The 82,163-nt window shown below is 66.3% G+C and carries 68 protein-coding genes and 1 tRNA gene (1 of these 69 running past the window's edge); 34 read left to right on the top strand and 35 right to left on the bottom strand.

All coding sequences use genetic code 11. The features are described 5' to 3' along the window. Positions 1-701, bottom strand: a 701-nt coding sequence (locus LPN03_RS01265; protein WP_262452674.1) for a MerR family transcriptional regulator, incomplete at its 3' end; no start/stop codon positions are given. Between the two features lie 173 nt (positions 702-874). Here LPN03_RS01265 and clpB point away from each other — a divergent pair. Continuing rightward, positions 875-3,493, top strand: a complete 2,619-nt coding sequence (clpB, locus tag LPN03_RS01260; protein WP_165181639.1) for an ATP-dependent chaperone ClpB — start codon at positions 875-877, stop codon at positions 3,491-3,493. 17 nt (positions 3,494-3,510) lie between these two features. Here the strand turns inward: clpB and LPN03_RS01255 are convergent, their stop codons facing one another. Beyond that, positions 3,511-5,247 carry a septum formation family protein gene (locus tag LPN03_RS01255; protein WP_262452661.1) on the bottom strand — a complete coding sequence of 579 codons (1,737 nt, stop codon included), beginning with the start codon at positions 5,245-5,247 and terminating at the stop codon, positions 3,511-3,513. Positions 5,248-5,585: 338 nt separating this feature from the next. On the opposite strand from LPN03_RS01255, the gene LPN03_RS01250 reads away from it, so the two are divergent. Then, positions 5,586-5,816 (top strand): DUF3073 domain-containing protein, encoded by a 231-nt coding sequence (locus tag LPN03_RS01250; RefSeq protein ID WP_165181637.1) that lies wholly within the window; start codon positions 5,586-5,588, stop codon positions 5,814-5,816. A 166-nt stretch (positions 5,817-5,982) separates the two neighbouring features. On the opposite strand, the gene purM is transcribed toward LPN03_RS01250, so the two are convergent. The 7 genes from purM to LPN03_RS01215 form a co-directional block, all read right to left on the bottom strand. Beyond that, complete coding sequence (gene purM, locus LPN03_RS01245) at positions 5,983-7,128, bottom strand: phosphoribosylformylglycinamidine cyclo-ligase (RefSeq protein ID WP_165181636.1); 1,146 nt, start codon at positions 7,126-7,128, stop codon at positions 5,983-5,985. A 12-nt stretch (positions 7,129-7,140) separates the two neighbouring features. After that, a complete protein-coding gene (gene purF, locus LPN03_RS01240; RefSeq protein ID WP_165181705.1) occupies positions 7,141-8,709 on the bottom strand; it encodes an amidophosphoribosyltransferase in 1,569 nt (522 codons plus the stop codon). 86 nt (positions 8,710-8,795) lie between these two features. Beyond that, on the bottom strand, positions 8,796-9,137 hold the full coding sequence (locus LPN03_RS01235) for a hypothetical protein (protein WP_262452660.1): 342 nt from the start codon (positions 9,135-9,137) through the stop codon (positions 8,796-8,798). A 19-nt stretch (positions 9,138-9,156) separates the two neighbouring features. Beyond that, positions 9,157-9,513, bottom strand: a complete 357-nt coding sequence (locus LPN03_RS01230) for a sterol carrier family protein (protein WP_165181703.1) — start codon at positions 9,511-9,513, stop codon at positions 9,157-9,159. Positions 9,514-9,572: 59 nt separating this feature from the next. Next, a complete protein-coding gene (locus tag LPN03_RS01225; protein ID WP_165181634.1) occupies positions 9,573-10,577 on the bottom strand; it encodes an asparaginase in 1,005 nt (334 codons plus the stop codon). Between the two features lie 4 nt (positions 10,578-10,581). After that, positions 10,582-11,211: a hypothetical protein gene (locus LPN03_RS01220; protein ID WP_262452658.1), complete on the bottom strand. Its 630-nt coding sequence runs from the start codon at positions 11,209-11,211 to the stop codon at positions 10,582-10,584. A 123-nt stretch (positions 11,212-11,334) separates the two neighbouring features. After that, a complete protein-coding gene (locus LPN03_RS01215) occupies positions 11,335-13,899 on the bottom strand; it encodes an LPXTG cell wall anchor domain-containing protein (RefSeq protein ID WP_262452657.1) in 2,565 nt (854 codons plus the stop codon). A gap of 270 nt (positions 13,900-14,169) precedes the next feature. On the opposite strand from LPN03_RS01215, the gene purD reads away from it, so the two are divergent. Both purD and LPN03_RS01205 read left to right on the top strand, forming a co-directional pair. Continuing rightward, on the top strand, positions 14,170-15,462 hold the full coding sequence (purD, locus tag LPN03_RS01210; RefSeq protein WP_262452656.1) for a phosphoribosylamine--glycine ligase: 1,293 nt from the start codon (positions 14,170-14,172) through the stop codon (positions 15,460-15,462). A gap of 15 nt (positions 15,463-15,477) precedes the next feature. Further along, on the top strand, positions 15,478-16,401 hold the full coding sequence (locus LPN03_RS01205) for a phosphoribosylaminoimidazolesuccinocarboxamide synthase (protein ID WP_262452655.1): 924 nt from the start codon (positions 15,478-15,480) through the stop codon (positions 16,399-16,401). Here the strand turns inward: LPN03_RS01205 and LPN03_RS01200 are convergent. The 10 genes from LPN03_RS01200 to LPN03_RS01155 form a co-directional block, all read right to left on the bottom strand. Next, positions 16,398-17,657 carry a helix-turn-helix domain-containing protein gene (locus LPN03_RS01200; RefSeq protein WP_262452654.1) on the bottom strand — a complete coding sequence of 420 codons (1,260 nt, stop codon included), beginning with the start codon at positions 17,655-17,657 and terminating at the stop codon, positions 16,398-16,400. The genes LPN03_RS01205 and LPN03_RS01200 overlap by 4 nt on opposite strands. A gap of 119 nt (positions 17,658-17,776) precedes the next feature. Beyond that, positions 17,777-19,798 (bottom strand): DUF6541 family protein, encoded by a 2,022-nt coding sequence (locus tag LPN03_RS01195; protein ID WP_262452653.1) that lies wholly within the window; start codon positions 19,796-19,798, stop codon positions 17,777-17,779. A gap of 44 nt (positions 19,799-19,842) precedes the next feature. Then, positions 19,843-20,187, bottom strand: a complete 345-nt coding sequence (locus LPN03_RS01190; RefSeq protein WP_165181627.1) for a zinc ribbon domain-containing protein YjdM — start codon at positions 20,185-20,187, stop codon at positions 19,843-19,845. 590 nt (positions 20,188-20,777) lie between these two features. After that, positions 20,778-21,410 (bottom strand): hypothetical protein, encoded by a 633-nt coding sequence (locus LPN03_RS01185; RefSeq protein ID WP_262452652.1) that lies wholly within the window; start codon positions 21,408-21,410, stop codon positions 20,778-20,780. A gap of 280 nt (positions 21,411-21,690) precedes the next feature. After that, the gene (locus LPN03_RS01180; protein WP_165181625.1) at positions 21,691-23,376 is read right to left on the bottom strand and encodes an APC family permease; all 1,686 of its coding nucleotides are present in this window, start codon (positions 23,374-23,376) and stop codon (positions 21,691-21,693) included. A 268-nt stretch (positions 23,377-23,644) separates the two neighbouring features. After that, positions 23,645-23,721, bottom strand: a tRNA-Pro gene (locus tag LPN03_RS01175). 110 nt (positions 23,722-23,831) lie between these two features. Further along, positions 23,832-25,670: an ABC transporter ATP-binding protein gene (locus LPN03_RS01170; protein WP_165181624.1), complete on the bottom strand. Its 1,839-nt coding sequence runs from the start codon at positions 25,668-25,670 to the stop codon at positions 23,832-23,834. Further along, entirely contained in the window at positions 25,667-27,535 is a 1,869-nt protein-coding gene (locus LPN03_RS01165; protein ID WP_262452651.1) for an ABC transporter ATP-binding protein, read from the bottom strand. The genes LPN03_RS01170 and LPN03_RS01165 overlap by 4 nt, the downstream gene beginning before the upstream one ends. 156 nt (positions 27,536-27,691) lie before the next feature. Then, positions 27,692-28,330 (bottom strand): NUDIX hydrolase, encoded by a 639-nt coding sequence (locus tag LPN03_RS01160; protein ID WP_165181622.1) that lies wholly within the window; start codon positions 28,328-28,330, stop codon positions 27,692-27,694. An 8-nt stretch (positions 28,331-28,338) separates the two neighbouring features. Beyond that, the gene (locus LPN03_RS01155; protein ID WP_165181621.1) at positions 28,339-28,989 is read right to left on the bottom strand and encodes a TetR/AcrR family transcriptional regulator; all 651 of its coding nucleotides are present in this window, start codon (positions 28,987-28,989) and stop codon (positions 28,339-28,341) included. 247 nt (positions 28,990-29,236) lie between these two features. Between LPN03_RS01155 and LPN03_RS01150 the strand changes: the two genes are divergently transcribed. From LPN03_RS01150 to LPN03_RS01055, 20 genes are all read left to right on the top strand, one after another. Further along, entirely contained in the window at positions 29,237-30,802 is a 1,566-nt protein-coding gene (locus LPN03_RS01150; protein WP_165181620.1) for an ABC transporter substrate-binding protein, read from the top strand. Next, a complete protein-coding gene (locus LPN03_RS01145; protein WP_262452650.1) occupies positions 30,799-31,773 on the top strand; it encodes an ABC transporter permease in 975 nt (324 codons plus the stop codon). Before LPN03_RS01150 ends, LPN03_RS01145 begins: the two co-directional genes overlap by 4 nt. Then, complete coding sequence (locus LPN03_RS01140; protein WP_165181618.1) at positions 31,770-32,669, top strand: ABC transporter permease; 900 nt, start codon at positions 31,770-31,772, stop codon at positions 32,667-32,669. The genes LPN03_RS01145 and LPN03_RS01140 overlap by 4 nt, the downstream gene beginning before the upstream one ends. After that, the gene (locus LPN03_RS01135; protein ID WP_262452649.1) at positions 32,666-34,471 is read left to right on the top strand and encodes an ABC transporter ATP-binding protein; all 1,806 of its coding nucleotides are present in this window, start codon (positions 32,666-32,668) and stop codon (positions 34,469-34,471) included. Before LPN03_RS01140 ends, LPN03_RS01135 begins: the two co-directional genes overlap by 4 nt. Then, the gene (locus LPN03_RS01130) at positions 34,468-35,292 is read left to right on the top strand and encodes an SDR family NAD(P)-dependent oxidoreductase (RefSeq protein WP_165181616.1); all 825 of its coding nucleotides are present in this window, start codon (positions 34,468-34,470) and stop codon (positions 35,290-35,292) included. The genes LPN03_RS01135 and LPN03_RS01130 overlap by 4 nt, the downstream gene beginning before the upstream one ends. Further along, positions 35,292-37,391 (top strand): acetate--CoA ligase family protein, encoded by a 2,100-nt coding sequence (locus LPN03_RS01125; RefSeq protein ID WP_262452648.1) that lies wholly within the window; start codon positions 35,292-35,294, stop codon positions 37,389-37,391. Before LPN03_RS01130 ends, LPN03_RS01125 begins: the two co-directional genes overlap by 1 nt. A gap of 49 nt (positions 37,392-37,440) precedes the next feature. Further along, entirely contained in the window at positions 37,441-38,613 is a 1,173-nt protein-coding gene (locus LPN03_RS01120; RefSeq protein ID WP_165181614.1) for an acyl-CoA dehydrogenase family protein, read from the top strand. Next, on the top strand, positions 38,610-39,350 hold the full coding sequence (locus LPN03_RS01115; RefSeq protein WP_262452647.1) for an enoyl-CoA hydratase/isomerase family protein: 741 nt from the start codon (positions 38,610-38,612) through the stop codon (positions 39,348-39,350). Before LPN03_RS01120 ends, LPN03_RS01115 begins: the two co-directional genes overlap by 4 nt. Continuing rightward, entirely contained in the window at positions 39,347-40,207 is an 861-nt protein-coding gene (locus tag LPN03_RS01110) for a 3-hydroxybutyryl-CoA dehydrogenase (RefSeq protein WP_165181613.1), read from the top strand. Before LPN03_RS01115 ends, LPN03_RS01110 begins: the two co-directional genes overlap by 4 nt. Before the next feature lie 23 nt (positions 40,208-40,230). Then, complete coding sequence (locus LPN03_RS01105) at positions 40,231-41,187, top strand: alpha/beta fold hydrolase (protein WP_262452646.1); 957 nt, start codon at positions 40,231-40,233, stop codon at positions 41,185-41,187. A 225-nt stretch (positions 41,188-41,412) separates the two neighbouring features. Continuing rightward, positions 41,413-41,826, top strand: coding sequence for a tautomerase family protein (locus LPN03_RS01100; protein WP_165181611.1), 414 nt, complete (start codon positions 41,413-41,415; stop codon positions 41,824-41,826). Between the two features lie 197 nt (positions 41,827-42,023). Beyond that, entirely contained in the window at positions 42,024-43,046 is a 1,023-nt protein-coding gene (gene iolC / locus LPN03_RS01095; protein ID WP_262452645.1) for a 5-dehydro-2-deoxygluconokinase, read from the top strand. Then, entirely contained in the window at positions 43,043-43,996 is a 954-nt protein-coding gene (locus LPN03_RS01090; RefSeq protein ID WP_262452644.1) for a deoxyribose-phosphate aldolase, read from the top strand. The genes iolC and LPN03_RS01090 overlap by 4 nt, the downstream gene beginning before the upstream one ends. A gap of 18 nt (positions 43,997-44,014) precedes the next feature. Then, positions 44,015-45,943 carry a 3D-(3,5/4)-trihydroxycyclohexane-1,2-dione acylhydrolase (decyclizing) gene (gene iolD, locus LPN03_RS01085; protein WP_262452671.1) on the top strand — a complete coding sequence of 643 codons (1,929 nt, stop codon included), beginning with the start codon at positions 44,015-44,017 and terminating at the stop codon, positions 45,941-45,943. A 33-nt stretch (positions 45,944-45,976) separates the two neighbouring features. Beyond that, entirely contained in the window at positions 45,977-47,488 is a 1,512-nt protein-coding gene (locus LPN03_RS01080) for a CoA-acylating methylmalonate-semialdehyde dehydrogenase (protein WP_262452643.1), read from the top strand. A gap of 67 nt (positions 47,489-47,555) precedes the next feature. Beyond that, on the top strand, positions 47,556-48,464 hold the full coding sequence (locus tag LPN03_RS01075) for a sugar phosphate isomerase/epimerase family protein (RefSeq protein WP_262452642.1): 909 nt from the start codon (positions 47,556-47,558) through the stop codon (positions 48,462-48,464). A 13-nt stretch (positions 48,465-48,477) separates the two neighbouring features. Next, entirely contained in the window at positions 48,478-49,491 is a 1,014-nt protein-coding gene (locus LPN03_RS01070) for a Gfo/Idh/MocA family protein (protein ID WP_165183004.1), read from the top strand. An 8-nt stretch (positions 49,492-49,499) separates the two neighbouring features. Continuing rightward, entirely contained in the window at positions 49,500-50,387 is an 888-nt protein-coding gene (locus LPN03_RS01065; RefSeq protein WP_262452641.1) for a sugar phosphate isomerase/epimerase family protein, read from the top strand. A gap of 68 nt (positions 50,388-50,455) precedes the next feature. Further along, positions 50,456-51,805 (top strand): sugar porter family MFS transporter, encoded by a 1,350-nt coding sequence (locus LPN03_RS01060; RefSeq protein ID WP_262452669.1) that lies wholly within the window; start codon positions 50,456-50,458, stop codon positions 51,803-51,805. Next, positions 51,802-52,821, top strand: coding sequence for a Gfo/Idh/MocA family oxidoreductase (locus tag LPN03_RS01055; RefSeq protein WP_262452640.1), 1,020 nt, complete (start codon positions 51,802-51,804; stop codon positions 52,819-52,821). Before LPN03_RS01060 ends, LPN03_RS01055 begins: the two co-directional genes overlap by 4 nt. A gap of 130 nt (positions 52,822-52,951) precedes the next feature. Here LPN03_RS01055 and iolB read toward each other — a convergent pair whose 3' ends face one another. The 4 genes from iolB to LPN03_RS01035 all read right to left on the bottom strand — a co-directional run bounded on the left by iolB (position 52,952) and on the right by LPN03_RS01035 (position 57,915). Further along, positions 52,952-53,845 (bottom strand): 5-deoxy-glucuronate isomerase, encoded by an 894-nt coding sequence (gene iolB, locus LPN03_RS01050; RefSeq protein ID WP_262452638.1) that lies wholly within the window; start codon positions 53,843-53,845, stop codon positions 52,952-52,954. Between the two features lie 29 nt (positions 53,846-53,874). Next, entirely contained in the window at positions 53,875-54,615 is a 741-nt protein-coding gene (locus LPN03_RS01045; protein WP_165183000.1) for a GntR family transcriptional regulator, read from the bottom strand. A 109-nt stretch (positions 54,616-54,724) separates the two neighbouring features. Beyond that, positions 54,725-55,675 (bottom strand): metallophosphoesterase, encoded by a 951-nt coding sequence (locus LPN03_RS01040; protein WP_165182999.1) that lies wholly within the window; start codon positions 55,673-55,675, stop codon positions 54,725-54,727. Between the two features lie 5 nt (positions 55,676-55,680). Next, positions 55,681-57,915: a transglycosylase domain-containing protein gene (locus LPN03_RS01035; RefSeq protein ID WP_165182998.1), complete on the bottom strand. Its 2,235-nt coding sequence runs from the start codon at positions 57,913-57,915 to the stop codon at positions 55,681-55,683. A 36-nt stretch (positions 57,916-57,951) separates the two neighbouring features. Between LPN03_RS01035 and LPN03_RS01030 the strand changes: the two genes are divergently transcribed. Genes LPN03_RS01030 through LPN03_RS01020 form a run of 3 tightly spaced genes read left to right on the top strand, consistent with a single transcriptional unit; the run spans position 57,952 to position 59,523 of the window. Continuing rightward, a complete protein-coding gene (locus LPN03_RS01030; protein ID WP_165182997.1) occupies positions 57,952-58,107 on the top strand; it encodes a DUF4177 domain-containing protein in 156 nt (51 codons plus the stop codon). 2 nt (positions 58,108-58,109) lie between these two features. Continuing rightward, the gene (locus LPN03_RS01025) at positions 58,110-58,595 is read left to right on the top strand and encodes a RidA family protein (RefSeq protein WP_262452635.1); all 486 of its coding nucleotides are present in this window, start codon (positions 58,110-58,112) and stop codon (positions 58,593-58,595) included. Continuing rightward, the gene (locus LPN03_RS01020; protein ID WP_370875218.1) at positions 58,579-59,523 is read left to right on the top strand and encodes an NUDIX hydrolase; all 945 of its coding nucleotides are present in this window, start codon (positions 58,579-58,581) and stop codon (positions 59,521-59,523) included. The genes LPN03_RS01025 and LPN03_RS01020 overlap by 17 nt, the downstream gene beginning before the upstream one ends. Before the next feature lie 152 nt (positions 59,524-59,675). On the opposite strand, the gene LPN03_RS01015 is transcribed toward LPN03_RS01020, so the two are convergent. Further along, entirely contained in the window at positions 59,676-60,353 is a 678-nt protein-coding gene (locus LPN03_RS01015) for a Crp/Fnr family transcriptional regulator (RefSeq protein ID WP_165182995.1), read from the bottom strand. A gap of 211 nt (positions 60,354-60,564) precedes the next feature. Between LPN03_RS01015 and LPN03_RS01010 the strand changes: the two genes are divergently transcribed. After that, positions 60,565-61,749, top strand: a complete 1,185-nt coding sequence (locus LPN03_RS01010) for a MarP family serine protease (protein WP_262452633.1) — start codon at positions 60,565-60,567, stop codon at positions 61,747-61,749. Between the two features lie 23 nt (positions 61,750-61,772). Here the strand turns inward: LPN03_RS01010 and aroQ are convergent, their stop codons facing one another. Next, positions 61,773-62,252, bottom strand: a complete 480-nt coding sequence (gene aroQ, locus LPN03_RS01005) for a type II 3-dehydroquinate dehydratase (RefSeq protein WP_262452632.1) — start codon at positions 62,250-62,252, stop codon at positions 61,773-61,775. A gap of 101 nt (positions 62,253-62,353) precedes the next feature. Here aroQ and LPN03_RS01000 point away from each other — a divergent pair, with 101 nt between their 5' ends. Beyond that, positions 62,354-62,827, top strand: a complete 474-nt coding sequence (locus LPN03_RS01000; RefSeq protein ID WP_262452631.1) for a hypothetical protein — start codon at positions 62,354-62,356, stop codon at positions 62,825-62,827. Here the strand turns inward: LPN03_RS01000 and LPN03_RS00995 are convergent. From LPN03_RS00995 to LPN03_RS00960, 8 genes are all read right to left on the bottom strand, one after another. Continuing rightward, positions 62,814-64,967 carry an alpha-galactosidase gene (locus tag LPN03_RS00995; RefSeq protein ID WP_262452630.1) on the bottom strand — a complete coding sequence of 718 codons (2,154 nt, stop codon included), beginning with the start codon at positions 64,965-64,967 and terminating at the stop codon, positions 62,814-62,816. The genes LPN03_RS01000 and LPN03_RS00995 overlap by 14 nt on opposite strands. 22 nt (positions 64,968-64,989) lie before the next feature. Beyond that, positions 64,990-65,796 carry a DeoR/GlpR family DNA-binding transcription regulator gene (locus LPN03_RS00990; RefSeq protein WP_165182990.1) on the bottom strand — a complete coding sequence of 269 codons (807 nt, stop codon included), beginning with the start codon at positions 65,794-65,796 and terminating at the stop codon, positions 64,990-64,992. Between the two features lie 75 nt (positions 65,797-65,871). Further along, a complete protein-coding gene (locus tag LPN03_RS00985) occupies positions 65,872-66,783 on the bottom strand; it encodes a carbohydrate ABC transporter permease (RefSeq protein WP_262452629.1) in 912 nt (303 codons plus the stop codon). Continuing rightward, positions 66,783-67,757, bottom strand: coding sequence for a carbohydrate ABC transporter permease (locus LPN03_RS00980; protein ID WP_262452628.1), 975 nt, complete (start codon positions 67,755-67,757; stop codon positions 66,783-66,785). The genes LPN03_RS00985 and LPN03_RS00980 overlap by 1 nt, the downstream gene beginning before the upstream one ends. A gap of 96 nt (positions 67,758-67,853) precedes the next feature. Next, on the bottom strand, positions 67,854-69,176 hold the full coding sequence (locus tag LPN03_RS00975; RefSeq protein WP_165182987.1) for an ABC transporter substrate-binding protein: 1,323 nt from the start codon (positions 69,174-69,176) through the stop codon (positions 67,854-67,856). Positions 69,177-69,447: 271 nt separating this feature from the next. After that, the gene (locus LPN03_RS00970; protein WP_262452626.1) at positions 69,448-70,785 is read right to left on the bottom strand and encodes an ABC transporter substrate-binding protein; all 1,338 of its coding nucleotides are present in this window, start codon (positions 70,783-70,785) and stop codon (positions 69,448-69,450) included. 55 nt (positions 70,786-70,840) lie between these two features. Beyond that, complete coding sequence (locus LPN03_RS00965) at positions 70,841-71,806, bottom strand: carbohydrate ABC transporter permease (protein WP_262452625.1); 966 nt, start codon at positions 71,804-71,806, stop codon at positions 70,841-70,843. Between the two features lie 9 nt (positions 71,807-71,815). After that, complete coding sequence (locus tag LPN03_RS00960; RefSeq protein WP_165182984.1) at positions 71,816-72,748, bottom strand: carbohydrate ABC transporter permease; 933 nt, start codon at positions 72,746-72,748, stop codon at positions 71,816-71,818. A 193-nt stretch (positions 72,749-72,941) separates the two neighbouring features. Here LPN03_RS00960 and LPN03_RS00955 point away from each other — a divergent pair, with 193 nt between their 5' ends. Together LPN03_RS00955 and LPN03_RS00950 are read left to right on the top strand one after the other, a co-directional pair. Further along, positions 72,942-74,144, top strand: a complete 1,203-nt coding sequence (locus LPN03_RS00955) for a Gfo/Idh/MocA family protein (RefSeq protein ID WP_262452623.1) — start codon at positions 72,942-72,944, stop codon at positions 74,142-74,144. A gap of 14 nt (positions 74,145-74,158) precedes the next feature. Further along, on the top strand, positions 74,159-75,178 hold the full coding sequence (locus tag LPN03_RS00950; protein ID WP_165182982.1) for a LacI family DNA-binding transcriptional regulator: 1,020 nt from the start codon (positions 74,159-74,161) through the stop codon (positions 75,176-75,178). 71 nt (positions 75,179-75,249) lie between these two features. On the opposite strand, the gene acs is transcribed toward LPN03_RS00950, so the two are convergent. Then, entirely contained in the window at positions 75,250-77,226 is a 1,977-nt protein-coding gene (gene acs, locus LPN03_RS00945; protein ID WP_165182981.1) for an acetate--CoA ligase, read from the bottom strand. 327 nt (positions 77,227-77,553) lie between these two features. On the opposite strand from acs, the gene LPN03_RS00940 reads away from it, so the two are divergent. Genes LPN03_RS00940 through LPN03_RS00930 form a run of 3 tightly spaced genes read left to right on the top strand, consistent with a single transcriptional unit; the run spans position 77,554 to position 80,504 of the window. Then, complete coding sequence (locus tag LPN03_RS00940; protein ID WP_262452619.1) at positions 77,554-78,972, top strand: hypothetical protein; 1,419 nt, start codon at positions 77,554-77,556, stop codon at positions 78,970-78,972. Positions 78,973-78,975: 3 nt separating this feature from the next. Next, positions 78,976-79,827 carry an endonuclease III gene (gene nth / locus LPN03_RS00935; RefSeq protein ID WP_262452617.1) on the top strand — a complete coding sequence of 284 codons (852 nt, stop codon included), beginning with the start codon at positions 78,976-78,978 and terminating at the stop codon, positions 79,825-79,827. Beyond that, a complete protein-coding gene (locus LPN03_RS00930) occupies positions 79,824-80,504 on the top strand; it encodes an NUDIX hydrolase (protein ID WP_262452615.1) in 681 nt (226 codons plus the stop codon). The genes nth and LPN03_RS00930 overlap by 4 nt, the downstream gene beginning before the upstream one ends. Before the next feature lie 70 nt (positions 80,505-80,574). Here the strand turns inward: LPN03_RS00930 and LPN03_RS00925 are convergent, their stop codons facing one another. Then, positions 80,575-82,163, bottom strand: the 3' portion of a protein-coding gene (locus LPN03_RS00925) for a bifunctional 3'-5' exonuclease/DNA polymerase (protein WP_262452614.1). Its footprint extends 76 nt past the window's final position; only the last 1,589 of its 1,665 coding nucleotides appear in the window; its start codon lies off the right edge, out of view; the stop codon is at positions 80,575-80,577.

The following is an 82,163-nucleotide window of genomic DNA, read 5'->3' as shown; positions in this document are numbered from 1 at the left end:
CTGCCGCCGTAATTCGCCGCAAAGCGCGGATCCGCAACATACATTTCGCCCAGGCCCGCCACATAGCCGCGCACATCGCCGCCGGGGGCGGATGCCGGCGTGCCGGGAACGGACGTCAGCCACTCCACGTGGCGCCGGGCCAGCTCCTGCGCCTCCGCGGAAGATGCCTCGGTACCGGCGGCGAACGCGGCAATCCAGTCACGGTTCAACGCGCCCACCCGTTCCTTCCATGCGGCCTGTCCGGCGGTGCCCAGCCCCCGCCACCAGGTGTCGCCGCGGGCGTAGGCGTCCTTTCCCCAGCGCTCCTCCACCTCGTCCTTGTATTGTGTGTGGTCAAAGCCGTCAAACATTTTCTCGGCCATGATGGTTTCTCCTTTATCCAGTGTGGCTATGGTGTTTTCCACGGACGCGATCTGCCGGGCCAGCCGCTCCCGTTCCGAGTGCAGCCAGGCCACGTGGGCCGCCAGGGCGTCGGCGGCCGATTCCTGGTGGTCCAGCACCTCGGCAATGGCCGGCAGCCCCAGCCCCAGTTCGCGCAACAGCAGGATGCGTTGCAGGCGCACCAGGGCGGCGTCGTCGTAGTGCCGGTAGCCGTTGCCCGCAATGCGGCTGGGCGCCAGCAGCCCCACCGCGTCATAGTGCCGCAGGGTACGGCTGGTGGTGCCGGCAAGGGCTGCAATCTGCTGGATGGACCAATCCATCCGCGGCTTGTCGTTGTCCATAAAATGAGCCTAAAGCTTGACGTTGCGTCAAGGTCAAGGCCCGTTTCGCCGTGGGAAGAATTATCCCGCGAAACACGCCGGGCGAAAGTTGAGCGTAGTAGACTCAACTTGAACACACGACGCGCCACACCAACCCGATGAAAGGACCCCTCTTGGACGCGAAATTCACCACTAAGAGCCAGGAGGCTCTTTCTGCCGCCGCCATGAATGCCTCCACCGCCGGCAACCCCACCGTGGAACCGGCCCACCTGCTCAAGGCGCTCATGGACCAGCGCCAGGGCGTGGCCGTGGCGCTGCTGAAGGCCGCCGGCATCGACCCCGACGTGGTCAGTGTCGCCGCCAGCACCGCCATCCGGCACCTGCCGTCGTCGTCCGGCACCTCCGTGGCACAGGCCCAGCTCAGCCGCAACACCCTGCTCGCCGTCCAGGCGGCCCAGCAGGCCGCCGAGGGCATGGGGGACAGTTACGTCTCCACCGAACACCTGCTGCTGGGCCTGGCGAACGACGCCGGCGCAACGGGAAGTGCCCTGCACCAGGCAGGTGCAACCCGGGCCGCGCTGGATGCTGCCCTGCCCATGGTGCGCGGGGACGGCAAGGTCACCACGCCCGATCCCGAAAACACCTTCCAGGCGCTGGAAAAGTTTGGCGTTGACATGACGGCCGTGGCCCGCTCCGGCAAGCTGGACCCCGTGATCGGCCGGGACGCCGAAATCCGCCGCGTCATCCAGGTTCTCAGCCGCCGCACCAAAAACAACCCCGTGCTCATCGGGGATCCCGGCGTGGGCAAGACCGCCGTGGTCGAAGGCCTGGCCCAGCGCATGGTGGCCGGGGACGTGCCCGAATCCCTGCGCGGAAAGTCGCTCATCAGCCTGGACCTGGCGTCCATGGTGGCGGGGGCCAAGTACCGCGGCGAATTTGAGGAGCGGCTCAAGGCCGTCCTGGAGGAAATCAAGGCCTCCGACGGGCAGATTGTCACGTTCATCGACGAACTTCACACAGTGGTGGGCGCCGGTGCCTCCGAGGGATCGATGGACGCCGGCAACATGCTCAAGCCCATGCTGGCCCGGGGTGAGCTGCGCCTGATCGGCGCCACCACGCTGGATGAATACCGCGAAAACATTGAAAAGGACCCTGCCCTGGAGCGCCGCTTCCAACAGGTGTACGTGGGCGAGCCCAGCGTCGATGACACCATCGGCATCCTGCGCGGCCTCAAGGAACGTTACGAGGCCCACCACAAGGTCCAGATCGCCGACTCCGCACTGGTGGCCGCCGCGACGCTGTCCGACCGCTACATCAGCGGCCGCCGGCTGCCTGACAAGGCGATTGACCTGGTGGATGAGGCCGCGTCCCGCCTGCGCATGGAGATTGACTCGGCGCCGGAGGAGATCGACCAGCTGCGCCGCGCAGTGGACCGGCTGACCATGGAAGAACTGGCACTGTCCGGTGAAAGCGACGAGGCCTCGGCCGAACGGCTGGAGGCCCTGCGTGCCGACATGGCGGACAAGAAGGAGGAGCTGGCCGGCCTGAATGCCCGCTGGGAAGCCGAAAAGGCCGGCCTGAACCGCGTGGGCGAGCTCAAGGCAAAGCTGGATGAGCGCCGGTCCGTGGCCGACAAGGCCCAGCGCGACGGCGACCTGGAACTGGCCTCACGCATCCTCTATGGCGAACTGCCCGCGCTCCAGCACGAACTGGACGCTGCCGCTGCCGAGGAGCAAACGGAAAAGAAGGACCTCATGGTGGCCGAGGAAGTCACCGCGGACGACATCGCCGAGGTCATCTCCGCCTGGACCGGCATCCCGGCCGGGCGCATGCTGCAGGGCGAAAGCCAGAAGCTGCTGCACATGGAGCAGGTGATCGGTGCCCGCCTGATTGGCCAGACCAAGGCCGTGGCGGCCGTGTCCGACGCCGTCCGCCGCGCCCGCGCCGGCATCAGCGACCCCGACCGGCCCACAGGCTCCTTCCTGTTCCTGGGCCCCACCGGCGTGGGCAAGACGGAGCTCGCCAAGGCGCTCGCCGACTTCCTGTTCGACGACGAACGCGCCATGATCCGCATCGACATGAGCGAGTACTCCGAGAAGCACTCCGTGTCGCGCCTGGTCGGTGCCCCTCCCGGATATGTGGGCTATGACGAGGGCGGGCAGCTGACCGAGGCCGTGCGCCGCCGGCCCTACTCCGTGGTGCTGCTGGACGAGGTGGAGAAGGCCCATCCGGAGGTCTTTGACATCCTGCTCCAGGTGTTCGACGACGGCCGCCTCACCGACGGTCAGGGCCGCACCGTGGACTTCCGCAACGTCATTGTGGTCCTCACCTCCAACCTGGGCTCCCAGTTCCTGGTGGACCCGTCACTGACGGACGATGAGAAGCACAAGGCTGTCATGTCCATCGTGGAGGCGTCGTTCAAGCCCGAATTCCTGAACCGGCTCGACGAGATTGTCATGTTCGACGCGTTGAGCGTGGAGGAGCTGTCCCGGATCGTTGAGCTGGCGGTGCAGTCGCTCGCCGCCCGCCTGGCCGGGCGCCGGCTGACCCTGGAGGTCACCGATTCCGCCAAGGCCTGGCTCGCGCTGAGCGGCTACGACCCCGCCTACGGCGCCAGGCCCCTGCGCCGGCTGGTCCAGCGGCAAATTGGTGACAGCCTGGCCCGGGAACTGCTTTCGGGCACCATCACGGACGGCGACACTGTCCTGGTGGACACGGCCACGGACTTTGACGAGCTCACCATGGACGAGGTCCCCCAAGGCGAATCGGGCCTGACCGTCCGCCGCAAGTAGGGCCGGGGCCGGCCGGACTAATTGACCAGAGTGGTCTTGATGTTGTCGCCTGTCGGGTCCACCGCGATGCACTGGACGCGGCGGTCCCCGCCATCCCACGAGCCCGAGGTTGGGTAGGCGCTGTATGACTTCAGTCCCTTGTAGTTCTTGGCGGCGGTGGTCACCGGGGCGTTTTTGCAAACCTCGGTGGCCTTGGCCTTGACGGTGTCGTCACCGGGGAAACTGTCCGCCATCGGGTACTCGTAGGACGCAACCACCTGGGCGGAATGCGGGCTGCTGCACAGCACCACGTCAGCGGACTTTTCAATCCCGTTGAAGCCGCGAAGGCAATCACCGTCGAGCCAGTCCAGCGACGATGCCTGCGCCACGATAACGTCCCCATCGCTGCTTGCGGCCGACGGCGACGCGTCGGCGTTGGAGTTGTCCGCAGCGGCCGACGTCTGGACCGGCTGTGGTGTGATGTCGCCGGCCTTTGTGCTGCCCAGCAACAGGCTGAACACCATCCACACCAGCAGGACCACCAGCACGACGGCGACAAGCACCGCACCGAGGATGATGAACAGCTTCTTCCTGCCATCCGGCGAACCCGTCCCGCCGGGGCCTCCCGGGAAACCCTGAGTGCCGCCGGGCTGCTGGCCGGGAACGCCCTGCCACGGGGCACCGGGCTGTCCGGGCTGGCCGGGAACGGGGGGAACAGGGGGAAATCCTGCCTGCTGGCCGGATGCCTGCTGGCCGGATGCGCCATAATTCGGTGCCGCATAGTTTGGTCCACCGGCATTCGGGGTTCCGTGCTGCATGGGGGCGCCGTATGGGGCGTGGCTGCCGGATGGGGCGGACGGCTGTTGTTGCCCCTGGGGTTGCTGCCCATATGGTTGCTGGGCGGGCGGCTGTTGTCCATGGGGTGGCCAGGGCTGCTGCCCATAGGGTGGCTGGCTTGGAGCGCCGGCGGGCGGCTGTCCCGGAGCCTGGCTTTCTCCATTGGCTGACGCTGAAGCCGCCGCGGCAGCTGCTGCATCCGCGGCACCCTGCGCAACCTGTCCGGGTGACTGCCAGGAGTTGGCCTTGGGCTGCCACGGCGTGGCGGACTGCTGCCAGGGCGTTTCCGGGCGGCGCCAGCCCGAGCCGTCGTCGATTCCGCGGCCAATGTGAGGGGCGGCTGCGGGGGCAGCAGGCGCACCGGGAGCCACTGCGGGCGGGACGGGGCGGATCAGCGTTTCCTTGTCGGCCTCATCCTGGGCGGGCACCTCGGCAACCGGCGCCTGGGCAATCGGCTTGTCAGCGACGGGCACCTCGGCAACAGGTGACCCGGCAGCGGCAGGCGGCTGGCCGGCGTCGTCCGCGTTGGAAAGCTGGGAGGAAGCCGGTGGCGCGGTGGGCTGGGCGGGCGCGGTCCAGGGATTGTTCGCGACGGGTGCCTTGGTGAAATCGGTGCGCAGCACGGTGGACTCATCCACCTCGGAAGACTCGCCAGCTGCCTGGCCGTCCTGGTGCCGGAAATCCAGTCGGGAGTCCGGAATGGGGGGAACAACCTCCGACGCCGGCAGCTCGGCAGAGCTCTCAGCCTCGCGGGCCACCCTGGCGGCTTCGGCCTCAACCTCGTCCAGGTTCACACTTTCGGCAACATCCGGGCTGATCTCGGCAGGACCCAGCTGCGGTTCGGCAAATTCAAAGTCGACGTCGGGAATGTCCGGGCCGGGATTTGCGGACGGATTCTCCTCCGGCACCTGGTCGTGAGAATTGTCGTGATCGCTCATTGAGAACTTGCCTTCCCTGCTGCACCAGTCTGTGGCACCTGTTTTTGCCTGAAATAAGGAAAATGACCTTGTCCGCGAACCGGCCGCGGACGGACTTCACAGCGTGTGCCGCGCTTCCCCTGCGGGAAAAAACTCCCCATGCGAGTGACTCTACCGAACATTTGCGGCCAACCGATGGAAAATGTCCACTTCACGATGGGGAGAAGACCCCATGGGCGGGAACGGTTGGTGCAGAACTCATGTAATCTAGGAGTACGACAAATTGACCGAATATTCCGGAGCCTCGCTCTCAGCCCGAGCGACCACCTCCGGTCCAAGTGTAAAAAGGGGGTCACGCCATGGGGCGCGGCCGTCAAAAGGCGAAGGCAACCAAGCAGGCTCGGGATATCAAGTACTATTCCCCGAACACTGACTATTCCGCTCTGCAAAAAGAGCTCGGTGCGACTACTCGGCGAGCCCCGAGCCATCACAGTGAGATCCCCGCAGAGCCGGACTACTCGGCATATGAAGACAAATATGCGGATCAGTTTGAGGACGACGACGAAGTGGACTCCCGCCGCATCGGTTAGGACCGCTTAGTCGCCATAGGCAACAAACCCTGCACGACGCACAGCAAGTTAGCTGAGGCGACGTGTGGGGATTTTGTTGTACTCACAAAAATGCCGCCGTTCCCGCATTTTGCCACCTGTGTAGCGGTGGCAAAATGCGGGAACGGCGGCAATTTCTGTCTGGGGACTACACCGCGTAGCTGCCCACCAGGCGGACGGCGCCGCCGTCAACACCCTTCGCGCCCTGCGTGTAGTCGGTCCCGGACCGGTCGGCTTCGCTTGCCTCGGCCGTGACAGTGCCCATGACCCACGACGGCAGGCCGCGCGAATTCAGCCTTGCCAGGGCGGAATCGGCGGCGTCGGCGGAAACCACGGCCACCATTCCGACACCCAGGTTCAGCGTGCGCTCCAAGTCTGCCAGCGGCACATTGCCCAGCTGCGACACGAGCGTGAAGATGGCCGGCAGGCTCCAGGTGGAACGGTCAACCGTGCCCACCAGGCCCTGCGGCAGCACGCGGGCCAGGTTCGCTGCGAGGCCGCCACCGGTGACATGGCTGAAGCCGTGCACTGCCTTCTCTGCGGTGACGGGCAGGAAGCGGGCCAGGTCCAGGCAGTCGGCGGCGTAGACGCGCGTGGGCTCCAGGAGCTCCTCGCCCAGCGTCCGGCCAAATTCGGAGACCTGGCGGTCCAGGGCCCAGCCGGCGTGGTTGATGACGCGGCGCACCAGGGAGTAGCCGTTGGAGTGCAAGCCGGAGGAGGCCATGCCGATGATGACGTCCCCGGCGCGCACGCGCTCAGGCCCCAGCAGCAGGTCTGCCTCGACCACCCCGGTGCAGGCGCCGGCCACGTCATACTCGTCAGGTGCCAGCAGGCCGGGGTGTTCGGCAGTTTCGCCGCCCACCAGTGCGGTGCCGGCCACCTTGCAGGCGCCGGCGATGCCGCGGACGATGTCGGCGATCCGCTCCGGGACCACCTTGCCCGTGGCGATGTAGTCGGTCATGAACAGGGGCTCGGCGCCGACCACCACGATGTCATCCACGACCATGCCCACCAAGTCGTAGCCGATGGTGTCGTGGATGTCCATGGCCTGGGCGATGGCCACCTTGGTGCCGACGCCGTCCGTGGAGGTGGCCAGGTAAGGCTTCTTGTAGCTCAGCAGCTTGGAGACGTCGTACAGCCCGGCGAAGCCGCCGAAGCCGCCCACCACTGACGGGCCGTGGGTGGCCTTGACGGCCTCCTTCATGAGTTCGACGGCGCGGTCCCCGGCCTCGGTGTCAACACCGGCGCTGGCGTAGGTGATGGCAGTGGGGGATTCCTGGGAGGCGTTGGTCATGGCGTCTCTTTCTTATGAACCGTCTGCGGCGGCGGCGCGGTCTTGGTCGGTGAGGAGGGTTTCCAGTTCCGCGTCGGGACCCGGGTCGCAGCCGGTGGAGGTGGTATTGTCGCCGGCCTGGGTGCGCTCCAGCAAGTTCTTGCCCAGCCTGTCACTGGAGGGCAGCTCAATGGGATAGGTGCCCGTGAAGCAGGCCGTGCACAACCGTTCGCGCGGCTGGAGGGTGGCATTGATCATGCCATCCTCGGAAATGTAGGCGAGGGAATCGGCACCAATTGACTTGCCGATCTCAGCAACGGCGGCTCCGTTGGCAATCAGTTCTGCGCGGGAGGCAAAATCAATGCCGTAGAAGCATGGCCACCGGACGGGCGGGGAAGAAATCTTGACGTGGACCTCGGCGGCGCCGGCCTCCTTGAGCATCCGCACCACGGCCCGCTGCGTATTGCCGCGAACGATTGAATCGTCCACCACCACAATGCGCTTGCCGCGGATGACGGATTCCAGGGCGTTCAGCTTCAGCTTGATACCCAGCTTGCGCAGGGTTTCGCTGGGCTGGATGAATGTTCGGCCCACATAGGCGTTTTTGACGAAGCCGTGGGCAAACGGAATGCCAGACTCCTCGGCATAGCCGATGGCCGCCGGGGTGCCGGATTCGGGTACCGGGATGACCAGGTCGGCGTCGGCGTGGTTTTCACGGGCCAGCTGGCGGCCCATTTCCACGCGGGATTCGTACACGGAGCGCCCGGCGATGGTGGCGTCCGGGCGGGCCAGGTAGACGTACTCAAAGACGCAGCCGGCGGGGGTGGCCGGGGCGAAGCGCTGCGTGCGCACGCCGTCCTCGTCAATGGCGATGAATTCCCCGGGCTCAATTTCGCGGATGAAGCTGGCACCCATGGTGGCCAGGGCGGCACCTTCGGAGGCAACCACCCAGCCTGATTCCAGCCGGCCCAGCACCAGCGGGCGCACGCCGTGCGGGTCGCGGGCGGCGTAGAGGGTGTGTTCATCCATGAAAACGAAGCAGAAGGCGCCGTGCACCTTGGGCAGCAGCTCCATGGCCGTCTCTTCCAGGGAGCGGCCGTCCTCGCCCTGGAGCAGTGTGGTGACCAGTGCCGTGTCGGTGGTGTTGCCCTGCGCCATTTCGCCAGAGGTGGGGACGCCGTACTTGGCAATCACCATCTCATGGAGTTCGGCGGAGTTGGTCAGGTTTCCGTTGTGCGCCAAGGCCACGGTGCCGGTGCTGGTGGCGCCAAGGGTGGGCTGGGCATTGGCCCAATTCGCGGCCCCCGTGGTGGAATACCGGCAGTGGCCCACGGCCATGTGCCCGGTCAGGGTGTTCAGCGTGGGTTCGTCAAAGACCTGGGACACGAGCCCCATGTCCTTGTACACACTGATCCGCTTGCCGTCGCTGGTCGCGATGCCCGCCGACTCCTGGCCGCGGTGCTGCAGCGAATACAGCCCGTAATACGTTAGTTTTGCAACCTCTTCGCCGGGTGCCCAGATGCCCAGGACGCCGCAAGCGTCCTGAGGGCCCTTCTCGCCGGGTAAAAGATCATGGGAAAGTTTTCCGTCTCCGCGTGCCACCATAAAATTATCTCATGTAATGGCGCGGGCCTCTAACAGGGCCTCCAGCAGGGCCTCCAGCCGGACCTCCGGCAAAGCGCCGGGCGTTACGCGGAGGCCGGGCTGCCGTCGTCGTGCTCGGGGACGGATTCCACCACTGCTGTGAGGGAGTGCCGCAGGCTCCACCTGTCGATGACCAGGGCCACCACCGCTCCCAGTCCGGCTCCCGGCAGGACCAGCAGGACGGCGAAGAAGCCAAAAATGCTGCTCGGATCGAAGTTTTCGATGCCGGGGGAGATGAGTGTGAGAATGCCGGCCACCACCACGCCCACCAGGGCCCCCGCAATCAGGAACGGAACGTACTTGGGTGCCCGGCGCAGCTGCACGCGGCGCCGTTCAGGGGGCGTCCGGGCGGCGTCGGATGAAGGGTCGGCAGGCTGGGAAGTCATGCTTAACAGGGTACCCGCCTTAGAGTGGAAGCACCCCTGAGAGGTCCGCCCGCAGTCCTGAGGCGGCCACCAGGGCGTGTTCGACGGCGGCACCCCAGCTGGTCCGGCCGGTCACCAGCGCAAGCCAGGTGTCGGCGTCGCACTCCACCACGTTGGGCGGGGTGCCGCGGGTGTGGCGCGGCCCGGCGATGCACTGCGTGACGCCAAAGGGCGGCACGCGCACTTCCACGGAGTTGCCGGGGACACGGAAGGAGAGTTCCTCCAGCGTGTAGCGCACGGCCGTGGCCAGCACGGCACGCGGCACGCCGCCCTGCTGCCATGCAGCCAGGGCGGCCTGGCCATCAGCTATGTCCACTCGGCGGCGGGATGCCACAATTCCTCCTACGTATCGGCTGCCAAGTCCGGCAACCTAGTCCGGCAACCTAGTCCGGCAGCCTAGTCCAGCAGGGCGCTGACGGCCTGGCCCAGCCTCAGGCTGCCGGCCGGGTGCCCTCCGCCCATGACGGGCGGCACCACCTTGGACAGCACCTGGGCCACGTCGGGCACGTCCAGGGCGCCGGCGGCGGCCAGCAGCGTCAGGGCCACCAGGGTTGCGGCGCGGCCGTTGCCGTCAAGCATCTTCACGGCCACGCTGGCGCCCGTGGGGGTGGCCATGGCGATGACCCCTTCTGCGCCCAATTTGGCCAGCACGCCCAGTTCCTCCATGACCACGGTGTTGGGCCTGCCGCGGCCCTCCACTGCCCACGGGTAATCCAGCATGGACGTTGCAATGGTGGCGGCGCGGGCATTGGCGTTGCGGTCCGACGGCGCCTTGGCCAGGGTGGTGAACGCCCGGGCCAATCCCTTGAGCGTCACCGCCATGACAGGGGCGCCGCAACCGTCCACGCCCGTGTGCTGGACCCGCTGGCCCGTGTATTCCTCCACGACCGAGCGCACCGCCCGCTGCATGGGATGGTTTGGTTCCAGGTAGCCGGCCGTGTCCCAGCCGTTTTCCGAGCACGCCCACAGGAAGGCGGCATGCTTGCCGGAGCAGTTCATGGCGAGCCTGGACGGGCCGCTGTCGTTGCGGACCAGCCAGGCCCGGGCCGCGCGATCCTGTGGCCAGGCTGCCGGGCACCCCAGCTGGGCTTCGGTGACGCCGGCAGCCTTGAGCATGCCGGCGACCACATCCAGGTGCTCGCGCGAACCCGTGTGGCTGCCGGCGGCCACGGCCACCTGTGCCCCGCGCAGCGGCACGCCGGACTGCATGGCGGCCAGCGCCTGGAACGGCTTGATGCTGGAGCGCGGGTAGATGGGGGAATCAATGGCCCCCAGGGACGTGACCACCGAGCCGTCCCCGGCCAGGACGACGGCGGAACCCAGGTGCCGGGACTCCACGAAGCCGCTGCGTTCCACGACGGCGAGTTCAACGGCGTCGTGCGCCCGAAAAGTCTGGATCATGCTGTCATCCTAGCGGCTGGGAAGGAGTGGGAATGCCGGTGGATTCCTTGAGGAGGAGGGGGACGGAGCCGGTGGGCTTGTCTGCAGCCGCGGCCCGGGCGACGGCGGCCAATTCTGCCGGGGCCACATAGATGGTGACGGTGCCCGTCCGCCCGTCCGGAATGATCCTGTGGATCGCCGCACCCTGCGCCGAGGGAAGCCGGGTTTGCCAGGCGGCCACGGCCTCCACCGCCTTTTCCAGTTCCGCGGCATTGATGGTGACCAGGGTCGGGATGGCCCCGGCGTTGGCGGCAATCGTTTCGGCATCCTTCGTGGTGACGGCAACGTGGAGCTTGTCGCCCTCAATCCAGGCATCCGCGTAGGCGGCGCCCAGCCGGGTCTTCAAGGAGTCGTTGAGCTGGAGCAGCGCAGTGGTCTCCGCGGCGCCGGGCGTAGTGCCGGCACCCGCGGTGCTTGTGGCCGGGGTGCTTGTGGCGGAGGCGCTTGTGGCGGCGGAGCTTGGCACTGTTCCCGCCGATGCCTGCTCTCCCGGACTCTGGGTTCCCGGGGCGCTGCCTTGTCCGCAGGCCGCCATGCCCAGGACGCCGGTCATTGAGGCCGCCACGGCCAGGGCGGCCAGTCTGCTGCTCGTCATTGTTGCTCCTGCCTTCGTGCGGACCGCCGGGGTGAAAAGAGGGCGAAATGGCAAGTGGGTCCCATTCGTGATGAACGGGACCCACTCCTTACTGGTTATGTGTTACAGCCTATGGCTTTGCCGTTAGTGCGCGGATTTGCGGCGGCGGAACAGCAGGAACGCAGCCCCTCCGAGCACCAGCAGGCTCCCTGCGGCGCCCAGTGGCAGCAGGGCGCTGGAGGCACCCGTGTTGGCCAGGCCGCCGTTGTTGGAGGGGTCCACCCCGCCGGCTGCGCCCGGAGCGGCGGGGGAGGCCGGGGTGGTGGCACCTGGCGTGGTGGGTGCGGGCTTCTGCGTAGCCGGAGGCGTGGGCTTGGCCAGCACCACGAAGTCAGCCTTGCCCGCCGGGGAGGACTGGCCATTGAGGGTCTGGACTGCCGAGAGGCTGTAGTTGCCGCTGGCAAACTTCTGGCTGAACGTGATGCTCCACGTGGAGCCGTCAACCGTGGCGTCATATTGCTGGCCATTAATGGTCACCTTGACCGTGGCGCCGGGGGTGTTGGTGCCCGAAACGGTAACGGGGCCCCGGTCATAAGGGAACTGCTGGCCCTGGCTCGGTGAGGTGACGGCCGGAGCGGCCGGCACCACCGTGAACTTGCTGGTGGCGGCCGGGGAGTCATTCCAATCGGCCAGGGTCTGCTTTGCCGTGACGGTGTAGCTGCCGATCTCCAACGCCGGTGCCACTGCCACACTCCACGTGCCGTTTGCAGCAACCACGGCGGTACCAGTGACGTCGCCGGACAGAGTCACGGTGGCGCCGGCCTTGCCGGTGCCCGTGATGGCGGAGACGGGGACCGTGGCGGAGCCGTTCAGGGCCGGGGCGGTGAACGCGGGGGCGGCCAGGGTCGCCTTGATGACCTGGATGGACGCCGTGGCGGTTGCCGAGGTGCTGTAGCCGTTCCTCGCCTGGGCCGTGATGGCGAAGGTGCCGAACTTGTTCGGTGCCTTCACTGACCACGTGCCGTTGGCGGCAACAGTGGGCGCAGGTGTGGACTTGACGCCGTCGATCGTGACGTCAACCAGCGTGCCCGCAGGGGCGTCCGCCACGGTGCCGCTGATGGTTGCCTCGCGGTACACGGTGCCCTTGGTGGTCACCGCAGGTGTGCCCAGAAAGATCTTGACGGTGTAGCCGTTGGTGGCGGCCAGGGCCGGCCTGATGTCGGCTGTAATCGCAACGGTGGTGCCGTCGTCCATGGTGCCGCCGGCGCTGGTGATGCCCACCGCCGTGGTGCCTGCAATAACGGGGCCGCCGGAGTCGCCGTGGTCGCTGCGCAGGTTGCCGATGGAGGCAAAGCCGCGGACAGCGCGCAGGTCGTTGGGGTTGCCGCCCGGGTTGACGGGCGACGGGGCGTTGATCCCCTGGATGACATACGCGCCCTTTTCATCCACGGTTCCGCAGGTCCAGCCCGTAGTGCGGCCGGACTTGCAGATTTTTGCCCCGAGAACCGCATCGCCGACGCCCGTGACATGGACGGTGTCGGCGGAAATTTGTTGGGGAGCCGTGGGAACCCAGGATTTTGCCCCGGTCCACTTGGCCACGGCGGGGAGCTGGGTGAGGTTGCCGGCGATTTCGTTGATGACGGAGACGTCGGTGCCGATGTTTGACGCGGGGTTGCCCAACAGGTCTGACGTGGTGAAGCTGTTGTTTGGGCCGCCGAATTGTGAGAAGCCGACCCTGCCGAGGGGGGTCAACAGGGATGCGGTGTTGAAGCTGTTGGTCGTCACATTTTCATTCGCCGGGTTCGTCAAGGCCGCCACCGTCGTGGCGCCGTCGGAGGTGCAGTGGCCTGCGGAGATGACGGCGGGCGCGCCCGCCATGTTGAAGCCGTTCCAGCCGATGCTGCAGAGCCCGCCGTGCCCGTTGCTGTCATCAGAGGTGTAGTAGCCCTCGCCGTTGACCATGTCGAAAGGGTCGCCCACCGCGTAGTGCGCTGTTCCGGGGCCCGTGGCGTCTTCAACCACCACGTTTCCGTATTTGGCGGCGAATTCCGTGACGGACGGCATTGCCCTGGCAAACGCGCGCGGGGACGCTGTGGGCGTGGCGGGGGACTTGAGGTCGCCCGTGCGAATAACAAAATCGCCGCTAATGTTCTGGGCCACCGAAAGCAGGTTCCTGGCACCAAACGTCTTGACGTAGTCGTTGAACAGCGCATCCACGCTGGCGGCGTCCACCTTGGCGGGTCCCAGTGCCGACGGGGTGGCCTTCACCGTCACCTTGGTGGCTCCGGCGGCTTGCCTGGCAACGTCGGTGGCCGTTGTCTGGACGGTGATGCCGCCCCCGGACACCGAAACCACGGCGGCGGGATCCACCGTGGAAACCTCGGCCTGGACATCCGCGGCCTTGGCGGCAAGCTCGCCCTGGGCCTTGAATTCCTCAACCGTCATGCCAAGATCGCGCTTGAGCGCCTCAGCGAGGCCGCCAGGCAGTTCAGTGCCGGATGCGGCTGGCGCGGTGGCTGGCGCACTGGCGGTGCCGGGCGGCGTTGCGCCTGCCGTTGCCGAGCCTGCCGACATTGTTGGTGCGGCTGGCGGCTCGGGTTGAGGGGCGGCGTTTGCGGCGCCGGCCGCAAACGTGCCGGCCAAGAAAACGGCGGCTGCGGCACAGGCCGCGCCTCCGCGCCTAAGAAGGGCGCGTGTGGATGCCTGCATGAATATCCCCCTGGTGGAGCCAATGCCTGTCACGGGTGCAAACCGGTGGTGAACCCGGCGCCGGCACCCGAAAAAGATCCGGGCCAGCCCACCATTGACGCTAGCAAGTCGAAAAACCGGGCCGCAAGGGGCAAACCGCATGTTTCGGGAGAAACCGCAGAATCAGGACGTGGAGTCCTGCCCATTGACACTCCGGGCGAAATGTGTCCGCCGCCACTGGCCCGGCTAAAGCGTTGCGGAAGTGGTTGCGGGGCCTTGTACCCTTGAATCGTGAAGGTACTAGTGATTGGCCCCGGCGGCCGCGAACATGCCATTGTCCGCTCCCTCTTGCGTGACCCGAATGTCACGGAGGTCCATGCGGCCCCCGGCAACGCTGGCATCGCCGAGATCGTGCCCACGCACGCCATCGACGCCAACAACCCCGCAGCCGTGACAGCCCTTGCCGTCAGGCTGGAGAGCGACCTGGTGGTGGTGGGCCCCGAGGCCCCGCTGGCTGCGGGCGTGTCTGATGCGCTCACCGCGGCCGGAATTCCGGTGTTTGGCCCCAGCCGGGAAGCCGCCCAGCTCGAAGCGTCGAAGGCCTTTGCCAAGACCGTCATGGCGGAGGCCCAGGTCCCCACGGCCATGGCCCGCGTGGCCACCAACGCCGCGGAAGCCGCGGATGCGCTGGATGCCTTTGGTGCACCCTACGTTGTCAAGGACGACGGCCTGGCGGCAGGCAAGGGCGTGGTGGTCACCCGCGACCGCGAGGAAGCCCTGGCCCACGCCCAGTCATGCTTTGACGTGGGCGGCACCGTGGTCATAGAGGAATTCCTTGACGGTCCCGAAGTTTCCCTCTTTGTCCTGGCCGACGGCCGCACCGTGGTGCCGCTGGCCCCGGCGCAGGACTTCAAGCGCATCTTCGACGGCGACGAAGGCCCCAACACCGGTGGCATGGGTGCCTACTCGCCGCTGGAATGGGTGCCGGCCAACCTGGTGCAGGACGTCATCGACCGCGTGGCCCAGCCCACCATTGACGAGATGGCCCACCGGGGCACCCCCTTTACCGGTGTGCTCTACTGCGGCCTGGCCCTGACCAGCCGCGGCACCCGCGTCATCGAATTCAACGCCCGCTTTGGCGACCCGGAAACACAGGCCGTCCTGGCCCGCCTCAAGACTCCCCTCGGCGGCGTGCTCATGGCGGCGGCGAAGGGTCAGCTGGAGGACATCGACGAGCTGCGCTGGGCACCTGAGACGGCAGTCGCCGTCGTGCTGGCCAGTGAGAACTACCCCGACACCCCGCGCACCGGGGACAGGATCCGGGGCCTGAAGAAGGCGAACCGGCTGGAGGGCGTCCACGTGCTGCACGCCGGCACGGCCATGGACGACGACGGCAGCGTGGTCAGTGCCGGAGGGCGGGTGCTGGCGGTGGTGGGCCTGGGCGCGGACCTGGAAGATGCCCGCGAAAAGGCGTACGCCGGCATGGAGCAAATTTCACTGGAGGGCGGCCAGTACCGCACGGACATTGCGGCCAAGGCGGCGCGTGGCGAAATCACCGTGGCGGTTCCCGCCCCCAAGGCATAAGGACAAAACATCATCATGGCTTCAGCAGCAAGCAGCACTGCCCCCTCCCTGCCCGGCTGGGAACACGTCTACTCCGGCAAGGTCCGCGACCTCTATACGCCGGCTGTGGGCTCCGGGCCGTTCGCCGGGCGCAGCGACGTGGTCCTGGTGGTGGCCAGCGACAGGATCAGTGCCTTTGACTTCATCCTGGCCAGCGAGATTCCGGACAAGGGCCGGATCCTGACGCAGCTGAGCCTGTGGTGGTTTGAGCAGCTTGACGTACCCAACCACCTCGTTGCGACCACGGTGGAGGAAGGCGTGCCGGCCGCGGTGGAGGGGCGTGCCATGGTGTGCCGGAAGCTCGAGATGTTCCCCATCGAGTGCATCGCCCGGGGCTACCTGACGGGCTCGGGACTGTTGGAGTACCGCGCGTCGAAGACAGTGTGCGGCCTGCCGCTGCCGGACGGCCTGGGTGACGGATCGCGCCTGGCGGAGCCCATTTTCACGCCGTCGGCCAAGGCGGAGGTTGGCACGCATGACGAAAACATCACCTTTGACACCATGGTGGGCACGGTGGGGGCGGACAATGCCCGGGCCCTGCGGGAACTGACGCTGGGGATTTACTCGCGTGCGGAGGAGATTGCCCGGGAGCGCGGCATCATCCTGGCGGACACGAAAGTGGAATTTGGCACCGACCCGGCCACGGGCACCATCACCCTGGGCGACGAGGTGCTCACCCCTGATTCCTCACGGTTCTGGGACGCCGGGCTGTGGGAACCGGGCAAGGCGCAGCCCAGCTTTGACAAGCAATACGTGCGCGACTGGCTCGCCAGCGACGCCTCCGGCTGGGACCGGAAGTCGGACACGCCGCCGCCCGCGCTGCCCGCGGAGGTCATTGCGCGCACCCGGGAGCGTTACGTGGACGCCTACGAACGGCTGACCGGGAAGAAGTTCATTTAGCGCTGGACGGCGCCGAGGTCGCGGGGCGATTCAGTGTCCTTGATGCCCGCCTCCGCCTGGGCCACCCTGTCCGCGGCGCCGGCCTGCAAGGCCAGTTCCCGGGCTTCCCGGAACGCCTGAAGGGCGTCCTCCGGGCGGCCCTCGGCCTGCAGGACCTGGCCCAGCAGGAGCGCCGTGTCACCGGCAATGTGGCTTGGCAGTGTGGACCGCTCCGGGCCCAGGGCCTCAATGAGCGCCAGGGCGTGGGCGGTGTCGCCTGTCAGGTAGTTCCAGCGGGCCCGCAGCAGCGTCAGCTCCATGGCTTCAGCTCCCGTTGCCCCCACCACCGAATGGGCCAGTTCACTGCGCTCAATGGCCTGGAGGGTGGCAGGTTCCACCACACCGGCAGCGAGCCGCACCCACGCCGTGGACTTGTTGAACTGGGCCCAGCGGGCCAAATCCTGGGTGGGGGAGAGCAGGCGGCTGGCCTTGGCATGGTGGTTCAGGCCGTTGCTGACATCCTGGCGGATGAAGGCCACATTGCCGATCACCCAGTGCATTTCCCCGGCCATCTGTGCGGGCGTGGAATCGGTAATGGCAGCGGCCAGGGTCAGGCAGTGCTCCCAGGCGTCATCCAGGCGGCCGGCCTCGGTCAGGGCGCCGATCAGGGTTTGCAGGGCCGTCAGGTAGGAGGAGTACTCCTCCTCGGTGTCCCCGGACCCTATTTCCACGGCCATGGTGGCCTGCTCGATGGCCTCGGGGAGCCGGCCAAGGCCAAGCAGCGCGGCAGCCATGACCTGGCGCGTGCGCAGTGCCAGTGAATCGCTGCTGGCTGTCAGCGGGTTCGCCAACAGTCGGTGCAGCACGGTCAGGGCCGACTCACACTCAACATTGCGCATCAGGGCGCTGGCCTGCAGGTACGTCATGTTCCACCAGGTCACGGAGTCGCGGCTGGCGATGGCCTTTTCGGCGGCGATGGCGGCGTTGGATGCGGCTGTGGAGTAGTCGCGGGTGTCCCAGCACTGCCGGGCGTAGAGGGACGCTTGCAGGTATTCGGTCTCTTCCGTGGAGACGGGCCGGACCCACTCTTCAATGGAGTGCGGCGCCAGCTGCAGCTGCCGGGCAAGCTGCTTGATGATTTCCACGGTGGGCTCGCGGCGGCCGTTTTCGAGCAAGGAGATATAGCTGGATGAGTAGAGCGAACCGCCCAACTCGGCCTGCGTGAGGCGCCGGTCCAAGCGTTCCTGCCTTAGTCGATCCCCAAAACTGCTGCCCACTGTTGCGCTCCTCCTTGGAACTTGCCGATACAGCAAGTCATTTATCCAACTCTAATGTCTACGGTGAAACGATGGGAGCCCGAGCCATGGAATGTTTCTTCCTGCAGATGGACCACATATTACATGGGCACGCCGCCGCACAGGGTGAGCTTATACAGTGCGGCGTGGCCTTGCCTGGCCACCAGCGTGAACCCCTCCGACGCCGAGGCCAGTGTTACTCCCGGATAAAGCGACATGGGATTGTCAAAAGCCGGGATGTAATCGGTGCCAAAATCGAGCAGGTAGGTGACGCCCTGGCGCTTCGCGGCGGCACACACCTGCTGGTCGCCGCCCACGCGGTTCAGCCAAAAGCGCAGCGTGTACAGGTCGGGATTGAGGTCTCCCTGGGAGCTGTACGGGAACAGCATGTGCCGCCCGGCCAGCGCCATGGCCAGGGCTGAACCGTTATAGGGATTGTTGGCGATCACGTCCTTGGGAGTGGTGAACTGGTCCAGACGGTGGATCAGCGACAGTTCATCCGCGTCCACCTGGGCCAGGGAGTCCGGCTGTGCAGGCACGTTGTAGACGGTGCGCACGGCACCGGCCATTTGCCACATCCCGGGATTGGAGAAGGCGAGGACGACGGCGAGCCCGGCTGCCGCCGTCGTCCTGCCTTTGCCTGTGGCGGCCCAGGCGAGGCGGGCCGGGAACCTGCCCGTCAAGTAGTCCAGGCACCAGGCCAGCCCGACTGCGGCCAGGGGCACCGCCACCAGGGGGAGGAGGGCGGCGATGCGCTCGGGGTTGTCCCACCAGGGTGCCATCAGGGAGTTGGCCAGGGGCAGGTTGGTGCCGGCCGCCAGAGGGTAGGTGAAGGACGCCAGCACCAGGGCGCCCAGCAGCCAGCGCAGCTTGTGCACCGTAAAGGCTCGCCACGTCCCCAGCACGACAAGTGCGGTCAGCAGCACGGCCGGGAACCAGATGGGGGCCGGGGCGTTGGTGAAGTTGCGCAGCAGGGCCAGCGGGAATGGCAGGAATGCGGGGCTGGTGTAGTTGAACAGGCTGCGGATTTGCGGCAGGAGGGCCAGCGCGGCGCCGGCCGCGGCAAGGCCCGCCACGAGTGCGCCCAGCCTGATCCAGCCCGCGCGGTGGCTGCGGGCAAAGTTGCGGCGCAGCCAGCCGAACACCATGGCCGCCAGCAGGGGGGTGAGCACCAGGAGCACGCTGAACACCCCGTTGGGCTGGGCCGTGATGGCGCCGGGGAGGAAGAGGACCACCAGGGCCAGGGCCATGGCCGGGCCGGGCAGGCGGCCCTCGGCGGGGCGGATGATGAGCAGGACCAGGGCGATGCCCACGGGGACCAGAGCGTTGGACAGGGAATTGGGGTAGGCGGAGCCGTATTGCAGCAGGAGCAGCGGGAAGGCGGGGAAGGCGGCCGCGAGGGCGCCGGTTGCCGCCAGTACTGTGCGGCTGTCGCCAAAGAGGACCCGTGCCAGGAATACGCAACTGAGCGGCCAGACCACCCCGGCCACGGCTAGCCACATGATGTTTGTGGCGGCGGGCACGCTGATGCCGGTGAGGATCACCAGCAGGCTGGCGAGTCCGTGCCAGGCACCCGGGTAAAACGCGGATTTGACGGTGGGCAGGATGAAGCTGGAGATCGCGAAGGAGGAGGCGTTGCCTGTTTGGACCGCGTGTTCGGTGGCGTTGAGGTGGAAAACGGAGTCGTAGCCCTGGGTGAACTGCTCCGGGTTGGCGGCGGCGGTGGCCAGCAGCACCGTGGTGATGGCCAATGCTGTCAGGACCCCGGCCGCGGCGGCGCCCACCGTGCCGCGCGGGTCGCGGGAGGGGTTCCGTCCCCCTGCCGGTGCGGGTGTCGGTGCCGGTGCCGTTGCCGGGGACAGGTAGGGGATGAAACGCCGGGCCAGGTAGGCGCCGGCAGCCGCGATGGCCGTCCCCAGCAGGACCACCGGTGCGCCCCAGCCCAGGTGGAGCCACGGGGCCACGATGGCGCTGACGCCGATGATGGAGACGGAGACGGCCGGGGCCAGGCACAGGGCCGCCAGCCCCCGGAGCCGGAGGGTGAACATCACGCAGGCGCCGGGGAGGCCGAGGATCAACAGTGCCAGGGTGAAGGCCGGCAGTGCCTCAAGCCATGAAGTCACGCGGATGTCCTGTGCTGGGTGGGAAGGTGGGCTGGGGTGCCGGGCTAGATCTTCTTGACCACGCTGGATTTGAGGAGCATGTTGCCGAAGCCGTCGATTTTCGCGTCGATGTCGTGCCCGTCAACAGGCGTGATGAGGCGGATGTTGCGCACCTTGGTGCCTGCCTTGAGACCCTGGGGGTTGCCCTTGATTTTCATGGTCTTTGCGATGCTCACGGTGTCGCCGTCGGCCAGGACGTTGCCCACGGAGTCCCGCACCACATTTTCAGTTTCCGTGTCCGCAGCGGAAGGGGACCATTCGTGGCCGCACTCCGGGCAGACCAGCAGCTCGCCCATCTCGTAGGCGAGTTCGCCGGAACATTCGGGGCACGGGGGAAGTGTGTCGCTCATGTCCCCAGTCTATCCGGGGCCGCTGCCCGGGTCCCGGCATTCCCGGTGCAGGTGATGCTCCTTCTGCTGGTGCCCGCAGTCCGCATCGCGGCCGAACGGATAATCATCTGCGCAATTCTTCCGTTGGCGGCTTTCGTGGCGTCTGCCTTCGGACACAACGCCGAGGTGAAGCTGGCCCGTGTAGCATGGCGACGCCAGTGCCATTTGGCAGCAGCAGTATCCGATGTCGCGAAGGCGCCCATCCGGGCGATGCCCACCAAGTGATCTTTTCCATTCGTACCGGAGTCTTGGCCCTGGATATTTGACGAAATTGACGTGCGGCCTTGATAAATGCGCTGATGTTCACTTTGTGCACTGCCGTACACAGGGTACAAAGCCATCCATAGGAGAACCCCAGGCCAGCCAGCAAACGGCTCAGAATCTTTTGCGTCCAACTGCAGGAGCCGAACCACCACACCCCAGCGGCAAGGCTGTCTTGCTCGGCGAAGCCATGAGCGTAGCGGCCGAAGGGTTGGGGAAGGGCCGACAGGGCGGTGATCCCCTACGGGAATCACCGCCCTGTCCCTGATGTGCCGGCGCGTGGGCGGCTCTTACTTGATCAGTGCTGCAGCCTGGTCCATCAGCGCCCCTGCTGATGCGGCACCGCTGGCTTCGGCACCCTTGCCAGACGCTGTGACCGAAATGAGGACACCATCCTTGATGGCGTGCGCCATGTAGGTGCTTTGTGCAGCGCCGCTTTGGGTTGACATTGCCGTCCTGTAGGCGATGGTTCCCGGTACCGTGCCGATGCCAGCGAACTTGTCCGTGGCCACGGTCATGGACTGTCCTGCCATTGACAGCGTCATGGTGGCACACTTGGCGGCATTGGCGACGCTGGCGTCGAGGCTCCGTTGGAGCGACTTCACGTCAACCCCTGAAGTGAGCGTCACCGTGGTCATGACACTTGATTCGTTGTTGACTTCAGCGCCGGCTGCCGAGGTTGAACCTGCCACAGGCTCCGAGGAGCCCAAAGTCTCGAGCTCTTTGCATTCGGCCGGTTCAACGGTGAACATGCTCATGAGCGCCTTCACCGGGTTGGCCCCGGCGAGCTCTTCAGCGGAGGCGGTGGTCAACTCCGTACCGCTCCCGGGCTTGATTTGCTTGACCATGGCCATGAGCTCGTCATTGCTGTACTGCTTCGCCGCTTTCGGAGTGGGCGTCGCGGAAGCCGTTGGCCCAGCCATCCCGGCAGCTTCTCCGGACACACCACAGCCAGTCAATGCCATCACTACCAATGCCGATATCGCGGCACTGTGCAGCGTAAATTTCTTCACGTAATTCCCCCATTGGTTCTCAATTTCTAGGTCGAGTGATCCTCAACCGGAACTACACTATTGGCCACCGGGCCGAAGTGCATTCGGGTCAGGGTACTGGGCCTTTCGAGACCCACACGCGAGGGGGGACTGCACGCTACAGCGGCCCGCTTCGTCGAAGCGGGACGCTGCAGCCGAGGTTGTCGGCAGCCTAGATGGCCAGTTCCTCATCTTCTTCACGCGACTCTTCTTCGGCGTCGTCGATGTACTGCTGTACTTTCGCGAGGGGAAGGTGGGAGTTCAGGGCCAGGATGAACACCACCACGGTGATGACGGCGTTGCTCAGGAAGGCCCACCAGAACAGCTCAGGATGCGACGACGGGTCCATCAGCCAGCTTTGGAAGCCAACCAGCACCAGCCAGGGGACCAGCCACATGGCACCGGCCTTGAAGTCCAGCTTGGGCTTGCTCTTGCGGTCGCCGGTGAATTGGAAAAGGACCAGGAGCAGGTAACCGAGCAGGATGGTGATGAACATCTTGGAGTTGGTGCCCCAGCCTCCCCAGAACACGATCAGGTTGGCGCAGTAGAAGGCAATCAACGGGATGGTGTTTCCACCCGGCAGCTTGAACGGGCGGTGGCGGTCTCCCATTTGGCGGCGCAGCGCGGCAACCACCAAGGGGCCCGAACCGAAGGACAGTACCGTGGCGGAAGTGATGAAGCCCACCAGCTGCTGCCAGCTCGGGAAGGGCAGGAACATGACCAGGCCCACCAGGAACGTCAGGAACAGGCTCCAGTGCGGAACGCCATGCTTGTTGGTGGCCGCCAGCCAGCGCGGGGCATTGCCGTTGCGACCCTGTGCGTAGGAGACGCGGGCGGCGATGGTGGTGTAAATCAAGCCTGTGTCGGTGGGGGAGATGATGGCGTCGGCATACAGCAGGTAGGCCAGCCAGGCCAATCCGCCCGTGGTGGCCAGGGCTGCCAAGGGGCCGAAGTCGTTGGTGAAGGTCAGGTGGGACCAGCTGCCGGAGCTTTGCAGCACGTGTTCAGGGATGCCCATGGTGAAGGCGACCTGGAGCAGTGCATAGATGACGGCCGTGATGCCCACGGAGCCAATGATGGCGAAGGGGATGTTGCGCTTCGGATTGGTTGTTTCGCCGGCCAGTTCAATGCCTTGGCGAAAGCCCAGGAAAGAGAAGGTGATCCCGGCGGTGGCGATGCAGGTGAAGATCGCGGCGCTGCCGGAGGGTGCGAAGCCCAGCGAGGTGAAGTTGTTTAGGGTCCCCATCTGGGTGGTGCCAAAGGCCATGATGAGGAAGGTGGCGATCACCAGGACAATGATGAACAGCTTCCACCAGACCAGGACGTTGTTGATCTGGGCAAAGAGGCGGACGCCGTAGTAGTTGATCATGACAAAGATGGCCATCAGCACCACGGCAATCACGATGCCCAGCGGTGTCAGCGTGTGCACCGTGGTGTTTTCCACCCGCTGTGCGATGGTGAACGGCGCGTATTTGGTGGCGTAGGTCAGTGCGCCCATGACCTCAATGGCGGGGACGGCGGCGGAGCTGACCCAGGTGATGAAGCCCAGTGAATAGCTGGCGAAGGATCCCCACACCAGGTGCGGGTACCTGACCACGCCGCCGGAGATGGGGAACATGGGTCCCAGCTCGGCATAGCAAAGGCCGATCATCAGGACCATGAGTCCGGCGATCAGCCAGGAAAATATTGCTGCGGGACCGGCAATTTGGGAGGCGTTGTAGGCTCCGAACAGCCAGCCGGAGCCGATGATGGAGCCAATGGCGGTAAAGAGGAGGCCGATGGGTCCCAGATGCCGTTTGAGTTTGATTGCGGATTCGGGAGTTCCTCCCTGTGGTCTGCTTTCTGTAGCTGCTGTCATGGGAAAACCATCTCCTTTGGCGGTTTTTAGGGTACTTTCCGGAAACTACGCCCGCCGATTGGGCATTGTGAGTGAGTTTCCTGTGATTTTGCCTAGAAAATGTCCACAACAGGCCGGGTAAAGGGTGGGGGTCGGCGTCGAGTTTGCCGCGTGTGGGCTATCAGCCAGCTTGGCTCGATGGCGCGGCGCCCGCCAGGAATGAGCGGGGGGCCAGAATGCTGATGCGTTAATCAAAAAAGGCGCTGTCCGCATGGACAGCGCCTCTTGCTGGTCGGGGTGACAGGATTTGAACCTGCGGCCTCGTCGTCCCGAACGACGCGCGCTACCAAGCTGCGCCACACCCCGATCCATTGCCGTCCAGGACCGCGAAGGTCCGGAAAAGCAACTTCTCAAGAATAGCGGACGGGGGCCCGTTCCGCGAAATCGCCGCACCGCCGGCCCCCGTGCGGGGCGGGTTACACCAGGGAGTCCCGCCACGCCCCGTGCAGCGCGGCAAACCGCCCGCCTCCGGAAATCAGCTCGGCCGGCGAGCCGTCCTCCACAATGCGCCCGTCGTGGACCACCAGCACCCGGTCGGCAATGGCCACCGTTGAGAGCCGGTGGGCGATGATCAGTGCCGTCCGGCCGGGCGCCCCTCCGGGCCCGCTTCCCCCGCCCAAAAGCTGGTGAAGGCCGTCCTGCACCATCCGTTCCGATGGGATGTCCAATGAGGAGGTGGCCTCGTCCAGGATCAGCACCGCCGGGTTCGCCAGGAACGCTCGCGCAAAGGAAATCAGCTGTCGCTGGCCCGCCGAGACACGCCCGCCCCGCTTGTTGACGTCCGTGTCGTATCCATCCGGCAGTGCCCGGATGAAACCGTCGGCGCCCACTTCCCTGGCCGCGGCCTCAATCTCGGCCCGGCTGGCGGCGGGGTTTCCCAGCGCAATGTTTTCGGCCACCGTTCCGCTGAACAGGAAGGCCTCCTGCGTCACCATGACCACGGCACGGCGCAAGTCGGCGATGGACAGCTGCCGCAACTCGACGCCGTCGAGCGTCAGGGAGCCTGCCGTGACGTCATAGAACCGGGCGATGAGCTTGGCAAGGGTTGACTTGCCCGCCCCCGTGGCACCGACGACGGCGACAGTCTGGCCCGCGGGAATGTCCAGGTCCAGCCGGGGCAGGACGGCGGGGCCGCTGCCGTAGCCAAACTCGACGCCGGCAAACCGGATGTGGCCCTGCGCGCGGGGCAGCGGGACGGGCGTGCGCGGCGGCAGGACGGTGGGGACTTCCTCGAGCAGGCCGGAGACCTTTTCCAGGGCGGCCTGGGCGGACTGGAAGGAGTTGTAGAACATGGCCATCTGGCTGATCGGCTGGAAGAAGCGCTTCGTTGCCAGCAGGAGGGCCAGCAGTGCGCCCACGGCCAGCCCGTGGTCCAGGACGCGGAAGCCGCCCACCAGGAGCACCACGGCCACGGCCACATTGCCGATCAGCACCAGGCCCGGCTGGAAGATGCCGTTGAGGTTGATGGAGCGGACGGTGACGCGGCGGTAGTCCTCGGCGAGTTCGTCGTAGGTGGCGGCATTGTCCTTCTCGCGCCGGTACGCCTTCACCGCTCGGATGCCAGTCATGGTCTCAATGAAGTGTACAATCAACCGGGCGGACACCACCCGCGAGGACCGGTAGGCAGCCTGCGAGCGGCGCTGGTACCAGCGGGAGAGGAAGTACATCGGAACGGCGGCGGCCAGCACCAGCAGCCCCGTGATCCAGTCGAGCGAGAAGATGCTCACGGCCGTCAGGACCATGAAGATGATGCCGGAGGCCAGGTCGGCAATGCCCGAATCAAGCAGCTCCCGCAGCGCCTCCAGGTCCGAGGTTTGGCGGGAAATGATGCGCCCCGAGGTGTAGGTCTCGTGGAATTCCAGGCTCAGCCGCTGCGTATGGCGGAAAACCTGGATGCGCAGGTCAAGCAGCATGGCCTGGCTGAGCCGGGCGGTGGCCGTGAGGTAGGTGGCGGTCAGCCACGAGCTCGCGACGGCGGCCAGCAGGTAGCCCCCACCCGTGACCAGTAGTGGCAGCAGGTTGCCGCCGGACCTGACGGCGGGCAGTGCGGAGTCGATCCCGTAGGCGATCAGCAGTGGCCCGGACACCTTGGCGGCCTGGGACAGCACCACCAGCACCACCGTGATGATGAAGCGGCGGCGGACGGGCCGGAGCAAGGTGCGCAGCAGCCGGACTGAGCGCTGCCGCACCGCCTTGCTGTCCGCCTTGCTCAGTTCCACGCGGTCCTCGTTGGCCGTTCCGGTGGTGGTGCTCATGCGCCCGCTTCCTTTCCTGCGCCCAGTTCTTCGGCCAGTTCCTCGCCGAGCCCGGTTTCCAGGTGGCTGTCGAGGTCCCGCGGCTCCTCGGTGAGGCTGGCCAGCACGTAGCGGTAGTGGCTGTTGGCTGCGAGGAGTTCGCTGTGCGTGCCGACGGCGGTGATCCGCCCGTCCTGCAGCAGCGCCACCCTGTCCGCCAGGGACACGGTGGACGGGCGGTGGGCCACGATGAGCGTGGTGGTGCTCTCCAGCACGGAGCGCAGCCGTTCGGTGACGCGCTCCTCCGTGTTGACGTCGAGGGCAGAGAGGGGATCATCCAGCACCAGCACCGCGGGGCGGGCGGCGATGGCCCGGGCCAGCGCGATGCGCTGCCGCTGGCCGCCCGACAGGCTCAGGCCTTCCTCACCGATGAGCGTGTCCACACCTTGCGGGAGCGTGTAGGCAAAGCTTGCCTGCGCCACTTCCAGGGCCTGCTCCAGGACGTCCTCGGGGGAGAGCCCCGGCTGTTCGGCGGCGCCCAGCAGCACGTTGTCGCGCACGGAGTTGGAGAACAAGGTGGTGTCCTCGAAGGCCACGGCCACATGGGTGCGCAGCGCCGAAAGCGTCAGCTGGCGGACGTCGACGCCGTCGAGCATCAGGGTGCCGGCCGTGACGTCAAACAGGCGCGGAACCAGGCTGAGCAGCGTGCTTTTGCCGCAGCCGGTGACGCCCACCAGCGCCATGGTCTCACCGGCCCGCAGCGTGAGGTTGATGCCGTCCAGCACGTCCCTTGTCGCTGCGGGGGTGTCCGGGTAGCGGAAGTGGACGCCGCGGAACTCCAGCTCGCCGCGCGCGGAGTCCAGCGCGACGGGTGAGGCCGGATCGGTGATGGTGTTGACGGCGTCCATGACCTCAAAATGCCTGTCGATCGCGGTCTTGGCGGTCAGGGTCATCGCCATGAGCGGCCCCATGGATTCCACCGGCCCGGCCACCACGGCGGCCGTGGCGAAGAACGCGACCAGTGCGCCGACGTCGAGCTTTCCGGCGGAAACCAGCAGGATGCCGACCACCAGACCCGAGCCCAGCGCCAGCTCGGGCAGCAGCGTGACGACCAGCGAGAACACGGCGAGCGACTTGGCCTTGTGGATTTCAGTGGCCTGGAGCTCCTGCGCCTGCCCGGCAAAGGAGTCCAGCGCCTCCGGCCCCCGTCCAAATGCCTTCAGCACGCGGATGCCGTGGACGGATTCCTCCACGGCGGTGGCGAGGTCGCCGGCCTGGTCCTGGCTCTTGCGGCTGACGCGGCCGTAGGACAGCCGGAACCTAAAGCCGAATATGGCGATGGGCACGGCCGCGGCGAGGAAAATCAGGCCCAGCTGCCAACTCATGGAAAACATAAGCGACACGCCAATCACCACGGTCAGGGTGGTCACCACCAGCATGATGGCCCCGAATGCCATCCAGCGTCGCATGAAATTCAGGTCGCTCATGGCGCGGCTGAGGAGCTGGCCGGAGCCCCAGCGGTCGTGGAATTCCACCGCGAGCGACTGCAGGTGGCGGTAGAAGGACGTGCGCATCCGGGTTTCCACGGTGGTGGCGGGGACAATGACAAACTGCCGCCGCAGCGCGATGAGCCCGGCTTCCAGGATGCCCAGGCCAAGCACGACGGCGGCACCCGTCCACAGCCCCTTCGTCCCGTTGCCCGGTTGCAGGGCTGTGTTGACCAGCACCCGGTAGACCTGGGGGACGACAAGCGCCACCACGCTGGCCGCCAGTGCGGACAGCAGGCCCCAGATGAGTGGCCAGATGATCGGCTTCAATTGTGGCGCCAGGCGGCCCAGGGAAGTGAAAAGGGTGGAATTGTCTTTGCTGGTATGTGCGTCTGCCATGGAGTTACGTTGACTGCCCAACTTCAACTGCACCTCTTCAACGGCGCAGTGAATCGATGTCTTTTCAGGGAAGTCCAGCCTACGCCCGCCCGCGTGCCGGGGAGGGTTGCCGCACCCGGTTAACTCGTTAACCTGGGCAATTTGTTTTGGCTCGGGTCAGCTGGCCGTGAAGGCCGGTTCCAAAGTGGCATTGACGCGGACAGTGCCGCCCTCGAGGGCAACCGAGGCAAATTGCCACAAAATGGCGCCGGTGGGGGCATGGACCACCATGTCATGGCGCAGCGGCATTTGCAGGAGCGGGCCGTGGTCCGTCTCCTTCCAGCGGGGCACGCCCGGCGCCTGCAGCCGCGCCAGCGGTACGGGGTGAAGTGAAGCCACCTCTGCCGGATTGCGGCGGGGCTTCTGGGGGCCGCGCAACAGGACCACAATGGGGGTGATCACAATTCCCCGCGATGCGTTGAAGTCGTCCAGCACCCCAAGGACGTCCACCGGGCCGGCCTGCAGCCCAGTCTCTTCCTCGAGTTCCCGCAGTGCCGTTTCCGTTATGGATTCCCCGGGGTCGGCCTTGCCGCCGGGAAGTGCCCACTGGCCCGGATTGGACCCGCGCGCGGTGCGCTTGATCATCAGGAAGTGCGGCTGCCCTTCCTTTTCATAGAGGGTGATGGCCACTGCAGCGCGACGGATTCCTTCGAACTCGGGCTCGCCGTGCCGCTGCCAGCCTGCGAGGCGGGACGCAATGCCATCAGCAAGTTCCTGCAGGGAATCCGGCTCCGGGCGGACAGTGTTGACAGGCATGGTGCTCCTTAGGCCCTGCCGGCGACGGCGGCTTCGGCCCGGGTGCCGCCGTCGGGCAGCAGGCTCAGGTGGGTGTCGATGATGTTGACCAGCATTTGGCGCATGGAGTCGACACTCATGTTGGGGGCGCCCGTCAGGATCTTGATGGCGGCCCCGTCCGTGGCGGAGGTCAGCAGGCGGGCAAAGACCACCGGATCGGTGTCCCGGAAAATCCCCTGCCGCTGGCCGCGCCGGACGGTGCGGACCACGGCGTCCAGCCAGCGCTCATAGAAGTCGTTGTGGAGGGCACGCAGTTCCGGGTTCAAGCACGTCTCGGTCCAGAACTGCAGCCAGATGGACCATTCATTGCGAACCTGCACGCCCGCCGGGAGCTGCATTTCGATCAGGGCCAGCAGGCGCTTGCGCGCGTTCTCAATCTGCCGCAGCGCCTCGCCCTGCCGGATGAAGGCCTGGTCCACGCAGTACCGCAAGGCCTCCTGCAGCACGTCGTCCTTGCCGGGGAAGTAGTAGTGGATGGTCCCCGTGCTGGTGCCGCAGATCGCTGCAATGTCCTGGACCCGGACATGGTGGTAGCCGCGTTCGGCGATGAGCGGCCATGCGGCCTCAAGGATCGCGTTGCGGCGGTCCGGCTTGCCCCGGCCTTCAGTTGCTTCAGTCATGGGAGATCCTTCAGCGCGGCGGATGCTTCGATGAAATGACTCTAGCCTATTTGTCAAACTGACGCATCAGTCAGACTTGATTTTGGTTCCACTGGGTGGAATTTGCCGGGATTCGTCGAAAATTCGCCATAATTCAGCAAAGTCTTGACATCTGTGACGGGAACCACAATGCTGGCTAAATGATCGACGCGTCAGTCAGACGCGACGAAGCCCGGATTTTCCTCCACTGTTGCAGGAGTCAAATGCTATGACCGCTCCCCGGCGCCCCAAGACTTTACGCACCGTTACAGCCACGCTTTTGGCGGCCGCGATGATAGGCCTGGCCGGCTGTTCATCCGCCCCCGGCACGTCAACCGCCGACGTCAATTCCGCCCCGAAGGACGGCGGTACCTTGCGAGTCGGCATTGTGGGCGGGTCCGCCAAGGACTCCCTGGACGCCCACTCACCCGTGACGCACCCGGATGAGGCCCGCGTCATCCAGCTGTATGAAACGCTTGCCACCTACGACGTTAACCACAAGGTGGAGATGGCGCTGGCGGACAAGATTACACCGTCTGCCGACGCGAAGACGTGGACCGTCCATCTCCGTGACGGATTGAAGTTCAGCAACAACAAGCCGATCACGGCTGATGACGTCATCTTTACGTTCAAGCGCATTACCGATCCAAAGGCCCCCATGGCCGGGGCCAGCGCACTGTCCACCCTGAACCGGGACGGCCTGAAGGCCTTGGATGCCCAAACCATCGTTTTCCCCTTCAAGACGCCGTTTGCAACGTTCCCCGACAACGTGGCCCAGTACAGCACCGGCATTGTCCCGGTGGGCTATGACCCCAAGAATCCCGTCAGTTCAGGCCCGTTCATGATGAAGGACTTCACCGCGGGGCAGCAGAGCACCTTTGTCAAGAACCCGAACTATTGGCGCAAGGGCGAGCCCCACCTGGCCGCCGTCACCATCATCGACTTCCCCGATGACACCGCCCGGGTCAACGCCCTGCTGGGCGGGCAGGTGGACGCCATCGACCAGCTGCCCCTGGGCCAGATCAACATCGTCAAGGCCAATCCGGCCCTGAAGGTGCTTGAATCAGCAACGGGCTCCTGGGTGCCGTTCACCATGCGCGTGGACCAGCCGCCATTCAACGATCCCAAGGTGCGCCAGGCTTTCAGGCTGATCGTGGACCGCAAGCAGATGGTGGAGCAGGTGCTGGGTGGCCACGGAACTGTCGGAAACGACCTGTACGCCCCCTTTGACACCTGCTTCGACAAGAGCATTCCACAGCGCACGCAGGACATCGCCAAGGCCAAGCAGTTGCTCGCCGAGGCTGGCAAGTCGAACATGAGCGTGGACCTGGTGACCTCCTCAGCGGCTGCCGGAATGGTGGAGGCGGCACAGGTGTTCGCCCAGCAGGCCAAGGCCGCCGGTGTCACGGTCAACGTGAAAAAGGTGGACCCCGGCGAGTTCTACGGTGACAAGTACCTCAAGTGGACCTTTTCGCAAGACTTCTGGTTCACCCGCGACTTCCTGCCTCAGACGGCCGCATCAGGCTTCACCGATTCCCCTTACAACGAAACGCATTGGGACAACAAGGACTGGTCCGCGCTGGTGAACAAGGCCAGCGCCACCGTCGACATGACAGCCCGCTGCGCGCTCATTCAGCAGGCCCAGCAAATTGAATACAACGACGGCGGCTACATTATCTGGGGCTTCCCCAACAGCGTCGACGCCTACTCCTCGACTGTCCAGGGATTCAGCCCCGACAAGAGCGGCATCCCGCTCACGTCATTTGGGTTCCGGAGCGTTTGGATGAACAAATGAGCCGAAAGGGCGGGGGCGGCATGAGCCGGATGTTGTTCAGGCGCTCGCTGTTCGGCCTGTTCACCCTCTGGGTTGTCTCCATCGTGGTTTTCCTCGCCACCCAGGCACTCCCAGGTGACGCGGCCCAGGCGATCCTGGGCCGCGAGGCCACCCCGGAGCGGCTGGCGGCACTGCGCGCACAGCTCCACCTGGGCGGTTCACTGCCCGAACAGTACTTCAGCTGGCTGGGCCATGTGGTCACCTTCAACATGGGCTCATCGCTCGCCAGCGGCAACCCTGTCCTGGACACCATTGGCCCCATGGTGCTCAATTCCACCGTCCTGATGTTCGCCTCCGCCGTCATTGCCATCCCCCTGGCCATTGTCATCGGAACCTGGAGCGCCCTTAAGAAGGACACGGCCATGGACCATGTGACGGGGGTGGTCACACTCGTGATGGCCTCCCTGCCGGAATTTGTGGTCGGTGTGCTGCTGGTCCTGCTCCTTTCCACCGGGCTGCTGCACCTGTTCCCGGCTGTGTTCGTCCAGATACCCGGCGAGCACGTCTGGAGCCACCCGGACCAGCTGGCGCTTCCCGTCCTCACCCTGGTGCTGGCGGTATCCCCCTACATCATCCGGATCATGCGGGCCACCATGCTGGAGGTCCTGGACAGCCAGTACGTCCAGCAGGCCCGCTTGAAAGGCCTGCCCGAGCGCACCGTCATCTGGAGGCACGCCATCCCCAACGCGATCGGCCCCGTGGCACAGGTCATCGCCCTCCAGCTGGCATGGCTGATCGGCGGCGTGGTGATCGTGGAGTACCTGTTCCGCTTCCCCGGGATCGGCTTTGAACTCATCGACTCCGTAACCAACAGGGACCTTCCCGTCATCCAGGCGCTGGTCATCATCATCGCCCTCTTCTACGTCATCGTGAACCTGCTGGCCGACGTCGTGACGCTGGCCGTCAACCCGAAAGTAAGGACCGCACAATGAGCACCGTCGCCACCAAGCCCGCCGGGCCGGGAGCCGGAATCCGTGTGCGGGCGCCGCGCAAGAAGGGGCTGCTCCGGCGGGCTCTGAAGTCCAGGCGGACAGTGATTGGCGCCATCCTGAGCGTCCTCATCTTCGCCATCGCCTTCCTGGGCCCGTATGTGGCGCCCCATTCACCCACGGAGTTCGTGGGCGCGCCCTTCTCCCCAGCCGGCATCGGAGGCCCCTTCGGCACCGACAACCTTGGCCGCGATGTCCTGTCCCGCTTCCTGGCCGGCGGCCAAACCCTGATGATCCTCTCCGTGCTTGCCACGGGGATTGGCGTGGGGCTCGGCGCGCTGGTGGGCGTATTCGCCGCGTACAGCCGCGGCTGGGTGGACGAGGCACTGATGCGCACCGGCGACGTGGCGCTGGCCTTTCCGCAGATTGTGCTGGCCCTGCTGTTCCTGTCCATCATCGGCCCCAAGCTGTGGCTGCTGGTGCTCATGGTGGCCCTGGGCCACCTGCCCCGTGTGGCCCGGGTGGTTCGCGGTGCGGCCATGTCGGTTGTCGAACGCGACTTCGTCAAGGCCGCCGAATCAGTGGGCATCCCGCGCTGGAAAATCATCGTCGGGGAGATCGTGCCCAACCTCAGCAGCACGCTTGCCGTTGAATTCGGCCTGCGCCTGACCTACTCGATCGGCCTGGTCGCCGGGCTCAGCTTCCTGGGCCTGGGAATGCAGCCTCCCAGCCCCGACTGGGGGCTGATGATCAATGAAAACCGAATTGCACTGACAATTTCGCCCTGGTCGGTGGCCCTGCCCGTCATCGCCATCGCGCTGCTGACGGTAGGCACCAACCTGGTCACCGACGGCCTGGCCAAGGCCGCCATCGGCAGCGATGAAGGAGTGGAAGCATGAGCACCGCCGCACCAACACTCGTGGTGGACGCCCTCAGGATCGTCGGCGTCCCCTCCATGGCCAGCATCATTGACCAGCTCACCCTCGAGGTTCACCCGGGGGAAATCCTGGGCGTGGTCGGCGAGTCCGGCTCCGGCAAGACCACCCTGGGCCTGTCCCTGCTCAACTACTGCAAGGAAGGCACCAAGGTCGACGGCGGGAGCGTCAGCATCCACGACCATGACCTGGCAGCCCTGAACTGGCGCCAGGTGCGGGAACTGCGCGGACGCACGGTGGCCTACATTCCCCAGTCGCCGGCGTCGGCCCTGAACCCGGCCCTGCGGGTTGGCACCCAGCTGCGCGAATGCCTTCCGGGAGACCCCGCCGCCGTCCTTGGCCGGGTGCGGGAGGTGCTGCGGGAGGTGGCACTGCCGGATGACGATGAATTCCTGGCGAGGTACCCGCACCAGCTTTCCGGTGGGCAGCAGCAGCGCGTGGCCATCGCCATGGCATTCACGGCGCGACCCGCACTGATTGTCATGGACGAACCCACCACGGGCCTGGATGTCAGCACCCAGGAACACGTCCTGCACACCGTGCGGGAGATGTGCAAGACCTATGACTGTGCAGCCGTGTACATCAGCCACGACATGGCCGTGGTGGCAGAGCTGGCCGACCGCATCGCCGTCATGTATTCCGGGCGGATCGTGGAGATCGGCCGGACGGCGGACGTCCTGGACCACCCCTCACACCCCTACACCAGCCGGCTGCTGCTCGCAGTGCCGGACCTGGACGCCGTCCGGCCCATGGTCGGCATCCCGGGGAACGCGCCGTCGCCCATGGCACGGCCGCAGGGCTGCGCCTTCGCGCCCCGCTGCCCCATCGCCGACAGCGGCTGCAAGGTGTCACCCCCGGAGGCCACGGATGTGGGGGAGGGGCACAGCGTGCGCTGCTTCAAGGCTGGGACGCCCCTGCCGCCGGCACACGCCCGGCCGCAACGGCAGCGGTCGGTGCGCACCGACGGGGACAAGCCGGTCATCGACATCAGCGGACTGAAGGCGGGCTACGGCAAGTTCACTGTCCTGGAAGACATCAACCTGTCCGTCTATTCCGGGGACTGCGTGGCCTTGCTGGGCGAATCCGGTTCCGGCAAGACAACGCTGAGCCGCTGCATTGCGGGCCTGCACCACAACTTCACGGGGGGCCTGGAGCTCTCCGGCGAACCGCTGGCCACCAGCAGCTTCAAGCGAACCAGGGAGCAGCGCCGCCGCGTCCAGTACATCTTCCAAAACCCCTATGAGTCCCTCAACCCGCGGCGCACCGTGGAGGAACTGATCCTCCAGCCTGTCCTGGCCGTGCGCGGAAAGGTGAAGAACTCCCGCGACATTGTGGCAACGGCGCTGGAACGTGCCTCCCTGCGGCCGGACCATGCCCGCCGGTACCCGGACCAGCTCAGCGGCGGCGAGCGCCAGCGTGTGGCCATCGCCAGGGCGCTGGCGACCGAACCGGAGGTCCTGATCTGCGACGAGATCACCTCGGCCCTGGACGTTTCCGTGCAGTCGTCCCTGGTGGACCTGCTGCGGGGACTGCAGGCCGAAATGGGCTTGACGCTGTTGTTCATCACCCACAACATTGCCCTGGTGCGCAACATCGCCCAGCAGGTGGCGGTCCTGGAGCGGGGGCGGATTGTGGAGTTTGGTGACGTCGCGGACATTTTTGACAACCCGCAGCATGACTACACCCGTTCGCTGATGTCGGCCACGCCAAACTTCCAGCTGCCCAGCCAGGTTTACGCCGCGGAACCGAACGGCGTGGCGCTGTGAGCGGCGGGTTCGACGGCGGTGCGCCGGCACCGAGCCTCCATCCCGAAGCCCTGGCCGGCAAGGTTGCCCTGGTGACCGGCGGCGGCACAGGCATAGGCCGTGCCACGGCCCTGTCCATGGCGCGCTCGGGGGCAAGGCTGGTCCTCGCCGGCCGCCGGGCGGAACTGCTCCAGGAAACGGCCGAACTGGTCCGGGCGGCAGGCTCTGAAGCCATCACGGTTGCCGGGGACATCCGGGACGCTGACCATGTGGTGGAACTGGTGGACCGTGCGGTGTCGGAGTTCGGGCGCGTCGACGTGCTTGTCAACAACGCCGGCGGCCAGTTCCAGGCTCCGGCGGAAGACATCAGCCTCAACGGTTGGCGCGCCGTCCACCGGCTTTCCGTGGAGGCCGTCTGGAATCTTACCCGCGAGGTGGCCGTGCGCAGCATGATCCCCAACCGCTCCGGACTGCTGGTCTTCATGGCATTCTCTCCTCACCGCGGCATTCCGGGCATGGTGCATGCCACGGCGGCCCGCGCCGCCGTCGAAAACCTGGCCTCCGGGCTGGCCCTGGAGTGGAGTCGTTACGGCATCCGCTCCGTTGCCGTGGCACCGGGCAGCATCGAAAGCGAAGGCCTGGACCAGTACACGGAAGAAGCCCGGCGGGGGTGGGAGCAGGGAGTGCCGTTGGGCCGCCTGGGCCGCCCCGAGGACGTTTCCGGTGTCATTGCCTTCCTGGCCACGGACGCGGCCCGGTACATCACCGGAACCACCATTGACATTGACGGCGGAGCCAACGCTTGGGGCTCCGGCCGTCCCGTTCCCACGAAGGAGCCCTGATGACGAGCATCATTGACAACGCAGCCCCGGCCCGCACCGGAACGGACGGCAACCACCCGGCATCCGGCCTGGATGCGCTGTTTTCACCGAACGCCGTGGCCATTGTGGGTGCCAGTGACGACACCCGAAAATACGGCAACTGGATTGCCGTGCAGGCACTGAAGGGCACCCGCCCCGTCCACCTGGTCAACAGGACCCGCAGCACCGTGCTGGGGCTGCCCACTGTGCCCTGCGTGACCGCCGTCGGAAGTCCCGTGGAACTGGCCGTCATCGCGGTTCCCGCGGCAGGGTTTGAGGCCGCGGTGGACGATGCGCTCGCCGCCGGGGCCAAGGCGATTGTCGGCATTAGCGCCGGCCTGGGCGAAGCCGGGGGCGAGGGGCTGGAACTGGAGCGCCGGGTCGCCGCCAAGGTGCAGGCCGCCGGCGCACGCATGCTGGGCCCCAACTGCCTCGGCGTGCTGGACCACACCTCGGGGTTGACGCTGGCCTCCAACGAATTCCCGGTGGGCAACATTGGCGTCATTTCCCAAAGCGGAAACCTTGCCCTGGAGCTGTGCACCCTCTTGGTGGACCACGGCCTGGGCGTGTCGCGCTTTGCCAGCCTGGGCAACCAGGCCGACCTGGACGCCGCCGACCTGATCGAGGCCTATGCCGGACACGCCGGCACGGCCGCCATCGCCGTCTACTGCGAGGACTTCCGGGACGGCCGCCGCTTTGCCCGCGCCGCGGCCAAGGCAGCCGCGGCGGGGAAGCCGGTGGTCCTGCTGACTGTGGGCGCCACGGACGCCTCGGTGCGCAACGCCAAGTCCCACACTGGTGCCATGGTGTCCTCCGGCATCGTTGTGGATGCTGCCTGCCGGGCCGCGGGGATCGAACAGGTCGCCTCACCGGCCCAGATGGCCCACCTGCTGCAGGCCCTGGTGCGCAGCAGGGTGCCGGCCGGCTCCCGGACCGCGGTGTTCGCCGACGGCGGCGGACAGGCCTCGGTGGCCAGCGACAGTGCCGCGGCGCAGGGGCTGGACGTCATGGAATTTCCCGCGGAACTGCAGGCCGCCGTGGCTGCCGAACTGCCACCCACCGCCGCAGTCAGCAACCCGGTGGACGTGGCCGGCGGCGGTGAGCAGGACATCATGTGCTTCGCCCGGGTCCTGGACCGCCTTACGGCCAGTGACGCCGTGGATGCCACCTTGATGAGCGGCTACTTTGGCGGCTACGGCTCCTACGGGCCCGAGCTGGCCCAAAAGGAGATCGAGGCGGCCCACGCCATGGCCGCCTCGACGGCAGCACGCGGTGGCACCGTGGTGGTGCAGACCATGAACTGGGAGTCGGCCGCGGCGGACGCTTTGCGAGGCGGCGGCGTTCCCATCTACCGCGGCATCGAGGAAGCCGCCTGGGCGCTGGGCCGGCTGGCCCGGCGCCATGCGGAGCCGGCCACCGGCGTGCCAGTGCTCCCCGCACCCGCCGAGCCCGTCACCGATGCCGGCTACTACCCTTCACGCCGGCTGCTGGCCGGCGCTGGAATCCCCTTCGTCGCGGCCGCCGAAGTGGCAACGCGGGACGAACTCCTGTCGGCGGCCCGCGGGCTGAACTACCCGCTGGTGCTCAAGGCGCTCGGCGATGAGCACAAGAGCGACCGCGGCGGCGTGGTGCTGGGCATCGCAGACGCGTCGGCCCTGGAAGCTGCCTGGGACGATGTTCAGGCCCGGCTGGCGCCGCCGTCGTGCTCGCTGGAGGAAATGGCCCAGCTGTCCGGAGCCGTGGAACTCCTTGTCGGGGTGCGCCGCGACCCCCGCTTTGGACCGATTGTGCTGGTGGGCCTGGGCGGCGTGTTTGCCGAGGTCCTCCGCGATGTGCGGTGTGCCCTGGGCCCTGTCACCCCTGAGGAGGCGCGCCGGCTGCTGCTTTCGCTGCGCGGCGCAGCCCTGCTGACCGGTGCACGCGGCAGGGCGCCTGTCGACCTCGATGCGGCGGCCGAGATTGTTGCCAGGCTGTCTGTGCTGGCCGCTGAACACCCCGAAATCAGTGAAATCGAATGCAACCCCGTTGCCGCACTGCCCGGGCGGGCCATTGCCCTGGACGCCCGAATCGTCCTCGACTAACGCCTTCCCCACTCAACCGTTTCCCCAAACCCCAAGAAAGCAGACCACCATGGACTTCCGGTTCACACCCCGCCAGATCGAACTCAAGCAGCGCGCCATCGCCTGGACCGAGGAAATGAAGCAGTACGAGCTTGACTGCGAAATGAACAACGGCCTTTCCGCCGAACAGCACGAAAAAGTCAAGCAGCTCATCAAGAACCACGGACTGGCCGCCATCAACATGCCCGCTGAATGGGGCGGCGCAGGGCTCAACACCCTGGAACATGCCATTGTCTCGGAGGAAGTGGGCAAGCTGACCGGCGCCCTGTGGGACACCATGTGGCGCCCCGCCAACGCCCTCAAGGCCTGCACCCCGGCCCAGCGCGAGGAATTCCTGATACCGGAGATCAATGGTGAACGGCGCGATGCTGTCGCCATCACGGAGCCGGAGGCAGGTTCGGATCCGCAGAACATCCAGACCACCGCGGTCAGGGACGGTGACTCCTACATCATCAATGGCGAGAAACTCTTCGTCACCGTGGGCGATGCCGCCGACTTCATCCTGCTGCTGGCCAGCGTGGACGGTGCGCCCACCATGTTCCTGGTCGACAAAGACCTCCCCGGTGTTTCGGTCAAGCGCACCCCGCGCTACACCCACACCTTTGTATACGAGCACCCAGAATTCCTCTTTGAGGATGTGCGGGTCGGTGCGGACAAGATCCTGGGCGAGATTGGCCAAGGCTACGAACTCACCCGTGACTGGTTTGTCGAGGAGCGGCTCATGATCGCCGCACGCACCATCGGTGCCGCCGAGCGCGCCACCCTGCTGGCCGCCGACTACGCAAAGGAGCGCGTGCAGTTCGGCAAGCCCATCCTGGACTTCCAGCTGATCCAGCGCATGCTGGCCCAAAACACCGTGGACATCATGACCAACCGCGTCCTGACCTACCAGGTGGCCTGGGAAGCGGACCAGGGCATGGACCGAAAGCTGCTCAACGCCAAGGCGGCTGTCATCAAGCTTGGTGCGTCCGAGGCGTCCAACCGCTGTGTGGACAACGCCCTGCAAATCTTTGGCGGCCGCGGCTACATGCGCGAAAACCCCGTGGAGCGGCTGTGGCGCGAACTGCGCGTGGACCGCATTTGGGAGGGCACCTCCGAGATCCAGACGGTCATCATTGGCAATGAAATCAGCAAGCGCGGCGCCGAGGGCCTGCTCGGGTACGCCGGGGCCGTCGCGCAGTGACCTCACCTGACCCCGCGCCGCTGGTTGGGTTGCAGGAGCACGGCACGTCCGTGGTCCTGCAGCTCAACCGCCCGGCCAAGCTGAACGCGCTGTCCACAGGGCTGGAACAGGCCCTGCTGGACGCCCTCCACACTCCCCAGGTCCAGGCTGCCCGCGCCATCGTCTTCACCGGGTCCGAGCGGGCCTTCTCCGCCGGCGCGGACACCTCCGAGCTGCCAGAGATGACCCCCGACAGGATTGCCGCCTACTACCGGGGCAGCGGTTCCATGTACGACGTCGTGTCCCGGCTTCCGCAGCCCACCGTCGCCGCCGTGTCGGGCTACTGCCTGGGCGCCGGCTTCGAGCTGGCCCTGGCCTGCGACATCCGGGTGGCTGCCGATACTGCCCAGTTTGGGCTGCCCGAGGTGGGGCTGGGCATCCTGCCCAGCTCCGGAGGGTTGACCCGGCTGGTCCGCGCCGTGGGGCCGGCGCTGGCCCGGGAGATCATCTTGTTCGGCGAACGGTTCCCTGCCTCGGAGGCCCACCGGCTCGGCCTGGTGCGCGAAGTGATTCCTCAGGCCCGGATGCTGGCCGTGGCCCTCGAGCGGGCGGCCTTCCTGGCCACGCAGCCGGCAATGGCGGTGGCCTGGACCAAGGCCGCCATCGACGCGGCGGCGGAATCCTCCGCGGCATCCTCGCTCCTGATTGAACAGTTGGCCTACGCGGCCTTGAACCGGACGGAAGGACAAAAACAATGACGTCCATCGAACGGGTCGGCGTCCTTGGTGCGGGCCTCATGGGCTCAGGAATTGCCGAGGTGTGCGCCCGCGCCGGCAGCGACGTCGTCGTGGTTGAAATGAACCCGGACGCCGCTGCTGCGGGCCTGGCGCGGATCACCGCGTCCCTGGAGCGGGCGGTGAACTCGGGAAAGCTTGACGCCGGGGACCGCGCAGCCGCGCTGGCCCGGATCCGCATGGGCACGGAATTTGAGGCCTTCGCCGACAGGCAGCTGGTCATTGAGGCCGTGCCCGAGGTGCCCGGGCTCAAGGATGAGGCCTTCCGCCGGATTGACGCCGCTGTCAGGGACCCCGAAGCGATCCTTGCTTCCAACACCTCCTCCATCCCCATCAGCCGGATCGCCTCGGCCACATCCCGGCCGGAACATGTGCTGGGCATGCATTTCTTCAACCCGGTGCCCGTGCTCAAGCTCGTGGAGCTGGTGCCGTCGCTGCGCACATCGGCCCAGGCTGTTGAGCGCATCCGGGACTATGCCACGGCGGCCCTTGGCAAAAAGGTCATCACGGCACCCGACAGGGCCGGGTTTGTGGTCAACGCCCTGCTGGTGCCGTACATGCTCAGCGCCATCCGCATGCTGGAAGCCGGCTTTGCCACGGCTGAGGACATCGACACCGGAATGGTGGAGGGGTGCGCCCACCCCATGGGGCCGCTGCGCCTCACCGACCTGGTGGGGCTTGACACCACCTTGCACGTGGCCAATTCCTTGTACGCGGAGTTCAAGGAACCGCACCTGGCACCGCCGGCCCTGCTGATGCGCATGGTGGAAAGCGGTTTGCTGGGCCGCAAAAGCGGCCTCGGCTTTTACAACTATCCATGACGTCGAGACAGGAAGATGTGGCAATGGATGCAACGCGGCTGATGCAAAATGACTTCGACCCGCTGGGCCCGCGGCTGCGCAGCATTCGCGTGGCCTCCGGCCGAACTGCCAACTACATTGACGAGGGGCAGCCGGACTGGACTCCGTTGGTGTTCCTGGGCGGTGCCGGAACCACCGTGAGGGCCTTCGGGTTGCTGGAGTTTGCCCGCACGCTGCGCGAGGAACTGCGCGTGCGGGTGATATCGGTGGAACGCAACGGACTGGGCGGGACGGCATTTGACCCTGCCGTGGGATTTGGCGAATATGCCGACGACGTGTGGAGCGTGCTGGATTCCCTGGGCATCCGGGAGGCGTCCATCATTGCCATTTCCGGCGGCGGGCCTTATGCGGCGCGGCTGGCAGCGGCCCAACCGGGGCGGGTCCGCTCCCTGCACCTGGCCTGTGCCTTCTCCGATACGCTGGCCGGGACATCGCCGTCGTTCGACATCGGCGAAATCGTGGCTAACCCCGTGGCCTGGTGGACGTTTCCGCCGAACAGTTCCGTCCACCGGATTCCCGGCTTCGCCGATTCGGCAATCGAGGAGGCCCTGCGGGGATCCTTCGCCCGGGGCCGTGACACGCCTCCGGACGGCCTCCGGCAGGCTTTTGAACTCTCCCGCAACACGCCGCTGCCGGAGCTGTCCGCGGTGGTTGCGCCGTCATTCCTTTACTGGGGCACAGCTGACTCCCTGGTGCCGGCTGAGCACAGGCTCAGGTGGGGTTCGCAGCTGCCCAACGTGGTGCTTGAGCGAATCTACAGCGGTGAGGGGCATGACGTGCAGTACCGGCACTGGGACCAGATTTTGGCCGACGTGGCATTTCTGGGAGGGCGTGAAATTGTCTCGACAGGCGGTGAAACGTTGCTGGCCACCCCGCAGCGTGCCGTGGAACTGCGTTCGGCCGGTGCCATTGACGGCATGGCCGCATGGGCTGCCGGGTAAATAAAGGGCGGAGAATACAGGGAAAGGTCCCCGGAGGCAGCAGCTTCCGGGGACCTTTCCTTGCCCCGTCGAAGTTCGAGATAACCACCCTCCGCCCCGTTGAAGTTCGAGATAACCACGTGGTTATCTCGAACTTCAACGGGCAGGGAACCATGGGAGGGGCAGGTGTAGCCAAATTCAAATAGTTTGATAGTATGACAGGACAAACTATCAAAGGAGCTTTGAATGCCGCTGATTCGCATCGATGTCAACGCAGGCCGCACTCCGGAAGAACTCCAGGCCATCAGCCGCGGTGTCCACGGGGCCGTCCTGGCCGAATACGGCATCCCGCCGCGCGATTACTTTCACATCCTGACCGAACACCCGGCCGGGCAGCTCGTGGCCCAGGATGCCGGGCTCGGGTTTGAGCGCAGCGGCGGCGTGGTCATGATCCAGATATTCACCCAGGAGGGGCGCTCGCAGGAGGCCAAGGCGGCACTTTTTGCAGCGATCGCCGAAGGCCTTGCCGCGGTGGGGGTGGCCGGGGAGGATGTGTTCATTGGGTATGTGGAGAACACTGCAGGCGACTGGTCCTTCGGCTTTGGCAGGGCCCAATATGTCACCGGCGAACTTGCCGTCCCCGCCCGCGCCGCCGCGTAGCTCCGCTCGGGCAGCCCCTGCGGCAACACCACCGTAAATCTTAATGTTCTTATGTCAGAACAAACCTTTGACAGGACATGAATTTTCATGCAAAGTAGTACATGTGTCAGCCATCACTCGGCCGGCGCAGCGCAGGGAAACATTTCCGCACCCCCAGTTCTCAGGCGCGTTCTCCAGTGAAAGGTCCTTGATCCACCGTGAGCCACGATTTGCTGACCATCGGACGCATCAGCGTCGACATCTACCCCAATGACATTGGCGTGGACCTGGAAGACGTGACGTCCTTCGGAAAATACCTGGGCGGTTCCGCCACCAACGTAGCCGTGGCGGCAGCCCGGCACGGCCGCAAGACGGCCGTCATCACCCGCACGGGAGATGACCCCTTTGGCCGCTACCTGCACCGGGAATTAAAGAAGTTCAAGGTGGACGACCAGTTTGTCCGCCCCGTTGCGCAACTGCCCACGCCTGTCACCTTCTGCGCCATCAAGCCGCCGGAGGACTTCCCGCTGTACTTCTACGGCCGGCTCCCCACCGCTCCCGACTGGCAGATTGCCGCCGACGAGCTGGACACTGCGGCCATCAAGGATGCCCGCATTTTCTGGTCCACGGTGACCGGGCTGTGCCAGGAGCCCAGCCGCGGAGCCCACCTGGCCGCCCACCTGGCCCGCCCCCGGGCTGAGCTGCGGGAAGGCCAGTTCACCATCCTTGACCTGGACTACCGGCCCATGTTCTGGGACTCCGAAGCGGATGCCCGCGAGCAGGTTGCCAAGATCCTCCCGCACGTCACCGTCGCCATCGGCAATGACAAGGAATGCGCCGTTGCCGTCGGGGAAGGCACGCCCGACGAACAAGCGGACCGCCTCCTGGCCGCCGGGGTCGAGATCGCCGTGGTCAAGCTGGGGCATGAGGGCGTCATGGCCAAGACCGCCACGGAGCGTGTGGTATCCGCCCCCGTTCCCGTGGAAACCGTCAACGGCCTCGGTGCCGGCGATTCCTTCGGCGGCGCCTTTGTCCACGGCCTGCTGGCCGGCTGGCCGCTGGCCCAAGTGCTGGACTACGCCAACGCCTCCGGTGCCATTGTGGCCTCCCGGCTTTCCTGCGCCGACGCCATGCCGACGCCGGAAGAGGTCACCTCGCTGCTGTCCGAACGCGGCCGCCTGGTGCCTGAACAAACCGTGCCGTCCCCGGCTGCGCCGTCTGAGGCTGGGGTGCTGAAATGAGCGCCCCAACCACAGGCGCCGCCCCCGCCGGCACGGACGCCGATCCCCGCCGTTACGCCCACCTGACCGCGCTGCGCCTGGAGGATCCGGACGCGGTGGCCCGGGCTGCCAAGGCCCGGCGCCGGCATCCTGGCTTGAAAGCCGGTACGCAAAACTTCATTGTGGCCGCGGACCACCCGGCCCGCGGCGCCGTCTCCGTGGGGGCCGACCCCACCGCCATGGCGGACCGGAGGGACCTGCTGGACCGCCTGCAGCTTGCCCTGGCCAACCCGGCCGTGGACGGCGTCCTCGCCTCCCCGGACATCATGGACGACCTCCTGCTGCTCGGCGCCCTGGAGGGCAAGCTTGTCTTTGGCTCCATGAACCGCGGCGGCCTGGCAGGGCTGGTCAACGAGATGGATGACCGCTTCACCGGCCACACCGCCGCCGCCCTGTCCGCGCTCGGCGCCGACGGCGGCAAGATGCTCACCCGCATCTGTCTGGGCGACCGGGACACCGTCAGCACCCTCGAGGCCACGGCGAAGGCCATCGACTCGCTGGCGGAACGCCGCCTGATCGCCATGGTGGAGCCGTTTCTGTCCGTGCGCGAGAACGGAAAGGTCCGCAACGACCTTTCCACCGACGCCGTCATCAAGTCGGTGGCCATCGCCTCGGGCCTGGGCTCCACCAGCGCCTACACCTGGATGAAGCTGCCCGTGGTGGCCGACATGGAGCGCGTCATGGCTGCCACCACCATGCCCACTGTGTTGCTGGGCGGGGACCCGGACGCCGGACCCGATGAGGTCTTTGCCAGCTGGGGCGCAGCACTGGCCCTGCCCGGCGTGCAGGGCCTGACAGTGGGCCGCACCCTGCTCTACCCCCAGGACGGCGACGTGGCCGGGGCCGTGGCCACCGCCGCTTCGCTGCTGAACCGCACTGAGTTGAACCGCACCGCTGAAGGACAGGAATAAGACATGTCAACTCGCACCATGACGGTGGCCCAGGCCGTCGTCGAATTTTTGGGCCGGCAGTACACCGTGGACACCGTGGGCGCGCAGGAGTACCGTGGGCGGCTGATCCCGGGCATGTTTGGCATCTTCGGGCACGGCAACGTGGCCGGCGTGGGGCAGGCGCTCAAGCAGTACCAGGTCAGCGACCCCGCCCTCATGCCGTACTACCAGGGCCGCAACGAGCAGGCACAGTCGCACCAGTCGGTGGGCTACGCCCGGCACACGCGCCGCCGCGCCACCTTCGCCGTCAGCACCTCCGTGGGCCCCGGCTCCACGAACCTGCTCACCGGCGCCGCACTGGCCACCACCAACCGGCTGCCCGTGCTGCTGCTGCCCAGCGACGTTTTCGCCACCCGCGCCGCGGACCCCGTGCTCCAGCAACTGGAGCGCCCCGACGCCTATGACATCACCGTCAATGACGCCTTCCGCCCGCTTTCACGCTACTTTGACCGGGTTTCCCGCCCGGAACAGCTCTTTTCCGCACTGCTGAACGGCTTGCGCGTGCTCACAGACCCGGCCGACACCGGCGCCGTCACCATTTCCCTGCCGCAGGATGTCCAGGCCGAGTCCCTGGCCGTGCCGGAGGAATTCCTGGCCGAGCGCGAGTGGCGGATCCGCCGCCCCGAGGCCGACGACGGCGACATCCGCCGCGCCGCCGAAGCCATCAGGAATGCGAAGAACCCGCTGATCCTGGCCGGCGGCGGCGTGCTTTATGCCTACGCCGAGGGCGAGCTGGCCAAGCTGGCCGAAGCCACGGGCATCCCCGTCGGCAACACCCAGGCGGGAGTGGGCGTGCTGCCCTGGAACCACCCGCAGTCAGTGGGCGCCATCGGCTCCACCGGCACGACGGCGGCGAATGCCATTGCTGCCGGCGCGGACCTGGTCATTGGCATCGGCACCCGCTACGAAGACTTCACCACAGCCTCCCGCACGGCCTTCCAAAACCCCGATGTCACCTTCATCAACATCAACGTCACCCCCTTGGACGCCTACAAGCACGGCACCTCACTGCCCATCGTGGCCGACGCCCGCAAGGCCCTCGTGAAGCTGAACGCGGCGCTGGGCGGCTACCGCGTCGGGGCCGAGCTCGAAAGCGTGGTGGCCGCGCAAAAGCAGCGCTGGAATGCCATTGTCGATGAAGCCTTCGACACCCGCTACACGCCGCTGCCCTCGCAAAACGAGATCATCGGCGCCACGAACCGGGCCATGGACCCGGCCGACGTGGTGGTGTGCGCCGCCGGCTCCCTGCCCGGGGACCTGCATAAAATGTGGCGCATCCGCGACGCCTTCGGCTACCACGTGGAATACGCGTACTCCTGCATGGGCTACGAAATTCCCGGCGGGCTGGGCGTCAAGCGGGCCGCCATCGCGGAAGCGGCCGGCGGCGGCACCCGGCGCGACGTCGTCGTCATGGTGGGGGACGGCTCCTACCTGATGATGCACACTGAACTGGTCACCGCCGTCGCCGAGAAGATCAAGCTCATTGTGGTGCTGATCCAAAACCACGGCTACGCCTCCATCGGGGCGCTGTCCGAGCAGCTTGGCTCCCAGCGCTTCGGGACCAAGTACCGCACGCTCGACGCCGAACACCACACCTTCGACGACGGCGAAAAGCTGCCGATCGACCTGGCCCTGAACGCCGAAAGCCTGGGCGTGAAGGTGATCCGCGTGGCGCCGGGTGAGACCGTCATCGCCGACCTCGAGGCCGCCGTCCGCGCGGCCAAGGCGGCCCCGGAAGACGGCGGACCGGTACTGATCCACGTCGAATCGGATCCGCTCCTGGACGCGCCCAGCTCCGAATCCTGGTGGGACGTGCCGGTCTCGGCAGTCTCCGAGCTGGAATCCACGCAGCACGCCTACACCACTTATACACAGCACAAGGACCGCCAGCGCACGCTGCTCGGCTGACCCACCCCGCCCCTTTGGAAAGAAGAGACTGACATGACTGAAACAGCAACACTGGCCACCATCAAGCATTTCATCAACGGCGCCGAGACGGCGGGCACGGGCGGGGCCACGCAGCCGGTGTACAACCCGGCCACGGGTGCCGTGTCCGCCCAGCTGCACCTGGCCAGCCGGGGGGACCTGGACGCGGCGGTGGCTGCGGCGAAGGCTGCCAGCGAGATCTGGGGCGAGTATTCGCTGGCCAAGCGCACGGCCGTGCTGTTCAAGTTCCGCGAACTCGTCGCCTCGCATGTGGATGAGCTGGCGGCCCTGGTGACGGCCGAGCACGGCAAGGTCCTTTCCGACGCGGCCGGGGAGATCGGCCGCGGCCTGGAAGTCATCGAGTTTGCGTGCGGGATCAACCAGCTGCTCAAGGGCGCCTATTCCGACCAGGCCTCCACCGGCATTGACGTGTTCTCCTTCCGCCAGCCCGTGGGCGTGGTGGCCGGGATCACGCCGTTCAACTTCCCGGTCATGGTGCCGTTGTGGATGTGCCCCATCGCGATCGCCGCCGGCAACGCATTCATCCTCAAGCCCTCCGAGCGGGACCCCTCCGCCCCGATGCTGCTGGCGAAGCTGTGGACCGAGGCGGGCCTGCCCGACGGCGTCTTCCAGGTGCTGCACGGCGGCAAGGACACCGTGGACGGGCTGCTGACCCACCCGGACGTGGACGCCATTTCCTTTGTTGGCTCCACCCCCATCGCGAAGTACGTCCATGAGACGGCCACGGCGCACGGCAAGCGCGTCCAGGCCCTGGGCGGGGCGAAGAACCACGCCATCATCCTGCCCGACGCCGACATGGACAACGCCGCGGACCACCTCTCCGCCGCCGCTTTTGGCTCCGCGGGGGAGCGGTGCATGGCCATCTCCGTCGCCGTCGCCGTCGGCGGTGCCGCGGACACCCTGCTGGGGAAGGTCCGCGAGCGGGCCGCGGCCATCAAGGTTGCCGAGGGCACCGAACCTGGCGCGGACATGGGCCCGGTCATCACGGCCGCGTCCAAGGCGCGGGTGCTGAAGATTGTGGGCGAGGCGGCCGACGCCGGTGCCACCCTGGTCGTGGACGGCCGGGACTTCACCGTCCCCGGCAAGGAGGACGGCTACTGGGTGGGCCCGACCCTCCTGGACGGCGTGTCCACCGACATGACCGCCTACACGGAGGAAATCTTCGGTCCGGTCCTGGCCGTGCTCCGCGTGGACACGGTGGAGGAGGGCATCGCCCTGATCAACGCCAACCCCTACGGCAACGGCACCGCCATCTTCACCTCCTCCGGCGCCAACGCCCGCAAGTTCCAGCGCGGCGTGCACGTGGGCATGATCGGCATCAACGTCCCCGTCCCCGTCCCCGTGGCCTACCACTCCTTCGGCGGCTGGAAGAACTCCCTCTTCGGCGACAAGCACATCTACGGCGAGGAAGGCGTGGCCTTCTACACCCGCGCCAAGGTGGTCACCTCCCGCTGGCCCGAACCCTCCCACGCCTCCGACGCCAGCTACAACTTCCCGTCCAACTAGCCACGGTGCTTGAGCCCGGCCGCCGGTGGTTGAGCTTGTCGAAACCCAGAAAAGGAAAGCCCAGATCATGACTGAAAACATGTTGACCATCGGCACCGCACCCGACTCCTGGGGCGTCTGGTTTGCCGACGATCCGAAACAGACCCCGTGGGAGCGCTTCCTCGACGAGGTGGTGGAATCCGGGTACAAGTGGATTGAGCTGGGCCCGTACGGGTACCTGCCCAATGACCCGGAACGCCTGGCCCGGGAGCTCAAGGACCGCGACCTCAAGGTCACGGCCGGTACCGTGTTCACCGCCTTCCACCGCGGCGCCGCCCAATGGGAGGAAGCCTGGGAACCGGCCCGGAAGGTGGCCGAACTGACGGCCGCCATGGGAGGTACGAACGTCGTCGTCATTCCCGCCATGTGGCGCGACGACGTCACCGGGGAAGCCGTGGAAAGCGGCACCCTGGACACCCAGCAGTGGCAGGACCTGTTTGCCGGCCACAACAAGTTGGGGGAAGTCCTCCTGAAGGACTTTGGCTTGAAGCAGCAGTTCCACTCACACGCGGACTCCCATGTGGGCGCACAGGCGGACATTGAGCACCTGCTCGCCGAAACCGACCCGGCCCTGCTGAACCTTTGTTTGGACACGGGCCACGCCGAATACTGCGGCGCCAACTCGCTGGAGCTGATCCGAAAGTACCCGGAACGCATCGGCTACCTGCACCTGAAGCAGATCAACCCGGACATCCTGGCGAAGGTCAACGCCGAAAACATGACGTGGGCAGCCGCCAACCTGGCCGGCGTCATGAGCGAACCGCCCGGAGGCCTGCCGGACCTGCGCGCCGTCATCGAGGCTGTTGAAGCGCTCAACAAGCCCATCTTTGGCATCGTGGAACAGGACATGTACCCCGTGGCCTTCGACGTGCCCATGCCCATCGCCAAACGAACCCGCAACTACCTGCTCAGCTGCGGCTCACGCACCACCGTCTAGAAAGAAGCATGACATGACTGAAAAACTGCGCGTGGCCGTCATTGGGGCCGGACGCATGGGCGCCGACCACATCAACCGCCTGCGGGACAAAATCAGCGGCGCCGAGGTGGCCGCCGTCGTGGACATCGACGTGGCCCGCGCCGAAGCAGCCATCAAGGGCATCCCCGGCGCCGTGGCCCTGGCCAGCGCCGAGGAGGCCCTGGACAACGGGGACGTCAACGCCGTGCTGATCGCCACCCCCGGCTTCCTCCACGAGGACATCCTGTTCAAGGCGCTGGAGCGGGACATCCCCATCCTGTGCGAAAAGCCGCTCACCCCGGACGCCGCCAGTGCCCTGAAGGTGGTGGAGGCCGAAGCCAGGCTCGGCCGCAAGCGCATCCAGGTGGGCTTCATGCGCCGCTTCGACGCCGAATACGCGGCCCTGCGCGGGATCATCACCGAGGGCAGCCTGGGCGAGCTGCTGGTGCTCCACCACCAGCACCGCAACCCGGACACCCCGCCCGGCTTCACCAACGCCATGCTCATCAACGACTCCGTGGTGCATGAATTCGACGCCATCCGCTTCTTCACGGGCGAGGAAATCACCTCCGTGCAGGTGCGCCTGGGCAAGCCCACCCGCAACGCACCGGAGGGCCAGCACGATCCCCAGCACGTGCTCATTGAGACGGAATCCGGCGTGCTGGCCGACGTCGAAATCTATGTCAACGCCCGCTTCGGCTACGAGGTGGCCACGCAGGCCTCCTTCGAGGACGGCATTGTGAACATCGGCAACGACTCCGGCCCGTACGTGCGCACCCAGGGACGCTGGGGCGGACAGGTCACCCCCGGCTTCGAGGAGCGCTTCGGCGCCGCCTACGATGTGGAGGTCCAGGCCTGGGTGGACGCTGCCCTGCGCGGGGAGATCGGCGGCCCGTCCGCCTGGGACGGCTACGCCACCGCGGCCTGTTGCGAAGCGGGAGTCCAGGCGCAGGCGACAGGCGCGAAGACCGCCGTCGTACTGGCCCCGAAGCCGGCCCTCTACAGCTAGGGAACACCATGAAAATCGCCCTGGACCCCACGCCTTTCCACCACAGCCACGGCCTGCTTGAGTTCCCCCGGGTAGTCGCGGACCTCGGGTACAAGTACATGCAGCTGACCCCGCACCCGGACTTCATCCCGTTCTACAACCACCCCAAGGCCGACGACGCCCTGGTCGCCGCCCTGAAGAAGGCCGTGGCGGATGCAGGGATCGAGATTGCCTCGGTGCTGCCCGTGCTGCGCTGGTCCGGTCCGGACGAGGACGCCCGGGAGGCCGCCGTCCGTTACTGGAAGCGCGCCATCCAGATCGCCGTGGACCTGGGCGTGAGGACCATGAACACCGAGTTCAGCGGCCGGCCGGAGAAGGCCGAGGAGTCCGAGAGGGCCTTCTACCGCTCCATGGAGGAACTGCTGCCCCTCATTGAGCGGGAAGGGATCGACCTGCTCATTGACCCGCACCCGGACGACTTTGTCGAGGAGGGGCTGGCGGCCATCCGCATGATCCGCGGCGTCAACTCGCCCAATGTGGGCCTGGTGTACGTGGCCTCCCACAGCTTCCACATGGCGGACGACCCGCTGGCGATCATGCGTGCGGCCGGGGACAAGCTGCGCCTGGTGCACGTGGCCGACACCATGGACCACCACGCCTCCCACGGGCTGCGCTACATCACCAACCCGCCCGGCAACCCCGTCCGGGTCCACCAGCACCTGAAGATCGGCGACGGCGACGTCAACTGGGAGCAGTTCTTCGGGGGCCTGGCGGAAATCGGCTTCCTGGACCGGGAGGACACCGTGATGGTTTCCAGCGTGTTTGCCGAGGACGACGACGCCGAAAACGTCTCGCGCTACCAGCTGGAGGCCATGAACAGATTTGTGGCGCAGGCCGGCGAAAAGAAGACTTCGTGACGGGACTTGCCACCGGCCGGGCCGTTTCTCCCGCGGCTGCCGGGCGGAATTCCCCGCCCCGGAAGTTCATGCGGAAGGTGGCGCTGTTCTCCACCTTTGGCGGCCTGCTGTTTGGCTACGACACCGGCGTGATCAACGGCGCCCTCCCGTTCATGCAGCGCGACCTCGGACTGACTCCGCTGACCGAGGGCTTGGTCACCTCCACCCTGCTGCTGGGCGCCGCCTTTGGCGCCATCATGGCGGGCCGGCTTTCGGACCGCTTTGGCCGGCGCAAGACCATCATGGGCCTGGCCGTCATCTTCGCCCTGGCCACCATCGGCTGTTCGCTTTCCCCAACCACGGCGCTGCTGGTCCTCTCGCGCACCGTCCTGGGGCTCGCCGTCGGCGGTGCCTCGGTGATTGTGCCCGTATACCTGGCCGAGATGTCCCCGGCCGCCCAGCGCGGGCGGATCGTGACGCAAAACGAGCTCATGATCGTGACGGGGCAGTTCCTGGCCTTCACCTTCAACGCCCTGCTCGGCAACCTGTTCCCGGATGCCAGCCACATTTGGCGCTACATGCTGGTCATAGCCACGCTGCCCGCCGTCGTCCTGTGGTTTGGCATGCTGGTGCTGCCGGAAAGTCCGCGCTGGCTGGCCGCCGGCGGCCGCTTCGAGGAAGTCCTGGACGTGCTCCGGAAGGGGCGTGCCCCCGAGGACGTGAAGGGGGAATTCGACGAGGTCCGCGAGGCTGCCCGGGAGGACTACCAGGCCAAGCTGGGCACCGTGAGGGACCTGGCCGTGCCGTGGATCCGCCGGATTTTCGTCGTCGGGCTGGGCATGGCCGTCATCAACCAGATCAGCGGCATCAACGCCATCATGTATTACGGCACCACCATCCTCTCCTCCTCCGGCTTTGGGGACCGGGGTGCGCTGATCGCCAACGTCCTCAACGGGGTGGTCTCCGTGGCCGCCGTCGTGGCCGGCATGTACTTCATGTCGCGGCTGCCGCGAAAGTTCATGCTCATCATGGGGCTCAGCGGCACGGCGTCGTCCCTGCTGGCCCTGTCCATCGTGTCCCTGGCGGTGCCCGAGAGCCTGCTCCGCGGCTACCTGGTGCTCCTGTGCATGGTGGTGTTCCTGGCGTTCATGCAGGGCTTCATCGGCTGCGTCACCTGGCTGACCATGGCGGAGATTTTCCCCCTGCACGTGCGCGGGGTGGGCATGGGCATCTGCGTGTTTGTGCTGTGGATTGTGAACTTTTTGATCGGCTTCTTTTTCCCGCAGCTTGTGGCCGGGATCGGGGTCTCCGCCACCTTCCTCATTTTTGTGGTGCTGCAAATCGGCGCCATCATCTGGGTCAAGAGGGTGGTCCCGGAAACCCGCGGCAAGTCCCTGGAAGAGCTGGAACATTACTTCAAGAGCAAGGAAAGCGCATGAAAACCATCACCCTGGGCCTGGTCGGAGTGGGCCGCATCGGCGTCATGCACGCCAACAACATCGCCGCCGTCAACGTACTGCTCTCGCCGGATGTGCGCGTCGAGCTGAAGCTCACAGACGTTGCGGCCGACCATGCCCGTTCGGTGGCGGACGGCCTGGGCGCCGAATTTGTGCCGTCCGTGCCGGAGCTGCTGGCCGCGGGCATTGACGGACTGCTGATCGCCACCGGCACGGCCACCCACCCCGAACTCATCAAGGCCGGCGTGGACGCGGGCATCCCGGTGTTCTGCGAAAAGCCCGTCGGCGTCAACGTGGCCGAATCACTGCCCGTCCTCGACTACATCCGCGAGCACGGCGGCACCGTGCAGATCGGCCACCAGCGCCGCTTCGACGCCGGCTACCAGGAGGCCAAGCGGGCGTACGACGCCGGCGAGCTGGGCTGGATCCACTCCCTCCGCGCCATTACGGGCGACATGACCCCGCCGCCGGTGGAGTTCCTGGCCACTTCCGGCGGGCTGTTCCGCGACTGCTCAGTCCACGATTTTGACGTGCTGCGCTGGATCACGGGCCGCGAAATCACGGAGGTCTACTCCAAGGGTTCCAACAACGGCGACCCCGCCATCGGCGAAGTGGGCGACGTGGACACGGCGCTGGCCGTCATCACCTTCGACGACGGCACCGTGGGCACCGTTTCCGCCACCCGCTACAACGGCGCAGGGCACGACGTCCGGCTGGAAATCCAGGGCTCCAAGGGCTCCGTCATGGTGGGCCTGGACGAACAGGCGGCGCTCCGTTCCGCCGAAGCTGGCATCACCTTCCCCTCCGGCACGGCGCACCAAACCTTCGCGGAGCGCTTCGAGGCGGCCTATGTCTCCGAGCTGGCGGCCTTCGTGGAACTCATCCAGGGCCTGCGCCCCAACCCGTGCACGCCCGAGGACGCCGTGGCCGCCTCCAAGGTGGCAGACGCCGCCCAGGAATCCCTGCTCACCGGGGCACCCGTTCGCGTGGCCCCGTAGGCCGAAGTTGGAGATAACCACCTCCCCAAAGGTCGAGGTTGGAGATAACCACCGATCGAATCGGTGGTTATCTCCAACCTCGGCGGTGAATCCGGTGGTTATCTCCAACCTCGGCGGGGCAGGGCCGGGATTAGCGGGTGAAGGGGAGCCTGGGGTCGATGGCGGCCGCATCCCAGGTCTGGCGGACCCAGCCGTGGTGGGGGTCGTCGCTGATGAGCCACTCGCGCACCGGTCCGGGGCCGGCCATGACGTTGAGGTAGTACAGGTCGTAGCCGGGCGCGGCCATCGCGGGGCCGTGCCAGCCGTAGGGGACCAGGATGGTGTCGCCCGTGCGGACCTCGGCCTGGACGTCGATGGGCCGCTCGTCAGAGGCGTACACGCGCTGGTAGCCGATGGCGTCGGCGTCGTCCGGGGCGGGGGAGCCGGCGGCAACCTGGGTCTCGAAGTAATAGATTTCCTCCAACGCCGTCTCGCCGTCCTGTTCCACGTCATGCTTGTGGGGCGGGTAGGAGGACCAGTTGCCGGCGGGGGTGATGACCTCGCAGACGATGAACCTGTCTGCCTCCAGGGCTGCGGGCGTGCCGAAGTTGTGGACCTGGCGCGAGCAGGTGCCCGCGCCGCGCAGCTCCACCGGAATTTCCGCGGCCTGCACCAGCCGGGTTGGATACTCCTGGCGGGCGGGCGCCGTGGCGACGGCCACGCGCCCGCCGCCGGCCGAGCTGATGGTGACGGCCTTCCCGATGCCGGTGTACAGCACGTCCGTGGGCCCGCTGAAAACGTTGGGGCGGCCGGCCAGCTCATGGGCAGTGCCGTCCACTGTGACGGTGAACGCGCCGCTGAGCGGCACCACAATCCGCTCCTCACCAGCCGCGGGAAGCACGACGGCGGCACCCGGGGCCAGGGTGGCCACCTTCAGTCCGGTGTGCGCCCAGCCGCTCACGGTGGTAGCGGAATCGGAGGTTCCCAGGGATACGTCCCAGCTCCCGTCGCGGGCCGAGCCCAGCGGATATACCCAGTCGGTCATGAGTTTCCTTCGTTGTCGGGTGGCGGCGCTCAGCGCTGCACCAGGGTCATTTCAAAGCTGTACTGGTCGGCCCGGTAGACGTGGCGGCCGGTTTCCACCATGCGGCCGGTGTCGTCGACGGCGGTGCGTTCCATGGTGACGAGGGCGGAGCCGGGCACGGTGTCGAGCAGTGGCGCCTGGTAGCTGTTGGCCACCATCGCCCCGATGCGCTGCTGGGCCAGGCGGAAGTTCACTCCGGCGTTGCGCAGGATGGCGTAGAGGCCCTGGTCCGCCAGGGACGTCTCCTCAATGGCGGTGACGTCGTCGCGCACCCAGTTTTCCATGAGCGCCAGCGGCTTGCCGTCCACCTTGCGCAGGCGGGTGAAGTGGTACACCTTGGCGCCTGCCGGCAGTGCCAGCTTCTCGCAGATGACAGCGTCGGCATCGATGTGGGAAAACGTCAGGACATCCGTGGTGGGCTTGCTGCCCCGGGCGCTGAGGTCGTCAAAGAGGCTGGAGAGTTCCAGCGGGCGGCGCACCTGGCTGGCCACCACCTGGGTGCCCACGCCGCGCTTGCGGACCAGCAGGCCCGCCCGGACCAGCTCATCCATGGCCTTGCGCATGGTGGGGCGGGACAGGTTGAGGGCCGCGGCCAGGTCGATCTCGTTTTCCAGCTTGCTGCCGGGAACAAGGGTGCCGTCGTGGATGAGGTTCTCGATGCCCTGGACCACCTGGTGGTACAGGGGGATGGGTGAGGAACGGTCGATGCTGAGGTTGAGCGAGTTGGCCATGACGTACTCCTTGGGCAATGCCACGAAAACAGCGGGCGTGCTGGATGCAGCCTCAACTACCGTCGTCCATCATCCTATTGTCAGGACAAACTAATTGCAATGCGGCGGGCTATGCCCCGGCCTTCGCCGTCAGGGTCAGGACAACGGCTTCCGGCCGGCAGGCGAAGCGGAAGGGGGCCGTGCGGGCGGTGCCGATGCCGCCTGAGACGTTTACCGGCGTCGTGCTTCCCTTGAAGTCCCAGTCGTTCAGGCCCTTGGCGCGCCAGGTGGGGAGGTCGCAGTTGCTGACCAGGGCGCCGTAGCCGGGCAGGCAGACCTGGCCGCCGTGGGTGTGGCCGGCCAGGATCAGGTCCGCCCCGTCATCGGTGAAATGGTCCAGCACGCGCTGGTAGGGGGCATGGGCCAGGGCTATTTTGACGTGGGGCGCCTTGTGCTGGTTGGCGGAGCCGCGCGGCCAGCCGGCGTAGCGTTCCCGCTTCAGGTGGGGGTCGTCCACGCCGCTGAAGTCAAAGCGGATGCCCTTGAGCGGGATGGACTGGGCTCGGTTGGTCAGGTTTACCCAGCCGCCCAGCCCGAAGCCGGCATGCAGGGCCTCCGTGTCGAGGGCGTGCGGGGGCTTCTTGTCCGGCCCCGGAACCTTGGAGGGTCCGGAAAAGTAGCCCAGGGGGTTCTTCAGCCGGGGCGCGAAGTAGTCATTGGACCCCGGGACGAACACGCCGGGAAAGTCCATCAGGGGACCCAGCGCCTCGAGCAGGGGTGCCACGGCTTTGGGGTGGCTGAGGTTGTCGCCTGTGTTTACCACCAGGTCGGGCTGGAGCCCGGCCAGGCTGTGCAGCCACTCCGTCTTTTTCCGCTGGCCGGGGGAAAAATGGATGTCGGAGAGGTGCAGCACGGTGAACGGTGCGGCGCCGGCCGGCAGGATGGCCAGGGTTTCGTGGCGGATGGTGAACCAGTTGCGCTCAATAAAGGTCCCGTAGGCCACACATGCAGTGCCGGTGGCCGCCACCAAGCCCGCCGTCCTGCCCAGGGCGGCGAGGCGGGGGCGTGGTGTCGGGGACATTCAGGCTAGTCCTTCTTCTTGGGTGTGGGTGCCGGCGGCTTGGTGTTGTTGCCCTTGTCGTTGCCCGTATTGGGCGCCGGGGTCACTGGCGTTGGCGGTGCCACCACAATGGGGTTCACCATGCTGGCTGGCGGCGCAGGGAACGCGCCTGTGTCGAAGCTGCCCGCCACGGCGTTCATGTATCCCTGCCACGCCTTGCCGGCGTAGGTGGCGCCATCCACGTAGGGGATCCGGGTGCCGGCGATCAACTTGTCATTGTTGCCCCGGTTTTTGTTTTCCGGGCTGCCGAGCCAGGACGACGTGACGAGGCCCTTCGTGAAACCGGTGGTCCACGTCTGCTGGGAGTCGTTGGTGGTACCTGTCTTGGCGCCTGCCGGGAAGTTCAGGGGGATCTGGTAACCGGAACCACGCACCAGCACCTCCTGCAGCACCGACACCACGCCGGCGGCAACCTCCGGCTTGATGGTTTGCTTGCAATTGGCGCTGGGGACGGGGAATTTGTCACCCTTGGCGTTCGTGATGGACACCAGGGCAATGGGGTCGCAGTGCACGCCACCGGAAGCGAAGGTGGCAAATGCCGAAGCCATGGTCAAGGGGGCCACCTCGCCGCTGCCCAGCAGGCTGCTGGTGTTGGAGAGGTCGTAGGGTTTGTTCGGGTTCTCCCCGAGGTGGATGCCGGCCGCCGTCATCATCTTTTGGATGTTGCACAGGTCAAGCTTTGAGGCCGTATACATGGTGGCCGTGTTGAGGGAGTTGTACAGGCCCTCCCGTGCGGTCAACCGCCTGTACCAGCCCTCTTCCGCGTTTTGCAGGTCCGTGGAGCCAGGGTAGTTGCTGTCGTAGATGCCCTTGGAGGTGCCGCAGGTGTTGACCCAGGGGTATCCCACCGGGTACTTGCGCACCGAGGCGTCGACCATTTCGTTGATCTTATGGCCGTCGTTGAGCCACTCGGCGAAGGTGAAGGGCTTGATGGTTGAACCCACATCGAAGCCTCCGGCCCCGCCCAAGGACTGGCCCTTGGTGTCAACCCGGTCGACGGCGAAGTTGTAGTCACTGCTCCACTGGCCCTTGGGGGCGTTGATCTTGGTGTTTTGTGCCATGGCCAGGATTTTGCCGGTGAGGGGCTGGACCGTGACGAGTGCCTGGCCCACTTTGTCCGGGTTGTTGTTCATGGGCGTGAAGTTGGCAAACTGGGCCTGGGCCGCATCCTGCAGCTTCGGATCCAGCGTGGTCTTGATGGTCAGGCCGCCCTGGGCCAGCAGCTTTTCGCGGTCCGCCTTGGTCTTGCCGTAAACAGGATCATTGAGAATGAGGTTGGTGACGTACTGGCAGAAGTACTCGCCGCGGACGGCAGTGGCGCAGCCAGCCTGGTTCGGTGTGATCTTCAGGTCGATCTTGGCCTTGACGGCGGCGTCGTGCTGCTTTTTGTCAATCTTCTTTTGGTCCAGCATGCGGTCCAGTACCATGTTGCGGCGGGAAACCGCGTGGTCCGGGTTGGCGACCGGATCGTAGTAGGTGGGGCTGTTCACTACGCCGGCCAGCGTGGCGGCCTGGGGCAGTGTCAGGTCCTTGGCGTGGACGCCAAAGTAGTAGGAGGCAGCGGACTCGATGCCGTAGTTGTTGTTGGCAAAGTACACCCAATTCAGGTAGCCCTGGAGGATGTCGTCCTTGGAGTATTTCTTCTCCATGGCGATGGCCAGCTTGATCTCGCGGACCTTGTCGCCGGTGGTCTTGGCGGCACCGAGCTTGATCTTGTCCTTTTCACCATTGGCCGCATACGTCTGGATGATGACGTTATTCACGTACTGCTGCGTGATGGTGGAAGCACCCTGGCGGTCACCGCCCTGGGCCATGGCGGAGACGGCACGCAGCAGACCCTTGGTGTCAATGCCGCCGTGCTCGTAGTAGCGGGAGTCTTCGACGGCGATGATGGCGTTCTTCATGAACGGCGAGATCGCGGCAAGCTTCACTTCGGTGCGGTTTTGGTCATAGAACTTGGCCAGGACGGAACCGTCCGAGGCCAGCACCACCGACGACTGTGCGGGCACGCCCACCGTCATGTCGTCGGGAAGCTGGTCAAAGAAGTTGATGGAGGAGGTAGCTGTGTTGCCGGTCAGGGCCACCGCGGGAACCATGAGTCCGGCGATGAGGACACCACAAATAGAGCTCACGCCAAGGAAGAGCATTAATTTTCCGAGGGTGGTGGCGGTATCGAAAATGGGGTGTTTTTTTGCTGCCATTTTTCCAGTTTACCGGCAGGGGCTACGCTTTGAAGCATGACTAAATGGGAGTACGCTACGATTCCGCTCATAATTCACGCCACGAAGCAGATCCTTGACCAGTGGGGCGAGGACGGCTGGGAGCTGGTCCAGGTCATCGCCGGACCTGATGGAAACGGCCTTGTTGCGTACCTGAAGCGGGAGAAGGCATAACCATGGAATCCGCACAGAATCAAGGATCCGGACGCATTGAGGCCCGCCTCGCAGAGCTTGGCCTGGCGCTGCCGGCGGTGGCCGCACCCGTGGCCGCGTACGTCCCCGCGGTGATCTCGGGCAACCATGTCTACACCTCCGGACAGCTGCCTTTTGTTGATGGAAGTCTCGCGGCCACCGGGAAAGTCGGCGCTGAAGTTTCCGCTGATGACGCAAAAAAGTACGCCGCAACCTCCGCAATCAATGCCATTGCGGCGCTCAAGAGCGTCCTGGGCGACCTGGACCGGGTGGTCCGCATTGTCAAGGTGGTGGGCTTCGTCGCCTCCGATCCCGGCTTCACCGGCCAGCCTGGCGTCATCAATGGCGCCTCCGAACTCCTGGGCGAGGTATTCGGTGACGCAGGCGTCCACGCACGCTCCGCCGTCGGGGTTGCCGTGCTCCCCCTGGACTCGCCCGTCGAGGTTGAGTTGATTGCCCAATTCCAGTAGCACCCAGGCCCCGCGCCCGGCTGGCAAAAAGCGAATCTTTCCGTTGGATGCCAGCCAGGCCGAGGCCGCCCAGGCGTGGGTCGACTTTGGCGACCGCGCACCCAGCAAGCCGCGCCTCGCTTCCTCGGTGGTGCTGTTGAAGGACAGCCCCACCGGATTGCAGACCTTCCTGACGTACCGGCCGGGCGGATCGCCGCTGGGCCTGGTTGCCTTCCCCGGCGGCACAGTGGAAGCCGCGGACGACGACGTCACCGACTGGGTGGGCCCCTCACCTGCCCAGTGGGCCAAGAGCCTGGGGACCCCCAGTGTGGAGGTGGCCAAACGGCACGTGGTGGCTGCCATCCGCGAAACGTTTGAGGAAACCGGCATGCTGCTGGCCGGGCCGGACGCCTCCTCCCTGGTGGAGGACATTTCCGGGCCCGAGTGGATGAAGGCCCGCGAGGCTATTGCCTCCCAGGACACCACCTTTGCGGCCCTGCTGGAACGCCGAGGGCTGGCCCTGCGCACCGACCTGCTCAAGCCCTTGAGCCACTGGATGAGCCCGGACTTCGCCCACCGCCGTTTCGACACCCACTACTTTGCCGCAGCCCGCCCTGTGAACCAGGAACCGCAGCTGCTCAGCAGCAAGGGAGTCTGGGGCCGGTGGGCCTGCGCGGCCACTGTCGTGGAGGAGCGCCTCACCACCGCCCTCGGGGATGAGATCGGGCAGGACACCACGGTGGGGCTGCCGCTTGCCGAGCTGGTGGTGCCCGGGGTTGAAATCATCCTGGAGAAGCTCGGCGCCGCCCGCGGCTGCATTGCCTACCTCAATCACAAGCGGCCCATCAACGAATACAAGCCGAAATTGGTGGCCGGCGGCGACGGCTCGTTCCAGCTCGAAGTGCAGGCCACCCCCGCTTCCGAGGGAGCAGCCTGCCGCGAGCGGTAACCCCCTACCGATCCTCCCTCACCTTTCGCGGTGTTTGAGGGGACGCTCCCTGCCACGTCGCGGGAGCGTTGGCGATAAGTGCCCCGGTTGCAACCGAGCGTTGGCGAAAAGTGCCCCGGTTGCAACCGAGCGTCGGGAGGGAGGGGCCGGGATTAGCGGGAGCGCTGGCGCAGGCGGTTGACGTCCAGGATGACCACGGCGCGGGCCTCCAGGCGCAGCCAGCCGCGCTGGACAAATTCGGCCAGGGCCTTGTTGACGGTCTCGCGGGAAGCGCCCACCAGCTGGGCCAGTTCTTCCTGCGTGAGCTCGTGGGCCACCAGGATGCCGTCGGTGGCGGGGCGGCCAAAGCGGTCGGCCAGGTCCAGGATGGCCTTGGCCACGCGGCCGGGGACGTCGGAGAAGACCAGGTCGGACAGGTTGTCGTTGGTGCGGCGCAGGCGGCGGGCCAGGGCCTGCAGCAGCTGCATGGACACCTCGGGGCGGTTGCGCAGCAGGGCGTTGAGGGATTCGTTCTTCAACCCGGCCAGGCGGGTTTCGGAGACCGCGGTGGCGGTGGTGCTGCGGGGTGCCGGGTCAAAGAGCGCCATTTCGCCGAACAGCTCGCCCGGGCCCAGGATGGCGACAAGTGATTCGCGGCCGTCGGGGGAGGTGCGTCCCAGCTTCACCTTGCCGGAGACAATGAAATAGAGCTGGTCGCCCTGGTCGCCTTCACGGAACACCGATGCGCCGCGGGATAGGTCCACTTCAGCCAGCTCGTCTGTCAGCAGGCGGAAGGCCTCGTCGTCGAGGGTGGTGAAGAGTGGTGCCCGGCGCAGTACGTCGATGTCCATGAAAACTCCTTAAAGTGTGTATCTCATCAGTAGTGACCTGTTACTGATTCTTTCAGAACTTTGCGCGTTTTGTGACCAATTTGGCATCCGCGGCGTCCCGAGTGGGGATTTTACCGGATTCCGGCCAGCCGAACGCACGGTTTCGACCGGTACTATGTGGTTCTCGGACCCAATTGCGGTCCGGGGTGCTTGTGAATGGCGGAAGGGTTACATGTTCGGATTGTCCTGGCTCGATGCCGTGTTGGTCCTGTGGCTGCTCTGGCAGCTCATCTACGGGCTCAGTGCCGGCCTGCTGGTGAGCCTGGGCGGGCTGGTGGGCTTCCTGGCCGGTGCCGCGGCCGCGTTCTTCGCCGCGCCCTTCGCCAACCAGTACGCACCCGGGCCCGGCTGGCGAACCGCCGCGGTCATCGGCGTGACAGTGATCCTGATTGGCGTGGGCCACGCCGTGGGAATTCGGATTGGCCGGGCCATTGGCCGGCGGGTCAAGTCCGGCCCTGTGCGCACCGTGAACCGCCTCCTGGGCGGCGCCCTCAACGTCCTGGTTGGTGCCGCCGTGATCTCGCTGCTGGCCTTTGGCGTGAACAACCTGGGCATCCCAGCGGTCACCAAGCAGCTCAGCAGTTCCGTGGTGATCTCCAAGATTGACGCGTGGACGCCGGACCCCGTCAAGTCCGCCGCCGCGCAGCTGCGCTCCCTGGTGCTGCAGGAGGGCATCCCGCAAATCCTCAACCCCGCCGGTCCCAACGTGCAGGTGGCCGCCCCGAACTCCAGCACGGACACACCGGCCTGGAACAATGCCGCCAAGTCGGTGCTGAAGATTTCCGGCACGGCGTTCCAGTGCGGCCAGAACCAGACAGGCAGCGGGTTTGTCGTGGCGCCCGACAGGGTCCTGACGAACGCCCACGTGGTCTCCGGCGTGGACATGCCCATGGTCCAAACCCAAACCCAGGGCGCGCTGCGCGCCCGCGTGGTGTTCTTCGACCCCGTCAAGGACCTGGCCATCCTGGCCGTGGACGGACTGAACGTGCCGCCCCTGCCCACGGCGGCGAACCTGCCCGACAAGTCCGCCGCGGCCTTTGCCGGCTACCCCCTGGGCGGCCCGCTGCAGGTGCGCCCGGCGACTGTTATGACGTCCGGGCCGCTGCTGATCCCGGACATCACGGGCACCCAAAAATCCGTGCTGGATGTCTACCAGCTGGCCGGAAACGTCCAGTCGGGCAACTCCGGAGGACCGCTGCTGGATTCCTCAGGGCGCGTGGTGGGCGTGGTGTTTGCCAAGTCCACGACGTCTCAGCCGGTGGGGTTTGCCTTCACGATGGATGAGGTGGGCCCTGTCATCAAGGCCGCGTCCATGCTCAGCAGCCCCGTTTCCTCCGGGGTGTGCAGCGTCAAATAGCGGGAGCCGCCCGCCGCAGGCGCCTACGGCAGCACCTTGTCCAGGTAGCTCACTGCCAGCACGTAGCCGTGGATGCCCGCGCCCACAATGACGGCGTCGCACACGGGCGACAGGTAGGAGTGGTGCCGGAATTCCTCGCGCTTGTGCACATTGGAGATGTGGACTTCCACGGCGGGAAGCTCCACGCCGGCCAGCGCGTCCCGGATGGCCACGGAGGTGTGGGTGTATGCCCCCGCGTTGATGATGATGCCCGCCGCCGTGCCGCGCGCGGCGTGGATGGCGTCAATGAGGTCGCCCTCATGGTTGGACTGGATGCACTCGGCGCTGAAGCCGGCGGCGTTGGCGGCCTCGATGGCCAGCTGCGCCACATCGTCCAGGGTGGCACTGCCGTAGATGGCTGGTTCCCGGGTGCCCAGCAGGTTCAGGTTGGGGCCGTTGAGGATGAGGAGTTCGCCGCGGCCTTCGCCTGTGGGGCCGGCCGTGGGGTCAGGAGTGGAAGTCATGGGTTAATAATGCACCACGAGCCGGGCCGCACCCGCCCGCGTGTCGAACCGGGAAGGGGCACCCGGGGATAGGATGCGGCTATGGACACAAGGTGGGTGCCGTGATGGGGAACCTGGCAGCGTGGGGCCGGGACTGGCTGCCGGTCATTTCCTCAACGGGCGTGTTTGTTACGGCCGTGGTGGCCTACCTGGCCTACCGACAGGCGCTCGACGCCGGCCGCCGCGACCAGTGGTGGGCCCGGGCGCAGTGGGCCATTGAGTCCGCACTGGATCCGGCCGGAAATCGCCGCCTGCCCGGCCTGGTGGTGCTGACCAGCCTGAAAACGAGCAGGCTGGCCACGCCTCAGGACGCGGCCCTCTTCGACACGATTGCTCGCAGCATCCAGGCCGAGCTGGCCGCCGTCGGGCCTTCCGCCGTCGGGCCTGCCGGCGTGCCCCGCAGCGAAACGGCGGAGCCCGTGCGGGCGCAGCCGGACCGGGAACTGCTGGCCCAGGCGGCACGACTGCTGGCGGCCAGGGCGAAGCCGGCCGCGGCGCCCCGCAAGCCGGCCCCGAGCCCCATCAGCGGGCCGTGACCTCCAGCAGGATGGCCTGTTCCGGGTTCAGGATGGGCATTGGCAGCCCGGCCGCGGCCAAAAAGCGGCCCGTGGCCTCCACACCGCCGGACATCCATGGCGGTGCCGCCTCCTGCAGGAAAGGGTGTCCGCCTGCGCCCGGGTACACCGCCTCCACCCGGTAGCTGGTGTCCGGCAGCAGCCCCGGAATCGCCACCCGGCCGGGCCGTTCCGAGAACGACGTCGACACCGCCGCGAGCGCGAACAGCGCCCGGGTGCTGTCCCCGGCCACCACCCCGTGGAGCATGAGCGAAGGGTCCGGGACGTCCGCGCGGACCATGGTGCCGCCGTGGATGAGGTCCCGGTGCTTTTTGTACAGGCCGATCACCTGCCGCAGTTCCTCGCGGTCCGCCCCGGTCACCTCGCGGATGTCCCATTCCATGCCAAAGTGCCCGAACAGGGCCGTGATGGCGCGGAAAGCGAGGCTGTGGGTGCGTCCCGTGGTGTGTGCCGTGGTGGGCCCGATGTGCGATCCCACCAGCTCGGGCGGGACCACCATGGACGTCCACCGCTGGATGGTTTGACGTTCCAGCGCGTCATTGCAGTCCGAGGCCCAGACCCTGTCAGTCCGTTCCAGGATGCCCAGGTCCACGCGGGCCCCGCCGGAGGAGCAGCTTTCAATCTCCAGCCCGGGGTGGGCGGCCTTGAGGGCCTCGAAGAGCCGATAGGCGGCGAGTGTCTGGCGGTGGACGCTGGGACGGCCATGGTGGCCCATCTCGGGCAGGTCCCGGTTTTGGTCCCACTTCAGGTAGTCGATGGGGTATTCGGTGAGCAATGCGTCCAACCGGTCAAAAACGTACTGCCAGGCCTCCGGATTGACCAGGTCCAGCACCTGCTGGCGGCGCCATTCCAGCGGCAGCCGGGACCCGGCGTCGTGCCTGGGGACGGGGCCGGCAATCCAGTCGGGGTGGGCGCGGGCCACGTCGGAATCGACGTTGACCATCTCCGGCTCCACCCACAAGCCGAACTGCATCCCGCGCGAGGTGACGGCGTCCACCAGCGGGTGCAGCCCCTCCGGCCAGACGCCGCTGTCAACGTACCAGTCGCCCAGGCCGGCGTGGTCGTCGCGGCGGTGGCGGAACCAGCCGTCGTCGAGAACAAAGCGTTCCACGCCCAGCTCCGACGCCGACTCCGCCAGCTCTGTCAGCACGCCCAGGTCATGGTCGAAGTAGACGGCCTCCCAGGTGTTCAGCACCACGGGCCGCGGCGTGGCGGGGTGGTGCGGCCGGGCCCGGAACCAGGCATAAAACGCCTCGGAAATGCCGTCAAGGCCGCGGTCCGAGTAAGCGGCAAAATACGCGGGCGTCGAGTAGCTCTCGCCGGGGGCCAGCACCACCTCGCCGCTGCCCAGGAGCTCGGCCGCGCCCAGCACGGTGCGCCCGTCCGCCGTGGCATCCACAAACTGCTCATGGTCCCCGCTCCAGGCAAAGTGGCCGGCCCAGACCTGCCCGTGGCGGTTGCCGAAGCCGGCCGAACCCACGGCCATCAACAGGGACGAATCGTGGCCCGTGCGGCCGTGCCGGCCGCTGCGCACCCACGTTCCCTGCTGGACGGCATGGCGCTGCGGGTGCCGCTCCCGGCACCACCGCCCAGTCAGGTCCAGCACCTCGGTGCCGGCCGGTCCCACCGGCAGGCCAATGCCCAGTTCGTCCAGCGCGAACGGCGCTTGTGAGATGTTGGCCAGCGTGTGGCGGACCTCCAACAGGCCGCCCGGGTGGAGGCGCAGCGACGTTGTCAGTTCCAGGCCGAGGTCCGGGTCGGCCTGGGTGATGGTGGCCGAGGCGGTGTCGGAGTCCGCGCCGGCCAGGCGGAGGCGGGGCGAGAACCCACCCCCGCCCGCGTTGCCGTGCCCGCTTCCCGCGGCAGCTGCCAAGCTGTGTCCCCGCAACCCGGGCCTCCCCAGCCAGCCGGAAGACGCCTGCGGGAGCAGCCCCAGTGCAACGGGGGAGTCGAAGGAGGAGTGGGGAACGGCGTCGGGCAGCAATGCCGGATCCGGGAGGCGCCCGCCAAGGTCGGCGCCCCAGTGGAGGATTTCCGGGGTGCCGCCGTCGAGCCCCAAGAGAAGGGACGTCCCGCCCTGGCGCAAGTGAATGGATGACACGTGTGGCTCCTGACTGGGTGGGTTAAGACTGTGCGGCCAAGGATTCGGGTGAATGCGTGGCGATGCCGACCAGCCGGAGCTTGCCAACGTGCTCCCGCAGGATCCGCTGTGCCTCCAGGCCCAGGGCGTCGTCGCTGATGACCTCGTCCACGTCCTCCATGGCGGCGATGGTGCTGATGCCCACTGTGCCCCACTTGCTGTGGTCGGCCAGCACCACCACCCGGCGGGCCGCCTCGATGAGGGCCCTGTCCATCTCGGCTTCGAGGAGGTTCGGCGTGGTGAAGCCAGCCACCTCATCCACCCCGTGCACGCCCAGGAACAGGATGTCCAGGTGCAGGGAACGGACCGACTGGGTGGCGATGGGACCGACCAGGGCGTCCGACGGCGTACGCTCGCCGCCCGTGAGAATCACCGACACGCGCGAGCCGGCACCTTGAAAGACATCGGCGATCTTGACGGAGTTCGTCACCACAGTCAGGTTCTTCCGGGAGCTCAGCGCCTTGGCGAGGGCCCAGGTGGTGGTGCCGGCGCTGAGACCAATGGCCATGCCGTCGTGGACCAGCTGCACGGCTGCCTGGGCGATGGCCTTCTTTTCCTGGGTGCTTTGCGTGGACTTGAGCTCGAAGCCTGGCTCGTGGGTGCCTGCATCGCCCGGCAGCTTGGCGCCGCCATGGATCTTCTGGACCAGACCGGCGTCGTCCAGGGCCTCAATGTCCCGGCGGACGGTGACCACGGAGACGCCGAGCAGCTCGGCCAGGTCGGCGACCCGCGCCACGCGTTCACGCGCCACGATGGCCACAATTTCAGTGCGGCGGACGTCGGCAAGCATGGGCACCTCCTCTGTTCGGGGGAGGGGATCGCCCGCCCCGCTTTTCATGTGCTGTGAAGATTTCATCCGCGACGCTTAGCCCTTGCTGGAGCCGAGGGTGAGGCCGGCGACGAAGTGGCGTTGCAGGACGAGGTAGACGACCAAGGTGGGGATGACGGTGATGGTGGCGCCGGCGGCGAGGAGGTTGTAGTTGGAGAGGAAGGTGCCCTGGAGGTTGTTGATGGCGGTGGTGACGGGGAGCCTGTCGCCGCTTTGGATGAAGAGCAGCGGCCAGAAGTAGTCGTTGTAGATGAAGATCAGTTCCAGGGTGGCGAGGGCGGCGATGGCCGGCCGGCACAGGGGCATGATGATGGAGACGTACTGGCGCCAGATCCCCGCGCCGTCCACCAGTGCCGCCTCCGTCAGGTCCGCGGAGAGCGCCTTCATGTAGTTGGAGAGCACGAAGGTGCAAAAGCCGATCTGGAAGGCGGTGTTGGCGATGATGACGGAGAGGTAGGTGTTCAGGAGGCTGCCGGAGTCGCTGAACCAGTAGGGGAGCTGGATGAGCTTGAACATTTCAAACAGCGGCGTGGCCAGCACCTGCGGCGGGAGCAGGTTCCCGGCGGTGAACATGATCAGCAGGGTGACGTTGAATTTCCAGCTCACCCGGCTCACCGCGAAGGCCATCATGGAACTGCACAGCAGCACCAGGATGATGGTGGGGATGGTGATGATGAGCGAGTTCATGAAGTAGCGCGGGAACCCGCCCTGGGTCCAGGCGGTGGCGAAGTTGTCGAAGTTGAACGCGCCGCCGAGGCTGAAGTAGCCGTACTTGTCGGTGTCAGCCTTCGGGCGCAGGGCCGTGAACAAGGCCCAGCCCAGGGGGACCATCCACATGACGGCCATGACGGTGAGGAAGAGGTGGGTGCCGTAGTGGGGGCGGCTGCGGCCGTGGCCGGTCCGGCCTGTGGCGGGGCGGGCGGGCCTTGTGGTGGTGGAAGCAGACATTAGAACTTCTCCTTCCGGAAGGTGCGGGAGAGGTAGATGGTGATGGGGACCAGGGAGATGACGAGCAGGATGACGGCGAACGCGGAGCCGATGCCGATGGACTGGCCCTCCCCGATGAGGTAGGTGATGACCAGGGCGCTGATGAGTTCCAGGCCGTTGGTGCCTTTGTTGATGACCCAGACCACGTCAAAGGCGCGGAGGGATTCGATGATGGTGATGACCACGATGACGATGTTGATGGGGGCCATGGCGGGGAAGACGATGCGGAAGAAGGTTTGGGTGGCGTTGGCCCCGTCCAGGGACGCGGCCTCCTTGAGGGAAGCGTCCACGCCCTTCAGTCCGGCCAGGTAGAGGATCATGACGTAGCCTGCGTGGCGCCAGGTGGCGGCGACCAGGGCAGCCCAGATGTTGATGCTGGAGTTGCCGAACCAGTCAACGGCTGCCGGGGTGCCGGCGGTGCCGAGCAGGAAGTTCAGCAGGCCGTTGTCCTTTTGGTAGAACAGCTGCCAGATGATGCCGACCAGGGCCAGGGAGAGCATGACGGGGACGAAGAAGATGCTCTGGTAGATCTTGGAGCCGCGGATCTGCTGGTCCAGCAGCACCGCCAGCAGCAGGCCCAGCGGGGTGGCAATTACGGCCAGGAACAGCAGCCACAGGATGTTGTGCTGCACGGCCGGCCAGAACGCTGGGTTGTCGGTAAAGACGTAGCTGTAGTTTGCCACCCCGGCGGCCCGGATGTCCGAGAGGGACAGCCCGTTCCACCGGGTGAAGGACAGGAAGACCGAAAGCAGGGTGGGAATCCAGACAAAGGCCAGCTGCACCAGCGTGGGGATGCCCACCATGATGCCAAGGACCACCTTGTCCCGCCGGGACAGGCGTCGCACCCGACCGGGCTTGCGGGGGCGCGCTGGTGGTTTTTGGCCGGCGTGGGAGCCGCGGCGGGCTGAATCGGAAAGTTCGGTTGGCGTGCTCATGGCGGCAAACTCGTTTTCTCGCAGTGATTGCTTGCAGGTGGCGATTGCGGCGGCGGTGGCGGGCGGAGGGAACCGCCCGCCACCACCACACGGGTGTTACTGGGCGGCGTAGAGCGCCTTGGCCTGGGACTCCAGGTTCTTCACATCGATGGTGCCGTCCTTGATGAAGCCCTGCAGGGCCGGGATCATGACGTTGTTTGCCATGGCCGGCAGGGCGTCGCGGTCGAAGAACTGGCTGATGCTCTTGGCGTTGGCGATGGTCTCGGCACACTTCTTCGTCAGCGGCGAGAACGTGGAGGTGTCCGCGCCCTTGGCCGTGGCAATGTTGGAGGGGTCCACCTTGGCGTAGGCGTCCTGGCCCTCGGGGCTGCCCATGAACGCCAGGAAGTCCCGGGCGGCCTGGTTGTTGCCGCCCTTCTTGGAGAGCAGCAGCCCGTCGATGGGTGCCTCCACCGCGTCCTGGCCCTCCATCGCGATCTCCGGGAACGGGAAGAAGTCGATGTCATCCAGGATGGTCTTGTCCGTGTACTGCTGGGTAACGAAGGAGCCCAGCAGGAACATGCCGGACTTCTTCTTGCCCATGTTGATGGCGCCGTCCTGCCACGTCATGCCCAGTGCCGCCGGGTTCTGGTACGGCAGCAGCGCCTTCCAGGTGTCAAAGACGTCACTGACCTTCTTCTGGTCCCAGGATTCCTTGTGGGCCGTCAGGTCCATGTGGAACTGGTAGCCGTTCAGGCGCATGTTGATGTAGTCGAAGGTGCCCATGGCCGGCCAGCCGTCCTTGTCGGTGAACTCGATCGGGACCAGGCCGTCGGACTTCATCTTCGCGCACAGGGTCTTCAGCTCATCAAAGGTCTTCGGCACCGCGTAGCCCTTCTCAGCCCACACACTCTTGCGGAAGAAGAAGCCCCACGGGTAGTTGTAGTTGGGCACAAAGTACATTTTGCCGTCAGGGCCCGTGGAGGCCTTCTTCATGCCGTCGGAGAAGTTCGCGCCGATCTTCCCCCACACATCGTCAATGGGGGCCAGCAGGCCCTTGCCCGCGTAGTACTGCATGCGGTAGCCGGCGAACCAGGTGAACGCATCATCCGGGCTGCCCTGCAGGTACGTGGAGATCTTGTTCTGAAAGTCGTTGTGGGGCACCACGTTGGTGGTGACCTTGTCCTTGGTCTTGGCCGTAAACGCATCCGTGACTGCCTTGTACGCGGCCTTGGGGACATCGTCCGAGGACCCCGAACCAAACGTCAGCGACGTTGACGCCGACGCCGACGCCCCCGGGGCCGAGCCGCCGGTACAAGCAGCCAGCAACGGAATGCCGGCTGCGCCCACGGCGCCGACGCCGAGGGTCTTCAAAAGGGTGCGGCGGTCAAAACCGGGGCGGATGATGCCGTTGGCAGACCGTTCTTCGTTGATAGACATGATTTCTCCCTTGAAAGCACAAGCCTGTGAAGTGGATCACATGAATCAATCATGAAACTACAAAAAAGAAACGTCAAGTGCAAAAGAGAAACATTTCGATCACGCTTTTGTGGCCTTGGATGGCGAAGTCATGTCCCGGAGGCCTGCGGAAAAGGCTTTCCTTGTGAGCTGGCGCGGGCTTTCGTCGAAGGCGCCCGAAACGGCGGCGCCCGCCCCCGGGAGGGGCGGGCGCCGTAACATTCGGCCCAGGCGGGTTGCTGTTGCCCGGTGGCTACTTCGCAAAGAGGTCGTTGACCTGCTTGTTGGCATCCGTCAGGGAGCTGGCGGGGGACTTGCCGGCGACGACCGAGTCCATGGCCGGCTTCATGATGGCGTCGATCTTGGCGGCATTGTCGGTGATCGGAAACAGGAAGGTGGTGCCGTCCTTGACTTGCTGGGTGAACGCGCTGACGTCGGTGCCCTTGGCGGCGAAGGCCTTTTCGGCCAGGTCCGAGGAGGTCTTGATGGCGGGGAACACCACGGCCTTGCCGGCAACCACGTCCTGGCACTTGGGCGAGGCGAGGTATTCGACCCACTTGGTGGCGCCGGCCGGGTTCTTTGTCGAGGCGGAAATGGAGTCCGCCAGGCCATTGAACATGCTGGAGCGCTTGCCGTCAACGCCGGTGGGGGTTGGTGCGATGCCCACCTGGACGCCCTTGTAGCCGGAGTACTGCCCGATCATCCAGTCGCCGTTGGTGTTGATGGCAGCCTTTCCGGCCCCGAAGGTGTCGGCCACGGAGGCGCCGACCGTGGTCTCCAGCTTTGGCATGTAGCCCTTGTCGGCCAGTGAGGCCCACCAGGCAATGGTCTTTTGGAACTTCGGGTCGTCGTAGTTGTACTTGGTACCCCAGGGGTTCTTGTCCGTGTGCGTCCAGCCGGTGGTGCCGGTCAGGAAGCTCCACTCCGTCTGTCCCTGGCCCGAGCCGCTGCCCGCCAGGCCCAGCCCGTAGACGGCCACCTTGGTCTTGTCGAAGCCGGCCTCGTCGCCCCGCTTGCCGTTCTTGTCCACGGTGAGGTGGGCGATCGCCTTCTCATACGTGCCGCCGTCGTCCGGGTTCCAGCTGAGCTTGGCCATGTCCGCGTCGCTGAGGCCGGCGGACTTGGTCATGGCCTTGTTGTAAAACAGGCCCACGGTGTCCCAGTCCTTGGGCAGGCCGTAGCGCTTGCCGTCCTGGCCCACCCACAGGTCGGCCAGGCCGGGGATGAACTGCTTCAGGTCCACCTTGTCGGTCTTGACGGCCTCATCAAGCGGCAGCAGCTGGTGCTTGGCCACAAAGTCGGGGAACTTGGAGAGGTGGTCGGTGAAAACGTCCGGGGCCGTGCCGGCGACAAACGCGTTGGTCAGGGTGGACCAGTAGTCGTCCCAGCCGCGCTGGGTGATCTTGACGGTCAGGTCCGGGTTGGCTGCGTGGAAGTCCGTGGCGCACTGCTGGTAGGCGGGGAGTTGGTTGGCGTCCCACAGCCAGTAGTTGATTTCACCGCTGGCTGACGCGGATGACCCGCCTCCGCAGGCGGTCAGGGACAGGGCGACGGCGGCCAGTGCGGTGGCGGTGGCGAGGGTTTTCTTCATGGCGGGGCCTTTCGTAGGGTGTGGTGCCGGGGCTGCTTGGTGGAGGTGGTGCGTGCTACTTGACGCCGGAGAATCCGATGGAGTTGACCACCTTCTTGCCGAAGGCGAGGAACAGGATGAGGATGGGCAGCGCGGCAACCAGCGTTGCAGCCATGAGCCCGCTCCAGTCGGGGGCGCCCTGGGGGGACTGGGACTTGAAGACGCTCAGCCCCACGGTGAGGACGCGCACTTTCTCGTCCTGGCCGACCAGCAGCGGCCAAAAGTAGTCGTTCCAGGCGGCGATGAAGGTCAGCAGGGACAGGGTGGCAATGGGGCCCACGGCGTTGGGGGTGACGATTTGGAAGAATATGCGCAGGTGGTTGGCCCCGTCCAGTTTTGCCGCCTCCTCCATTTCCCGGGACATGCCCAGGAAAAACTGCCGCAGGAAGAAGATGGCGAACGGCGTCATGAGCATGGTGGGCAGGGCAATGCCGAGGAAGGTGTTGAGCAGGCCCAGGTTCTTGATCAGCAGGAAATTGGGCAGTGCGGTGAAGATCGGCGGGACCAGCAGGGTGGCGAGGAACAGCGTGAACACCTTGTCCCGGCCGCGCCACTGCAGACGGGCGAAGGCGTAGGCGGCCAGGGCGCTGAAGAAGACCTGGGCCACCGTGATCATGGTGGAGACCACGAATGAGTTGCGCAGGTACAGCCAGAAGTTGATGGCCGCCCCGGAGCCGCCCTGCGCGATGGCCTCTTCGGGGCTCTGCATCCCGAACACCCGCTTGAAGGCGCCCCAGCTGAAGTCGGCCGGCAGCAGGCTGGCGGAGTTTGCCGCGAGGGAGTGGTTGCTGGAGAGTGCGGTGCGGATCATCCACAGGAATGGGACCACAGTCACCAGGATGGCCAGGACCAGGACCGCCCAGGCGCTGACACGGCCCCAGCTGACGGGTCGCCGCGGGTGCCCGGTGGGGGATGCCCGACGGCGGGTGCCCCGGTTTGCGGGGCCGGCCAGAACGGCTTCGCGACGTTGAGTAGTTGTCATGTGGTGCTCCTAGCCCAGTTCGGATTCATTGCCGCGCAGGAATTTCATCTGCAGGAATGCCACGACCCCAAGGATCGCGAAAAGGATGACGGAAAGCGCCGACGCGTAGCCGAAGTCCTGCTCCGTGAACGCCTTGTCGTAGATGTACAGCTGGATGACGCGGGAGGCATTGACCGGACCGCCGCCGGTGGTGACGGCCACGGTGTCAAAGATCTGGAAGGAACCGATCACAGTGACAACAAGGACCAGCACCATGACGGGGCGCAGCAGCGGCATCGTGATCTTCCAAAACGTCTTCCAGGGGCCGGCGCCGTCAAGCGCGGCAACTTCGTAGACATGGTGGGGGATGGCCTGCAGGCCGGCAAAGAGCAGCAGCGCCGTGTAGCCCATGTGGCGCCAGACGTTGATGAAGGCGATGGTGGGAATGGCCCAGGTTCCGCTGCCGAAGAAGGCGACGCGGGGCAGTCCCAGCCATTCGATCACCTGGTTGACGATGCCGATCTGGTAATCCAGCATCCAAAACCACAGCAGCGCCACGATCACATTGGCAATCAGGTACGGCAGCAGGAGCGCGCCGCGAACCAGTGTGGACTTGGCCACGTGGTACATCAGCAGCGCCAGCCCCAGGGCAAAAATGGTCTGGAAAACAATGTTGATCACCACGTATTCGCCGGTGACCGCCATGGCGTTCCAGAACAACTTGTCCTGTGCGATTTTCACGTAGTTCGTCAGGCCGATCCAGACGGGACTGCCGAAGAGGTCGTAGCTGGTGAAACTGAGGTACAGGCCGCGGATGGTGGGGACCAGATAAAACACAATGAAGCCCACCATGGCCGGTGCAATGAATATCAAGGCCGTGGTGAGGTCGGATTTGCCGCGTCGCCCGGATTTGAGGACCGGGGCCGCGGTATGGGTGAGCGCCGGGATTTCGGTGGTGGCCATCGGCGGGCTCCTTTCTCGGTTGTGATGCAGATAACACGTAATTGAGGAATCTACACGAGTAAATTCTGATGTGCAACAACTAATTTGTGTGCCGAAAAGTCGAGGCGAATGCAGATAATTCAATGATTGACACGAGTAGATAATTGTGTGAGTATTCGTGGAGCAGTGTTCCACGTCACCAGAAGGGTTCCCCATGTCAGTCACCATTGGAATAGTCGGAGCTGGCCAGTTTGCCGGCCAGTTTGCCAAGCTTTACAAGCTGCACCCGGATGTCTCCGGCGTCACCGTCACGGACATCCTGCCGGAACGGGCCATCGAGCTAAATGAGCGCCTCTCCCTTGACGGGACTGTGGCTGACTTTGACGCCATGCTGGCATCCGATGTGGACGCCGTCGCCATCTTCACCCAGCGCTGGACCCACGGGCCGCTGGTGGTCAAGGCCCTGCGCGCCGGCAAGCATGTGTACTCTGCCGTTCCCATGGCCGTCTCCGAGGAGGAGATCGCCAACATCATCGATGCGGTCCGCGAGACGAAACTGACCTACATGATGGGTGAAACCAGCTACTACAACCCCGCCACGGTTTATGCACGGGGCAAGGCAGCCGAAGGGGCATTCGGCCGTGTCTTCTACGCCGAGGGCGACTACGTCCACGACATGGACCTCGGGTTTTACGAGGCCTACCAATACAGCGGCGGCGAGCAGTGGAAGAGCACCGCCAGCTACCCGCCCATGCTCTATCCCACACACTCCGTGGGCGGCGTCCTTGGCGCCATTGACTCGCACGCCGTCAGCGTCAGCTGCATCGGCGTGAAGGACCAGCGCGCCGACGGCGTCTTCGACAAGGACGTCAGCCAGTTCAACAATGACTTCTCCAACGCCACGGCGCTGTTTGAACTGAACGACGGCGGCGCCATGCGTATCAACGAAATGCGGCGCGTGGGCTACCCCTGCCACATCCGCGAATCGCGCTTCCGCTATTTCGGCACCGAGGCCAGCCTGGAGCAGCTGGCGGAAGTCAGCGTCTGGCAGGACAAGGAATCCGTTACGGACATTTCCGCGGACCTGGCCACCCACGCCACCATGGAGGCCGACGACGCCTCCCTGGCCCATGTTGCCCCCGCCCTGAGGGACGCGTTCATGTCCGGCCACGCACAGGTGCATGATGTGTCCAGGCTGCCCGGCGAATACGCCGGTGCACCCAACGGCCATGAAGGCAGCCACCACTTCCTGGCGGATGACTTCGTCACCGCCGTGAAGAATGGCACGCTGCCCCCTGTCAATGCCTGGGTGGCGGCGCGCTTCACCCTGCCCGGCATCGTGGCCCACGAATCAGCCCTGCGTGGAGGTGAGCGCCTGCCGATCAACGACTTTGGCGCTGCGCCGGCGCAATTGTAGCTAGCATTGGCACCATGACTGAATCGGCGGCGCGACCCCCGCACACAGCGGTGACACGCAAGGATGTGGCACGCTACGCGGGCGTCAGCGCCGCCGTCGTCAGTTATGTGGTCAACAGGGGGCCGAAGAACGTTTCACCGGCCACCGAGGCCCGCGTGCGGGAGGCCATTTCCGTGCTTGGCTACCGCCCCAATGCCGCGGCCAGGGCGTTGAAGCTGGGCTCCAGCCGCCTCCTGGGCCTGGTGGTGCCCGACACCAGGAACCCGTTCTTCACCGAGCTGGCCCACGCCGTCGAAGAGGAAGCCAGGGCTTTGGGGTACGCGGTCCTGATGACCAACTCGGACGGCACCATGGACAGGGAACGCGCCCACATCCGCAACCTGGCCGCCCGGCAGGTGGACGGGGTGTTGCTGGCCAGCAACCTGTTTGACCCTGACCTGGGTGAACTCCAGGCCGCGTCCATACCAGCGGTGCTGCTGAACACAACCAGGCACGCGGCTGGGTTCGCGACGGTGGGCACGGATCTGCGGGCGGGCGCCAGGGCCGCCGTCGAACACCTCATCGGCCACGGCCACACCAGCATTGCCCTGGCAATGGGGAGCAATGTATCGGGGGACACCGACGGGCGCGAACTTGGCTGGCTTGATGCGCTGGCTGCGGCCGGGCTGCCGGAAGGACCCATTGTCCGCAGCCTGTTCACGCGCGACGGCGGCTATGCGGCCGGGAAGCGGCTGCTTGCCTCGGCCGGCCAGCCCACAGCCGTCTTTGCCAGCTCGGACATGCAGGCCGTCGGCATCCTGCGGGCGCTCAATGAGGCAGGCGTGGCGGTACCGGGGGAGATGGCCATGGTTTCCTTTGACGGATCCACCGATGCCGAGTACTGCTGGCCCCCGCTGTCCACCGTCAAGCAGCCTGTCCGCGAAATGGCAGCGGCCGCGGTCGGCGCGCTGGTGGGTCAGCGTGACCCAGCCGGGCCCGCCCACATTGTCATCCCCTCGGTGCTGGTGGTGCGCCGCTCCTGCGGCTGCCCCTAAGCCGGCTTTAACAAACTGTGGCGCGGTGGTTGCTGACATTCAGCGACCACCGCGCCACAACTTTTTAAGGGTTAGGCCTTTAGCGAGTCCGAGATCTGGTTCATCACGGTGTTGTCCGCCAGCGTCGAGGAATCCCCGGCCTCGCGGCCCTCGGCAATGTCCTTGAGCAGGCGGCGCATGATCTTCCCGGAACGCGTCTTGGGCAGTTCCGGGACCACCAGGATGGTCTTGGGCTTGGCGATCGGGCCGATCTCGTGGCCCACGTGGTTGCGCAGGGTGGTGACAATGTCAGGGTCGTCCACGGCCGAGCCGCGCAGGATCACAAACGCCACGACGGCCTGGCCGGTGGTCTCGTCCGCGGCACCGACCACGGCGGCCTCCGCGACGGACGGGTGGCTCACCAGGGCCGACTCGATCTCGGTGGTGGAGAGGCGGTGGCCGGAAACGTTCATGACATCGTCCACGCGGCCCAGGAGCCAGACGTCGCCGTCGGCGTCCTTCTTGGCGCCGTCGCCGGCAAAGTACATGTCGTCGAAGCGGGCCCAGTAGGTGGACTTGTAGCGTTCGTTGTCCCCCCAGATGCCGCGCAGCATGGCGGGCCAGGGCTCGCGGATCACCAGGTAGCCGCCGTGGCCGTCGGGCACCGAGGCGCCGAGCTCATCCACCACGTCCACGGCGATGCCTGGCAGCGGCGTCTGGGCGGAGCCGGGCTTGGCGGAGGTGACGCCGGGCAGCGGGGCGATCATGATGGCGCCGGTTTCGGTCTGCCACCAGGTGTCCACCACGGGGGCCTTGTCCGCACCAATCACGCGGCGGTACCACATCCACGCCTCGGGGTTGATGGGCTCGCCCACCGAACCAAGGACACGGATCGAGGAGAGGTCGTACTTGGCGGGGATGTCCTCGCCCCACTTCATGAAGGTGCGGATCGCCGTGGGTGCCGTGTACAGGATGGAGACCTTGTACTTTTCCACAATCTCCCAGAAGCGGCCCTGGTGCGGGGAATCCGGGGTGCCCTCGTAGATGACCTGGGTGGCGCCGTTGACGAGGGGCGCGTAGGTGACGTAAGAGTGGCCGGTGACCCATCCGACGTCGGCCGTGCACCAGAAAACATCCGTCTCGGGGTGCAGGTCAAAGACCGCCTTGTGGGTGTAGGCCGTCTGGGTCAGGTAGCCGCCGGTGGTGTGCAGGATGCCCTTGGGCTTGCCGGTGGTCCCGGAGGTGTAGAGGATAAACAGCGGGTGCTCGGCGGGATGCCCGACGGCGGTGTGTTCGGTGGATGCCGTGCTGACGGTGTCGTCCCACCAGAGGTCGCGGCCTTCAACCCAGTTGACGTCCTCGCCGTTGCGTTTGACCACCACAACGTGCTCTACGGTGTGCCCGGGGGCGGTGAGGGCTTCGTCCACGGCGGGCTTGAGGGAGCTGGGCTTGCCGCGGCGGAAGGTGCCGTCTGCGGTGACCACGAGCTTGGCCTCGGCGTCGTCAATGCGGCTGCGCAGTGCTTCGGCGGAGAAGCCGCCGAAGACCACCGAGTGGATGGCGCCGATGCGGGCGCAGGCCAGCAGGGTGATGACCGCCTCGGGGATCATGGGCAGGTAAACGGCCACGCGGTCGCCGCGGGACACTCCCAGGGCCTCGAAGGCGTTGGTGGCCTTTTTGACCTCTTCGGTGAGCTGCGCATACGTGTACGTGCGGGTGTCGCCGGGCTCGCCCTCAAAGTAGATGGCGACGCGGTCGCCGTTGCCGGCTTCCACGTGGCGGTCCAGGGCGTTGTAGGAGGCGTTGAGCTCGCCGTCGTCGAACCAGGTGGCGAACGGCGGGTTGCTCCAGTCCAGCGTCTTCGTGAAGTCCTTGGTCCAGGAAAGCAGTTCGCGGGCCTGCTTGCCCCAAAAGGCCGCGCGGTCGGCGTTGGCTGCCTCATACTCCCCGGCCTTGACGACTGCATTGGCGGCGAAATCGGCGCTGGGCGGAAACTGGCGGTTTTCCGTCAGGAGATTTTCCAGCGCGTCGCCATTGGATTCTGCCGCTGTGGTGGTGTCCTCGGACATCTTCTAACCCCTTCATTCCTTCTATACGGATGCTGCGCACCATGGGTTCCGGCACGGTGGAAGTGCCCGGTTGTGGTGGTGGCGGCACAACGTCGTGTTCCAGCTTTTACTGTATCGCCTGCCGGGGTTTAACGTGTTTGCGGTCACAACAATACGGGCCAAGCGGGGTCATATCTGCGCTCAAATGCACCCGCAGCCGCTATTTTGCGATATGGGCAGAGCTCCCCATTGGCGCAGTTTTTGCGGCCAAGGGGCTGTGGCTGGCTAGTCTTGGCTCCCTGCGGTCACTAGGCTGGACAGGAATCGCGACACTCAAGGAGTTAGCCAATGACAGAGCATAATGCGTCAACCGCCCAAGTGGCCTCAACGCGCAAGAGCCCGGACATCAGCAAGGCCGTCCTTGGTCCGCTGACCGTGCGTGACATAACAGCGCTGGCCGCCGTGCTGGTCATATTCGTGGCGTCGTTGCTGCCGCTGGCCATTGGCAGCGGACTTACCGCCAACCTGTGGAGCCTCAGCGGGCTCTTCTTCATCGGCATTGGAATGCTGCTGCCACTGGCTGTTGGCGTGCTGTTTGCCGTGCGCCGGCTGAGCCCCGCCCTCAAGCCCCGCTTCGGGTCCCTGTCAGCCGACCAGTTTGCCTCCGTCGTGGCCGCCTTCGCCACGGCATATTTCTTCATTGGCACAGTCACCAACTTCCACATCCCTTATCTGGTGGGATTGATCGGTGCACTGGTGCTGCTTTCGGCGACCGTGCTGGCCCAGTGGATTCCCATTTTCGCCGCCGACTTCAGGGGACGCGCCGACGCTTCCGCGCACGTGGTGGCGCGCGACGCCGAACCCGCCGCCGCCCGTCCCGCCAAGCCCAAGCCCGCGCTCGCCCTGCCGGCCGGCCCGGGTGCTGCCGGACGGCCGCCGGGCCAGGCCGGTCCCTACGCCCCCGCCCAGGCCCAGCCCGGGCAGCAAGGCCAGCCCGGCCAGCCTGGAGTGAGCCAGCCTGTTCAGGGCCAACAGTCGCATGGTTGGAACGCGGGCGCGCAGGCCACCGCGGCCGCCCCGGTCGGGGCGATTTTCACCCCCGCCACTGAGACAACAACGACGCGAAGTGCCGCAGCTGCCGGCGCGGCCGTCCAGCCCGGATCCCCTTCGCATGCCGAGCCTGCCACACAGGCACAGCCGGCCGTCCCAGCCGAAGCTTCCGCGCCAGGGCAGGCCGCCACGCAGTCGCAGCCCGCCACGCAGGCGCAGCCTGCCACGCAGTCCGGGTCTGCCCTGCATGCCGAGCCGGCAGCCCACTCCGGGTCTGCCCTGCACGCCGAGCCTGCCGCCCAGGCCGGGGCGGCGTCCCCCAACGCAAGCGCAGCGGCAGCATCGTCTGGCACCGGGGCAAGCTCCGGCGTCGTGCCTGGGACGGAACAGGCCGCCGCGGAGGCACCCGCCACCATGTTGAACCCTAAAGTGGTGGCCGGCGGGGCTGAAACGACGGCTCCGGCCGCAGCGGAAAGCATTGGCGCCACGGTGGACCCGAAGGCCGCAGCGGCCTCCACCCCGTTCTGGTTTGCCGTTGACCGCCCGCAAAACGTGGTGGACGAGCACACCCGCCAGTTTGTGTTCAAGCTTGCACCGGGGTCCTGGATTCTGGCCCTGGAGGACCGTGGAAGCAGCTTCCTGGTGCAGGACAGCCACGGAAAGACCGGCGTGCTGCTGGATTTGGTCGGGATTGAACGGGCACCGGAGGGCAACTAGGCGTTGAAAGCCGTGGAGGGGGAGTCGCCGCTGGCACTGAAAAGGCGCGCCCGGAAAATCAATCGAGAACTGGCGGAACTGTACCCGTACGCGCACGCCGAGCTTGATTTTCGGAACCCCTTCGAGCTGCTCGTGGCCACCGTGCTGTCCGCGCAAACCACGGACGTGCGCGTCAATGCCATCACGCCGGCCCTGTTTGCCCGCTACCCGGACGCCCTGGCGCTGTCCGAAGCCCAGCCGGCGGAATTGGAGGAAATGATCCATTCCACGGGGTTTTACCGGGCGAAGGCGGCCAACCTCCTGGCCCTGGCCACCCGGATCGTTGACGAGTACGACGGCGACGTGCCGGGGACACTGGCGGCCCTCGTCACGCTCCCCGGGGTTGGGCGGAAGACTGCCAATGTGGTGCTGGGCAATGCCTTCGGCGTCCCCGGCATCACGATCGATACGCACTTCATCCGCCTGGCCCGCCGTTTTGGCTGGACACGCTCCGAGGACCCCGTTCGCATCGAGGCTGACGTCGCGGCACTGTTTGAACGCCGCGACTGGACCATGGTCTCCCACCGCGTGGTTTTCCACGGCCGGCGCATCTGCCATGCCCGCAATCCGGCCTGCGGCGCCTGCCCCGTGGCCCACTTGTGCCCGGCCTACGGTGAGGGCGAAGTGGATCCGGCCAAGGCAGCGAAGCTGTTGAAGTACGAGATGGCGCCGGGGCAGGAAAAACTGCTGGCCCGAATGCTGGCCGACACCGGCCGGGCCGCGCACTTCCGGCAGCAGTCGCAGCGGGCCGCCCGAACGGGCGTGCCCCTGCCTGAGCTTGTGGCCCGGGAAGCCGAAGCGGGGTCCGGCGCATGAGTGCCTACACGGACCTGCAGGGCCTGGCGGAACGGGCCCGCACCGGCGGATTCATGGTCAGGCCGCCCGACCGCTGGAACGTGCCGATGGACGAAAACACCGCCCGGCCCGCTGCCGTGCTGCTGCTGTTTGGTGCCTTGGACGGCGAGCCGGCCACTTCCGCCATGCCATTGGTGTCCGCCGACCTGGACTTGTTGCTCGTGGAACGTGCCGCCACACTGACGGACCATCCGGGACAGGTGGCCTTTCCCGGCGGCGGCGTGGATGCGGATGACGATTCCGTGCCGGCCGCAGCCCTTCGCGAGGCCCGGGAGGAAACGGGCCTGGATCCGGCGGGGGTGGAAATCCTGGGAGTGCTGCCCGATGTGCCACTGCCGGTGAGCAACTTCATCGTCACGCCCGTGCTGGGCTGGTGGGCCAGCCAGACCCCCGTGGATGTGGTGGACTATGGCGAGTCCGCCCAGGTGTTCCGCGTTCCCGTCAGGGACCTGCTGGACCCCGGGAACCGCGTCACGGCCACCCTTGCCAGGGGTGGTGTCACCTACCGGAGCCCGGCGTTCCAGGTCAACGGCGTTGTGGTGTGGGGCTTTACGGCCGGCATCCTCTCTCATGTCTTTGACGAACTGGGCTGGTCGGTGCCCTGGGACGAGACCCGGGAAATACCGGCACCCATCTAGCGAATGTCCGTGTCGCAGCCGGGGTCGGTACACTTCAGGCTGCAGCCCAGGCCGCGGCCCAGGCTGCGCCTTACTTGGCGTCGGCGTAGTTCTCCACCACGGTGGCATTGACGGGGAATGCCAAGGGAATCTCACCAAACAACAGCCGGGTGGCCGCCCGCGACGACTCGTGGACAATCTCCGTCACGGCGTCCACCAGCGGGTCCGGGCAGTGCACCATCACCTCGTCGTGCAGGAAAAACACCAGCTCGGGCCTCCCCTCCGGGATGGGCGGCAGGGCCCGCAGCCGGCGGCGGAGTTCGGCGAGCCAGCAGCACGCCCACTCCGCGGCCGTGCCCTGGACCACAAAGTTCCGGGTGAACCTCCCTCGCGACCTCGCCGCCGACTCCGCGCGGCGCTGCTCCTCGGCCGTGCTGCTGCGCTGGCCTTCCCGCCACTGGGCAGACACCGGCGGCGTGCTGCGGCCCAACCACGTTGACACCTGTTCGCCGCGTTCACCGGCCCTGGCAGCTTCCTCGACAAACCCAACCGCCTTCGGATACATCCGGGCCAGCTGCGGCATCAGGCGGCCGGACTCGCCCGTCGTCGAGCCGTAGATGGCGCCCAGCAGGGCCACCTTGGCCATGGCCCGTTCACCGCCGAAGCCCTGGGCGGCAATGCCCGCGTACAGGTCCTTGTCCCGGCCGGCCGCAGCCATCGCCGAATCCTGCGCCAGCGCTGCCAGCACACGGGGTTCCAGCTGGGCGGCATCCGCCACGATGAACTTGTGCCCGGGCTCGGCGCGCGCGGCACCGCGGATCTGCTTCGGAATTTGCATGGCTCCTCCGCCGCGGGACGCCCAGCGGCCAGACACCACCCCGCCCACCAGGTATTCGGAATGGAACCGCCCGTCGGTGACCCACTGGCGCAGCCAGGCCCAGCCATTGGTGGTGAACAGCCGGCTGAGCTTCCGGTAGGCCAGGAGCGGTTCGATCGCCGGGTGCTTGATTTCCTTCAGCTCCCACGACCTGGTGGATTTCGCGTCGATTCCAGCCCGGTGCAGGGCCTTCACCAGTTCCTGCGGCGAATCAGGGTTCAGCCCGGGCGCGTCAAGGGCTGTCCGGAGCACGGCGGCGAGCGCGTCCATCTTTTCGGGGCGGGCATAGCCGGCCGGTTCAGGTCCAAGCAGTTCATTCAGCAACCTCCTGTGCAGGTCCTCACGCCAAGGGATGCCTACATTCTGCATCTCCGCAGCCACCAATGCGCACGCAGATTCGGCACTGAGGAGAAGTGTGAGCCTGGCAGGGTGTGTGGAGGAGGCAATGGCCGATTTTTGCGCTTTCAGCTCGGCGGCGACCAGCTGCAGCTCCCATCCGCGGAGCGCGGCAGGTCCGTCAAATAGGCTTTCCTGGGCCTGGTCGGCGGCGGGATCCGGGGCCGTTTCCGGCTGCAGGATGGTGGCGAGCTGCCGGTATCCGGTGCTTGCGGAAAATTCGGAGTGGACCAGGATGTTTTGGCACAGGGCCAGGTCGTGGCAGCGTTCCACCCGTACCCCGGCCGCCAGCAATTCGGGGTACCAGTGTTGTGCCCTGTCCCAGACCCACCTCGGCTGGTGCTCGCTTTCGATTTCCAGCACGACGGCGGCCAGGCCAGTGTGCACCACAGTCCGGGCAGGTTCCG

The organism is Arthrobacter sp. A2-55 (assembly GCF_025548615.1).
Taxonomy (GTDB): Bacteria; Actinomycetota; Actinomycetes; order Actinomycetales; family Micrococcaceae; genus Specibacter; species Specibacter silviterrae.
The sequence above is the reverse complement of the archived record's forward strand: the minus strand, read 5'-3'. Positions and strand labels throughout refer to the sequence as shown.

Coding starts and splice junctions, on each gene's coding strand:
- iolD (WP_262452671.1), top strand. CDS start 44,015: ATGACGGTGGCCCAGGCCGTCGTCGAATTTTTGGGCCGGCAGTACACC.
- LPN03_RS01150 (WP_165181620.1), top strand. CDS start 29,237: ATGACCGCTCCCCGGCGCCCCAAGACTTTACGCACCGTTACAGCCACG.
- LPN03_RS01160 (WP_165181622.1), bottom strand. CDS start 28,330: ATGCCTGTCAACACTGTCCGCCCGGAGCCGGATTCCCTGCAGGAACTT.
- LPN03_RS00970 (WP_262452626.1), bottom strand. CDS start 70,785: ATGAAGAAAACCCTCGCCACCGCCACCGCACTGGCCGCCGTCGCCCTG.
- LPN03_RS01145 (WP_262452650.1), top strand. CDS start 30,799: ATGAGCCGAAAGGGCGGGGGCGGCATGAGCCGGATGTTGTTCAGGCGC.
- LPN03_RS01110 (WP_165181613.1), top strand. CDS start 39,347: ATGACGTCCATCGAACGGGTCGGCGTCCTTGGTGCGGGCCTCATGGGC.
- LPN03_RS01010 (WP_262452633.1), top strand. CDS start 60,565: ATGTTCGGATTGTCCTGGCTCGATGCCGTGTTGGTCCTGTGGCTGCTC.
- LPN03_RS01180 (WP_165181625.1), bottom strand. CDS start 23,376: ATGACAGCAGCTACAGAAAGCAGACCACAGGGAGGAACTCCCGAATCC.
- LPN03_RS01190 (WP_165181627.1), bottom strand. CDS start 20,187: ATGAGCGACACACTTCCCCCGTGCCCCGAATGTTCCGGCGAACTCGCC.
- purM (WP_165181636.1), bottom strand. CDS start 7,128: ATGACCAACGCCTCCCAGGAATCCCCCACTGCCATCACCTACGCCAGC.
- LPN03_RS01060 (WP_262452669.1), top strand. CDS start 50,456: ATGCGGAAGGTGGCGCTGTTCTCCACCTTTGGCGGCCTGCTGTTTGGC.
- LPN03_RS01120 (WP_165181614.1), top strand. CDS start 37,441: ATGGACTTCCGGTTCACACCCCGCCAGATCGAACTCAAGCAGCGCGCC.
- iolB (WP_262452638.1), bottom strand. CDS start 53,845: ATGACCGACTGGGTATATCCGCTGGGCTCGGCCCGCGACGGGAGCTGG.
- LPN03_RS01025 (WP_262452635.1), top strand. CDS start 58,110: ATGGAATCCGCACAGAATCAAGGATCCGGACGCATTGAGGCCCGCCTC.
- LPN03_RS01105 (WP_262452646.1), top strand. CDS start 40,231: ATGGATGCAACGCGGCTGATGCAAAATGACTTCGACCCGCTGGGCCCG.
- LPN03_RS00965 (WP_262452625.1), bottom strand. CDS start 71,806: ATGACAACTACTCAACGTCGCGAAGCCGTTCTGGCCGGCCCCGCAAAC.
- LPN03_RS00980 (WP_262452628.1), bottom strand. CDS start 67,757: ATGAGCACGCCAACCGAACTTTCCGATTCAGCCCGCCGCGGCTCCCAC.
- LPN03_RS01250 (WP_165181637.1), top strand. CDS start 5,586: ATGGGGCGCGGCCGTCAAAAGGCGAAGGCAACCAAGCAGGCTCGGGAT.
- LPN03_RS01225 (WP_165181634.1), bottom strand. CDS start 10,577: ATGATCCAGACTTTTCGGGCGCACGACGCCGTTGAACTCGCCGTCGTG.
- LPN03_RS01015 (WP_165182995.1), bottom strand. CDS start 60,353: ATGGACATCGACGTACTGCGCCGGGCACCACTCTTCACCACCCTCGAC.
- LPN03_RS00985 (WP_262452629.1), bottom strand. CDS start 66,783: ATGTCTGCTTCCACCACCACAAGGCCCGCCCGCCCCGCCACAGGCCGG.
- LPN03_RS01080 (WP_262452643.1), top strand. CDS start 45,977: ATGACTGAAACAGCAACACTGGCCACCATCAAGCATTTCATCAACGGC.
- aroQ (WP_262452632.1), bottom strand. CDS start 62,252: ATGACTTCCACTCCTGACCCCACGGCCGGCCCCACAGGCGAAGGCCGC.
- LPN03_RS00955 (WP_262452623.1), top strand. CDS start 72,942: ATGTCAGTCACCATTGGAATAGTCGGAGCTGGCCAGTTTGCCGGCCAG.
- LPN03_RS01235 (WP_262452660.1), bottom strand. CDS start 9,137: ATGACTTCCCAGCCTGCCGACCCTTCATCCGACGCCGCCCGGACGCCC.
- LPN03_RS01125 (WP_262452648.1), top strand. CDS start 35,292: ATGACGAGCATCATTGACAACGCAGCCCCGGCCCGCACCGGAACGGAC.
- LPN03_RS00975 (WP_165182987.1), bottom strand. CDS start 69,176: ATGTCTATCAACGAAGAACGGTCTGCCAACGGCATCATCCGCCCCGGT.
- LPN03_RS01140 (WP_165181618.1), top strand. CDS start 31,770: ATGAGCACCGTCGCCACCAAGCCCGCCGGGCCGGGAGCCGGAATCCGT.
- LPN03_RS00930 (WP_262452615.1), top strand. CDS start 79,824: ATGAGTGCCTACACGGACCTGCAGGGCCTGGCGGAACGGGCCCGCACC.
- LPN03_RS00960 (WP_165182984.1), bottom strand. CDS start 72,748: ATGGCCACCACCGAAATCCCGGCGCTCACCCATACCGCGGCCCCGGTC.
- LPN03_RS01185 (WP_262452652.1), bottom strand. CDS start 21,410: ATGGCTGGGCCAACGGCTTCCGCGACGCCCACTCCGAAAGCGGCGAAG.
- LPN03_RS01035 (WP_165182998.1), bottom strand. CDS start 57,915: ATGGCAGCAAAAAAACACCCCATTTTCGATACCGCCACCACCCTCGGA.
- LPN03_RS01165 (WP_262452651.1), bottom strand. CDS start 27,535: ATGGCAGACGCACATACCAGCAAAGACAATTCCACCCTTTTCACTTCC.
- LPN03_RS01065 (WP_262452641.1), top strand. CDS start 49,500: ATGAAAATCGCCCTGGACCCCACGCCTTTCCACCACAGCCACGGCCTG.
- LPN03_RS01040 (WP_165182999.1), bottom strand. CDS start 55,675: ATGTCCCCGACACCACGCCCCCGCCTCGCCGCCCTGGGCAGGACGGCG.
- LPN03_RS01055 (WP_262452640.1), top strand. CDS start 51,802: ATGAAAACCATCACCCTGGGCCTGGTCGGAGTGGGCCGCATCGGCGTC.
- LPN03_RS01030 (WP_165182997.1), top strand. CDS start 57,952: ATGACTAAATGGGAGTACGCTACGATTCCGCTCATAATTCACGCCACG.
- LPN03_RS01205 (WP_262452655.1), top strand. CDS start 15,478: ATGGCTTCAGCAGCAAGCAGCACTGCCCCCTCCCTGCCCGGCTGGGAA.
- LPN03_RS00940 (WP_262452619.1), top strand. CDS start 77,554: ATGACAGAGCATAATGCGTCAACCGCCCAAGTGGCCTCAACGCGCAAG.
- LPN03_RS01155 (WP_165181621.1), bottom strand. CDS start 28,989: ATGACTGAAGCAACTGAAGGCCGGGGCAAGCCGGACCGCCGCAACGCG.
- LPN03_RS01135 (WP_262452649.1), top strand. CDS start 32,666: ATGAGCACCGCCGCACCAACACTCGTGGTGGACGCCCTCAGGATCGTC.
- LPN03_RS01100 (WP_165181611.1), top strand. CDS start 41,413: ATGCCGCTGATTCGCATCGATGTCAACGCAGGCCGCACTCCGGAAGAA.
- LPN03_RS01045 (WP_165183000.1), bottom strand. CDS start 54,615: ATGGCCAACTCGCTCAACCTCAGCATCGACCGTTCCTCACCCATCCCC.
- LPN03_RS00950 (WP_165182982.1), top strand. CDS start 74,159: ATGACTGAATCGGCGGCGCGACCCCCGCACACAGCGGTGACACGCAAG.
- LPN03_RS01220 (WP_262452658.1), bottom strand. CDS start 11,211: ATGACGAGCAGCAGACTGGCCGCCCTGGCCGTGGCGGCCTCAATGACC.
- LPN03_RS01255 (WP_262452661.1), bottom strand. CDS start 5,247: ATGAGCGATCACGACAATTCTCACGACCAGGTGCCGGAGGAGAATCCG.
- LPN03_RS01075 (WP_262452642.1), top strand. CDS start 47,556: ATGACTGAAAACATGTTGACCATCGGCACCGCACCCGACTCCTGGGGC.
- LPN03_RS01090 (WP_262452644.1), top strand. CDS start 43,043: ATGAGCGCCCCAACCACAGGCGCCGCCCCCGCCGGCACGGACGCCGAT.
- LPN03_RS01070 (WP_165183004.1), top strand. CDS start 48,478: ATGACTGAAAAACTGCGCGTGGCCGTCATTGGGGCCGGACGCATGGGC.
- LPN03_RS01215 (WP_262452657.1), bottom strand. CDS start 13,899: ATGCAGGCATCCACACGCGCCCTTCTTAGGCGCGGAGGCGCGGCCTGT.
- acs (WP_165182981.1), bottom strand. CDS start 77,226: ATGTCCGAGGACACCACCACAGCGGCAGAATCCAATGGCGACGCGCTG.
- LPN03_RS01170 (WP_165181624.1), bottom strand. CDS start 25,670: ATGAGCACCACCACCGGAACGGCCAACGAGGACCGCGTGGAACTGAGC.
- LPN03_RS00990 (WP_165182990.1), bottom strand. CDS start 65,796: ATGCTTGCCGACGTCCGCCGCACTGAAATTGTGGCCATCGTGGCGCGT.